Consider the following 115,343-nt stretch of genomic DNA (forward strand, 5'->3'; position numbering starts at 1 on the left):
GGGGCGTCGAGCATCGCGCGATCGACCTGCTCGAGGCGCTCGACGCGATGGGTGTTGGCCGCCGGCTGCCGCGCCTGTCGGTCGCGAGCCTCGCCGAGCAGGTGCGCATTCACGCGGCGCGTTATCGCGAGGCGACCTGCCATGCACTGGTCGAGCGGATCGATGCGATCGCCGCGGCCGAATTTCCCGCGCACGGGCCGCTGTGGCGGCGCCCCGTCGTGCTGCTGCAGGCGACCGCGCATGCGTACGCGGCGCTGGCCGCGCGTCGCTGGGACGACGCGTGCGCAGCGCTCGACGAAGCCGCCGTGCTGGCCCGCGAAATGAGCCTGGGCCGCGAGCGCATCGAGATCATGGCGCTCAGCGCGTTCGCGCTCGAGCAATCGGGGCACGGCGGCCGCGCGTTGCTCGACGAGGCGATGAACCTCGCGGACATGTTCGGGCTCACGCGCACGCTCGCCGACGCGCATCCGGCCGTTGCCGACTGGGCACGCCGCGTCGGCGACGAGGCGGCCGCCGGCGACGGCCCCGCGCGGCACGCGCTGCCGCAGCCGCGCATCGTGCCGCCGGCCCCGCGTGGCGCGGCGAGCCCGCGTGCGGTGCCGAGCGTCGTGCTGACGCCGAAGGAGCGCGCGATCCTCGAACTGCTCGCGCGCAACCTGTCGAACAAGGAGATCGCGGTCGCGCTCGCCGTCGGCGAGGAAACCGTGAAATGGCACCTGAAAAACCTGTTCGGCAAGCTCGACGCGAGCTCGCGCAAGCATGCGGTGCGCCGCGCGCTGGTGCTCGGGCTGCTTGAAAGCGCGCCTTGATGCCGGCCTGAACTGCCCGCCCGTGGCAGCGTAGCCGGCGATCCCCTTCCAATTCTCCGCAACCCTGCCCCCCGCGCATGGGGGGGAGCGGCCGCTCGTCGTTGCGTAGTCTTTCCGCACGGCTCGCACCGGCGCCGCATGTCGCGCCTTTCCGCCTGCCCCGATGCTTCCCCGCTTCACCCGGCCGGGCTCGATCCCGTCCGGTCCATTACGATCCTGGAGACTTCGATGAAGACGAAACTGGCCGTGCTCGCGGCGCTTGCCGGCTGTTCGGCGCTCGCGCATGCGCAATCCTCCGTCACGCTGTACGGCGTGATCGACACAGGCCTGCTGTACCAGAGCACGTCGGCCGCGTCGTTCAGCCCGAGCGCGCCGAACACCGGCAAGGTGTTCCGGATGAAGGACGGCGGCATCTATTCGAGCTTCTGGGGGATCAAGGGCAGCGAGGATCTCGGCGGCGGCTACAAGGTCAACTTCAAGCTGCAGGGTTCGTTCGACAGCGGTACCGGCAAGCTGCAGCTGAGCGACACGCCGGGCGCCGTCGCGATCTTCAACCAGGTCGCGTCGCTCGGCGTGTCGGGCCCGTTCGGCTCGTTTACGGCCGGCCGCCAGATCGTGCCGATGATCTACGCGATGGCCGACACCGACGTGCGCAACGCGCAGTTCTTCGGCAGCGTGCTGACCGCATGGCTCGGCCTGAATACCGCCGCGGGCTGGCTGGGCACGAGCACCAACGGCGCGATCGGCGCGCTGTACGACAGCAATGCGCTCGTCTACCAGTCGCCGACGTTCGCGGGTGCGTCGATCGCGCTCGAATACGCGCCGGGCGGCGTCGCCGGGCAGTTCCAGGGCGGCACGCGCGAATCGGTCGTGCTCAGGTATGCAAACTACGGGCTGAATGCATCGGCCGTCTACTACAACGGCCACGACACGAATCCGGCGCCGGGCGTCGCGCCGACCGGCATCGACAACAATCGCTTCGTCTACGTCGGCGCGAAATACACGATCCGCGATTTCTCGGTGTCGGCGTCGTACGGCAACGGCAGGAATCCGTCGCATGCGGACAAGGTGAACCTCGACATGCTGTCGGCAGGTGTCGGCTATCGCTTCACGCCCGCGCTGCAGATTACGTCAGCCGTGTACTACCTGAAGGACCGCAACCGTTCGGAAAACCGGTCGACGGCGGTCGTGCTCGCGGCCGACTACAGCCTGTCGAAGCGGACGATGGTCTATGCGCAGGTCGGCCACGTGAACAACCGCGGCACGATGGACCAGATGCTCGTGTATGGGCAGCCGGTCGCGCCGGGCGTCGGCACGACGGCCGCGATGGTCGGGCTGCGGCACAACTTCTGAGCGATGGAAGCGGCCGCGGATGAGCGGCCGGTGGCGAACGGGGCCCTCGCGGCGAGCGGCGGCTGGCGTTGTGCGGCAACGTGCGCCGGCACGGTCGCTCGGTTTCCGGCGTGTCGGCCGGCCCGGGCCGCCGCCTGCAACGGATGCGCGGATCGGCTACAGTGGGCGTTTTTCCGGCGCGCACCGCCGCCCGCCGACGCGATCGCTCCCGCCCCTGCCGCCGCGCCGGGAACGGGTGTGACCCGCGGCGATACGGCGGAGCGCGGAACATCCACTTCGACGAGCGAACCTTCATGCCCGATCTGTCCGCCTTCCCGATCACGCAAAAGTGGCCGGCCCAGCATCCCGACCGTCTCCAGCTCTACTCGCTGCCGACGCCGAACGGCGTCAAGGTGTCGATCATGCTCGAGGAAACCGGCCTGCCGTACGAGCCGCACCTCGTGCGCTTCGACACGAACGACCAGTTGTCGCCCGAATTCCTGTCGCTGAACCCGAACAACAAGATCCCCGCGATCATCGATCCGAACGGCCCCGACGGGCAGCCGCTGCCGCTGTTCGAATCGGGCGCGATCCTGATCTATCTCGCGGACAAGACGGGCCAGCTGATCCCGAAGGATCTCGCGGGTCGCTACGAGACGATCCAGTGGGTGATGTTCCAGATGGGCGGCATCGGGCCGATGTTCGGCCAGCTCGGCTTCTTCCACAAGTTCGCCGGCCGCGACTACGAGGACAAGCGTCCGCGCGACCGTTACGTCGACGAGTCGAAGCGCCTGCTCGGCGTGCTCGACGCGCATCTCGCGAACCGCCAGTGGGTGATGGGCGATAGCTACACGATCGCCGATATCGCGATCTTCCCGTGGGTGCGCAACCTGGTCGGCTTCTACGAGGCGGGCGATCTGGTCGGGTTCAGCGAATTCCGGCACGTCAAGCGCGCGCTCGACGCGTTTGTTGCGCGGCCGGCCGTTGCGCGCGGGCTCAACATCCCGGTGCGCGGCTGATCGGTTACGCGGGCGCACCACGTGCGGCCCGCGACCTGCGACGCCCGCCGCATTGTGCGGCGGTTTTTTTGGGGGTCATCGTGAATTTTTGGGGAGCGCTGGGAAGACTGTCGGTGTTTGGCCAGGAGCGGTCACCCGCCGATTCCGGAGAGCCGTCATTCAGACGGTTGGTTCGCTCTGGAACCTGCCAGATGGGGACGCTTGAATGTCGAAAGGCGCACCGCCCAGCTTGACAGTAACGGGGCGCCTTCTCAAGTTGGCCGATAGCAATCAATCGGAACGCTGAGCCAGTTGCTTTTTTGCCTCGAGCTGTTGCCTTGATAGAAGGTCAGCTTTCTGCCCCAACTGCTTCTTCGCTTCCAACTGCTGTCTCGATACCAAGTCGGCTTTTTGCGCTAGTTGCTTCTTTGCTTCGAGCTGTTGCTTTGATACGAGATCAGTTTTATGCGCCAATTGTTTCTTTGCTTCCAATTGCAACGCAGCAATATCTTGGCTCATAACGGCTCCGATAATTTAAATGTTGGGATCTTGGATATAACAAACGCTTTCTGCTCGTGCGTAAGGCTTTCGAGTAGTGCCTGTGGTGTCAAGGCTTTTGGATCAAACGCACATCCTTCGGTAAGGCTTGGGTTCTCTCCTTTTTGCACGCGCCGGACCTGTTCATCGAATCCCGCCTGACAAAGGTTGGAAAGTGGACATGAAAGGCATGGTGTGCGATCCCTCGTTGCCGGTAGGTACTTTTGTTCGCTAATGCAATACTCTTCGAACTCGGGTCCGGCATATCGACTGGATGCAGGATAACTGAACGCATTTTGTTCTTTCAAAATTTCCTCCAGAGTGGGGCGTCGGCATCCGTCTGCAATAGTCAAACCGATATGCCATTCGAACAGCATGGATTCTCGGTCGGGAAAGTAATTTTTACTCGGATTGTCTTTGTAACAATAGACATTTTTAGAAAATTGGCACTAAGGAATACCCTAGCAAAATTAGTGAATTATCCGTGCGTTATCGCGCAGATGTGAAATTCACGCATTCGGTCGGCTTTTGTTACTGCGATACGTCGCGAAAATTTAACGACTGTTTACGGCCAACAAGAGCCGGTCGAGTTTGCATGCAAAACGGTACAAAACTGTCGATTGCGTTGCGTCGCAATCGAAGACGCCTAGATGCCCCGGATGACAGTAATACGACGACGTTGCAAATCTCACACACAAAAAAGAATACGGGGTTGACGGTCTTTTTACGTCGATGATGCTTCATCATACGAATTTCGCACCCCACTCAAGCCCTCAAACGCGCCAGATCGGCACAGTGGCGGCATGACGGTGACGGAGCCGCGGAAATCGGCCATCGATGTGTCGCCTATATCGTGGTCGCCGCAGCGGCTGTTGTCGGTCCGATCGAGGTTGCGGCCCTTCGTGCGGGATGCGTGACCGCGTACGCAATGTACTGGGCCAAGCGCATTGCACAGCCGCGACGAACGGCAAGGTTTCTCAGCAAGTCGTCCTTTCGCTCGACGTCCGTTTCATTCGCTATGCCACAGGAGGTATCACGATGAAATTGCATCCCCGCCTCGCCATTACCGCTCTTGCGCTCGCTGCTGCCCTAACCCATGCCGCGCTGGCCGCTGATGCGCTGCCGTCGTACCACGGTGACCCGTCGCAGACGTCGGTGTCCGGCCTGTCGTCGGGTGCCTTCATGGCGGTCCAGTACCAGGTCGCGTACTCCGGTTCCGTAGTCGGGGCTGGCGTGGTCGCCGGCGGTCCGTACTACTGCGCGGCAGGGAACTTGTTTAACGCCTCGATCTGCATGGGGCAGGTACCGTTCGTTCCGCCGAACTCGACGCTGATGGTAACCGCCGCCGCAGGCTTTGCTTCGCTGAATCAGATTGACCCACTATCGAACCTTCAGAAGGCGCGGATCTACGTGTTCAGCGGAACGAAAGACACAGTTGTCTACCAACAGGCAGTCGACTCGACAGTGTCGTTCTTCAAGGAGGCCGGCGTCCCTGCGTCGAACCTGAAGTACGTGAATAACGTGCCGGCTGGTCACGCATTCATTACACCGTCGTTCGGCAACGTGTGTGCTGACAATGCGCCTCCATACATCAGCCACTGCGAGGTCGGCAAGCAGAGGTACGACCAGGCCGGCGCGTTGCTGCAGTACATCTACGGCCCTTTAAAGCCGCCAGCGAAGAGCCTGACCGGGAGAATCGTGCCGTTCAGTCAGCGCGAATTCGCAGCATCTGCGACCGGCATGGCGGACGCGGGATTCGTCTACGTGCCTAAGTCGTGCGATCAGGGAGCGGCGTGCAAAGTTCACGTCGCATTCCATGGATGCAAGCAGTCGGCAGCTGTGGTTGGCGACGATTTCTATGAGAAGACCAACTACAACTACTGGGCCGACACGAACAACATCCTCGTTCTGTATCCGCAGGTGAATGCGTCCACGATCCCGTTCAATCCGCAAGGTTGTTGGGACTGGTTCGGTTATACGGGTCCCGATTACGCGGTGAAATCGGGTTCCCAGCTTACTGCGGTTAACGCCATGGTCGGCCGACTGCTCTCCAAGCCGTAACGCGCGAGCACGTGTGTGCACGAATGTGCTCACACGGTGAGTTCAATGCCATACAGAAGAATCCGGACACGGCGAGATTTACGATTCTCATGAATCCTTCCGCGCCGCGACGACAGCCATCTGTACGACCGCATCGGAGCGGATTGACCGTCGCTTGTGGCTCGGCAAGCGACGTCCACGAAAATTCACGAAGAACATTTTTGCCCGCCGCGTACGTTTCCACCACGCATTCTTCAACGCGACGTCCCTTCCTCCCCTTCCGGCGTCGCACCTTCCAGCCCCGCCAGCAGCTTTCCCAGCAGTTCCGACAACTGCGCCTGTTCCCCCGCCGACAACGCGGCCAGCAGCGCGCGCTGATTGTCGATATGCGCAACAACCGCTTCATCGATCAGCGCTCGCCCGGCATCCGTCAGCGCGACGAGCGTGCCGCGCCCGTCGGCCGGGTTCGGCCGGCGCTCGACCCAGCCGGCCTTCTGCAGCCGGTCGATGCGCGCGGTCATCCCGCCCGACGACATCATCAGCGCGTCGTACAGCGCGGTCGGCGTCAGCGCGAACGGCGCACCGCTGCGCCGCAGCGTCGCGAGCACGTCGAATTCGCCCGGCTGCATGCCGTAGCGCGCGAACAGCGGATTGAGACGGTCGCGCGCGATCACGAGCGCGGCTTCCTGCAACCGCCCCATCACCACCATCGACGTTGCGTCGAGATCCGGACGCTCGGCGCGCCATTGCGCGAGCGCATGCTCGGCTCGGTCCATTAACCCTCCTCGGCTCACCAGTTATCTTGACGTCGAGATAAATCGCCGTTTATCTTGATGTCGAGATACTTTACCTGAAAACGCGCGGCGCCTCGCTGGCAGCCGCGCACCGATATCGAGGGCTCTGCGATGAAGCGCTTCACTTCCCCCGGATGGCGGCTCGCCGCGATCGTGCTCGTCGGGCTGAACCTGCGGCCGGCGCTCGCCGCGGTCGGCCCGCTGCTCGACATGATCCAGCGCGCGACCGGGATCGGCGACGGTGCGGCCAGCCTGCTGACGACGATCCCGATTCTGCTGATGGGGCTCGGTGCGCTGAGCGCGCGGCGCCTGCAGCGCATCACCGGGATCGCGGGCGGCGTGTGGCTCGGCGTCGCGTTGATCGGGCTGGCCTGCGCAGCGCGCGTCGGTGCGCAACACGCATGGCTACTGCTCGCGAGCGCGTGTTGCGCAGGCGTCGGGATCGCGATGGTGCAGGCGCTGTTGCCCGGCTTCGTGAAGGCGCATTTCGCGGCGCGCATCGGCGGCGCAATGGGCGTCTATTCGACGTCGATCATGGGCGGCGCGGTGCTCGCTAGCGTCGTCGCGCCGTTCGCCGCGGCGCGCTGGGGCTGGCTCGCGGCGCTCGCGGGCTGGGCGTTGCCGGCAGCGGTCGCCGCACTGGCCTGGCCGCTGGCCAGCCGTGGCGGCGACGCGCTGGCCGGCGGGCCGGTGTCGGTATCGGGTGAGCGGCCGTCGCGTTCGCCGCGCGCATGGCGGCTCGCGCTGTTCTTCGGCATCGCGACGGGCGCTTACACGCTCGTGCTCGCGTGGCTGCCGCCGTACTACATGCGGCTCGGCTGGTCGCCGACCGCGGCTGGCAGCCTGCTCGGCGGCGTGACGCTCGCGGAAGTCGTCGCAGGGCTGACGATTGCCGCAACGATCGACCGCCTGCCCGACCGCCGGCCCGCGCTGCATGCGGCGATCGCGTCGCTGTTCGCCGGGTTGCTGGTGATGCTGGCCGCGCCCGACGCGCTCGCGTTGCCGGCCGCGCTGCTGCTCGGCGCGGGGATCGGCGCGCTGTTTCCGCTGTCGCTGATCGTCACGGTCGACCATGCGGCGACGCCGGCCGATGCCGCGTCGCTGACGGGGTTCGTGCAGGGGATCGGCTACCTGGTCGCCGGCTTGTTTCCTTTCGCGGCCGGCATCGTGCGCCAGCATCTCGCGGACCTGACGCCCGCGTGGGTCGCGATGGCGTGCCTGTGTGTCGCGCTGTTCGCGCTGGCGGCGGGGTTTGCGCCGAAGCGGGTGCTGCACGCCGCGCGCGCATAGCGTCGGCCGCCGCTCAGTTGACCGGCTCGCAAAACGAGATCTTGCCGCGCAGCGCGTTGCCTGCGGCGACCGGGTCTCGTCCGAACGGCAACGTGACGGAAACCGACGTATGCCCAGTCTTGCTTTGCGGTTCCTGGCCCGGCCAATGACGCTCTTTCCAGGTGGCGATCCAGTCGAGATTGCCGGCGCTTGCACCGGGCACGAAGCGCAGCCGTAGCGAACCGTCGAAGTCCTCGCTGCAATGCGGTGAGTGCTGATAGTCGTGCTCGGTGAAGCAGGCTCGAATCTGCTTGTTGCAGCTGAACGGGAGCGTCGATACGCGCGGTGTGCGGGCATGTTCGCCGTTCGGCCGCAATTCGACGAAATCGGCGGTTTCCCAGCTTCCCCCACCGCCTGAATAACTTTCGGACCAACCCGCGAGCACCGCGACCGAGAAGCGTTCGCCGCCCAACGGGTACAGCGCGGGATAGATTCGAAGCGGCGGCGGCTCGCCGTCGCCGTCGACCCGGTCAACGGACTGGTAGTCGGAGAAATCCCAGCGCTGCACGACCTTCCAGCCTGCGACGGGCGTGAAACTCGCTTTCAGCAACTGCGGGCCCGGCAGGATCGCGTAGTAAATGCCCGACGCGTCGTTCCGGGCACGGTACAGCGACGGTGCGTTGTCCGCGTCGGCGGACTGCCCGACGACGCCGCACGATGCCGACGCCAACTCGCAAAGCTTGCGCGGCCAGTCGCGATCGGACACGGCGGTTTTTGCGACTTCGACGAAAGGCACGGCGCGGGCTTCGGTGACTTCACCGGCGGCATGGACCGCGGATGCCGCCAGCAGCGCGACCGTCAATCCCACGATGCCGAACATGCCGGATCGAATACGGGTATCCATTCAACGTTGTCCTTGTGAGGTGGCTTGCGCGTCGTGATCGCGCGAAGTGGCCCGGCCTGCGCGAAAGTACCGGTTGGTTCGTGCGGGCTCAGCCCGCGCTCGCGTACAGCGTCGAATCCGCGAACCCTTCGGCGTCGAGCACGCGCCCGATCAGGATCAGCGCGGTGCGCTCGATCCGCGTGCCCTGCACCTTGCCGACGATGTCGGCCAGCGTGCCCGTCACGCGTTCCTCGTCGGGCCAACTCGCGCGATAGATCACCGCCACCGGGCAATCGGCGCCGTAATGCGGCAGCACTTCGTCGACGATGCGCGCGAGATGGCGCACGCCGAGATGGATCGCGAGCGTCGCGCGATGCGCGGCGAGCGAGCCGAGCGCTTCGCCTTCCGGCATCGTCGTCTTGCCCGCGAAGCGCGTGAGGATCACCGTCTGCGCGACGCCGGGCAGCGTCAGCTCGACGCCGAGCGTCGCCGCGCACGCGGCCGTGGCCGTCACGCCCGGCACGATTTCGTATGGAATCCCGAGTGCTTTCAGGCGGCGGATCTGCTCGCCGATCGCGCCGTACAGCGACGGGTCGCCCGAATGCACGCGCGCGACGTGCTGCCCGTTCGCATGCGCGGCGGCGAGCAGCGCGACGATCGCATCGAGGTCGAGTTCGGCCGTGTTGACGACCTGCTCCGCGCAATGACCGTCGAGCACGGCGGCCGGCACGAGCGAGCCCGCATACAGGATCACCGGGCACGTGTGCACGAGGCGCTGGCCCTTCACCGTGATCAGCTCCGGGTCGCCGGGGCCCGCGCCGATGAAATACACCGTCATCGAAATTTCTCCGTCAATTCGTGGGATGACCGCTGCGTCGCGTCAGGCGCGCGCGGCCGGATCGAGTGCGTCGATGAGTACCGTGACCGAGTCGAACGTGCGGTCGGCGTCGGGCAGCGGCGGCCGGCGCAGCATCACGACCGGCAGCCTGCGTTCGCGCGCGACGTCGAGCTTCGCCTCGGTGGCCGCGCCGCCGCTGTTCTTGCTGACGACGACGTCGATGCCCGCCAGCGCGAACAGCGCGCGCTCGCCGTCGGGCGTGAACGGCCCGCGCGCGGCGACGATCTGAGCGCGGGCGTTGCCGGGGTGCGCATCGAGGCAGCGCACGAGCCAGAACTGGTGCGGCGGGATCGCGTCGAGATGCGCGAGCGGTTCGCGGCCGAGCGTGAACAGCGGCCGCCTGAACGGTGCAAGCGAGGCTTCGATGCCGGCCCAGTCGTCGACCATCCGCCAGTCGTCGCCCGGCTGCGGCGTCCACGGCGCGCGGCGCAGCGCCCAGAGCGGCACGCCTGCGTCGCGCGTCGCCGCTGCGGCGTTCGCGCTGATCTGCGCGGCGTACGGATGCGTTGCGTCGATCACGAGGCCGATGCCGGCGTCGCGAAGATACGCGGTGAGCCCGGCTGTGCCGCCGAAACCGCCGACGCGCACGTCGCAGCGCAAATCGTCGGGCGTCTTGCCGAGGCCGGCAAGACTATAGACATGATGCTGGCCGAGCACGCGCGCGATTTTCAGCGCATCGCCGGTGCCGCCGAGCAGCAGGATGCGCGGGCTCATCGCGCCTCCCCGACGAAGCGGCCCTGCCGGTCGATCGCGAACATCTCGACCGCGACCGACGGCGGCACGATGTCGCGCGCCACCTGCAACGCATGCGCGCAGACGAGATCGCCGAGCGGCACGCCGTCGGCCTGCGCCAGTTTCAACGCTTCCTGGCTCGTGTTCGCGGCGCGCATCGCGGCTTGCAGCGCATCGCTCGCGCCGGCCTCGGCCGCCCACTGCGCGAGCAGCGGCAGGTCGATGCTCGAATGGCGGCTGTGCAGGTCGAGGTGGCCGGCCGCGAGCTTACTGAGCTTGCCGAAGCCGCCGCACATCGACAGCCGCGCGATCGGCGCGCGCCGCAGGTGCTTGAGCACCGCGCCCGCGAAATCGCCCATCTCGACCAGCGCCATGTCGGGCAGATGATAGTGCGCGCGCATCGCGTCCTCGCTCGTATTGCCCGTGCACGCGGCGATATGCTCGATGCCGTTCGCGCGTGCGACGTCGATGCCCTGGTGGATCGACGCGATATAGGCCGAGCACGAGAACGGCCGCACGATGCCGGTCGTGCCGAGGATCGACAGCCCGCCGACGATACCCAGGCGCGGGTTCATCGTCTTGAGCGCGAGCGCCTCGCCGCCTTCGACGCCGATCGTCACGTCGAAGCCGCCCGCGTAGCCGTGCTCGGCTGCAAGCGCTTCCAGATGCGTGGTCATCATCTGGCGCGGCACCGGGTTGATCGCCGGTTCGCCGACCGGCAGCGTGAGCCCCGCGCGCGTGACCGTGCCGACGCCCGGCCCGGCATGAAAGCGCACGCCGGGCGCGGCCGCGAGCGCGACGCGCGCGAAGATCAGCGCGCCGTGCGTGACGTCCGGATCGTCACCGGCATCCTTGATCGTGCCGGCTTCGGCGCCGTCGGCCGTGGCGCGGCAGAATTCGAGCCGCATCATCACGCGCTGCCCCTTCGGCAGCACGATCTCGACCGCGTCGTCCGCCTGGCCCGCGAGCAGCAGCCGCGCGGCCGCGAGCGACGTCGCGGTCGCGCAGCTACCGGTCGTGTAGCCGAAGCGCAGCGGCGCGGGCCGTTCGGGGGTTTCGTCGCGCATCACGCGTCCGTTGCGTTCGATGGAATCGACATATTCGACGAGCCGGCCGTGTCGGCCGCGTCGGGCTTGCGCACGTCGTACAGCGTGACCGGCAGCGGCTGCCGCCACGTGTCGAAGCGGCCGAGTGGTTCGGCATGCGCGAGCGACACGCGCGTGAGCGTGCCGCCATGCGCATCGCGCCACGCGGCGAGCGCCATCTCGCCCTGCAGCGTGACCGCGTTCGCGACCAGCCGTCCGCCGGGTTTCAGCGACGCCCAGCACGCGTCGAGCACGCCGGGCGCCGTCGCGCCGCCGCCGATGAAGATCGCGTCGGGTGCGGCGAGCCCCGCAAGCGCATCGGGCGCACGGCCCGCAACGAGTTGCAGGCCCGGCACACCGAGCGTATCGCGGTTGTGTTCGATGAAGCGCTGCCGCTCCGCATGCGCTTCGATCGCAATCGCCTGGCAGGATGGATGCGCGCGCATCCATTCGATGCCGATCGAGCCGCTGCCGGCGCCGACGTCCCACAGCAGTTCGCCGGGCGCGGGTGCGAGGCGCCCGAGCGTCATCGCGCGCAGGTCGCGCTTGGTGAGCTGGCCGTCGTGGCGGTACGCGTCGTCGGGCAGGCCGGGCGTGAGCGCGCGGCGCGGCGCGTCGGCGCCCGCCCGGCAGTCGAGCGCGACGAGATTGAGCGCAGCCGTTTCGTCGACGTTCCAGTCTTGCGCGAGGCCATCGATACGCCGCTCGAGCGGGCCGCCCAGATGTTCGAACACGCTGACGCGCGTCGGCCCGAAGCCGCGTGCCGCGAGTTCGACCGCGACGGCGGCCGGCGTGCGGCCGTCGGCGCTCAGCACGAACAGGCGCCGGCCCGGCAGCAGGTGGCGGGCCAGTGTCGCGAGCGGACGCCCGACGAGCGAGACCGCGCCGACGTCCTGCAGCGCCCAGCCGAGGCGGGCGGCCGCGAGCGACAGCGACGACGGCGCGGGCAGCACGCGCCATTCGTCGGGAGAAAGCTCGCGGGCGAGCGTCGCGCCGACGCCGAACAGCATCGGGTCGCCGCTCGCGAGCACGCACACGGGCGCGCCGCGGCGCGCGAGCAGCCCCGACAGGTCGAACGGCGACGGCCATGCTTCGCGCGCGGCCCGCAGCCGCGCGGGCAGCATGTCGAGATGCCGCTTCGCGCCTACCACGCGCGTCGCGTCGAGCAGCGCGCGCCGCGCGTGGCGTCCGAGCCCCGCGTAACCGTCGTCGCCGATGCCCACTACCGTCAGCCACGCCGTCATGCACCCTTCCCTATCGTTCGATTTCATCGTGTCACCGCGCGGCCGTAAAAGCGCCGGTGCGGCCATCCGCGTTGCAAAAAACGGCATGGTACCGTGTTCCACCCCGCGTTTCATCTGCCGGCCCGCCAGCGTCCGACCATTGCCCGCTTCGCTTGCCGCGAACGGCCAGCCGGTCGCGAATCGCGACCGAAATCGGGTATCCTACGGCCGTTCGTTCGCCGGTGCCCTTCGGGGCCGAAGAGGGAACACAGGGCGCACCGCGCGCCGCTGTGGCTGCCCCCGCAACTGTAGACAGCGAGCCGATCCCCCCTCATGCCACTGGTTTCACCGGGAAGGCCGGGAGCCGGCGCCGACCTGTCAGCCAGGAGACCTGCCGGCCAGAAAGTGCGTGCGTGCCAGTCGGCGTCGGGCGGGGTGTACCGATGCGTTGGCCGCGGCGCCACACTGTTCCGGTATCCCGTTGAATTCCGCCCACGATTCGATTCCTGCGTCGCCCGTCGTGCGCCCGTCGGCCTGCCCGGGGCTCGTGCGCGTGGTCGCGGCCGCCGACGGCGGGCTGTGCCGGATCAAGCTGCCGGGCGGCCGGCTCGATGCGCGCCAGGCGCGCGCGATCGCCGCCGCCGCGCGCCTGTATTCCGGCGCGATCGATGCGACCAATCGCGCGAATCTCCAGTTGCGCGGCATTCGCGACGGCGCGGCCGATGCGCTGGCGCACGCGTTGCTCGACGCGGGGCTCGGCCCGCGCGCAAGCGCTGACGCCGCCGCCGATACGGCCGCGCTGGCGGCGAGCGACGACGTTCGCAACGTGATGCTCAGCCCGCTCGCCGGGCACGACCCCGCCGCACTCGTCGATAGCCACGCGCTCGCCGTGCCGCTGCTCGACCTGCTGGCGAGCGAGCCGCGCCGTGGCGAACTGTCGCCGAAATTCTCGATCCAGCTCGACGGCGGCGAAGCAGTCGCGGCGCTCGATCATCCGCACGACATCTGGCTGACCGCATGGCGTCGCGGCGACGGCGCGGTACGTCTCGCGGCAGGGCTGGCCGGCTGTCCGCCGGTGGCGCACGGCGACCGGCCCGCATCGGTCGACGTATCAATCGATCAGGGCGTCGCGCTGGTTCGCGCGCTGCTGCTCGCGTTCCTCGACCTCGCGCCGGCCGACGTCACGCGGATGCGCGCGTTGCTGGCGACATGCAGCGAACGCACGCTGCTCGAGCGCGCCCGGCACTACCTGCCCTTTCCGCTCAAGGCCGATCCGGCGCTTGCCGACTGGCGGCGCACGCGTGCCGACCCTGCGTTGCGTTTCGGCGCGCGTCCATCGCGCGACGCGGCGCGTTGCAGCGTCGGCGCGCAATTCGTGCTCGGGCGGCTCGACGCGGCGCAACTGGAACGGCTCGCCGCGCTGGCCGAAGCCGATGGCGACGGCACGCTGTCGATGACGCCGTGGCAAGGCGTGTTCATGCACGGCGTGCCGAACGCGCGCGCAGCGGCGATGCACGAAGCACTCGCATCGCTCGGCCTCGTATGCGCAGCGTCCAACCCGCTGGCGACGCTCGTCGCCTGCACCGGCAGCACGGGCTGCGCGAAAGCGCACGCCGACACGAAACACGACGCGCTTGCGCTCGCCGCGCACGTCGGCCATCCGCTCGACGTGCATCTGACCGGTTGCGAGCGCCACTGCGCGTTGCCGCACCCGGCCGCACATACGCTCGTCGCGGTGGCGCCCGCGCACTACGACCTTTACCGGCGCGACGCGGCCGCGGGCCTCGGCGCCCCGCTCGCGCGCCATCTGACGATTGACCAGGCCGCGGTCCGACTCATGGACGCACGGCACAGCCAGGACACCACCGATGCTTGACTACATTCGCGACGGGCAGGAAATCTACCGCCAGTCGTTCGCGACGATCCGCGCCGAGGCCGACCTGTCGCGGGTTCCGCCCGATCTCGAGAAACTCGCGGTGCGCGTGATCCACGCGTGCGGGATGGTCGACGTCGTGTACGACCTGCGCTTCTCGGCCGGCGCCGGTGCGGCCGGCCGCGCGGCGCTCGCGGCCGGCGCGCCGATCCTGTGCGACGCGAGGATGGTCGCCGAAGGCATCACGCGCGCACGGCTGCCTGCGGCCAACCGTGTGATCTGCACGCTCGGCGAGCCGGAGGTGCCCGACCTCGCGCGGCACCTCGGCAACACGCGTTCGGCCGCCGCGCTCGAACTGTGGCGTCCGCATCTCGCGGGCAGCGTCGTCGTGATCGGCAATGCGCCGACCGCGTTGTTCCACCTGCTCGACATGATCGACGCCGGCGCGCCGCGCCCCGCGCTGATCCTCGGTTTCCCGGTCGGCTTCATCGGCGCGGCCGAATCGAAGGCGACGCTCGACGCCGACAGCCGCGGCGTGCCATACGTCGCGCTGCTCGGGCGGCGCGGCGGCAGTGCAATGGCCGCCGCCGCGGTCAATGCGCTTGCCACGGAGGTCGAATGACGAGCACGCGCGGACGGCTGTTCGGTGTCGGGGTCGGCCCCGGCGATCCCGAACTGATGACGATCAAGGCGCTACGCGTGCTGCAGGCGGCGCCCGTGGTCGCGTATTTCGTCGCGAAGGGCAAGAAAGGCAACGCGTACGGCATCGTCGAAGCGCACCTGCTCGACGGGCAGACGCAACTGCCGCTCGTCTACCCGGTGACGACCGAGGCGCTGCCGCCGCCGCTGTGCTACGAGACGGTGATCGCCGATTTCTACGACACCGCGGCCGAGATCGTCGCGGCGCATCTCGATGCAGGCCGCGACGTCGCGGTGATCTGCGAAGGCGACCCGTTCTTCTACGGCTCGTACATGTACCTGCACGACCGCCTCGCGCCGCGTTACGACACCGAGGTGATCCCCGGCGTGTGCGCGATGCTCGGCGGCACGGCCGTGCTCGGCCAGCCGCTCGTCTATCGCAACCAGAGCCTGTCGGTGCTGTCGGGCGTGCTGCCCGAACACGAACTGCGCGAGCGGCTCGCGCGGGCCGACGCGGCCGTCGTGATGAAGCTCGGCCGCAATTTCGACAAGGTGCGGCGCGTGCTCGACGAACTCGGGCTCGCGAAGCGCACGCTGTACGTCGAACGCGCGACGATGGCGAACCAGCGCATCGTGCCGCTCGACGAGGTCGATCCGATGGCGTCGCCGTATTTCTCGCTGCTCGTCGTGCCGGGGGAAAAATGGCAAGGATGACGACGCCGCCCGCCATCGTGATTCTCGGCGCGGGCGCGCTCGATACCGCGCGGCGTATCCAGGCGCGTTACCCGGGTGCACGGGTGCACGGTCTCGCATCGCGCGTCGACGCCGACGTGCCGTTCGACGAACTCGGCGCGCACCTGCGTGAACTCTATGCGCGCGGCTTGCCGATCGTCGCGCTGTGCGCGGCCGGCATCGTGATCCGCTGCCTCGCGCCCGCACTCGCCGACAAGGGCGTCGAGCCGCCGGTGCTCGCGGTCGCGGAGGACGGCTCGGCCGTCGTGCCGCTGCTCGGCGGGCTGACGGGCGTCAACGTGATCGCGCGCGAAATTGCCGAATGCGTCGGCGTCGCGCCGGCGATCACGACGAGCGGCGAACTGCGCTTCGGCGCGTGCGTGCTCAATCCGCCGGAAGGCTATGCGCTCGCCGATCTCGCGCAGGGCAAGCGCTTCGTGTCCGACCTGCTCGCGGGCGCGTCGACGCGCATCGACGGCGCCGCGCCGTGGCTCGACGAGGTCGCGCTGCCGCGCGATGCCGCGGCCGCACACGCGATTCGCGTGACGCCCGATGCGTGGCGCGGCGCGCGCGACGAACTCGTGATTCATCCGCGCAGCGTGGTGGTCGGCGTCGCCGCGGATGCCGTGCATGCCGACGAAGCACTGGCCGTGCGCATCGCAGCCGCGCTCGACGCACAGGGCCTCGCGCGACTGGCGCTCGCGGCCATCGTCGCGCCGGCATCGGCGATCGGCGAACCCGCGCTGGAAGAAGCGTCGAGCGTGCTCGACGTGCCGCTGCGTTTCGTCGATAGCGACCGCGACGCGCCCGCCGACGCCGCCACGCTGCTCGGCCGCGCGTTGCGCGTCACCCACACGACGCGTGCGGCATCGCGCGGTCTCGCGTGCGCGGTCGCATCGCATCCGATCGACCCGGCCACGCTCGGCCGCGCACGCGGCCGCCTGACGGTGCTAGGTCTCGGCCCGGGCGGCGCCGCATGGCTCACGCCGGCCGCACGCACGGCGCTCGCTGAAGCGACCGACATCCTCGGCTACACGACCTACGTGAACATGGCCGGCCCGTTTCGGGCGGACCAGCGCGTGCACGGCACCGACAATCGCGAGGAGATGCAGCGCGCACGCCATGCGTTCGAACTGGCGGCCGAGGGTCGGCGCGTCGCGGTCGTGTCGTCGGGCGACCCCGGCGTGTTCGCGATGGCCGCGGCCGTGCTCGAAGCGCTCGACGAAGCGCGCGACCCGCAATGGGCCGCGGTCGACCTGCGCGTGGAGCCCGGCATCTCGGCGTCGCTGGCTACTGCCGCGCAGGCCGGCGCACCGCTCGGCCATGACTTCTGCGCGATCTCGCTGTCGGACAACCTGAAGCCGTGGGACGTGATCGAGACGCGCCTGCAACACGCGGCGCAAGCCGATCTCGTGATGGCGTTCTACAACCCGATCTCTCGCGCGCGGCCGTGGCAGCTCGACCGTGCGCTCGATGTCGTGCGTGCGCATCGCGCGGCCGATACGGTGGTCGTGCTCGGCCGCGACATCGGCCGGCCGGGCGCGACGCTCGCGACGACGACCCTCGGTGCGCTGCGCAGCGACCAGGTCGACATGCGCACGATGGTGATCGTCGGCTCGTCGACGACGCGGCGCTTCGCGATCGGCAACGCACGCGAATGGGTCTATACGCCGCGCTGGTATCGCTGAATGCCGCTGCGCCCGGCGCGGCGCGCGTACCGCATCCGGCTGCACTCGCGTAAATGCGCATGCGCGCGTGCCGCCAATCGGCATGCCGGCGCGTCACCGGTTCGCTGGAACCGGTCCACGCGCACCGCGTCGCGCGATCGGACGGAAAAAGTGCCCGCCCTGCGTTTCGAAATGCGACCGAATCGGCAAGTTCGTTACGTATCGAGAATCGAATAACAAAAAGAAGAACACCTAAGTTTCCTATTCGACGCGAATCCTCCAAGATAGGCACGCCGCCGACGGGGCACGTGCCTGCCCCACCGGCGGCGATACGCAGGCCAGCGTATCCCTCTTCCACTTGGAGAACACAGAATGAACAACAATGTGTTGCCGCGTTTCGTTCCGCGTGCGTTTGCCGCGGGTTGTCTGCTCGCGATGGCGAGCGTGTCGCAAGGCGCCGGCGTCTATGCACCCTATGTCGACGTGACGCTTTATCCGACACCGTTGGTCGATCAGATCGGCGTGCGCCAGGGTATCCAGCAGTTCACGCTCGCGTTCGTGGTCGCGGGCAGCGGTTGTACACCGTCGTGGGGTGGCGTGCAGCCGATCGGCAACGGCGCGAGCGGCGGCCTGCTGACTGCACTGTCCACGTCGATCGCGAGCTACCGTGCGAAAGGCGGCGAAGTCGCCGTGTCGTTCGGCGGGGCGAACGGCACGCCGCTGATGCAGGCGTGCTCGACGGCCCCCGCGCTGAAGACTGCATACCAGACGGTGATCGACACGTACGGCCTCACGCATATCGACTTCGACATCGAGGGCGCGTCGCAGCAGGACACGGCGGCGATCGTGCGCAACTTCCAGGCGGTCGCGCAACTGCAGGCCGACTACGCGGCAAAGGGCAAGCCGCTGCACGTGACGCTGACGCTGCCGACGATGCCGACCGGGCTCACGCAGGACGGTGTGAACGTCGTCAACGCGGCGATCGCGAACAAGACCACGTTCGATGCGGTCAACGTGATGGCGATGGATTACGGCCCCGCGAACATCGACATGGGCGCCGCCGCGATCAGCGCCGCGCAGGCGCTCTACTCGCAGCTCGACACGGCGTTCAAGTCGGCCGGCCAGCCGAAGACCAATGCGCAGCTGTGGCAGATGGTCGGCGTCACGCCGATGATCGGCGTGAACGACGTGCAAGGCGAAACGTTCACGCTCGCGAATGCGCAGAGCGTGCTGAACGCGGCGGTCGCAAACGGCTACGGCTTCTTCGGCAACTGGTCGGTCGGCCGCGATCAGGCGTGCCCGTCCGGCGGCACGTATGCGTCGCCGACCTGCTCCGGCGTCGCGCAGCAGCCGTACGCGTTCGCGGCGATCTTCAAGAAGCTCGATGGCAAGTGGGGCGCGGGCGTCACGCAGGACCCGAACTACGGCGGCGGCTCGGACGGCGGCACGCCGCAGCCGGGTGCGCCCTGGGCGGCCGGCCAGGTCTATACGGCCGGCGCGACGGTCACCTACCAGGGCACGACGTACCAGGCGCAATGGTGGACGCAGGGCGACGTGCCTGGCCAGGCGGCCGTGTGGAAGCCGGTCGGCGGCGGCTCGCCCGTGTGGTCCGCCACGACCGCCTACCAGGGCGGCACGTGCGTGACGTATCAGGGCGCGAAGTATTGCGCGAAATGGTGGACGCAGGGCGACAACCCGAGCGCGGGCGGCGTGTGGGTGAAGTCGTGAAGTCGTGACGTCGCGACGCGCTCGCGCGTGACGTACGGCGGGTCGTTCTCGGCGTGGCAGGACCGCACGCCGGCGACGGCCCGCTGCCGGCGCCGTCGCGCGCGGCTGCCCTACCCGCGTGCGTGCTCGGCCAGCAGCCGCGCCTTCGCGTCGACGAGCAGCGCCGCATGCGTGTCGCGATGCTGGCGAATCCGCTCGGTCGGCCCGACGACCGACAGCCCGTACCAGTCGCCGTCGAGCGTCAGCGCCACCGCGAGCGCCGACAGCTCGGGTGCGCTCTCGCCGAAGTTCTCCGCCCAGCCGAGTTCGCGAAACCGCGCGGTCTGCGCGACCAGCGCCGGCAGGTCGGCCACTGTCGCGTCGGTGAAGCGTTCGAACGACAGTTGCGTGCCGAGCGCCTGCTGCGCATCGCTCGCGAGTTCCGCGAAGATCGCCTTGCCGATCGAGTTCGCATGCAGCGGCCGCAGCTCGCCCGGCTGGCGCGTATAGCGGATCGCCTGCTCCGATTCGACGACGTCGAGGTACGTGACCGACGCGCCCTGGATCTTGCCGAGCACGGCGGTTTCGCGGCTCGCGTCGCGCAGCGCGACGAGGTGCGGATGCACGATGTCGACGACCGGATCGGTCGCGTCGATCGCGGCGGCGACCGTCTGCAGGCGCCGCGTCGGGTAGTAGCCGCCGCGCTTGCGCACTTCGTACAGGTAGCCGCGGCTCACGAGCGTGCGCGTCATCGCCAGACAACTCGACGCCGGCACGTTGAGCAGGCGCGCGAGTTCGGTGAGCGGCAGCGGCCGCCGTTCGGCGGCGAACAGCTCGAACAGGTCGAGCGTACGGGCAACGAGTTTGACGTCCATGACGAGCGCTTGATTCGGAATGGGAAACCGCGCGCCGGGCGGGCCGCCAGGTCGATACGGTAGTCAGTACGACTTCGGCAGCCCGAGCACCTTCTCCGCGATGTAGCACAGGATCAGTTGCGGACTCACGGGCGCGAGCCTCGGAATCATACACTCGCGCAGGTAGCGCTCGACATGGTATTCCTTCGCGTACCCCATCCCGCCGTGCGTCGCGATCGCCGTCTGGCAGGCCTGGAACGCGGCTTCCGCGCCGAGGTATTTTGCCGCGTTCGCCTCCGCGCCGCACGATTGGCCCGCGTCGTAGCGCGTCGCGGCCTTCATCACCATCAGCCATGCGGCCTCGAGCTGCATCCACGCCTGCGCGAGCGGATGCTGGATCGACTGGTTCTGCCCGATCGGCCGGCCGAACACGACGCGCTCGCACGCATACTGCGTCGCGCGGCGCAGCGCGGCCTGCCCGAGCCCGATCGCCTCCGCGGCGATCAGGATCCGTTCGGGGTTCAGGCCGTGCAGCAGATAGCGGAAGCCGTCGCCTTCGTTGCCGATCAGGTCGTCGCGCGACACGCGCAGGTTGTCGATGAACAGCATGTTCGAATCGACCGCCTTGCGGCCCATCTTCTCGATTTCGCGCACTTCGATACACGAACGGTCGAGGTCGGTATAGAACAGGCTCAGCCCGTCGGTCGGCTTCGCGACCCGGTCGAGCGGCGTCGTGCGCGCGATGATCAGCATCTTGTTCGCCACCTGCGCGGTCGAGATCCAGATCTTGCGCCCGCTCAGCACGTAGTGATCGCCGTCGCGGCGCGCCTGCGTGGTCAGGTGCGTGGTGTCGAGGCCGGCGTCGGGTTCCGTCACCGCGAAGCACGCCTTGTCGCGTCCGGCGATCAGCGGCGGCAGGAAGCGCGCCTTCTGCGCATCGTTGCCGAACACCTGCACCGGGTTCAGCCCGAAGATGTTCATGTGGACGGCCGACGCGCCCGACAGCCCCGCGCCCGACGCGCTGATCGTGCGCATCATCAGCGCCGCCTCGGTCATCCCGAGCCCGGCGCCGCCGTAGGCCGGATCCATCGCGATGCTGAGCCAGCCGGCCTCGGCGAGCGCCGCGTGGAAATCGGCCGGAAAGCCACCCGTGCGATCGCGTTCGAGCCAGTAGTCGTCGCCGAAGCGTTCGCAGATTTTCTCGATCGCGCTTTCGATCGCGCGCTGGTCGTCGGTCAGGTCGAACTGCATGGATTGCTCTCCAGGAAAACGTGAACGGCCGCGCCGTTCTCAAGACAACGCGGGGGCTTACGTTGCGAAGACAGTCATCGTCGGGGCGGCTGGCGTGAAGCGACCGGCCCGGGCGCCCTCACAACGGAAACACGCCCGTCGCGACCGCGGCGAAGACCATCAGCACGGTGGCGGCGAACAGGAACGGAATCGTGAATTTCTGGTGCTCGGCGAGCTCGACACCGGTCAGGCCGACGATCAGGAACGTCGCGGGCGTCAGCGGGCTCACCGGAAAGCCCGTCGTCATCTGGCCGAGCAGCGCGGCCTGCGCCATCTGGATCGGCGGCACGCCGAGCAGCTTGCCGCTCTCCGCGAGCACCGGCAGCACGCCGAAGTAGAACGAATCGGGATCGAACAGCAGGCTGAGCGGCATCGACAGCAGCCCGAGCACGAACGGCATGTGGCGCGCATGCTCGACCGGCACGTGCGCGACGACGACCTCGGCCATCGCCTTCAGCATCCCGGTGCCGGACATGATGCCGGTGAACGCGCCGGCCGCGAGCAGCACGCTCGCCATCATCAGCGCGGCCTTCGCATGCGCGTCGATCCGCTCGCGCTGCGCCTGGACGTCCGGATAATTGATCACGAGCGCGGCGACCGTGCCGAGCATGAACATCACTATCGGGTCGACGATGCCCGACACCAGCGTGACGAGCACGACGAGCGTCAGCGCGACGTTGATCCCGAAGCGGCCCGGCCGGCGCAACGCGCGTTCGGCGTCGGTCAGCTCGCGCGGCGCGATCGCGAGCGATGCCGCGCCGGCGCGGTCGAGCCCGAGCCGTTTCGCCTCGCGCACGCCGAGCACGTAGGCGGTGCCGAACACGAACGCGAGCCCGACGATCTGCACCGGAATCATCGGCGTGAAGATCGCCGAGCCGGGAATGTGCAGCGCGGCCGACGCGCGCAGCATCGGCCCGACCCACGGCAGGAAGTTGACGCCGGCCGCCATCGACGCGACGCATGCGAGGATGCGGCGATCCATCCCGAGCCGCGTGTAGAGCGGCATCATCGCGGGCAGCGTGACGAGAAACGTGACCGCGCCCGAGCCGTCGAGATGGATCAGCAGCGCGAGCAGCGCCGAGCCCATCACGATGCGCGGCGGATGGCAGCCGATCACGCGCAGCACGCCGGCGATGATCGGGTCGAGCATCCCGGCATCGGTGAGGATTCCGAAAAACAGAATCGCAAAAACGAACATGCCGGCGATCGGGCCGATGTTCTGTACGCCGTGCACGATGAACTTGCCGGTCTGCAGCCCGAAACCGGCCGCGAGCGACGCGGCCACCGGCACGACGATCAGCGCGACGAGCGGCGACAGCCGCTTCGTGATGATCAGGCCGAACAGCGCGACGATGGCGACCGCGCCGATCCATGCGAGCATGATGCGTCTCCTCTTCAGCCGGTGCGCATGTCGATGCGTGTCGATGCGCGGGCCGGCGTGATGCCGAATGTTGGTGTGCGCGGCACGCGCGGTCGTGCGCCGCAGTGCGGCACGGCCGGCGGCCGCGATGCCGGTCAGGTCCGGCGGTTGTCGTCGTTGCCGTTGTCGTCCGCGAACACCTGCGCCGCATGTTCGTTCAGCGCGGGGGGCGGGCGCCGGTACGTGGCCGGCGTGCGGCCGAGCTTGATCGGCGACGCGATGCCGCGATGCCGGCCCAGCTCGACCTTCATCTGCCGATGCGCGACATGCGGGTGGTCGAGCGCCGCATCGAGCCCGAGCACGGGCGCGCACGGCACGCCGCGGCGCATCAGTCGCTCGGCGAGCGTCGCACCGTCGTGCGCGGCCAGCGCCGTTTCGAGCAGCGTGCGCAGCGCGGCGCGATGCTGGCTGCGCGCGCGGTTGTCCGCGAAACGCGGATCGTCGAGCCAGTCGCGCGTGCCGAGCACGTCGCACAGCGCGGCGAACTGCCCGTTGTTGCCGACCGCCAGAAAGATGTCGACGCCCGCCGTCGGAAAGCTGTCGTACGGCGTGATGTTCGGATGCGCGTTGCCGGTGCGCACGGGCGCCTTGCCCGAATGGAAGAAGTTCGGCGTATGCGGATGGAGGATCGACAGCGCGCAGTCGAACAGCGTCGATTCGACGAACTGGCCGCGGCCGCTGGCGTCGCGTTCGCGCAGCGCCATCAGCACGCCGAGCGCCGCGTTCAGCCCCGTGACGAGATCGACGATCGGCACGCCGACGCGCAACGGCGCGTCGCCCGGCTCGCCGTTCACGCTCATCAGCCCCGCGAGCGCCTGCACGGCCGCGTCGTAGCCCGGCAGCCCGCCGAGCGGGCCGTCCGCGCCGAAACCCGACACGCGGCAGTAGACGAGGCGCGGAAACCGCGCATGCAGCGCGTCGAACCCGAGCCCCCAGCGCTCCATCGTGCCGATCTTGAAGTTCTCGACCAGCGCGTCCGCGTGTTCGAGCAGGCCGAGCAGCCGCTCGCGATCGGCCAGCTGCGTCAGGTCGAGCGCGATGCCGAGCTTGTTGCGGTTCACGCCGAGGAAGTACGACGCGGTGTCGCCGTCGAACGGCGGGCCCCACGTGCGCGTCTCGTCGCCGGACGGCGGTTCGACCTTGATCACTTCCGCGCCGTGATCGGCGAGGATCTGGGTCGCGTACGGACCGCCCAGCACTCGCGACAAATCGATGATGCGCAATCCCGCCAGCGCGCCCTGCTGCTCGTGTTCCGCCATGCGTCTCGCTCCTGGTTCCGGTTGATCGGACTGCCGGTTCCGGTGCCCCGGCGCGTGCGCACGGCTTCTCCGGATTCGACGAATAATTCTTGTATGTGAATTTATATTCACACTCGAGAATTACGTTGTCAAGCCCGGATGGACCCGCCTGCCGCGCGGATCACGTCGTCGTGCGCAAGTGGGGACGACACCGAACGCGCGCCGGTTGCGGGCGCGCCCCGCCGTTCGCTAAGCTGGCGGACAACATTCATCCCCACCCATGCAAGGCGGAATACTCATGAAACGATTGTGGCTGGCAGCCTTCGTGCTGGCGTCGACGCTGGGCGTCGCGCACGCGCAAAACCAGACTTTCCACTTCGGCGAAGGGCAAACCGGAGTGCCGGGCGCGGCGCCGCATGCTGCCGCGCCGGCGGCCCGGCCCGCGCCCGCACGCCGGCACGTCACCGCGCCGTCGCCCCATCACCGGCGTGCCGTTCACAAGCGCCGCCATTCACGCCGCGCGAAGCCGGCGCGCAGCGGGATCTACACGCACGCGTGAGCGGTCGTCCGTGGCGCGACCGCGGTGCACGGAACTGTCACGAACGGCCGGTAATATCGGCGTGGCGGCCTGCATGCCGTCGCCGCCGGCTGGCGAACCACGCATCGCCGACGTGCCTTTCCTCCACGATTCAGCACCTGTTTTGCCAGAACATGAGCACCGGGCCGGATACCCTCGCCGTCATCAAGGAACGCGCCACGATCGTGTGCCGCCAGCGCAGCAGCGTGCTGCTGGTCGCGCGCCCCGCGGCGCGCTGGTCGTTGCCCGGCGGCACGATCCGGCGCGGCGAGACGCCGCTCGAAGCCGCGCAGCGGGAGCTCGCGGAGGAAACGCGGCTGGAGGGGCTCGCGCTCGACTACGCGGTGCAGTTCGGCGGGCTGACGAAGCTGCATCACGTATTCGTGGCCGACGTGCCAGCGCACCTGACGCCGCGCGCGAGCAACGAGATCGCCCGCTGCAAGTGGTTCACCGTCGACCGGCTCGACACGCTCCGGGCGAGCGTGCCGACGCGCAAGATCATCGAGCTGCTGCGGCTCGACAGTTTTTCTGCATTCGTGAGCGGGCCGCTTCGCTGAGCGCGATGCCGGCTCAGGTTCGGGCACTCATTGCGGCGATTACGCGCGCAGGAACCGGCCGACCTTGCGTTCGAGCAGCGCGACGAGTTCGGGTTGCATGAACGCGTAGCGGTCGGGGATGTCGAGGCAAACGATCTTCTTGTGCTTCAGATGCGCACCGAATTGCGCCGACAGTCGCGCCTTGTGCGCGCGCTCCATCACGAACACGATTTCCGCCCAGTCGAGTTGCTCGGCGGACAGCCGCACGTCGGCGTCGGGCGCGAGGCCCGCGGAGTCGGTTTCGATGCCGGGCCACGCGGCGAACACCGCTTCGGCCGTCGGGCTGCGCAGCCGGTTGCGGCTGCAGATGAACAGAGCACGTGTCATGTCGCTTCGCGGCGCCCGAGGGGCCGGCCCAACCCTGCGGAATCGTGTCCGGCCGGACGTACGCGAGCATGTGCGGCACGTAATCGGCCTTGCCGAGCTCGACGCCGTGATGGCGCAGGATCGCGTACGCGGCGATCGCGTGGAAGTAGAACTGCGGCAGCGCCCAGTCGCGCGCGTACTGTTCGCCCGTCATGTCGAATGCGATCCCGTTCGGCAGTTCGAGCGTGACCGGCAGCGCTGCGCCGCCATCGAGCGCATCCGGCGCGAGTTCGCCGAGAAAAGCGAGCGTACCGGCGATGATCGCCTGCGCATCGGCCGGCGAACCGGGTTGAGTATCGGCGTTCCAGCCCGCCTCGCGCAACGCGAGCAATGCAGCCGGCAGCGGTTCGCCGCGCAGCCGGTGAACCGGCTCCATCGCCTGGAAACACGAGAAGCGCACCTGGGCGGCGAGCGGATACATGTCGGGCGCCAGCCTCAGCGTCATCACCGCGTCGGGTTCGTCGCCCGCGGCCTGCCGGTGCGCGACGGCCTTGTCGAGCCACGCGGACTGCGCACGCAGCATCTGGGTGTAGGTCGGAACGAGAAGTTGGGTCGGTGGCACGCGTGCGCTCCTGTGCTGAGGGTTCGCGCCACACGATAGCAGCGTGGGCGCAAACCTGCATCCTGGCCGGGCGCCGACGGGTGCCGTTACGGCTTGCCGTGCCGCGCCAGGAACCGGTCGAGCTGCGATGCAAACGTCTTGCCGTCGCGCGGGCTGAACGGCGCCGGCCCGCCCGTGTCGATGCCGGCGCTGCGCAACTGGTCCATCATCGCGCGCGTCGACAGGCGTTCCTCGATGTTCTCGCGGCTGAACCAGTTGCCGCGCGGGTCGAGCGCATGCGCGCCCTTGTCGAGCACGGCGGCGGCCAGCGGGATGTCGGCGGTGATCACGAGATCGCCGGGTTCCGCCAGCTCGACGATGCGCGCATCGGCCACGTCGAAGCCGGCCGGCACCTGCACGGCCTTGATGAACGGCGACGGCGGCGTGCGCAGAAACTGGTTCGCGACCAGCGTCACGCAGATTTCGGCGCGACGCGCGGCGCGAAACAACATGTCCTTGATGACGGCGGGACACGCGTCGGCATCGACCAGTACTTGCATGGCGGGGGTTTCCAGTGGGCAGAAGCAGAAGCGGCGATCATAGCGCACCGCCGGCCGGCCATCAGCCGGCGAGATCCGTGCGAAGCGCGTCGGCCGTCAGCCACTGTGCACCCCACGCCGCGGCGAGCCGCATGCCCTGCCCGATCCGCACGGCCGCATCGTCGAAGTCGACGAACACGACGTGATCGGCCGCCGCGGGTTTGGCCGGCATCTCGCGCGTGCGCCCGTCGGACAGCACCCACAGCCAGCGCGTTTTGCCGGGCTCGCGCCGCGCCGCGCGGGCGAGCAGCTGCGCGGCGGCCGCGATACCGTCCGCCAGCGGCGTGCCGCCGCCGCCGTCGACCGGCTCGAGCCAGCGCGCATTCCACCAGCGCGGCACGGCCGGGCCGAAGCGCCGCGCGGCGCCGTTGCCGCCGAAGCAAATCAGCGCGGTTTCGACACGCTCACGCGCGGCCTGATCGAAATACGCGACGATCAGCCCCTTCGCGAGCGCGAGCCGCGCGTGCGACAGCATCGACGCCGAACAGTCGAGCACGAAGCAATGCAGCGCGTGCGGCGCGCCCGCGCGTTTCCCGTAGCGCAGATGATCGCGATGCAGCGGGCTGCCGCGTTTCGCGGCGAGCGTCGCCGGCCACGCGACGGCCGTGCCCGCGCGCACCGTGCCCGGCACGCGCGCGGCGGCGCCTGACTGCCATCGAGGACCGCGAATCGCGTTCGCGGCGGCGCCGGCTCGATGGCTCAGCGTTTTTTTAGCGGCAGCGGCACCACGCTTTTCACGTCGCGCAGCCCGGCCGGTTCGGGCGGCAGGTAGCCCCAGTCGCCCTGCGATGCCGACGCGTCGGCCTTCGTGTCGCCCGTCTCACTCGGTCGGTCGCCGGGCCGCTGGCGCGGGTCCGGCGGCGGACGATCGTCGCGTTCACCATCGTGTTGCGACGACTGGTGTGACGATTGGTGCGACGGCGGCGGCCCTGCATGGCGCCGGTGCCGCAGCACGGCTTCGGCCACGCGCGCCACATGCGACACCGTCACCGCGCCGGCCTGTTCCAGCGCGGCCAGCGCACGCGCGGCGCGCAGCATCACGAGATCGGCACGCAACCCGTCGACGGCCGCGTCGATGCACAGCGCGCTGACGCGCGCATGAACCGCATCGTCGAAATCCAGCGCCGGCAGCCGGGCGCGCGCCGCATGAATCCGGTCCGCGAGTTCCCGCTGGGCAGGCGCGTGACGCGCACGAAACGCATCCGGATCGAGATCGAACGCAAGACGCGCCTTCACGATCCGCTCGCGCTGCGCGGCGTCGAAGCAGTTCTCCAGCTCGACCATCAGCCCGAAGCGGTCGAGCAACTGCGGGCGCAGCTCGCCCTCCTCGGGATTCATCGTGCCGACCAGCACGAAGCGCGCGTCGTGCGCGTGCGACACGCCATCGCGCTCGACGATGTTCACGCCGCTCGCGGCGACGTCGAGCAGCGTATCGACGAGCCCGTCGGCGAGCAGGTTCACTTCGTCGACATACAGCACGCCGAGATGCGCGCGAGCCAGCAGGCCCGGCCGGAAGCGCACGCCGTTTTCGGCAAGCGCATGCGCGAGATCGAGCGTGCCCGTCACCTGCTCGTCGCTCGCCGACAACGGCAGCGTGACGAACTGCCCTTCAGGCAGCAGCTCCGCGAGGCCGCGCGCGGCAGTCGATTTGGCGGTGCCGCGCGGGCCGCTGACGAGCACGCCGCCGAGCGACGGGTCGATCGCGGCAAGCAGCAGCGCCTGCTGCAACGTGTCCTGCGCGACGAGCGCCGCAAACGGAAAAACCGCGCGGGCGCGGTGCGTCGTCGGATCGGTCATCGCCGTCCTCCTTCCTGGCGTTGTTCGCTGGCGAGCCAGATCGCTTCGATCCGCTCGCGATAATGGCCCGGCTGCTGCCACAGCCCGCGCTGCATCGCTTCGACGAAGCGTTCGCAGATGCCGTGCAGCGCCTTCGGGTTGTGCCGTTCGAGAAACGCGCGGGTCGCGTCGTCGAACAGGTACGCGTCGGCGACGAGCGCGTACTGGTGGTCCGACAGCACGCGCGCGGTCGCGTCATAGCCGTACAGGTAGTCGACGGTCGCGGCCAGCTCGGCCGCGCCCTTGTAGCCGTGACGCTTCACGCCGTCGAGCCATTTCGGGTTGACGACGCGCGAGCGGATCACGCGTGCGATTTCCTCGCGCAGCGTGCGCATCTTCGGCGCGGCCGGGTTCGCATGGTCGCCGTGGTAGATGCTCGGCTGCTGCCCGGACAGGTGCCGCACGGCCGCCGTCATCCCGCCCTGGAACTGGTAGTAGTCGTTCGAATCGAGGATGTCGTGCTCGCGGCTGTCCTGGTTCTGCACGACGACGTCGATCGTCGCCAGCCGCTCGCCGAACACGTCGGCCGCCGCGTCGCCCGCGCTGTTCTGCGCGTACGCATGGCCGCCCCATTGACGGTATGCGTCCGCGAGATCGGCGTCGCTTTGCCAGCGGCGCTGGTCGATCAGGTCCTGCAGGCCCGCGCCGTAGCTGCCTGGTCGCGCGCCGAACACGCGCCAGCCGGCGCGGCGCCGCGCTTCGTCGGGCGCCACGCCCTGCTCAACCCACTTCGCGCGTTCGCGCTCGATGCGCGCGCGGATCGGGTTCAGTTCCTCGGGCTCGTCGAGCGCGGCGACGGCCTGCACGGCCGCGTCGAACAGGTGCATCAGGTTCGGGAACGCGTCGCGGAAGAAACCCGACACGCGCAGCGTCACGTCGATGCGCGGCCGGTCGAAAATCTCGATCGGCAGGATCTCGAAGTCGGTCACGCGATGGCTGCCGTGCGCCCATTTCGGGCGCACGCCGATCAGCGCGAATGCCTGTGCGATGTCGTCGCCGCCGGTGCGCATCGTGGCCGTGCCCCAGACCGACAGGCCGATCGCGCGCGGATAGTCGCCGTGATCCTGCAGATGGCGCTCGATCAGTTGCTGCGCGGATTTCAGGCCGAGCGACCACGCGGCCTGCGTCGGCACCGCGCGCGTGTCGACCGAGTAGAAGTTGCGGCCGGTCGGCAGCACGTCGGGACGGCCGCGCGACGGCGAGCCGCTCGGCCCCGGCGGCACGAAGCGGCCGTCGAGCCCGCGTAGCAGCTGACGCATTTCCTCGCCGCCGCACGCGTCGAGTGCAGGCAACAGCGTCGAACGCACGCGTTCGATCACCGCGAGCGTATGCGGCCATTCGCCGGGCGGCGGCATGTCGACGCCGGGATCTTCTGAAGCGGATCCGCACACGGCGTTCAGCCAATGCTGCGCAAGCCGTTCGAGCCGCTCGCGCGTGTCGCCCGCGTGACGCCACGGCGATTCGTCGAGCGCTTGCAGGACGGCCGGCCGCGGCCCCGCCCACGGCGCGGCCCAGTCGGCCGCGAGCGGATCGAAAGCGTCGCCGAGCGCGAGATCGCGCGCGAGCGCGCCGATCAGCCCGGCCCGTTGGCCCTTGCCGTCGCCGACCGGAAAGCGTGCAAGCGCGAGCAACGTGTCGCGCCGCTGGCGCTCGACCGGCGACGCGCCGAACACGTGCAGCCCGTCGCGAATCTGCGCTTCCTTCAACTCGCACAGCCACGCATCGACGCGCGTGAGCAGCGCGTCCTCGTCGCCCGCATCGCGCGGTGGCGACACGCTCAGCTCGTCGTGCAGACGATGCTCGGCGATCGTCGCGAGGATCGTCTTGCGCAGCAGCTTCGCGCGCCGCGCGTCGACCATCAGCGCTTCGTAGTATTCGTCGACCTGCCGCTCGAGATCCTGCAGCGGGCCGTAGTTTTCCGCGCGCGTGAGCGGCGGCATCAGGTGATCGACGATCACGGCCTGTGCGCGGCGCTTCGCCTGGCTGCCCTCGCCCGGATCGTTGACGATGAACGGATACAGGTGCGGCAGCGGCCCGAGCGTCAGGTCGGGCCAGCACGCGTCGGACAGCGCGACGCTCTTGCCGGGCAGCCATTCGAGATTGCCGTGCTTGCCGAGATGGATGACCGCGTCGACGCGATACGCATCGCGCAGCCAGAAATAGAACGCGAGATACGCATGCGGCGGCACGAGCTCCGCATCGTGGTAGCTCGCGTAGTCGTTGTCGTCGCGCGAGCGCGACGGCTGGATGCCGACGAACACGTTGCCCGCGCGCCAGCCGGCGATCGTGAAACGCTGTTGCCGCAGCGTCGGGTCGGCTTCAGGCGGCCCCCAGCGCGCGTTCAGCGCGTCGCGCACGGCCGCCGGCAGCCGCGCGAAATGCGCAGCGTAGTCGGCCAGCGGGAAGCTTTGGAACGCCGGTCGCAGCGCGTGCACGGCCGCGTCGTTGGTCACGCCTTCGGTGAGCCGCGCGATCAGCGCGTCGCCGTCGGGCGGCAGGTCGGCCACCGTATAACCGGCGTCGCGCAGCGCCGCGAGCACGCGCAGCGCGGAGGCCGGCGTGTCGAGCCCGACGCCGTTGCCGATGCGCCCTTCGCTTTGCGGATAGTTCGCGAGAATCAGCGCGACGCGCTTGTCGGCGTTCTCCAGCGTGCGCAGCCGGCACCAGCCGCGCGCGAGCGCCGCGACGAACGCGATCCGCTCGGCATCCGGCTGGTAGCGCACGACGTCGACCTCGGTATGCGGGCAGCGATACGCGAGCCCCTTGAAGCTCACCGCGCGCGTGACGATGCGCCCGTCGACTTCGGGCAGCGCGATATGCATCGCGATGTCGCGTGCGTGCAGGCCCTGGTTGTCGGCCACCCACGCGTCGCGATTGCCGCCGGACAGGATCACTTGCAGCACCGGCGCGTCGCCTGCGAGCACGTCGGGCTCGGGGCTGTCGATCGCACCGGCCGCGAACGCCGTGGTATTCAGCACGAGCGCGACGTCGTGCGTATCGCAGAGTTGCGTGATGACCTCGCGGCTCACCGCATCTTTCAGCGACGTCACCGCGATCGGCAGCGGATTCAGTCCTTCGTCGATCAGCGCGTCGGCCAGCGCGTCGAACACGGCAGTGTTCGCGGCCTGCCAGTGCGCGCGATAGAACAGGATCGCGACGACCGGCGCGCCGGGCGTCCAGCGCGGCCGCCAGTCGTCGACGCTCGCGCGGTCGCGCGCCGGGTGATACAGCGCGGCGGCCGGCAGCGGGCGCGGCAGTTCGGGCTCGTCGCCGAACCCGAGCGTGTGAAACGCGATGCTGCGCAGCAGCGCGTCGGCGTTGTGCACGCCGCCTTCGCGCAGATAGCGCCACCACAGCCGGCACAGGTCGGCCTTCACCGTGCTCTTCGCGACGAGGTTCGGGTCCTCCTGCAGGTCGCCCGAGAACATCGCGAGCTGCTGCCCGCGCTTCGACGCGAGCGACACGGCCTGCTCGATCCCGTACGGCCAGTACGCTTCGCCGCCGAGATGATCGATCACGACCGTCTTCGCGTGACGCAGCACGTCGTCGACATAGAAATCGACCGACGCCGGCTGCCGCAGGAACGTGACGTTCGCGAGCCGCACGCTCGGGAATCCTTCGGGCAAGTGCGGCACGACGCTCGCGAGCAGCGACAGCGTCGTGTCGGCCGAACTCAGGATCACGATGTCGGCCGGCTGCTGGTCGATCCGGACGACGCCCTGCGTATCGTCGACGAAGCCGCCCGGCGTGGTGCGCAGCAGATGCATCGTGCGTTACGCCTGTTGCAGCTCGGCCGCGCACGCGGCGTCGAACGCGCGTTGCAGCGCGGCCGCGTCGAGATCCTCGCCGATCAGCACGAAGCGGCTCGCGCGCGTTTCGCCGTCCTGCCAGCGGCGGTCGAAATAGCTGTCGAAGCGGCGGCCGACACCCTGGATCACGAGCCGCATCGGCGCGCCGGGCAGCGCGGCAAAGCCTTTCGCGCGATAGATCGTGTGCGCTTCGACCACGCGCTGCAACGCGGCGATCGTCGCTTCGCGCGTGCCGGCGTCGCCCGACACCACCACCGAGTCGAAATCGTCGTGATGGTGATCGTGATCGCCGTCGTCGGCCGAGCCGTGATGGTCGTGACGCAGGTGGATCGTTTCCTCCGACGCCGATTCGAGGCCGAGCAGCATCGCGAGGTCGAGCTCGCCGCGCGTCGCGCGCACGATCTTCACCTGCGGCGGGATCTCGTCGCGGATCGCGGTTTCGATCCGCGCGAACTCGGCGTCGCCGACGAGGTCGGCCTTGTTCACGATCACGAGATCGGCGGACGACAGTTGATCGGCGAACAGTTCGTGCAGCGGCGATTCGTGGTCGAGGTTCGGATCGGCGCGGCGCTGCGCGTCGACGGCCTGCGGGTTCTCCGCGAACTGGCCGCTCGCGGCGGCCGGCCCGTCGACGACGGTCACGACCGCGTCGACCGTGAAGCTGTTGCGGATCGTCGGCCAGTTGAACGCCTGCACGAGCGGCTTCGGCAGCGCGAGGCCCGACGTCTCGATCAGCACGTGATCGATGTCCGCGCGGCGCTCGACGAGCGCTTCCATCACCGGATAGAACTCTTCCTGCACGGTGCAGCACAGGCAGCCGTTCGCGAGTTCGTACAGCTGGCCCGATGCTTCGCCCTGTGCGCCGTCGGCATCCTCGCAGCCGATGCCGCAGCCCTTGAGGATTTCGCCGTCGATGCCGAGCTCGCCGAATTCGTTGACGATCACCGCGATACGGCGGCCTTCGGCGTGCTGCAGGATATGGCGCATCAGCGTCGTCTTGCCGCTGCCGAGAAAGCCCGTGACGATCGTGACGGGAAGCTTGCGTAGGGTCATGGTAGGTCCGGTGACGAGTATGGAATCAGGACGGGATCGTCGCGTCGGTGGCGGCGCGGCCATTCACGGGACGGTACGCGGGAAGGTCACCGCGCAGTCCGGCCGGACAGCCGCGGGACGGGCGGAACAACGAATCGGGCATGGTGCTTCCTTGCGAACGGTCGACATCGTGAATGCCAACACGGCTGCCGCGGCCTCGCCGGCGCCACCTGCCGTCCATCGTGCCGGCCGGGCGCATTCGCGCGCGGGCAGATCGACGGAGACAGCGGGAAACACCGGGCGTCGGGCCTGCTGCGGCCGTGGACGATGCGCCGCCTCCCCGCGGCGCTGAACCCCAACGTTTAGGCCGGTATCCGGGCTGACGAACACGCCGCTTCGCCTTCCCGGATACGCGCGGCATCCAGTGGCGGTCGTCCGCATGCGCATGGCATGCGGCGAAGCGGCGCTGCATCGCGCTGCGCGCGACGCGTTCGCTTACCGTTGCGGGGGCAGCACAGGTTGGCTCGACTGCGGCGCAGGCAGGCTCCCTGTTTCCCGTTTAACTGCGTGCACCGGAGCGGCGCGCGCGAGCACCAAAACGCGTGCGAGTGTAGGCGGCGGTGCGGGGAGCGTCAAGGCGAGCGGCCGGCGGCGAATGCGAATGATTGTCGTTTTCAATTAAACGGGATAAACTTCGCCTGACAAAAAACGCAAACAAACGCGCAACGGCAAGGTGAGGCAATCACTCAGTCATCCTTAAATTTCCATGTCGAAACGACAGATATCCGGGCGGCGCTTTCCTGTGCTGGCCCTGTCGCTGTGCTCGATCGCCGGCGTTGCTTCCTGCCCTGCCCCGGCGGCCGAGTTCGACGACGAACTGCCCGCGGTCGAGGTGCGCAGCCGACGCCATCCAAACGATCCGCGCGCCGAAAGCGTGAGCACGGCGACCCGCACCGCGAGCGATCCGCGTGACATCCCGCAAACCATCGACAGCGTCCCGGTCGAGGAAACGCTGTCCTATGGCGGCCGCACGCTGGCCGACGCGCTGGCCGGCGTGCCGGGTGTTTCCAATACGTCGGATACGCGCTTCGATTCGTTCCGCATTCGCGGTTTTTCCGCCGCGGGCGACCTGCTGCTCGACGGCATGCGCGACGACGCGCAATACGTGCGCAGTCTCGGCAACATCGAACGCGTCGAAGTGCTGAAGGGGCCGGCGGCGGCGCTGTACGGGCGCGGCAGCGGCGGCGGCGTCATCAACCGGATCACCAAGCAGCCGTTGCCGGAAAACTTCGGACATGTGTCGGCGGCAACCGGAAGTTATGGACGGCTCGGCGCCACGGTCGACCTCAACCGGATGCTGTCGAGGGCATGGAGCGTGCGGCTCAACGCCGGACGCGAACATGCAGGCAGCTTCCGCGACCATGTCGACGGCACGCGCCAGTACGTCGCGCCGTCGATCAAATGGCAGGACGCGCGGCGAAGCTGGCTGCTGCAGTTCGAATACGACACGTACCGACGCGTGCCCGATCGCGGCATGCCGGCGCCGGTCGCCGCGGTCGACGCGGCCGGCAAGCCGTTCGCGTTTTCGCTGCCGTCCGCGCCGCGCGCAACCTTCTTCGGCGCGGCGGGCCGCGACACCATCCGCGACGAGAACATGAACTGGCGCTCGGTCTTCACGCACGCGCTCGATGGCGACTGGGAGCTGCGCCATACGCTGGGCGTGCTGGATTTGCGCAGCACCTTCGACAATACCTACGTCACGCAAAGCTACGTCACGAAGCCGCGCGACTACCGGCACGTGCAACGGGCGCGCTACCTGCAGGACATGACGCATCTCAACGTGCAGACCGGCGTCGAACTGGGCGGCAAGGTCGCGACCGGACCGGCCTTGCATCACCTGCTGTTCGGCATCGAATACGGTTGGCAGAAACGCAGCCCGACGCTCTGGCAGGCCGACGCGACACCGGTTCCGATTACCGGACCGGATCGTCTCGCACCGGTCGGCTCGACGCCGCGCCCGTATGCGATGAACCGCCATCGCGTCAGCGACTACGCAATCTTCGCGCAGGATCGCATCGACCTCGGGCGAGCGTGGAAGCTGCTCGGCGGCCTGCGCGGCGAACGTTTCGACGTCGATTCGACCAACGTGCTGAACGCTCTGCGTTCGCGGCGCACGACGACGGCATGGAGCCCGCGGCTCGGCGTCGTGTGGTCGCCGGTCGGCGCGCACAGCGTGTATGCGTCGTACAGCAAGAGCTTCGCGCCGGTCGGCGGCGACCTGATCGGCATCACGCCGGACGCGCGCGGCAACGCCAACGATCTCGGCCCGCAATACAACCGCCAATACGAGATCGGCGTGAAAAGCGACTGGCGCGGCGGCGCGCTGAGCACGACGCTCGCGCTGTTTCAGCTCGATCTGTACAACCGCCGCGTCGCCGACCCGGTTCGGCCGGGTTTTTTCGACCTCACCGGCCTCGAGCGCAATCGCGGCCTGGAACTGGGTGTCGCCGGCCGGCTCACGGGCGACTGGTTCGTCCGCGGCGGCATCGGCTGGCAACGCGCGCGGGTAGTCGACGCCGAGCCGAAGTATGCGGGCAAGCGGTCGGCTGGCGTGTCCGGGTCGAACGGCAGCCTGTTCGTCAGCCATGCGCCGCTGCGCGGATTTTTCGCCGAACTCGGGCTGGTGTACGAAGGGGCGCGTTACGCCGATCGCGACAACCTGCTCGAACTGCCCGCCTACGTCCGTTGGGACGGCAAGGCCGGATATCGCACGCGCGACCTCGAGGTGACGCTGGCGGCCGTCAACCTCACCGATCGCGACTACTACGCGAATGCGACGGGCCTCGCGCAGATCATGCCCGGTTCGCCCCGCACGTTCACGCTGACGGCGGCGTACAAGTTCTGACCTCGCGGGCCGCGCCGACGCCCCGCGCAGCCGGTCCGCCGGGCGGCTGGTGCGTTGCACGCCTGTGCTATCGTATGCGCCGCGTTCGGTGCTCGCATGCGCATTCCGTGCATGCAGTTAAACGGGAAACAGGAGGCGGATATCCGCCCGGCCTGTGCTGTCCCCGCAACGGTACGCCGCCCGCGCCACGCGCTTTCCCGCGCGTGCGCCCAGGCCGCCCGCGATGCCACTGCCCTTCGACCGGGCGGGAAGGCTGCGACCTGGCAAGCGGCCAGCCCGGATACCGGCCGACGCAAGGGGCGAGCGCGATGCTCGCCGAACGCCCGATCCGCGGGGGACGGATGGGGTGCGTATTCCACTCGCGTTCGCGCGGGTTTCGCCCGATCCGTCATGCACTGCCTGCCCGCCGGCCGCCGATGTGCCGCCCGCCTTTCCTGTTCCACTGTTTCGACACGGTGCGCGCCGTGCCGCGCGCGATGAGCCGCGCATGGCTCGTCGGCGCCGGCCCCGGCGACGCCGACCTGCTGACGCTCAGGGCCGTGCGCGCGATCGCCGCGGCCGACGTGCTGCTCGTCGACGATCTCGTGAACCCCGACGTGCTGCGCCATGCGCGCGCCGATGCGCTGATCGAGCACGTCGGCAAGCGTGGCGGCCAGGCGTCGACGCCGCAGCAGGCGATCGTCGCCGCGATGCTCGCGCACCTGCGCGCGGGCCGCAGCGTCGCGCGGCTCAAGGGCGGCGATCCGTTCGTGTTCGGCCGCGGCGGTGAGGAACTGGTCGCGCTCGGCGCGGCGGGCTTTCCGGTGGAGGTCGTCAACGGCATCACCGCGGGCATCGCCGCGCCGGCCGCGCTCGGCATTCCGGTCACGCACCGCGGCGACGCGCAGGGCGTGATCTTCGTCACCGGCCACGGCGCGGGAGCCGACGAGCCCGACTGGCGCGCGCTCGCGGCCACGCGCATGACGATCGTGATCTACATGGGCATCCGCCGGCTCGACGCGATTGCCGCGGCGCTGCGCGACGGCGGCCTGCCCGGCGACACGCCGTGCGCGGCAATCGAGAACGCCACGCGCCCCGAACAGCGTCACGTACTCGCGACGCTCGATACGATCGTCGAACGCGTGGGTGCGACCGGCATCGGCTCGCCGGCGATCGTCGTGATCGGCCGCGTCGCGGCGCTCGCCGACGATCCGGCGGTGCGTGCGGCGCTCGGCGGACGCGCATGATGCGCGTCGCGCTCGGCGTCGGCTTTCGCGCGGGCGTCACGGCCGCGCAACTCGATGCCGCGATCCGCGCCGCGCTCGCGCGCTACCCGGCCGCCGAACCGGCGCTCGTCGCGACGCTCGCCGACAAGGCACGCGCCCCTGCGCTGCGCACACTGTGCGCGCGCCGTGGCTGGCCGCTCGTCGCGTTCGATGCGGCGCAACTCGCGAGCCGTCCGGAACTGGCCGCGAGCGGCCCGTCGGACGCCGCGCTGGCCCGCTTCGGCATCGCGGGCGTGGCCGAGCCGTGCGCGCAGCTCGCCGCGCCGTACGGCCGGCTGCTCGGCCCCAAATCCATCCGGGACGGCGTGACGGTTGCGCTCGCCGGCCCGCTTTGAACCCATTGCTTCGCTTTCGACAGGACGATTCCCGATGAAGACCGATTCCGAATCCCATCAGCGGATGGCCGAACGCCGCCGCGCCGGCCACGAGAAGAAGCAGGCCGCCGCCACCCAGGAGAAGGGCCTGCTGATCGTCCACACCGGCAACGGCAAGGGCAAGAGCACGGCCGCGTTCGGGATGGCCGTGCGCGTGCTCGGCCACGGCATGCGGCTCGGCGTCGTGCAGTTCATCAAGGGGGCGCTGCATACGTCCGAGCGCGACTTCCTCGGTGCGGTCGCGGAATGCGATTTCGTGACGATGGGCGACGGCTATACGTGGAACACGCAGAACCGCGACGCCGATATCGCGACCGCGCGCAAGGGCTGGGACGAGGCGCGCCGGATGATCGAAAGCGGCGACTACCGGATGGTGATCCTCGACGAGCTGAACACCGTTCTGAAGTACGAATACCTGCCGCTCGACGAAGTGCTCGCGACACTCGTCGCGCGCCCGGAGTCGGTGCACGTCGTCGTCACCGGGCGGCACGCACCCGATGCGCTGATCGATGCGGCCGATCTCGTCACCGAAATGCGGCTCGTCAAGCATCCGTACAAGGAGCAAGGCGTGAAGGCGCAGCGCGGCGTGGAGTTCTGAGCATGCCGGCCTGCCCCGCGCTGTTCGTCAGCGCGCCCGCGTCGGGCCAGGGCAAGACGTCGGTGACGGCCGGCCTCGCGCGGCTGCACCGCCGGCTTGGCCGCCGCGTGCGCGTGTTCAAGACCGGGCCCGATTTTCTCGATCCGATGTTGCTCGAACGCGCGAGCGGCTCGCCGGTGCATGCGCTCGATCTCGGGATGGTCGGCGAGGCCGGCTGCCGCGCGCTGCTCGCCGAAGCCGCGCGCGACGCGGACCTGATCCTGATCGAGGGCGTGATGGGGTTGTTCGATGGCACGCCGAGCAGCGCCGATCTCGCGGCCGCGTTCGGCGTGCCGGTCGTCGCGGTGATTTCGGCGAAGGCGATGGCGCAGACGTTCGCGGCGATCGCCTTCGGGCTCGCGCGGTTCCGGCCGGAACTGCCGTTTCATGGCGTGCTGGCCAATCGCGTCGGCTCGGCGCGGCACGCGCAATTGCTGCAACAGGCGTTGCCCGACGACCTGCGCTGGCTCGGACACGTGCCGGCCGATGCGGGCATCGCGCTGCCGGAGCGGCATCTCGGCCTGCATCAGCCGGCCGATATCGACGATCTCGACGCGCGGCTCGAGCGCGCGGCCGACGTGCTCGCGCAGACGGCGCTGGCCGACTTGCCGCCGGCCGTCGCGTTCGCGGAACCGGACGTGGCCGCGCCGCTGCCGCGCGCGCTGGCCGGCAAGCGGATCGCGGTGGCGCGCGATGCGGCGTTTTCGTTCATCTACCCGGCCAATCTCGCGCTGCTGGATGCGCTCGGTGCGACGCTGCGATTCTTCTCGCCGCTCGCCGACGAACCCGTGCCCGACGATTGCGACGCGCTGTTTTTGCCGGGCGGCTATCCGGAACTGCATGCGGCGACGCTTGCCGGGAATGCCGCGACCGCACGGACGATTCGCGCGCATGCGGCAGCCGGCCGGCCGATCGTCGCGGAATGCGGGGGGATGGTGTATCTGTGCGAATCGCTGACCGACGTGGATGGCTCGACGACGCCGATGCTCGGCCTGCTGCCGGGGCAGGCGACGATGCAACGCCGGTTCGCGGCGCTCGGCATGCAGCAGCTCGATACGCGCACCGGGCCGCTGCGCGGCCATACGTTCCACTATTCGCGGCTCGCGACGCCGCTGGAACCGGTCGCGAGCGCCGCGCGCCCCGACGGCGCGCCGGGCAGCGGCGAAGCCGTCTATCGCAGTGGTGCAATCGTCGCGACGTACATGCACATGTACTGGCCGTCGAATCCGGATGCGGTCGTGGCGTTGTTCGGCGGGGACGCGTTCTAGACTGATCGATGCCGTGCCTGCATCGGGGCGGCACAAAGCCTGTCGGGACTGAGCGTCGCTTTGTAGCGACTACGGCATTCGACGCGCGCGACTACAGATGTCGCTCGATGTCCATCCGCTGATGCAGGATACGGATGACGTCGATGGTTTCATCCGTTTCGCGATAGAACACAACGTGAGAGCCAGCGGGGTATCGGAAATACCCGTCGCGAACAACGCAAATCCGCCCCGTTTTTTTGCCGCGCGCCAGCGCTTCCATGGTGCCAATCAGATCGCGGTGATAGTGCTCTGCCTGCTCAGGCGACCAATGCTCGGCGGTATAGCGCCAAATGTCTTCAAGATCGCGCTCAGCCAACGGAGTCAGCCGAAGTTGTCTGCCTTTAACCGCCATGCGTTGCCCGCATGCGGGCCAGGAAGGCCTCGCTGTCGAAGGGCTTGGGTGCCCCGGACGCCTCACCAGCCTTCAATGCTTCCTGCAACGCACGCATTTGCGTTTCGTGTGATTCGAGAAGCCGCAACCCGGCTCGCACGACGTCACTTGCGGAACCATATCGCCCCGATCGCACCTGAGCATCGACGAATTCGGCAAAGTGATCGCCAAGGGAAACGGATGTGTTTCGCGACATGAGTCACCTCCTTTCGAAGCGGTCATCATATACCAATTTTTGGTACATTTCGCATGCAGCTCCTACGAAGTTGGGCCGATGGTCGGCCCGGTACCGCATGTCTTGCATCCTCCGTCACACCAGGAACGCCTCGGTCAGCTTGACCCAGTACGACGCGCCGGTCGGCAATGCCGCGTCGTTGAAGTCGTAGCCGGGGTTGTGCACCATGCAGCCGCCCTCCCCGTCGCCGTTGCCGATGATCAGGTAGCAGCCCGGCCGTTTCTCGAGCAAGAACGCGAAATCCTCGCTGCCGGTGAGCGGCACCATTCCGTCGATCAGATTGGCTTCGCCGACCCATTCACGTGCGACGCTGCGCGCGAACGCCGTCATCTCCGCATCGTTCACGAGCACCGGGTAGCGGCGTTGATAGTCGATCGTCGCGGTCGCGCCGAACACGGCTGCCTGCGCATGCACGACCTCCTTGATGCGTGTTTCGAGCAGGTCGCGCACGTCGGGCTTCAGCGCACGCACCGACAGGCGCATCTGCGCGCGATCGGGAATCACGTTCGGCGCCTCGCCCGCATGGATCGCGCCGACCGTGATGATCGCCATGTCGAGCGGCGACACGTTGCGCGACACGATCGTCTGCAGCGCCAGCACGATCTGCGCACACACGACGACCGGATCGATCGCCCGGTGCGGCACCGCGCCGTGGCCGCCGCGGCCCTGCACGTCGATGACGACGGTATCCGACGACGCCATGAACGACCCCGGCAGGAAACCGAATTTGCCGGTCGGAAAGCCCGGCATGTTGTGCATCGCGAAGATCGCGTCACATGGGAATTGCTCGAACAGACCCTCGTCGAGCATCTTCTTCGCGCCGCCGAGCCCTTCCTCGGCCGGCTGGAAAATCAGGTTCAGCGTGCCGGAGAAGCGGCGTTCGCGCGCGAGGTGCTTCGCGGCCGCGAGCAGCATCGCCGTGTGGCCGTCGTGGCCGCATGCGTGCATCTTGCCCGCGATCGTGCTCTGGTACGGCAGGCCCGTCGCTTCGTGGATCGGCAGCGCGTCCATGTCGGCGCGCAGACCGAGGCGCTGCTTGCCGTCGCCCACCTTCAACTGCGCGACGACGCCGGTGCCGCCGAGCCCGCGATGCACGGTGTAGCCCCATGATTGCAACTGCTCCGCGACGAGATCGCTCGTCGCGAATTCCTCGAAACCCAGTTCGGGATGGGCGTGGATGCGGTGCCGGATCTCGATCATTTCGTCGGCGAGGCCTGCGGGGATCACGCTGTGCGTCACGGTGTCGTCTCCTGAAGTGCGGTGGGGAATGTGCAGGCAAGGATAGTCAGTTCGACGGCAACCGGGCAGACGGATAGTCGTCGCGGTAGCAACTGATGGTTGCCATACGTTGCCATGCGGGCCGGCCATTCGGATGACTGCCGCGGAGGAACCGAACACGCGAAACTTCGCGCTCCACCTCGATTTTCCGCTCAGGAGGCGCCGGCGATGGCCGTTCGAATATCGGAAATACTGCCAGCACATCAAAGGCTTGCGAATTTTTGTTCATTTTTTGACGCTTGTACATTTTTTGTGTACGCTGATAAAAAAGTGAACAAGCGATCCGCCTTGATGCCCAAGAACGCCACTCTCCCGATGTCGGAACAGCACGTGCTCGACGAAGCGTGCGCCGCGTTCGGCCGCGTAACCCGGCGCTTCAATGCGCGGCCCGTGCGCGTGCCGGCGGCATACCGCGCGCGTGCCGACGCGATGATCCGCTTCGACGTGGCGGGACAGGTAGTGGAGATGCCGGTCGCCGTGAGCCTTCGCGTGGAATCGCTGGCCGGCGCGCTCGCGGAATTGCGTCGCCGCGGCGGTGGGACCGCGCCCGCCTCCGGCGAGCGGCCGCTGATGCTGGTCGCGCCCCACCTTTCCGCCGAACTGGCCGCCGGGCTGATCGACCAGGGTATCCCGTTTCTCGACACCGCCGGCAACGTATGCCTGATCCAGCCGGAAGTGACCGTCATGATCGCGGGCCGGCCGAAACCTGCCCGCACGCCGCGCCGGCAGGCGTCCCGCGCGACCACGCCGAAGGGGCTGGCCGTGATGTTCGCGCTTGCGACGCAGCCGGGCCTCGTCGCGCAGCCGTATCGGGAGATTGCCGCCGCGTCGGGCGTCGCGCTCGGCACGGTCAATCTCGCGATGGACGATCTGATCGCGCGCGGCCTCGTCGGGCAGCGCCGCAACGGCGAGCGCCTGATTCCCGACTGGCCGCGCTTCGTACAGGAATGGGTCGCGCTGTACCCGAGCCGCTTGCGTGCGAAGCTGCCCGCCCGGCGGTTTGCTGCGCTCGCCCCCGACTGGTGGCGCGGCTTCGATTTCGCGGCCTTCGATGCGCAACTCGGCGGCGAGCCGGCGGCCGATCTGCTGACGCACGACCTGAAACCAGCCGCGATCACCGTTTATACGCACGGCGCCGTGCCGAACCGCCTGCTGCTGCAGGGCCGCCTGCGTCCGGACGCGCGCGGCGACGTCGAAATCCTGGAAGCGTTCTGGCCGCGCTCGCCGACGCTCGACTGGCGCGAGCAAGATGTGCCGCTCGTGCCGCCGCTCCTGATCTATGCGGATCTCGTCTCGTCCGGAGACAGCCGCAATCTTGCCGCCGCCGAACATATCCATGACCGATACCTCGCTCACCCGCCCGCTTGAAGTCGATGCGAGCCGGCCGCTCGAGCCGGCGGCGGTGGCGCTGCTGCAGTCGGTTGGCGCGGCCTGCACGCAACTCGACGCGGCATTCGTCGTGGCCGGCGCGACCGCACGCGACCTCCTGATGTGGCATGTCCACGGCATCCGGCCAGTGCGTGCGACGCGGGACGTCGACGTCGCGGTGTGTGCGGTCAGCTGGCCGTTTCATGAACGGCTCGTCGATGCGCTCGTCGCGACCGGGCAATTCGCCCGCGCGCCGAAGCATCAACAGAAACTGCTGTTCGAAAGCGGCATCCCCGGCTTTCGCACCGAGCTCGATCTGGTGCCGTTCGGGCCGCTCGAAGCGCCTCCCGGCGAAATCGCATGGCCGCCGGGCGGCGACTTCGTGCTGAACGTGCTGGGTTTTCAGGAGGCGGTCGATACCGCGCTGTCCGTGTCGATCGGCGCCGGCATCACGGTGCCGGTGGCGAGCCTGCCGGCGCTCACGCTGCTGAAGCTGCTCGCGTGGAAGGACAGGCGCGCACGCCAGAACAGCGACGCGTACGACCTGCTGTTCCTGCTCACGCATTTTCACGATGCGGGCAATCGCGAGCGCATCTGGGATGTCGCGCCCGACCTGCTCGAACGACATGGTTTTCAGCCGGCGCTGGCGGCAGCGGCGCTGCTCGCGCGCGATGCGAAGCGGATCGCGTCACCGCACACGCACGATGCAATCCGCGCGCTGTTGTCCGACGAAGCAACTTACGCGACGCTCGGGCAGGATCTGCAGGCCCGCGCGTTTGCGCTGTTGCCGGGTGAATTCAGCGATGACGCCGAGAGGTATCTCGACGCGTTTCGCAACACCTTCCTCATTGACCCGCCCGCCCTGCACGGGTGACGCGCCGCTGCGGGACAGCCGCGCGATCGGGCATTCGCCCCGCCGCGCTCAGGCTACCCAGTCTTCGAGCGACAACCCGGCGACACGGCCGAACTCGCGGCCGTTGTTCGTGACGAGCACCGCACCGGCCGCGATCGCGTGCCCGGCGATCGACGCATCGTTCGCGCCGATCGGCGTGCCGCGTACGGCGAGATCCGCGCGAATCGCGGCGGTGGCGTCGACTGCCGCGGAATCCCACGACAGCACACCATCCAGCCGCGAAACGAACGCCGTCACGAGTTCCGCATGCTTCGGGGGCGCTTTCTTGCCAACCGCGCCAAAGCGCATCTCGGCATAGGTAACGGCCGACACGACGATCCGGTGCTGCGCGTTGACGCACGATTGCAACCGCGACAGCACCACGGGCGGCCGCTCGCGCATGATGAACGAACAGATATTCGTATCGAGCATGTAGAGCGTGGTCACCGGCTGGACTCCGTCGGCGCATCGGCGTCGCCGGACAGGTCGAAGCGACCGGGCTCGATGACGGCCGGGCGTTCGGCAAGGAAATCGGCATCGGCCACGGGTTCGTTCGCGAACGACAGCCACGTGGGACGTACCGGCCGCAACAGCAGCGTATCGCCCTCGCGGCGGATCTCGAGTTCCGTGACGCCCTCGAACTCCATGTCCTTCGGGATGCGGATTGCCTGGTTACGGGCGTTCTTGAAAATGGAAACGGTGCGCATGAGCCACTCCATGGGAGTACGATGCGCCCATTGTAGACATATGCTGGCATATGTCAATTTGGCGGGAGGCGAATTCGCCGTCGCGTCCCACGTTGTCGAGGATGTCTGATTCATGCTGCCGGCCTGTCGTCGATGAGAGGAGCGATCCATTCTTCATGACGCAGGCCGCGCGGTCCATATACCGGACGGCCAATGCATGCGCATCGCAAGGCCGCGCACACCGTCGCACCGACGCTGTGCGCCCCGCCCCCGTCACGGCAACCGGAAAGTGTCAAAGAACGTATCGCGCTCGATCACCGTGAGCGCCGCGCGCTTGTGCGGGAAATCGAATTCCTTCAGCGTGTAGAACCCGAGCCGATGCATGTACGCGATATGCCGCACGTGGTCGACGCGCGGCTCGCCGACGAGCCGCTGCGTACGCGGTTCGTCGACGAACATGTAGTGCAGCACCCCGCTCCACCACGCATGCAGCTTGCCGGCGCTCTGGAAACGCGAGTCACCGATCAGCAGGTGCAGCCCGCGATCGTAGTCGTGCGCGTCGTAGAACGGCGCGAGGCGGTCCTCCTTCGCCCAGTAGAACTCGAAATAGCCGAACGGCGTGTCGTCGAAATAGCCGATCATCGGATGCATGTGCGGGTCGGCCAGCCGTTCGGCGAGATATGCCGCATGCTCGTCGAGCGTGCCGCGCTGATCCCAGAAATGCGCGACGCGATCGAGGTTCATCCAGTCGCTGAACAGTTGCGCATGCGCGTCGATGTCGACGGTGCGCAGGCTGAACGTCATGCCGACCTGCGGCATATCGCGCGCATAGATCTCGCCGGCCGGCGACGGCGGCCGCACCGGATGCCGGTGGCCGTTCGTGATCGCGTAGCGCAGCGGCATCCCGCCCGACGCGGGCGCCTTCAGCCACGGCCGCGGATTCTGCCAGAACGTCGTGCGCGACACGGTGAGCCGCAGCGTGTCGCCCGCGACCTGCGCGCCGTCGATCACGCCTTCGCGCACCGCCCGCGCGACGTACGATGCCACGGCCGCCGCATCGGCGCCGCCGAGCGGCACCGAGATCGTCGCCGCATCGTGCCGCGTGTCGGTGTTGAACAGCGCGACGAACGTCGCGAGCAGCGCGTCCGGCGCGTCGTCGGGCCGCCATGCGTCGAGCGCATGCTCGACGACGGCCGCCGCCTGCCCGTGCGCGGCGCCGTCGAGCGCCGCGGCCACTTCACCTTCGACGGCGTCGGCTGCGCCGGCCGGTTTCGTCAGCGTGTCTTGCATCACAGTGCTCCCGCGTCGTGGCGATCGGCGAGCACGTGCAGCCCGCGTTCGAGCGCCGGAAACAGGCTGCGCTGGAAGTTGTTCCAGCGCAGCTCGAGGATCGTGTCGTCCGGCGCGATCGGCGTGTCGAGCACGTCGCAAATCACCTCGCCGGAATCGATACCGTTGTCGACGTAGTGGAACGACGCACCCGTCATCGTCACGGGTTCGATGGACGACGTCGCGCCGGTGGCCCAGTCGACCCGTTCGCCGCGTGCGCCGTGCAGCGCGTCGAGCGTCGCCCACGCGCCGCGCCGCTGGTACGGCGAAGCGTCGGCCGTGATGCCCGGGTGGATGTTCGCGATGCGCCGGTGAAAGCGCGCGCCCGGCCGCACGAGTTCGTCGAGGATCACGAGCAGCCCGTCGAGCACGACGATGTCGGCGTCGAGTTCGAGCAGGCGTTCGAGCAGGCGGCGCTCGAACGCCTGTTTGCCGGCCACGCGCTCACGCGCGTCGCGCGGCAGCCGCCGGTACGTCGACGCAATCGTGCAGAACAGTTCGTCGATGGGCCGGCCCTGCACCGTCAGGCCTTCCGGCAGGATCCACGGGCGGCCCGGCGTGCGCGTGAAACCATAATCGGCCACTTTCGCGCGGTCGGCCGGCGAGCCGTCGTCGTCGTCGACGATCACGCCCTGGAGCGTGTAGCGTTCGCCGAGCGGCGAATCGTTCAGGCGCTCGACGAGGAATTCGAGCGGCGCCTTCATGTAGCGCGTGCCGCCCCGATAAGCGACCGGCTGGCCGGCGCGATCGGCCGCGCCGTTGCGCAGCGACTGGATGTAGACGAGATTTTTCTTCGGCATGGAGGCGTCGTGGAAAAAGCGGACGAAGGCGCCGCGGCCGGCCCGCGCCGGCCACGAAGGCCGGCCGGCGCGCCGCGGCGCGCGACGTCACCAGTTGTATTTCGCGGTGGCGATCACCGTGCGGTCGGTCCCGAAAATGCAGACGTTCATCGACTGGCAACCGCTGATGTAATGGCGGTTGAACAGGTTCGTCCCGTTCACGGCGAAGCGCCAGTTGCGCGTGTCGTAATGCAGGCCCGCATCGAACAGCGTGACGCTCGAGACCGTCAGCGAGTTGTCGGCCGCACCGGCCGACGCGCTCTGGTAGCGAATGCCGCCGCCGAGGCCGAAGCCGGCGAGCGGCCCCGTGTACCAGGTCCAGTCGGTCCACAGCGATGCCATCTGGCGCGGCCGCGGAATGTCGACCGGCCAGTTGTTCAGCGAGACGTCGTTGGCCTGCACGTTCTTCACGTCCTGATAGACGTACGACGCGATCACCGACAGGTTCCGCGTGACCTTGCCGGTCGCGCTCAGTTCGATCCCGCGCGAGCGCACCTCGCCCGTCTGCACCGACTTCGTGCCGGTCGTGTCCTGGCTCGGCAGCGCCGACGTGAGCACGTTGGTCTGGTTGATCTGGTAGATCGCCGCGTTCAGCATCAGGTTCTTGCCGGGCGGCTGCCAGCGCAGGCCGGCTTCGATCTGCTTGCCGCGCGTCGGCTGCGGCAGTCCGCCGCCGACCAGGTTCACGCCGATCAGCGGATTGAACGACGTTGCATAGCTGATGTACGGCGACAGCCCGTAATCGCCCTGGTACGTGAGGCCGACGCGGCCGGTGAACGCCGTGACGTCCGCCTTCGTCGACGTGCCGCCCGCACGATCGTCCATCCGCATGTTGACCCAGTCCTCGCGACCGCCGAGCGTCAGCGTCCAGCGGTTCCACTTGATCTGGTCCTGTGCGTACAGGCCGAACGTGTTCATCGTCGTGTACGTGTTGGTGCGGAACGTCGAGTCGGGTGTGAACACCGCCGTCGTGACGGGCGCGTACACCGGGTTGTAGAGGTTCAGCGTCGGCGCGGCGGCCAGCCATTCGCTGTCGGTCGCGGTCTGCCGGTTGTACTGGAAGCCGAGCAGCAGCGTGTGCTGCAGCGGGCCCGTCGCGAAACGGCCCTCGAGGTTGTTGTCGATGTCGAAGCGGCTGTAGTTCATCTGGAACACGCCGGCCCAGCGGTTGACGGTGGTCAGCGTGTCATCCGAGAAGCCGTTGCCGAACACCGACCCGTTGTCGAGCGACAGGTGCATCAGGCGCGTGTTCTGACGGAACGTCCAGGCCGGCGTCAGGTTGCGCTCGAACTGGTAACCGACCGACCACTGCTTCTTGCGGTAGTAGTTGAAGTTGCCGTCGCCTTCGTAGATGTCCTTGTTGATCTGGCCGTTCGGGTTCGGCAGCACCGTGCCCTGCGCGGGCAGGAAGTTCGACGAGATGTCGCCCCAGTCCTGCAGGTAGGTCGCGGATAGCGTCAGCGACGTATCCGCGTCCGGGCGCCAGCGGAACGACGGCGCGAGCGCGACGCGCTGGTCGTTGTTCGGGCCCGTCAGCGCGTTGCCGTCGCGCGCGACGCCGACGAACCGGTACGCATACTTGCCGTCCGGATCGAGCTTGTCGCCGACGTCGATCATGAACTGCTTGCGCGCATAGTTGCCGATCTGCACGCCCGCTTCGCGCACGCGCTCGCCGTCGGCGAGCTTGGTGTGCACGTCGATGATCGCGCCCGGATCGCCCGCGCCGTACAGCACCGAGGTCGGCCCGCGCAGCACGCTGATGCTGTCGATCATGTACGGATCGACGCGCCAGCTCGCGAGGTTGATCGTGTTCGGCACCTGCAGCCCGTTCACGTAGGCGGTCGGCGTGAAGCCGCGCAGCGCCGCGTACCAGTCGGAGCGGTTGTCCGACCCGTACGACGAGAAGCCCGGCACGTAGCGCAGCGCCGCGTTCACGTCGGTGGCGCCGGTCATCTCGATCTGCTGCGCGGTGACGATGTTGATCGTCTGCGGGATCTCGTTGAGCGGTGTATCGGTCTTGGTGCCGGTCGTGCTGCGCTTCGCGACGAGCCCGACCGTGCCGTCTCCCGCCGAGGCCGCGTTGACGGTGATCGCCGGCAGCGTGCCGTTTTGCGCGGCGGCCGACGTATTCGCCGTCGCGCCGTTTTGCGCACTGCTGGCCGACGCCGCGGCGCCTGCGTTCACGGCCGGCGCCGTCTGCGCGTAGGCGTGCCCTGCCGCCGCCGTACCGAACGCCACGCTTGCCGCGGCTGCGATCGCACGCAAACGCGTGCCTGTTGCCCACTCCATCTTCTTCTGCTCCACTTTTTTCATGCGGTCTCCGACCGCGCCTTTGTCAAAGAGCGAAAGCCATCCGGCCTGCGCTCACCCCGTTGTTCGGTCGTTTTTCGTGCGCTGCCCGGGCCGCGCCTTCGTCATGCGCGGGCGCGATCCCGTCTTCGAGCGACGCGCAGATTTCGTCCGCGCGGCGCGCCAGTACCGACAGCAGCGTGTCGGACAGGCCGTGGCTGTCTTCGCAGCAGCCTTGCAGATAGATGCGCGGCGCGAAGTGCTCGGGCGTCGCGAGCAGGTAGTCGCGCGTGACGTCGCCGCGCGTGAGCGCATCGCCCAGATGCGGCGCGAGTCCTTCGAGCAGCGCCGAATGCGTGTCGCGGCGGTAGCCGGTCGCGAGCACGAGCGCATCGAAACGCTCGACGCGCGTGGCGCCGCTCATCCGGTCGCGCAGCGTCAGCTCGATGCGGCCGTCGGCGGTGCGCACCGCGGCCTCGATCGCGCTGTTCGCGAGCAGCGCATGACGCGGCGTGCCGTCGATGCGCTGCAGGTACAGCATTTCGTAGATCTGCTCGATCAGCGGCCGGTCGACCACCGCGTAGTTCGTGTCGCGATAGCGCTCGAGCAGCGCGCGGCGCGCGTCGTGCGGCTGCGCATAGACGACGTCGGTGAATTCGGGGCTGAAGATTTCGTTGACGAACGGGCTATCGTCGGCCGGCTTCAGCGCGCCTGCACGCATCACGAGGTTCGCGTCGACGTGCGGGAAGCGGCGCGCGAGGTCGATGAACACCTCGGCCGCGCTCTGCCCCGCCCCGATCACCGCGACACGGCGGCGCTCGCCGTCGGGCGACGCGACGAGCCGGTCGATGTCGGTCAGGTACGACGACGAATGGATCACGCGGTCGCGGCCGAGCGCGGCGAACGCATCCGGAATCGCCGGCGTGCCGCCGACGCCGACCGACAGCGCACGCGTGACGCGCTGGCGCTCGTGGCCGGCCGCGTCGCGCGACAGCACGCGCAGCGCGTCGATCTTCGCGCCGTCGCCGCGCACCGGTTCGATTCCCAGCACGGTCTCGCTGTAATGGACGCGATCGTCGAACGCGTCGGCCACCCAGCTCAGGTAGTCGTGGAATTCGACGCGGGTCGGATAGAAGTTCTTCAGGTTGACGAATTCGTTCAGCCGGCCGCGTTCGAACAGGTAGTTGATGAACGTGTAGCGGCTTTTCGGATCGCGCATCGTGACGAGATCCTTCAGAAACGAGATCTGCATCCGGCAGTCGTCGAGCAGCATCCCGCGATGCCAGCCGAACTCCGGCTGGCGCTCGATGAAGCAATGGGCGAGCGTGTGCGCACCGCCGCGCTCCGCGAGGCGCACGGCCAGCGCCAGATTCGACGGCCCGAAGCCCACGCCGATCAGGTCGAATACGGTTTCTCTCTGCATGTCTCAGTTCCCTTGTCGGTGAATCCGGCCCGTCAGACGTGACGGCCGGAGAAGAACGTCTCGCGCAGCGTGCGCATCCACAGCGGCTGCGCGTCGGCCAGTGCGAGACGGCGCTGCCGCGCGAAGCCATGCCGCGCGAGATGGTCGGCAACCCGCGTGTGGCCGGCCGGAACGGCACAGCCGACCGCTTCGGTACGCAGGTCGTCGAGAAACAGGTAATGCACGACGGACGGCAGCCAGCCGGCCACGCGGTGCGGGCCGCGCCAGCGCGGCTCGCCGACCAGCATCCGCAGCCCGCGGTCGTAGTCGCGCGCCGCGACGTGCGGCGCGAGCGCGTCCTCCTTCAGCCAGAACGCTTCGAAATACGCGAACGGCTCGCCGTCGAAACAGCCGACGAGCGACGTCACGTGCGGATCGGCTTCCTGCGGGCCTTCCGCGCCGCATGGCGCGGGCTGTGCGCCCGGCCAGCCGTCGCGCACGCGCGGCTCGTCGAACCAGCGCGCGAGCCGTTCGGCGTCCTCCGCCGGCTGCCAGCCGCGCAGCGTGAAGCGCACGCCGAGCGCCGGCAGGTCGCGCGCGTAGACGTCGCCGCGCGGCGCGGGCGGTCGGCGCGGATGACGCCGGCCGTCGGTGAGCGTCGGCAGCGTCGCGCACGGCAGAGGTGGGCCGACGCGCCACAGGTCGGCCTGTTGCGCCCAACCGTCGCGCAGGCAGCGGCCGCCGTCGGCGAGCACGCCGCTCGCGCGCAGCGCGTCGAGCGCGACCGCCGGCCACGCGGCCGGGTCGAGCCGGATCGCCGCGTGGCGCGCGCTGTCCGAGAACGCCGCGGCCAGCGCGGCCAGCAGCGCCCGCCGCTGGTCGGCCGGCGCCGCGCGATGGTTGTAGGCGACGAGGCGCAGCGCGCCGTCGTCGCCGAGCTGCGCGCGCAGCAACTGCGCGCCGATGCCGTCGCCCTGCGCGACGCGGATCTCCGCGCCGTCGCGCACGGCGAACAGGCCGTCCGCGAACGCGAGGCGGTAGGTATCGAGCATCGTGAATCCGTCCGGACGCACCTCAGCCAGCATGGCGCGCCTCCTGTCCCGTTTCCGCTTGCGCATCGAGCCGCGCGCCGAGCGCCGCGAGCGTCGGCGCCGCGAACACGTCGGCGACCGTCAGCGCGTGACCGGCACGGCTTGCTGCGTCGACGAAGCGCACGACGTCGAACGACGTCGCACCGGCTTCGAACAGGTTCGCGTCGGGCTCGGGGGCGGCCGTCGCGAACGTGTCCGACCACAGCGCGGCGAGCACGGCGGCGGCATGCGAAGGCATTGCGTTGTTCCGTGTTTCCGCATTCGCGTGGGCGCCGAACGCAGCGCGCGTGGCTGCGCGCGCATCGGGCGCGCCGAGCGCGGCCTCCGACGCGCCGGCGAAACGTGCGACTTCGTCGTGATACAGATCGACGAGCGTCTCGACGAAATCGCGTGCGAGCAGTTCGTCCGCATACGAGAACGCGGCGCTCACGCGGCCGTCCGGATGCTCGACGACGTCCAGCTCCAGCGTGAACACGACGCGATGGCGCACGTCGTCGAATTCGGCCAGCGACAGGCCGGCCCAGTCGCGCGCGGCGGCGCCGGTCGGGCGCAGGTAGTTGAACATCACCTGGAACAGCGGATTGGCCTGCGCGGCACGCGGCGCACGCAGCGCGGCCACGACGTCGGCGAACGGCACGTCGGCATGCGCATACGCGGCGAGCGCCGTGTCGCGCACCTGCGCCAGCACGTCCGCGCGGCGCGCGGCGGGGTCGAGCAGCGTGCGCACGACGACCGAGTTGATGAACAGGCCGAGCGCGGCGCGGGCCGCGTCGCCGGTGAGTTCGCGCGTCGACGCGAGCACGCCGACCGGCTGGTCGGCCGCGCCCGTCGCGCGGAACAGCGCGGTATTGAGCGCCGCGTGCAGCAGCATCGGCAGCGTGGCGTGGGAGGCCGACGCGGCGTCGCGCGCGGCGCGAATCAGTTGCGCATCGAATTCGAACGCGATGCGGGCCGCGCGCCATTGCGGCACGGCCGGCGCGTCGGCGCGCTGCGGCAACACGCGCGACGGCAGATCGGCGAGCGCATCGCGCCAGTACGCGACACGGGCCGGATGGCACGGCGCGGGCAGCACGAGCGGGACGGCCGGTTGGACGACCGGTTGGGCGGCCGGTTGGACGGCTTTATCGGCCGGCACGGCGCGGCGCTGCACGCGGGCGACATAGCGGGCGCGCACCGCATCGAGCCACAGCTCGATCGATTCGCCATCCGACACGATGTGGTGGATCGTCACCGACAGCACGTGATCGTCCGCACCGAGCCGCAACACGCGGGCGCGCCACAGCGGCGCGTCGGCCGCGAGGTCGAACGGCGCGAGTGCATCCGCGTCGGTCAACGCGGCCGCGCGGGCCGGCGCATCGGCTTGGGCCGACAGGTCGATCAGCGGCAGATCGACGGCAACGCCTGCGTCGATCCGCTGGCCCGGCAGCGCGCCATCGCGGACGACGAGCCGCGCACGCAGCGCCGGATGCACGGTCGCCGCATCCGAAAACGCCGCGCGCAACGCATCGACATCGAGCGGGCCGCGCACGCGCAGCGCGACCGGAATGTTGTACGCGGCGCTGTCCGGCTGCGCGCGCCACAGGAACCACAAGCCGAGCTGCGCGGGCGACAGCGGCCACACGCCGTGTGCGTCCGGCTTGACCACCGCGACGCCCGGCGCCGCGGCGCCCGCCTGCGCGGCGCGCGGCGCATCGGCCACCTGCAGCGCGTACTGCGCGAGCACCGGCGCCTCGAACAGCGCACGCACCGGCACGTCGCGGCCGAGCCGTTCGGCCACGCGCGTCGCGACGCGCACGGCCGCGAGCGAATGGCCGCCGAGATCGAAGAAGTGATCGCCGCGGCCGACGCGCTCCAGGTTCAGCACGTCGCACCAGATCGCCGCGAGCGCGGCTTCGTCGCCGTCGTGCGGCGCCGCGTACGCACGTTCGACGCGCACCGGCGCCGGCAGCCGCGCACGGTCGACCTTGCTGTTCGCGTTGCGCGGCAGCGCGTCGAGCACGATCAGTTGCGCGGGCACCATGTAATCGGGCAGCGTGCGGCGCAGATGCGCGTCGAGCGTCGCGGCTTCGACCGGCTGCGCGGCCGCCTGCGCATCGGCGGTCAGTTCGACATACGCGACGAGCTGCGCGAGCGCGCCCTGCCCGTGCACGACCGCGCATGCTTCGCGCACCGCGTCGTGCGCGGCGAGTTGCGCTTCGATTTCGCCGAGTTCGATGCGCAGGCCGCGCAGCTTCACCTGATGATCGACGCGGCCGATGAAATCGAACACGCCATCCGCGCGGCGCCGCACGAGATCGCCGGTACGGTACAGTCGCGCGCCCGGCGCGCCGTACGGATCGGGCACGAAACGCTCGGCCGTCAGCGCCGGACGATCGAGGTAGCCGCGTGCGACGCCGATCCCCTCGCCGCCCAGATACAGTTCGCCGATCACGCCGACCGGCAGCGGATGCAGCCGCGCGTCGAGCACGTGCGCGGTGCGCGCGCCGACCAGCGTGCCGATCGGCAGATACGCGGCGTCGCCGAGCTTCGCGAGATCGTCGCTGGGACGGAACATCCACAGCGTCGGCGTGATGACCGTTTCGGTCGGGCCGTAGCCATTGACCACGCGCACGTTCGGCAGCGCGCGACGCAGCATCGCGAACGCCTCGCGCGACGTCGCCTCGCCGCCGACGGTCAGCGAACGCAGCGTCGGCGGTGCGCCGTGCGCGAGCGCCCATTCGGCGAGCTGTGCCGCGCAACCGGGCGGCACGTAGGTCATCGTCACGCCGTCGCGGATCATCATCGCGCAGGTCTGCGCGGGCGGCCACAGCACGTCGGCCGTCACCGACACGGCCGCGCCCGACATGTATTGCGAAAACCAGCCTTCGTGCGCGCCGTCGAAATTGACCGACTGGAACAGCAGGAACACGTCGTTCTCGCTCGCGCCATAACGCTCGGCGATCGCCGCGCAATGCAGCGCGAACGACGCATGGTCGACGATCACGCCCTTCGGCTTGCCGGTCGAACCCGACGTGTAGATCGCATACGCCGCGTGACCGGGCAGCACGTCCGGCAGCGCGACGTGCGCGGCGGCGTCGAGCGCATCGATCGCATCGATCGCATCGGCGCGCCATACGCGCAGCGCCGGCAACTCGGGCAGCGACGCGGCGCTCGCGGCGTCGGTCAGCACGTGCGCGATGTTCGCATCGCCGACGATCTGCGCGAGCCGTTCGCGCGGGTGAGCCGGATCGAGCGGCACGAACGCGGCGCCCGACTTCAGCACCGCGATCAGCGCGACGAGCAGGTCGACCGAGCGCTGCAGCGCGACGCCGACGCGCATCTCGGGCCGCACGCCGGCCGCCACCAGATGGCGCGCCAGGCGCGCGGCACGCGCATCGACTTCGCCGCGCGTCAACGCGCGATCGATATCGGCGACGCCGCGTGCACCGGGCCGCGCGTGTGCATGCGCGGCGATGCGCGCATGCACCGGGACGAACGGCTCGGCAGCGGTCGCGCCGTCCGGCGCGTTCCACGCGAAGAGCTGCGCGCGCTCGTCGGCGGGCAGCCAGTCGAGATCGCCGATCGGCTGGTCGGGGCGCGCGAGCGCATCGGTCAGCAGCGTGACGAAGCGCGCGGCCAGCCGTGCGATCGCATCCGCGTCGAACAGGTCGAGCGCGTAGATGAAGGCGGCGTCGAAGGTGCCATCCGGTGTCGCTTCGACGGACAGTGTCAGGTCGAATTTCGCGGACGGCGTGCCCGACGGCAGCAACGCGGCCGACGCCGCGCCGAGTGCCGGCAGCGCGCGGCGTTCGCCATACGCGGCCATCACCTGGAACAGCGGATGGTGGCTTGCGCTGCGCGGCACGCCGAGCGCGTCGACCACTTGCTCGAACGGCACGTCCTGGTGCATCTGCGCGTCGACGAGCGCGCGCTGCGTATGCGCGACCAGCGACGAGAAATCGCCGTGCGCGGCCACGTCGACGTCGATCGCGAGCGTGTTGACGAAGAAGCCGATCAGGCCGGCGACTTCCGCGCGCTCGCGGTTCGCGGCCGGCACGCCGACGCAGATCCGTGCGTCGCCGGTCGCGCGCGCCAGCAGCGCATCGAGCGCGGCGAGCAGCACCGCGAACGGCGTCGCGCCGGACGCGGCCGCGAACGCGCGCAACCGCGCACCGATGCGCGCGTCGAGCGCAAACACATGGCGCGCGCCGCGCGCACTGCGCCGCGCCGGCCGCGCGGTCGCGCCCGGCAGCGTCAGCACGCCGCGCTGCGGATCGAGCCGCTCGCGCCAGAACGCGAGCTGACGGTCGCGCTCGCCGGCGTCGAGCCAGCGGCGCTGCCACAGCGCGTAGTCGGCGTACTGGATCGGCAGCGGCGCGAGCGGCACCGGCTCGCCCGACGCATACGCGCGATAGAACGCCGCGAGTTCTTCGAGCATCACGCCCGACGACCAGCCGTCCGACACGATGTGATGCACGGTCAGGGCGAGCCAGTGATGCGTCGCGTCGATGCGAATCAGATGTGCGCGCACGAGCGGCGCCGTGCCGAGATCGAACGGTTCGGCTTCGTCGGCCGTCGCGACCGCTTCCGCGCGCGGCACGCGTTGCGCGTCCGGCAACGCGTCGAGATCGGTTTCGCGCCACGGGCAGCGCAGCGGCGCGTGGATCGTCTGCGCGACGCCGTCCTGCGCTTCGTCGAAGGTCGTGCGCAACGCTTCATGGCGCGCAATCAGTGCATCGCATGCGAGGCGCAGCGCATGTACATCGAGCGGGCCCGTCAGCGCCAGGCGCTCGGTGATGTGGTACGCGTCCGGCGCATCGATCAGCCGTGCGTGCAGCCACAGCCGCGTCTGCGCGAACGATGCCGGCACGCGGTCGCCGCGTGGCGTGCGCGGCGGGATCGGCAGCACGCGGAAGTCGATGCCGGCCGCGCCGAGCTTGTCGATGAAAACCGCGCGCTGCGCGTCGGGCAGTTGCGCGAAACGCGTCGCGAGCGCAAGCCAGTCGGGTTGAACCTTCGTCATCCGTCGTCCTTATTGGGTTTCCAGTTCGCCGAGCAGCGCGTCGATCGCGCTCGCCGCATCGGTCGCGCCGCGTGCCGCGCAGGCCGCGTCGATCGCTTCCGCGCAGCGCGCCAGCGTGCGCGTGTCGAACAGCGTGCGCAGCGGCAGCGCGAGCCCCCAGTGCAGGTTCGCCTGCGCGTGGGCCTGCGTCGCGAGCAGCGAGTGGCCGCCGAGCAGGAAGAAATCGCCGTCGCGGCCAATCGCGTCCACGTGCAGCACGCGCTGCCAGATGTCGGCGAGCGCGCGCTCGGTATCGGTCGCGAGTTCGACGGTTTCGGTCGCTTCACGCACCGGCGCGGGCAGCGCATGGCGGTCGCACTTGCCGTTCGGCGTGACGGGCAATGCATCGAGCTCGATCAGCTGCGACGGCACCATGTACGCCGGCAGTTGCGCGCGCAGTGCGTCGAGCAGCGCCGCACGGTCGAGCGGGCCTGCGTCGCCGCGGGCGACATAGCCGACCAGTTGCTCGTCGCGCACGATCACGACCGCATCGTTGACGCCCGGCGCCGCGCGCAGCAGCGCCTCGATCTCGCCCGGCTCGATCCGCTGGCCGCGCAGCTTCACCTGCGTGTCGACCCGGCCGAGGTAATCGAGCGCGCCGTCCGCGCGCCGGCGTGCGAGGTCGCCGGTGCGGTACATGCGGGCGCCCGGCACGAACGGATCGGGCACAAAACGCTCGGCGGTCAGCGCCGGACGGCCGAGATAGCCGCGCGCGAGGCCCGCGCCCGCGAGATATAGTTCGCCGGTCGCGCCGGCCGGCACCGGCTGCCACGCGGCATCGAGCACATGCAGTTGCAGGTTCGCGATCGGATGGCCGATCGGCACCGCGACCGCGTGCGCGTCGTCGGGGCCGCAGGTCCAGTGCGACACGTCGATCGCGGCTTCGGTCGGCCCGTACAGGTTCACGAGCGTCGCGTTCGGCAAGAGCCGCGCCATCTTCGCGACGAGTTCGGGCGCCAGCGCCTCCCCGCTCGCGACGATCAGGCGCACGCTGTCGCATTGCGCGGCGGCCGAGAAATCGTCGAGATGCGCGGCGAACGCGGCGAGCATCGACGGCACGAAATGCAGCACCGTCACGCCGTGCGCGTGGATCGCGGCGGCCAGGCGCGCCGGATCGCGGTGGTCGCCCGGCGCGGCAATCGCGAGCTTCGCGCCGATCGCGAGCGGCCACACGAATTCCCACACCGACACGTCGAAACCGAACGGCGTCTTGTGCAGCACGACGTCGTCGCGCGTCAGCCGGTACGCGTGCTGCATCCATGCGATCCGGTTCGCGAGCGCGCCGTGCGTGTTGCCGGCGCCCTTCGGCTTGCCGGTCGAGCCGGACGTGTAGATCAGGTACGCGAGCTGCGCGTCGTCGATCGCGGCGGTTTCATCGTCGACATCGTCCGCTTCGTCGGCCAACAGGTCCGCGACCGTCAGCAGTTGCGTATCGGCGCCCTCGCCCAGCGCAGCCTCGACCTGCTCGCGCAGATGGGCCTGCGTGATCGCGACGGCCGGCCGCGCGTCGCGCAGCAGGTACGCAATGCGCTCGGCCGGATAGTCGGGATCGACCGGCAGGTACGCGGCGCCGGCCTTCAGCACGCCGACGAGTGCCATCACCATGTCGAACGAACGCTCGACGCACAGCGCGACCGGCGTATCGGGCTGCACGCCGCGCCGGCGCAGCGCGGCGGCGATCCGCGACGTAGCGGCGTCGAGTTCGCGATAGGTCGTGCGCTGCACGCGGCCATGAGCGTCCGCATATTCCAGGGCGATCGCGTCGGGCGTCGCCCGTGCCGCATCGGCGAATTGCAGGTGCAGCGGCTGTCGTTGTTCGGTCGGCCAGATATGTGCAGTGTCCTGTGCGCGCACCAGCGCCTCGCGGGTCGCATCGTCGGCGATCGACAGCGTGCCGAGCAACGCGTCCGGCGTACGGGCCAGTGCATCGAGTGCGCAAGCGAACGCGCGATGCCAGGTCTCGACCTGACGCGCGTCGACGCGTGCGGTGTCGTAGCCGTAGTCGATCGTCAGTTCGGCGCCGCTTTCGATCACGAGCGTCAGCGCGAAATCGGTCGCTTCGATGCTGCGTACGCCGCTCAACGCCAGCGCGCGCGGATCGGCGTCACGCGCCGTGTCGTCCACCGGATAGTTCTCGAACACGACCAGCGTATCGAACAGTGCGCCGCCCGACCCGCGCGCCCAGCGCTGGATATCGGCGAGCGGCGTGTGCGCGTGTTCGGCGGCGGCCGCGTTCTCGCGTTGCAGCGTTTGCAGCCAGTCGGCCGCACGTTGCTGCGGCGCCGGCGCGGTGATGACCGGCAGCGTGTTGATGAAAAGACCCAGTACCGAGTCGACGTCCGCGAGCGCATCGGGACGGCCCGCGACCGTCGCGCCGAACGCGACGGCCGGCTGGTGCGTCATCCGCTGCAGCGCGAGCGCCCAGGCGCCCTGCACCAGCGTGTTGACGGTCAGTTTCAGCGCACGGGCGGCCTGCGCGACGCGCGCCGTCGTGTCGGCACCGAGCGTCGCGCGCCACGTGACCATCTCGGCATCCGCGCGGTCGGCCGTGCGTTCCGCGATCAGCGTCGGCGCGTCGAGACGCGCCAGGCGGTCGGTCCAGAAGCGCTCGTCGGCGTCGCGGTCGCGCGTGCCGAGCCACGCGATGAAGTCGCGGTAGCGCAGCGCCGGGCGGCTCGCGAACGGCGACACGGCGTCCGGGTCGCGGTAGTCGCGCAGCACGTCGGCGAGCAGGCGCGCGGTGCTCCAGCCGTCGAGCAGCACGTGGTGACGCGTCCATACGACGCGCCATGCATCGTCCGTCACGCGGATCAGCGTGAGCCGCATCAGCGGCGGCTCGCGCCAGTCGAAGCCGCGCGTGCGGTCGGCCGCGAGCCACGCGTCGAAATCGGCGTCGAGCGTGTCGCCGCGCGTGCGCCAGTCGAGCTGCTCGACCGGCATTTGCGCGTGACGATGCACGCACTGCAGCGGCGCGGCTTCGTCCGGCATCACGCTCGTGCGCAGGATGTCGTGACGTGCGACCGACGCGTCGAACGCGGCCGCGAGCCGGTCGGCGTCGAGCGCCGTTGCGGTCGCGACGAGCTGGTTCACGTAGCTCGCGTGGCCGGGCGCGAACAGCGCATGGAACAGGATGCCCTGCTGCATCGGCGACAGCGGATACACGTCGTCGATCGCGCGCCAGTCGAGCGGCGCGCGTTCGATCGCGGCCTGCGTGAGACCGGCGGCCTGCGCGAGCGGGAAATCGCCCGGCGTCGCGCCGGCGCCGCGATGCGCGATGCGCGATGCGCATGCGTCGACGAGTTCGCGCAGCGCGGCCGCGAAGCGTTCGGCGAACGCGTCGATCGTCGCGCGTTCGAATTGCGGCGCACCGTAGACCCAGTGAACCTTCAGCGTGCGCGCGCCGTCGCCGTCCGCGTCGAGGTACGCATGGATCGCGAGCGTATTGCCGAGCGGGCCCTGCGGATCGCGCTCGACACCGGTGCCGCCGAAACGCGGAACGAGCGTCGCATCGCGCGGCGCGTCGAACTGGCCGAGATAGTTGAACGTGACGCGCGGGCGCGGCACGGCGGCCAGCGCCGCGCGCGTGGCCGTATCGCCATGGTGCGCGAGCACGCCGAAGCCGAGCCCCTTGTGCGGCACCGCGCGCAGCGCATCCTTGACCGCGCACAGCGTGTCGCGGGCCGTCGCTTCGACCGGCAGCGTCACCGGGTAATGGCTCGTCAGCCAGCCGATCGTGCGGCTGGCATCCGCGTCGTCGAACAGCGCTTCGCGGCCGTGTCCTTCCAGTTCGACCCGGCACGATGCGGCACCGCGCGCGCCGGCCAGCGCCAGTGCGAGCGCCGCGCCGAGCAGCTCGATCGTCTGTGTGCGATAGGCCGCGTGCGCGTCGGTCAGCGCGGCGCGGGTCAATGCCGCGTCGATCGTCTGCACGACGACGGCCGCATCAGCGTTCGTCGCCACTGCGTCGGGATGATCGGGCACGATGTCGTCGCCCTGCGCCATGCCGGCCCAATAAGCGGCTTCGCCCGAGAACCGCGACGCCGGCTCCGTTGCCGCGCGGGCGAGCCGTGCGGCCCATGCGTCCGCGCGCAGGCCCGGTGGCGACAGACGAACCGGCGTGCGCTCGCATGCGGCGCGGTAGGCGGTGTCCAGGTCGTCGAGCAGGATTCGCCATGACACGCCGTCGACGATCGCATGGTGAATCGCGAGATAAAGTCGCGTCGACCCGTCCGGCAGCCGTGCCGCGCACGCGCAGGCGAGCGGCCCGCTCCCGAGGTCGAGACGGCGTTGCAGCGCGTCGAAGCGTGCCAGCGCGTCGGCTTCGTCGCGGGCGGCGACTTCGACGAACGGCAGCGCTTCATACGGCTTCGCCGCATCGCTCGCGTGCCACGTGCCGTCCGCGCCGCGCGCGAAGCGCTGGCGGAATGCGTCGTGATGGGTCAGCAATGCATCGAATGCGTGTGCGAATGCGTCCGCGTCGAACGTGCCGCGCACATCGAACGACACCGACTGGTTCCAGTGGCCGCGGTGCGGGATATCGAGCGCGAAGAAGCGCTGTTGCGCGGGCGTCAGGACCGGCATGGCAGTCGGTGTTGCATTTGCCGTTCCGACCGTGCTCGCAGGCTGCTGCGTGGCAACGGCCGTGTCGTCCGTTTTCGCGATGCGTGCGAGTTCGGCGACCGTCGGCCCGTCGAACAGTTGCTTCGGCGTGAAGCGCACGCCGCGCTTGCGCGCACGGGCGATCACCTGCAGCACGAGGATCGAATCACCGCCGAGTTCGAAGAAATTGTCGTCGCGGCCGACCTTCGGCGCCTTCAGCACTGCCTGCCAGACGTCGGCGAGCACCGTCTCGACTGCGCCCTGCGGCGCATCGCCTGACGCGACCGCGACCGGTACGGCCGCCCGTTCGCGCAATGCCGCGCGATCGATCTTGCCGTTCGCCGTCACCGGCAGGCGCGCGAGTGCGACGAACTGCGCGGGCACCATGTAGTCGGGCAGCGTCGCGGCGAGTGCCGCGCGCACGGCGGCTTCGTCGAACGCCACGCCGTCGCGCATCACGACGAACGTCGCGAGCCGCAGGCGGCCATCGTGTTCGATCGCGAGCGTTTCGGCCTGCGCGATCGGGCCGGCCGCGCGCACGGCCGCGCTCACCTCGCCCGGCTCGACGCGGTAGCCGCGAATCTTCACCTGATCGTCGATGCGGCCGAGGAATGCGAGGCGGCCGTCCGTACGCAACCGCACGCGGTCGCCGGTGCGATACAGCCGTGCGCCCGGCGTGAATGGATCGGGTACGAAGCGCTCCGCCGTTTGTGCCGGACGCCCGAGATAGCCGCGCGCGACGCCCGGCCCGCCGAGATACAGCTCGCCCGTCGCGCCGGCCGGCACGCATGCGCCGAACGCGTCGAGCACCAGCGCGCGCGCATTCGGCAGCGGCAGGCCGAGCGGCACGCCGCTCGCAGGATCGCGCGCGTCGGCGGCAATCGACGCCGTGTCGCACGCGATCGCGCCGACCGTCGCTTCGGTCGGCCCGTAATGGTTGATCACGCGGCAGGCCGGCGCGAGCGCGGCGAGGCGCGCGACGAGCGCCCACGTGAGCGTCTCGCCGCCCGTCACGAGCGCGTGGCGCGGCAGCACGTCGGCCGGCACACGCGCGTCGAGCAGCGCCTGCAGATGGCTCGGCACGATCTTCAGCACGCCCACTTCACGGCGGCGCATTTCGTCGGCGAACAGGTCCGGATCGAATGCGCACGCGGCCGGCAGCAGGTGCAGCGTACGGCCTGCACACAACGCGCCGAACAGCGTCGTGTGGCCCAGGTCGGCCGCGACGGTCGATACCATCGCGAACGACGCATCCGGCGCGAACGCGAGTTCGTCGAGCATCCCCTGCACGTAGTCGGCCAGCGCGCCGTGCGAGACGACGACGCCCTTCGGCGTGCCGGTCGAGCCCGACGTGTAGATCAGGTACGCGCCCTGTTCCGGGTGCGGCACGACGCGCACGCCGGCCGCATGGGCGAGCGTCGCGTCCTGCGCGAGCGCGTCGACGTCGAGCGGCTGCGCGTCGATGCCGGCCGGCCACGCGGCCGGCTCCGCGACGAGCGCCCAGCGCGCGCCGCAGTCGGCAGCCGCCGCGGCGAGGCGCGCGGCCGGCTGCGCGGGGTCGAGCAGCACGGCCAGCGCGCCGGCTTTCAGCGCGCCGAGCAGGCCGACGACGAAACGCGCCGAACGCTCGATGCAGACGACGACGGCCGCTTCGGCGGCCACGCCGCGTTGCGCCAGCGCCCGCGCGATGCGGTTCGATGCGTCGTCGAGCTCGGCGAACGTCAGCGATGCCGATACGTCGGCAAGCGCGACGCGATGCGGATACGCGGCCGCCTGCCGTGCGAAGGCCGCGACGATGTCGGCATGTTCGACGCGCAGCGCGCGGCCGTCGCGCGGCTGGCGCGACGCAGCCGACGCATCGCACGGCAGCGCGGCCGTCGTGTGCTGCGGATCGTGCGCGGCCGCGCCGACGAGCGCCGCATAGCTGTCGAGCCATGCACGCGCGGTATCGGCATCGATGCAGTCGGTCGCATAGGCCGCGACCAGTTCGATCCCGTTCGCGTCGTCGGTGAAATCCAGCGCGAAGTCGAAGCGCGCGGCGAGATCGGGCCCCGGCGTCGCGACCGCCGTGGCGCCCGGCAGCACGCTGTCGTGCCGTGCGTCGAACTGCTGCGCGAACTTCACGCGCAGCCATTCGTCGCCGCGCTTGACGGGCGGCTTCACCGCGTCGACGACGCGCTCGAACGGCACGTCCTGGTGCGCGACCGCGTCGAGCGCCGCGGTACGCGCCGCATCGACGAGCGCACGGAACGGCAGCGTCGGCGCCACGCGGACGCGCAGCGCGACCGTATTCAGGAAAAGGCCCAGCAACGCACGCGTTTCGGGGCGCTGGCGATGCGCGACCGGCACCGCGACGACGACATCCATTTCGCCGGTCAGGCGCGACAGCCATGCGTCGAGCGCGGCCAGCAGCACCGTGAAGACGGTCGCCTGTGCGTCGCGTGCGAGTTGCCGCACGTCGGCCGCGACCGCATCGGGCAGGCGCACCGATACGCGCGCGCCGTGCAGCGTGCGTACTGCGCCCGGCTGGCGGTCGACCGGCAGCGCGAGCGGGCCCGGCACGTCGCGCAACGCGCCGCGCCAGTAGTCGAGCTGGCGCTCGCCCTCGCCGCCGGCCAGCATGTCGCGCTGCCAGTCCGCGTAGTCGGCGTACTGGATCGGCAATTGGGGCAGCGACGGTTCGCGGCCTTCGGCATATGCGCGGTACGCAGCCGACAGTTCGTCGAACGCGCAGCGCGAGCTCCAGCCGTCGGTGATCGCGTGATGCGCGGTCAGCAGCAGGCGGTGACGATCGTCGGCGAGCACAATTAGCGTCGCGCGCAGCAGCGGGCCGCGCGCGAGGTCGAACGGCTCGGCCGCGTCGCGCTCGGCGAGACGCGCAGCTTGCGCATCGCGGGCAGCCGGCGGCTGGTCGCGCAGGTCGACAGCGCCGATCGACACCGGCAGATGCGCATGAATCCGCTGCATCACGATGCCATCGTCGTTGTCGACGAGCGTCGTACGCCATGCTTCGTGGCGACCGATCACGTGATCGAGCGCGCGCTGCAGCGCGTCGCGGTCGAGCACGCCGTCGATCGTCCAGTGCGCGGCGATGTGATACGCGGCGCTTGCGTCGCGCGTTTGCGCGAGCACCCAGAAGCGTTGCTGCGCGAGCGATGCCGCGCGATCGATGTACGGCGCACCCGACGCGGCCGCATCGGCCGGTGCGCGGCGCGCGGCAATCGTGACCAGCGGTTCGCCGGTCTCGCGTTCCGCGCGATCGACCGTTTCGGCCAGTTCGGCGAGCGCCGGATTGGCGAACAGCGTGTCGAGCCGCAGGTTCACGCGCACGGCGGCACGGATCGCGGCCTGCAACTGCATCGCGGCGAGCGAATCGGCGCCCAGCGCGAAGAAACGATCGTCGCGCGACGGCGTGACGTCGAGGCCCAGCAGCGTCTGCCAAAGGCCCGCGATCTGCTGTTCGGTCGGCGTGCTCGGCGCGTCGCCCGCCGCTTGCGTCGTGTCGCGCGCGGCGGCAATCCGCTCGCGCAGCGCGGCACGGTCGAGCTTGCCGTTCAGCGTATAAGGCAGCGCATCGCCACGCACGAACCGGTGCGGCTGCCAGGCGGCCGGCAATTGCGCGGCCACGTGCGCCTTCAATGTGGCGTCGTCGGCCGCCGCGCGCAGCGCGACGCATGCGATCAGCCGCGTCGGCCCGTTGGCGGTTTCGGCAATCACGGCCGCGTCGGCCACGGCCGGATGCGAGCGCAGGCATGCGGCGATTTCCGCCGGCTCCACGCGCACGCCGCGCACCTGGACCTGATCGTCGAGGCGGCCCAGATAATCGTATGCGCCGTCGTCGCGCAGGCGTGCAAGATCGCCGGTGCGATAGACGCGTGCGCCGGGTTCGCCGTCCGCATCGGGAATGAAACGTTCGGCCGTGAGCGCCGGGCGACCGTGGTAACCGCGTGCGACGCAGACGCCGCCGAGCAGCAGCTCGCCCACGCCATCGGCTTCGGCGCCGTCGATGCGTGCGACACGCGGACCGATCACGCGGCCGATCGGCAATGACGCATACGCGTCGTCCGCGGCCAGCACCGGCGTCTCGCCCGACTCGACCGGCCACAGCATCGGCGAGATCACGGCCTCGGTCGGCCCGTAACCGTTGATCAGGCGGACTGCCGGGAACGTGTGGCGCACGAATTCGAACGCCTGCTGCGGCAGCGCTTCGCCGCCGAACGCAAGCACGCGCAATGCCGGCGGCACGCCGTCGCGCGCGGCGACGGCCGCGAATTCGCGCAGGTACGCAGGTGGAAATGCCGCGACATTGACCGCTTCGCGCACCATCAGCGCATGCGCGGCGTCCGGTGCGAATGGCTGCGGCGGCGCGACGACGATGCCGGCGCCGACCGCGAGCGGCGCGAGCCAGCATTCGTGCGCGGCGTCGAAATTGACCGACGCGAAATGCAGCAGACGGTCGCCGGCCTCGATCGGCAGCGCGGCCGCGAGTGCGTCGCAATGCGCGGCGAGCGGCCCATGCTCGACGACCACCGCCTTCGGCGTGCCGGTCGAGCCCGACGTATAGATCATGTACGCGGCCGAACGCGGGTGCACGGTCACAGTGTCGTCATCGAACGCGCCGTCCAGCCCGACGCCCGATGCTTCGGCCGTCGCGTCGAACGCGTGTTCGAACGGCGTGCCGAGCGCCGCGCGGCCGGCAGCGTCGACGATGCCGTGCCGCAGTTGCGCGTCCTGCGCGATCCAGTCGAGGCGCGCGGCCGGATGGCGCGGATCGAGCGGCACGAACACGCCGCCCGCCTTGAGCACGGCGAGCAGCGCGACGAACAGTTCGCACGAACGCTCGACGCACACGCCGACCCGCACTTCGGCGCCGACGCCGGCCGCACGCAGTTGCCGGGCGAGTTGCGATGCACGTGCGTCGAGCGCACCGCGCGACAGCCGCAGGTCGTTCTGAAAAGGCACCGCGATGGCGGGTGCGTCGGGCGCGATGCGCGCCAGTTCGCGGATTCGGTGATGCAGCGCAGTCGGGAAACTCGTCATGTGCATGAAGTCCTTCGGTCCGGCCGCTTCGGCCAAGTCTCGGGGCCGCTTGGGGCGGCTTCACTGGTGTGACGAACGACGCGGCCGATTTTTTACCGTTTTGCACGCAAAGCGCGCGCGACCGGTTTTTTTGACGATGGGGCTAAATATTTGCGCGGCCCGTTCGTCTATCAGGGAGGAAAGCCGCAACGGGGTTCGCCCCGCCCGCCGCTTTCGCGTCAGATTCGCCGTTTTTCGCGTTATTGCCTGCCTTCCCTTTACCGACGTTGCCGATGACAGCCGCCCACGAGCCCTCTTCCCCGCCGTCCCTCGACGCTTCCCCCGGCCGCCCCGCGGCGCGCCTGATCCTTGCGCTGCTGCGCGAAAGCCGCGTGTCGCTCACGCTGGCGCTCACCGCGTGCGTGCTGAACGGTGTCGCGAGCGTGCTGCTCGTCGCGACGCTGAACCGCGCGCTGTCGCAACCGGGCGCCGCCGACGCAGCGCTCGCGTGGCGCTTCGCGCTGTGCGCGGTGATCGCGCTCGTCACGCGGATCGTGTCCGGCACGCTGTTTGCCCGCCTGTCGCAGGACACGATGGCACGGCTGCGCGTGCATCTGGCGCGGCGCGTCGGCGCAGCCGAGCTGCGCGACATCGAACGGATCGGCGCCGCGCCCGTGCAGTCGGTGCTGACCGACGACGCGACCAACGTGTCGATGCTGTTCTTCGCGCTGCCGAACCTGGTCATGCACGGCTCGATCGTGTTCGGCTGCCTCGGCTATCTGGCGTGGCTGTCCTGGCCCGTGTGCCTGCTGGCGCTGGCCGCGATCATCGCCGGCTCGCTCGGCTATCACACCGGCGACCGCCGCGCGATCGCGGCGCTCGAAGCCGCCGGGCAGGCGCAGGACCGCCTGTTCGGCTATCTCGGCTCGCTGTTCTCCGGCGCGAAGGAGCTGAAGCTGCACGATGCGCGCGCCCGCCAGTTCGTCGACGGCCAGCTCGGCGCCGCGATCGGCGAGGTGCGCGATCACCGCCGTCGCGCGTTCAGCGCGTATGCGGTCGGGGTCGGCTGGATCATCTTCCTGTTCTACGTGTTCCTCGGCGTCGCGTCGTTCTGGCCGCAGCTCGGCGTGCATGCCGACCCGGCCACGGCCGCCGGCTACGTCGTCGTGTTCCTGTTCATGCTCGTGCCGCTCGACGGCCTGCTGAACAACCTGCCGACCGTCAACGCGGCGCGCGTGTCGCTCACGCGGATCGAAGGCGTGATGGCCGAATTCGGCGCGCTGCGCACGGTGCCGCCCGCAGCCGATGCGCCCGACGTGCCGCCGGCCGGCGCCGTTACGCTGCGCGGCGTCACGCATGCGTATTTCCACGAACGCGACGAACGGATGTTCAGCATCGGGCCGATCGACCTGACGATCAAGCCGGGCGAGCTCGTGTTCATCGTCGGCGGCAACGGCAGCGGCAAGACGACGCTCGCAAAGGTGCTGACGGGGCTCTACGAGCCGGAGCAAGGCACGATCGAGGTCGACGGCCGCACGATCGGCTGGCGCGAGCGCGCGGCCTACCGGCAGCGCTTCAGCGCGGTGTTCAACGATTTCCACCTGTTCGATGCGCTGCTCGGCATCGTCGACCCCGACGATCCGTCCCGTGCGCAGGCCGATGCGCGGGCGAACGCGCTCGTCGCGAAACTCGCGCTCGACCACAAGGTGAAGGTGGTCGACGGCGCGTTCTCGACGCGCGCGCTGTCGACCGGGCAGCGCAAGCGGCTCGCGCTCGTCGTCGCGTACCTGGAGGATCGTCCGTTCTACCTGTTCGACGAATGGGCGGCCGACCAGGATCCGTCGTTCAAGGCCGTGTTCTACGAGCAACTGCTGCCCGAGCTGCGCGCGCGCGGCAAGGCCGTGATCGTGATCACGCACGACGACCGCTACTTCGATCTCGCCGACCGTCTGCTGAAACTCGACAACGGGCGCATCGTCAGCGACACGCAACCGGCGCGCCAGCGTGCGCAGGATGGCGTCGATGCGCTGAGCGCGTAACACGACGACAGTCGATGGAAAAAATCGCCGACACGCTGCAATGGCAGTATGTCGGCGATTGTCGTTTCAGCAGGGAATTGGACTGGCGAGTGGCGAAAAGGAAAGGCGGAAGCCGCTCGTCGTCAGGCCGATCACAACGCCCTGCCCGTCAACGCGGCATCGTTCGCCGCTCAGCGCACGGCCGGCAGCTTCAGCATCGTGTCGGTCATCACGTCGGCCAGCTTCAGCGCCGACATCGGGCCGCCGAACCCCCAGATGTTGCGCTCGATCAGCGCGATCCGGTGCGCCTTCAGCGCGGGCACGAAACGCCACACCGGCGAATCGAGTTTCGCCGACAACGGCACGTCCATCCCCGACGCGGTCACGAACAGCACGGCAAGGTCGCGCTGCCGCAGCAGATCGGCCGACGTCACGTACAGCGTGCCCTCCCGCGTCGGCTTCTTCGGCCACGGATCGAGTCCGAGCGCCCGCGCGAGGCCCGCGGACGTGCTGTTGCCCGTATAGGCCCAGTAACGATCGGGCAAGCCGAGATCCTGCAGCAGCGCGACGCGCTCGCCGTGGCGGCCCGCGGCCGCGAGCCGCGCCGCATTGCGCGCGATGCCGGCGTCGAGTTGCGCTTCGACCGCCTGCGCGCGCGCGTCGCGCCCCGTCACCGCGCCGATCGTCCGGAAGATCTGCCGCATCCAGTCGAGTTGCGTGACCGGCACGCCGCCTGCCGACACGTTCGGGCTGAACTGGAACAGGATCGTCGGCGCGATCCGGTCGAGCGCGTCGAAGATCGGCGCATGCCGGAAACCGACACCGATGATCAGGTCCGGCTTGACCGCCGCGATCGCCTCGAGCCCCGGCTCCTGCCGCGAGCCGATGTCGGTCACGTGCGCGAGCTGCTCGCTCCGGTAGCCGAGCCAGCCCGGATAGAACGCCGTATCGGCCATCCCGACCGGCACGATGTCGAGCGCGATCACGCTTTCCGCGAACATGAAGTCGAGCGCGACCACGCGCTGCGGCCGCACGGGCATCTTCGCGCTGGCCTGCGACACGACGGGATTGCCGGCCAGCGACACGGCGCCTGGCGTACCGCCGGCGCCCCCGGCCACGGAAACGGCGGCCGCCGATGCGGAAAATGCGCCGCAACATGCGGCGCCGAGTGCAGCCGCGAGTGCACCGAGCGCGTGTCGGCGGCCGGCGTGCGTCACCGGATCGCGTCCTGCTCGGCCAGCGCCGCGTCGTCCATCGTCAGTAGCAGGGGGCAGCTTCCACACAGTTGCGTTTCTCCAGGAATTTCGTAGCGCAGGCAGCACACGCGGCGCGCGCGAAACGGCGTCGGCAGCAACGGCGAGCGCGGCACGGCATCACGCACCGGCACGCGCAGCGGATTCGGCTCGCCGTGCACGCAAGTCGACCCGAACAGCCAGTTCGCGTCGCCGACGGGATCGGCCGCGCACGGCAACGAACGACAGGTATCGAGCAGATAGTCGAGCAGATTGCCCGCGTTGCTCCACAGCACGCGCGGCGTGACGCGGCCCATCGCCGCGAGCAGGTCGATCACCGCGCCGAGATGCGCGACGAGCCCCGCATAGCGCGGCTCAGGATCGTCGCACGGCGCGCCGAGCGCATCGCTGGCGAAATACAGCGCGGCCGGCATCCCGTCGTCGAGCGCGACGAACGTGCGCTCGGGCGTCATGTCGAGCGGCCGGCCGAGCGTCAGCGCGGCGACGACGCCGGCCGGCGCCGCGCGGCCGAAATAGTATTTGCTCCATTGCGACATCAGCGCACGCGCATGCTGCGCCGGATCGCCGCCGTAACGGTCGACCATCGCGCCGAGCACGGCGTCGCGGTGCTCGGGCAACGCGCTGACGGGCACGACGATGCGGCCCGGCGCATGCGCATCGTCGGGCATGCCGAGCCACACGACGTCGAGATGTTCGGCGAACGGTTGCGGCGCGAACGCCGAAAAGCGCACGGCGCGCGCGCCGTCGAGCGCCGGCGTCATCGCCCCGCGCGCCGGGCGCGGCGCCCCTCGAGAATCAGCAGCCCGAGCAGGTACGGCGCGCCGATCAGCGCGGTCAGCACGCCGGCCGGCACTTCGCGCGGCGCGACGACGGTGCGCGCCGCGAGATCCGCGACGCCGAGGATCAGCGCGCCGCACGCCGCCGCGAGCCACAGCCGCGTGCGATGCCGGCGCGCGCCGAGCATCGTCGCGACGTGCGGCGCCATCAGCCCGATGAAGCCGACCGGCCCGACCGCCGCGACGGCCGCGCATGCGGCGAGCGTCGCGATCGTCAGCGCGAGCGGCCGCAGCGCGGCGACCGGCAGGCCGAGCGCGGCCGCCTGGTCGTCGCCGAGCGCGAGCATGTCGAGCGGTTTCGCGAGCCACGCGAACACCGGCACCGCGAGCACGCACCACGGCAGCAGCATCGACACCTCGCCCCAGCTGCGGCCATACGTGCCGCCGACGAGCCACACGACGAAGCGCGCGGGCTGCACGCTTTCCTGCGTGATCAGCCATTGCGCGAGCGTGGTCCACAACGCGCCGATCACGATGCCGGTCAGCGCGACCGCGAGCGGCGCGTAGCGGTGCCGGTGATTCAGCGCGAGCGTGATCGCGAGCGACAGCCCGCCGCCGATCAGCGCGGCGGCGGCAAGCGTCACGTGGCCCATCAGCGGCCACGTCGACAACGCGAACAGCGTGACGAGCCCGGCGCCCTGCGTGACGCCCAGCACTTCGGGGCCCGCGAGCGGATTGCGCACGACGCTCTGCATCGCGACGCCGCTGACCGCAAGCAACGCGCCGGCGAGCAGCGCGCACAGCAGGCGCGGCATGCGCAGGTCGATCAGCATGCGCGCGAGCGCATCGTGACCGGACAGCGCGGCCGACCAGCGCGCGGGCGACAGCCACTCGGGGCCGGCCGACACGCCGACCAGGACCACCAGCACGCCCGTCACGACGAACAGCGCGGTGCGCAGCGGCCAGCCGAGCCGTTCGAGCCAGCCGACGAGCCGCGTCGCGCCGCCGCCCGACGCGCGGTCGGCATCCGCATGCAGCACGCCCGACCACGCGGCGCCGTGCCGGATCATCGCGAGCATCAGCGGCGTGCCGACCAGCGCGATCGCGACGCCGGTCGACAGCGTCGCGTCGAGGCCCGACGCGAGCACCGCGCTGTCGGTGACGAGCACGAGCGCGCCGCCGGCGAGCGCCGACAGCGGCACCAGCACGCCGAGCCGCGCCGCGCGCGCACCGCGCACCTGGCGCAGCAGGTTCGGCGCGACGAGGCCGACGTACGACAGCGGGCCCGCGATACTGACGGCCACGCTCGTGAACGCAACCGCGACGATCGTCGCGGCGAGCCGCGTCGCATCGACGCGCACGCCGGCCGCGGCCGCCGCGTCGTCGCCGAGCGTGAGCGGATTCAGCGGCCGGATCACGAACGGTAGCGCGACCAGCGGCACGACGAGCCAGCGCGCGGCGAGCGCGAGGCCGGTCGCGCCGGGTTGATAGAGGCTGCCGTTGGTCCACAGCGCGGCGCCCGCGATGTTCTGCTCGAAGAACGCGAGCACGAGCGTCGACAGCGCGGCGAACAGCAGCATGCACACGCTGCCCGCGAGCACGAGCCGCAACGGCGTCGCGCGCCAGCCGCCCGCCGCGACGATCGCGCACGCGGCGGCAGCGAGCCCGCACACGAACAGCAGCGGCACCGACGCGACGCCTGCCAGCGCCGGCACGAGCATCGCCGCGAGCAGGCCGAGCTGGGCGCCGCCCGTCACGCCGAGCAGGTCGGGCGACGCGAGCGGATTGCGCGTGAGCGACTGGAACAGCGCGCCGGCGATGCCGAGGCAGCCGCCCGCGACGAGCGCGGCCGCGACGCGCGGCAGATTGAGGTCGAACAGGAATACGTGCGCGAGCGACGCGGCATCGCTGCCGGGCGCCGCGCCCCACCACACGCGCAGATCTGGGGCGATCCGCAGCGCCGCAAGGAGCGCGATCAGCGCGACGAGGCCGAATGCGATCGCGCCGGCCCGCCCCGTCGTCGCCCCTTTGCCGGTCGCCGCGAGGCGCTTGCGCATCGCGAACGTCGTCATACGGCGAGATCCCGGGCGAAAACGCCGGCCGCCTGCGGCGCGCCGTCGGTCGATGGCCCGTAGGCCGGCACGCACATCGGCGCGCCCGTCTGCGGATGCGCGAGCTTCAGCATCTCGACGCCGAACGCGGCACGCAGCCGCGCCGGATCGAGCATCGCGTCGGGCGTGCCCTGCGCGACGAGGCGGCCCGCGCGCATCAGCACGATCTCGTCGCTGTATGCGGCCGCCTGGTTCAGGTCGTGCAGCACCCACACGATCGTCAGCCCGCGCGCGCGGTTCAGCGCACGCAGCGCATCGAGGATGTCGAGCTGGTGATGAATGTCGAGATAGGTCGTCGGTTCGTCGAGCAGCACGATCGGCGCCTGCTGCGCGAGCGCCATCGCGATCCACGCACGCTGGCGTTCGCCGCCCGACAGCGCGCCGACGTCGCGCTCGGCGTCGCCCGCGAGGCCGCTCGTGTCGAGCGCCTCGTCGATCGCCGCATGATCGACCCGCGACAGGCCGCGCAGGAAGCCGCCGTACGCATAGCGCCCGTACGCGACGAGCTCGCGCACCGTGAGGCCCGACGGAATCTGGTTGAACTGCGCGAGCATCGTCAGCTCGCGCGCGAGCGCGCGACGACGAAACGACGCGAGCGGCTTGCCGTTCACGTCGACATGGCCGGCACGCGCGGGCTGCAGGCCCGCCAGCGTGCGCAGCAGCGTGCTCTTGCCGCAGCCGTTCGGTCCGCACAGCGCGGTGACGCGGCCGGCCGCGATCGACAGGTCCAGCCCGTCGATCACGACATGGTCGCGATATCCCACCGACAGCCCGCGCGCGGCAAGCGCGGCGGTACTACGCGTCATCAATCCTCCGTTCGGTCGCGCGGGACCGTGTAACTCTGCGCCATCGCGACGACGACCTTACGCGGCCCCTCGAACGGGTCGCGTGCATGCGCGGTCAGCATGTTGTCGAGCATCAGCACGTCGCCGGTGCGCCACGGGAACACGATGCGCTGCTGGTCGAGCACGCCGCGGATCTGGGCGAGCGCGTCGGCCTCGAGCGGCTCGCCGTCGCCGTAATACACGTTGCGCGGCACGTTCTCGAGCCCGACCGCGTCGACGAGCGCTTCCTGCATGTCGTCGTCGAGCGCCGACAGGTGAAACAGGTTCGCCTGGTTGAACCATACGCGCTCACCCGTGCGCGGATGGCGCGCGACGGCCTGGCAGCGTTCGCGCGTGCGCAGCAGCAGTTCGCCGTCATCGTCGGTGCGCCATGCGCAGTCGATGCCGCGCGCCGCACACATCCGCTCGACCTCGGCCGGCTCGTCGGTGCCGAACGACTGCTGCCACGGCAAATCGAGCCCCTGCCCGAAATTGCGTACGTACAGCAGCTCGCGCTTCTCGAAGCGCGCGACGAGCGCCGGATCGAGTGCGCGGTACACCGCGCGGCTGTCCGCGATCGGCGTCGCGCCGCCCTTCGGCGCGGCGAGCGCGCAGTGGAACCAGATCCGCAGCGGCCATTCGCGCGTGTACGACTGCTCGTTGTGCAGCGGAATCGCGCGGTGCGGCGGGTATTCGGTCGACGTGTACACCGCGCCTTCGACCTGGCTGCGCGGCGTCGACGCGTATTCATAGCCGATCAGCGGATCGCCGAACGATGCCGCGAATTGCTGGAACGTGTCGATCGACGGCACGCGAAAACCCGTGAACAGCACGCCGCCCGCCCGTTCGAGCGTGTCGGCCGCGATCTCGCGCGCTAGCGGCGCGACGTCGTCGATCGACATCCCGTCGTTGCCGCGCGGCGACACGACGGTGGGCAGCCCCGGCTCGATACGCAGGTCGTCGAGCGTCGGCAACGAAAGCAAGGTCATGCAACGTCCTCTTCAGGTGGCGCGCCGCACCCGCGGCGCAGCAGGTCACGACGCGCGCGTCGCGCGTTCGCCGTCCATCGCGCGGCGCAGGCTCGCGGGGCGCATGTCGGTCCAGACGGTCTCGATGTGCGCGAGACAGTCGGCCTTCGGGCCGCTCACGCCGACTTCGCGCCAGCCGGCCGGCACGGGCCGGAACGTCGGCCAGATCGAATACTGTTCTTCGTCGTTGATGACGACCGTATAGACGAGATCGTCGGTGTCGGCGGAGGGCGTCGGGGCTTGCGTCATGATCGGAAATCGCTGGGCGGTTGAAGGAGGCGAAGCGGCGGATTCCGCCGCTCCTGTCTGATAGACGGTTGGCCGGCGCGTTTTTTTACCGCCGCCGTGCGCGGCCGCCCAGGAACACCGGGCATGCGACGCCGCGATGGCACGCGTCGAGGCATTCCGCACAGTGGCGCTCCGCGTCGCGCACCATGAAATGCACGAGCGTCTGCGACACGTTCAGCGCGCGCGCCGCGGTCTGCAGCGTCTCCTCGCGCAGCCGCACCATCTCGAATGCCGCCCGGCTGCGCGCCGGCAGGTCGTCGAGCGCGGCGCACACGCGCCGCAGCGTGTCGCGCGTCATCAGCGCGGCTTCCGGCGTCGGCTCGGGCGACGGCACGTCGAAGCCGTCGTCCTCTTCGGTGTGATAGACGTTTTCCAGGCTTTGCCGGCGGCACGCGTCGATCGATGCGTTGCGCACCATCCGCGTCACGTACGCGACCGGCTGGCGCACCGCGTCCTGGTTCGGGAATTCGACGAGCTTCACGAACACGTCGTGCACGACGTCCTCCGCGCGGCTCGCGCAACCGACGAAGCCGCGCGCGACGTTGACGAGCATCGCGCGATGCGAGATCAGCACGTCGAGCAACGCGCCCTGCGCACGGGGCTCGGACACCCGGCGCGCCCGCGGCGCGGCGCGCGGCGGCAGGTCCGGATAACTGCCGAGGAACGGGTTTGCCGCTGTCGCCGCCGGTCGGTCGAGCACTTCCGCCATGGCCATCGATCTGCTCCGTCAAATTCCGAGATAACGAAATTTAACGTAAACGCAAATCATTCTCAATCCGATTACGAGATGACCCTTTGGGTTGTCAGGATTTGTCTGAACAATTGGCGGAATCGTTGTCCGTGCGGATGGGACGTGGGTTCGTCCGGCGTTCGCGATGAAACAAGGCGCCGCAAACCCGGCGCCTTGTTTCACCGCTTCACCTGCATGCGACCATGCTCGCTAGCGCGCGGCCGGCAACAGCAGCCGGCACGACGCGAGCCGTGCCGGGATGACAGGCATGCGGCAGACGCTTCGCTGCATCGCTGCCTTCGGCTGCGCCACCAGCATACGTGACACCGCCGTCGCCTTCGGCTGCGCCGCCCGCACCCGCAACGCGTCGGCCCCCGGGCTCGCCGGCCGCAACGCGCGTAGTATTGCCGCATCGATGTGCACTTGCCAGAACTGCGGCCTATAGTCGGGATCGCCGTCGCGATAGCCCTGCCCCGTGATGGTCTGCCCGTCGGGGCTCACGCCGATCACGTTGGCCAGGTTCAGCGTGCCGACCGACAGGCCGGCCCCTTCGAGCAACGCAACGAGGCTGCGCATGCCGCTTTGCGGCGTCCACACGAAGACGCGCTCGACACCGGTCTGCCCGTTGCTCGAGCCACCGATGACAACCTGCCCGTCCATACTGATAGACAACGCGTAGCTGCTGTCGTCGCCGTCGAGAAAACCGAGCCGCTGGATGCTGTCGCCACCGTTCGTCCACAGCACGGCCTCCGAGTCGACCCGTTGTTGTCCATCCGGCGTGACCACCAGGGTGCCGAGCGAGCCGGCGATCGTCCGCTCGTCTTCGGTCACGCCTTGGGCCAGATCCATTCTGGCCACGCCCGCGTTGATCGTCGGCAACAGTCGCTCGCCGAATCGTTCTGTCCACAGGAGCGCACGCGAGCCATACACGCCGTCGACATTGCCGGCGAACCCGGTTGCCGCATTCCCGGACGAGGTCATCGCAAGCAAGTGCACGAGATAGTCGCCGCCCGGCGGCAACTCGCGGAAACCCCTCGGCTGGTCCCACATGAACCGTGCATTCCGGCCGCCTGTCGTCGTAAAGCTGCCCGTCATCCTCGTGCCGGCGAGGTTCGCAACGTCGACCCATGCGCCCCGGCCCGCCGTATCCGGAACGAGTTTCTGTGTGCGACCGTCGCCGGGCCATCGCACCGCCCATCGATCGAGGTTGCTGCTGTCCGCCAGGCGCGCGCTGATCGAGCCGCCGATCACCTGTCCATCGGCCGACACCGTCTGTGCCTGCGAGTCATAGGCGTTCGCCGGCGCGGCTAACCGCTGCCAGCCCGTCGCGGCCGACCACGAGAAGGCCATCGAGCTACCGGGCTGCGCTTCGCTCCAGTAGGAACCGATGATCGTCTTGCCGTCCGCGCTGACGGCATTGCCGTCGTACCGCACGTCGCGCGGCCCGCCCAGGTCGCCGATCACCGTCAGCGAATAACCGCCGGCCGATACCGTCTGCGCATGAACTGCGCTCATTGCCGACACGGCCAGCACGGCCGCGACGACACTGCGTCTCGGATGCATCTCCTTCTCCTCCGTCAGTACATCAATGAAAATCCCTTGCGGGCAGCACGTTGCGCGGCGCGCGCCGCTCATGCAGCACAATGCTCAATACAGGAAAATCCGGATCGTTGCGGCCGCGTCGAACGGCCCGATCTTCGGTGGTCCGAACGACTTGAGCACCGCATCGAGCATCACGGTCTGATTCGCAACGTTGGCCGCAAACTGCGTGAGCGTGAACTGCTTGTTGAAGTCGATTGCCTTGCCCTGGCTGTCCTCGAGGCCGATCCCGAAGTTGCTGTCCTTCGCCGGCACCAGCAAACCGTTCTGCACGGTGCCCTTGGTCGCCTCGAAATAGCCGTCGACGCGAATCGGGATGCTGCATTTCTTCGACAGCGACAGCGAGAACCGCCGGCGCGGCACGGCAGGCAGGAAGCCGTTGCCGGTGGTCTGCACCTGACCGAAATTGACGATGCCGGGCTCGGGCGTCACCAGCACGTCGACGAGGCAGGGTGTCGGCTTCAGACGCGACAACCCGCTCAACCGGTACTGGAAACTCGATCGAGCCGCGTTGAGGCCGCCCCTGCCGTCGAACTGAAAGACCGCATAGATATCGTTCGGCGGCTGTATCCATTGGCCCTTCTTGCGCACCACCACCTGATAGGTGATGCTGAGCGGCACCTTCGGGCAGAGCCCTCGGTCGAAGTTCCATTGCGAACACGTGCCAACGGTGGTGGTGGTTTCCACGCGCGCGCCCGGCCCGCTGCCCAGGCCGAAATAGTCCCGGCCACCATAGCGAATGCCGATCTCGAGCCCCCAGGCGGCAGGATCCTGCGATCTCGGGTTCGCGTAGAAGTAAACCAGTTCGGCAAAGTTCAGTGCGGCCCCGCCGTAGTCCTTGTAGCAGTACCCCGTCGTCGTGCGTGGCGGCGATACCCAGATCACGTATCCGTCCGGCGCATCCGTCGGATACGATGCGACACCGCCGATCGACTCGGTGAGTGAATCCGCGCCGCCGTCCGCCAGGCAGCGCAGCGCCCACGCCGGCTGCACCGCCGCGACCAGCACCGCGAGCACGACCCACCTCAGCCACGCCGCCGCCGGCGACACCCGTTGTCGTCCCGCCCCCCTCATTTCTTCACACTCTTGCAAGCACCGGCCTCGCACGCATACTCGACCGCCACCTGGCCGCCGTAATCGTCGATATGCGTGACGAACAGCGTCGCCGGCGTCGCGGCCTTGAACGGCACGTCGGCCGTGCTCATCGGGCTCACCATCACCGGGTCGATCGGCACCGGCGCTTTCTGCGCGCCCGCGCTCACGCCGACCACCGTCACGTGGTACGGCGTCGGGTTGTCGAACACCAGCTTGTGCGCGGCCGCATCCACCCGCAGCGTCATCGGCAGCGTCCAGTCCTCGTCGCGCGCGGGCTGCACGGCCTTCGGCCGGTAGAACAGCTTCATCTGCGTATGCAGCGCGATCTGCAGCGTGTTCGGCGTATCAGTCTTCGGCGGCACTTCGCGGATGTTCAGGTAGAACACCGTTTCGCGATCGGCCGGCAACTCAGTGCCCGGCAGCTTCGCGATCCGCAGCACGTTGCGCTCGTTCGCCTCGATGCGTTGCAGCGGCGGCACGACCATCAGCGGCGACGTGGTCTTGTTGCCCTTCTCGTCCTCGAGCCAGGACTGCACGAGATACGGATACGTCGTGCTCTTGTTGGTGATCGTCACGATCGCGGCCTGCTCGCCTTCGTTGAAGATCACGCGCGTGCGATCGGGCACGATCGCCGCATGCGCGGCGCCTGCCAGCATCGCGCCGACGGTCGCGAACACGCACAGCGCGCGCCGCGGGAAAGGAAGGGAGAAAACGTTCTTCATCGCTGGATCCATGGAAATCATCGTTCGACCCGCGCGGCCGCCGCATGCGACTCGCCGGGTGTCCGGCACGTCACCGGAATCGGCGTGCCTTCGAGTTGAAGCTGGTTCGGCAGTGCGTCGATCGTGCACAGCGTGCGTTCGCCCGCCCGCACCGCCAGCGCGGATTTCGGCTGAACCTGGGTCAGGAACGCGGCACCGCCCTCGCCGACGATGCCGAGTTCCTTGCCGTTCGCCGCGTCCTGCACCGACGCGCCGAACGGCAGCGGCTTGCCGGCCGCGTCGGTCAGCGTCAGGTACAGGTTGCTGCCGCGCGCGGCGGAGAACTTCACGAAGCCGATCGCGCCATCGGTCAGCACCATGCGCTGGATCGGGTTCGTCACCTGCACTTCGAGCGGCAGCTTCTCGACGTTGACGGTCGCGTCGTACACGTTGTACGGCGAGATGCCGTCGAGCACCGCGTAGCCGCGCGAATCGGTATGCGTGAGCGTGCCGGACAGCGGCACGTCGGGCACGCCGTCGGTCGAGACCAGCAAGCGCGTGTCGCCCGCATTGCCGTTCGCGTGCGCGGACACGCCGTACTGCGTCGCGACGAACGAGCCGTCGACTTCGAGCGACGCGGCCGCATACGCATTGGCGAGCGTCGACGCCTGCGCGTTCAGCTGGTACGTCGACGTGCGCTGGCGGAAGCTCGCGTTCGCCGACGCGCGGCCGTCGGTCTCGCCCGCGTTGATCTGGTACGTGCGACCGGCCGAATCGTCGTAGATGTAGCCCGCGTTCACGCTCGTGCTGCCGCTGCCCGTCGTCAGGTTCGACGTGACGGTGTGGCGGCCGCCGATCGGCAGCGTCGCGGTCACCGAGAACTGGTTGCCGCTCGCGCCCGCGCTTTGCGTGCGGAAGGCCGACACGCTGACGTTCAGGTTGCGCAGCGTGCCGATCGAGAACGCACGCGTGAGCGTCAGGCCGACCCGCTGCTCGGACGCACGCGCCCAGTAGGTCGTCTGGTCGTACGAGAAATAGGTCGACGTGTCGCCGAAGCGCTTCGACATCGTCGCCGAATAGCGCTGCTTGCTGTTGGCGAGGCCGTATGACGTCGGATCGCCGGAGAATTGCGCGAAGTTGGTGTACTCGCGCTCGGAGAAGCGATAGCCGAAGAAGCGCACGTCGGCATCGAGCCCGTCGAAGTGCTTCGAATAATTGATGCGATACGAGTTGCCGTTGCGTGTCGCGCCGCTCCACCACAGGCGCGCGCGCGCGTGCGTGACGTCGGCCGACACCGCGCCGAAGGCGCCGAAATCGCGGCCGACGCCGAGTGCGACCGACGTGTAGCCCGACGCGGCGATGAAGCCGCCATAGGCGGTGATGTCGAACGGCAGGCCGTACGCAATTTCGCCGAAACCGAAGAACGGCGTGATGCCGGCGCCGCCGAACAGGCGCGGCTTGCCGACCGCGGCCTTGTAGCGTAACTGGCCGGTGCGCGCGAGGAACGGCACGGCGGCCGTCGTCACCTGGAAGCGCTGCACGCTGCCGTCCTCTTCCTCGACCGCGACGTCGAGCGTGCCCTGCACGCTCGTGTTGATGTTCTGCAGCGCGAACGCGCCCGGCGACACGCGCGTCACGTACAGCACGCGGCCGGCCTGCGACACGGTCACGGTCGCGTTGGTGCGCGCGACGCCCGAGATCAGCGGCGCATAGCCGCGCAGCGACGGCGGCAGCATGCGGTCATCGCTGCGGATCGACGCACCCGTCAGCGCGAACGTGTCGAAAATGTCGGAGGTCAGGTAGTCGTCGCCGAACGTCACCGTCGACTGGATCGACGGCAGCGCGCGAAAGGCATAAAGCCGGCTGAAGCGGAACGTGCGGTCCGCGTACGCCGTGTTACCCACGTTCGATTGCGCCTGGTAGTCGCCGCGAAAACGCCACGCATCCCAGTTCGCGCCAACCGTCCCGTAGGCCTGGATCGAGTTCGTCTGCCCGCCGCCCGCACCGAAGTTGCGGTTCGTGTTCGCGATCACGCGATAGTCGAGCATCGCGCCGGGAATCCCTTCGGACCAGTGGTCCGGCGGCAGGTAAGTCGAATCGGTGAATTCGAGCGCGGCCTGCGGAATCGTGATCTTGAGCCGCCCGTCGCTTTTCAGGTAGCGCACGGTCGCCCCTTCGATCGCAGCCAGGTCGACGCAACTGCCGCCCTGGAAGCGCGGCAGGTCCTTGACCAGCGACGGCTTCAGGCCGAACCGCGCGACGAGCGCCGGTCGCAGGCACGGCTTGCCCGCGCCCGTCGCATCGACGGCCACGAATTCGATCGGCTGCAGTCCGAGGTACAGGTCGTTGACCTGCACGTCGAGCATGTACTCGCCGGGCAACGTGAAGTCCGGCTGCGAGAACTGCGACAGGTCGACGTTGCCCGTTCCGTCGATGTCGAGGAACGACGAATTGAATTCCGTCGCATGGCTCTGGCTGCCAACGACCAGCACGGAGACGCAAAGGAAGGAATGTCTGATTCGCACGCGGCGCTACCGGGAGTCCAGGGAGAAGGAAAACGGGAGGAAAGATGAAGGAGGAAGGGATGCACGCATCCCTCCTCCGGTACGGACGCTTACTGGTAGCGGACCGTGAAATTCGCGACGCCGTCGGCGGTACCCGGCGTCACGCCGGCTGCCGTCGCTTCGTACATCGCTGCGAAGCGTGCGGTGTTCGTGCCGTTCTGCAGCAGCGTCGGCGCCTTCTGCTCGGCGCCGTTGTCGAGGTATTCGCCCGACGCGGCCTGCAGGCGGATGCCGACATTGGTGGCCGAGCCGATCGTGGCGAGCAGCTTCGGCTGGCCGGCGCTCGACGTGCCCGTGAACGTGAAGTACGCGTTCTGCGCGATGCTGGTGTCGCAGTCGGTCAGCTTGATGTCGAACGACACCGGGTCCGACTTGTCGCCGGCTTGCTTGAACTTGTTGGTCGGCACCTTGCCGAGCTGCACGGTCTGGTTGACCGAGTTCGAATCGATGCCGCATGCGCCCGCGACGATCTCGCCCGTGAAGTTGATCGTGCCGGTGCCCGCTGCGAACGCCGAGGTGGACAGGGCCGCGAGTGCGACAGCGCTCAGGATGGATTTTTTCATGACGTTTCCCGTAAGGAGTGCAAATGGAATGGACGACGTGGCGGACACAAACGGCAGCGTGTGGTGGCTCCCGTCCGACACGAGGCGGCATTATCGAGATAACCGTGAAAGATTTCTGTAAATCATTGTCAAATGCATCTGACAATGTTCGATTTATCCCTCTAAAACCTCATTCCTTCCTTTCCATTTTCAATCCGGGATTTTTATCCGCAGTCCTTTTTGATTTTCCGGAACCGATTGAAGATTAAGGGAATTTCTTGCCGATAATCGTCGATGCCGCGCTCTCCCTTGCCGGCATTGGCTTGCGCTGGACCACCACCCAAAGGACAAAACATTGTCCAGAGCCGCCATCGTTGTTCGATCACAACATGAATATCGGATCATTTTCAACTGACAGGAAATTAACGCCGGCATTTCATCAATACGGATTTATCGCGCAAACGATTGCGAGAAGCATACAAACGTTTTACTGCGACACTTTGCCGCCGCCATTAATTACAATACATTGATTAATTCGATCGTCAATTACCAATCGGGAATCGCCGGCATTCGCGGCCGCCGGAACGCGGCTGGCATGCCGGATTGGACGAGATGAAAAAGGAAGAGACGCGGCACACGTTTGCGCCGGCGGGCGACACGATTGGTTGCCAGATGCGGGTGGCGACGAAAGCAGCCCTTCCGCCCTGCCGAGAGAGGAAAAGGGTGCGCGGACCAGCGAAAGGAAGCGCCGATGACGATCGGCGGTACGACGGGCAACACGCCCTGTCGAAGCGGCGGCCGCACGTCGAATCGTACGGCCGCCGTCATCTCGCCCGACACACTGCGGTGTCAGGCAACGAATCGCCCATCACGCGGAAGCCGCGGCCTCCGCCGATGCCGGCGCCCAGCCGCCGCCGAGCGCACGGTACAGCGCGATCGCGTTCGCCAGCCTGAGCTGCCTGAGCCGGATCAGCTCCTGTCCCGACTCGTACGTGCTGCGCTGCGCGTCGAGCAGCTCGAGATAGGTCGCGACGCCGCCCGCATAGCGACGCTCCGCGAGTTTCAGTCGCGCGCCGTCCGCCGCATACACGTCCTGCTGCGCGGCAAGCTGCCGGTCGATCCAGTCGCGCGCGGCGAACGCATCGGCCACTTCGCGAAACGCGGTCTGCACCGCCTTCTCGTATTCGGCGACCGCGATGTCCTTGCGCGCGTGCGCGACGTCGAGGTTCGCGCGATTGCGTCCGCCCGCGAAGATCGGCAGCGTGATGCGCGGCGCGAACGTCCATACGCTCGTGCCGGCCGCGAACAGGCTCGAGAACGCGTCGCTCACCGAGCCGTAGTCGGTCGTCAGCGCGATGCGCGGGAAGAACGCCGCGCGCGCCGCGCCGATGTTCGCGTTCGCGGCCTTCAGCCGTGCCTCGGCCTGCCGGACGTCCGGCCGCCGTTCGAGCAATTCGCTCGGTGCGCCCGGCGCCACGGGCGCGATCGACAGCGTGTCGAGCGCGGTCGCGTCGTCGGGCACGTTGTGCGCGAAATCGCCCGCCAGCAGTTGCAGCGCCCGTACGGCCTGCGCATGCTCGCGCTGCAGCCCGGCCTGCGACGCGCGCGCGGACGCCACCAGCATCTCGGCCGAGCGCAGCTCGATCGCGTCGCTCGTGCCGGCGGCATAGCGGCGTTGCGTGAGCGCGGCCATCCGCTCGCGGGCTTCGAGCGTGCGCTGAGCGAGCGCCAGTTGCTCGTGCAACGATCGTTCGGAAACGTACGCGCCCGCCACTTCGGCGATCACGCCGATGCGGACCGTGCGCTGCGCGTCCGCCGTCGCGAAGTATTCGGCGAGCGCCGCGTCGGACAGGTTGCGTACGCGGCCGAACAGGTCGAGCTCGTACGCGCTGACGCCGACGCCTGCGCGATACAGCCCGCTGATCGCGCTTTCGCGCACGACCGGGTCGTACTGGCGCGCGCGTTCATAGCCGAGATTCGCGTCGACCGACGGCATCCGATCCGCGCGCTGCACGCCGTACAGCGCGCGCGCTTCCTCGAGCCGGCCGGCCGCGATCCGCAGGTCGCGGTTGTTCGCGAGCGCCGCGTCGATCCACGCATGCAACGCCGGATCGGTGAAATACGCATGCCAGTCGTCGAGCAGCGCGGCATCCTGCGCCGCGGCCGGTTGGGCCACTGGCGCAGTACTGCCGTCGACCGGCGCATAGCTCGCCGGCACCGGTGTCACCGGGCGCTCGTAACGCGGCGCGAGCGAGCACCCGGCGAGCGCGAGCGCGGCGGCCAGCGCGACCTGAACCCGCCGCGCGGCGCGTGCATTCAGCGCAAACATCATGGTTGCGAACCCTCCATCGTCGCCGGCTGCGACCCGCCGCGCCGGCGCGGGCCGACGTCGAACAGGCGGCCGACGATCACGAAAAACAGCGGGACGAGAAACACCGCGAGCACGGTCGCCGTGATCACGCCACCGAGCACGCCGGTGCCGATCGCCATCTGCGCGCCGGACGCGGCGCCCGACGCGAACGCGAGCGGCAGCACGCCGACGCCGAATGCGAGCGACGTCATCACGATCGGCCGCAGCCGCAGGCGCGCGGCCTCGAGCGCCGCGTCGACGAGCGACATGCGCTGCGCGACGAGATCCTTCGCGACCTCGACGATCAGGATCGCGTTCTTCGCGGACAACCCGATCGTCGCGATCAGCCCCACCTTGAAATAGATGTCGTTCGGCATCATCCGCAGCGTCACGCCGAGCACCGCGCCGATCACGCCGAGCGGGACGACCAGCATCACCGCGAACGGAATCGACCAGCTCTCGTAGAGCGCCGCGAGCGCGAGGAACACGACGAGCACCGACAGCGCGAACAGCATCGGCGCCTGCGCGCCCGACAGCCGCTCCTCGAACGACTGCCCCGACCACGCATAGCCGATGCCGGCCGGCAGCTTCGCGGCGATCCGCTCGATCGCGCTCATCGCCTCGCCGCTGCTGTGGCCGGCCGCGGCCGAGCCGTTGATCGTGAACGACGGATAGCCGTTGTAGCGCGTGAGCTGCGGCGGCCCGAGCGTCCAGTGCAGCGTCGTGAACGCCGCGAGCGGCACCATCTCGCCGCGCGCGTTGCGCACGCGCAGCTTCTTCACGTCGTCCGGATCGAGCCGGTGCAGCCCGTCGGCCTGCACCATCACGCGCCGCACCTGCGTGCCGTGCATGAAGTCGCCGATATAGTCGGAGCCGAACATCACCGCGAGCGTCGTGTTGATCTCGTCCATCGACACGCCGAGCGCGGACGCCTTCGCGCGATCGATGTCGAGCTTCAGTTGCGGCGCGTCCTGCGTGCCCGCGAACATCAGGTCGGTGAGCGCGCGATCCTTGCCGCCCGCCGCGAGCAGTTGCTCGCGCGCGGCGCTGAACGTCGCGTAGTCGAGCCCGCCGCGGTTCTGCAGCCGGAAGTCGAAGCCGCTCGACGAACCGAGATCGGGCAGCGCCGGCGAGTTCATCGCGAACACCGTCGTGTTCGGCGTGCCCGCGAAGCGCTCGTTGATGCGCGCGACGATCGACTGCACGTGATCGCGTGCGGCCTTGCGCTCCTTCCAGTTCTTCAGCGTGACGAAGATCATCCCGCCGTTCGGCCCTTCGCCGTACAGGTTGAAGCCGCCGAGCGCATACGTATAGGCGGTCGGCTCGTCGCGGCGGATGGCCGACTCGACCTCGCGCACGCTCTGCATCGTTTCCGCGAGCGGCGTGCCTTGCGGGCGAATCACCATCACCATGAAGTTGCCCTGGTCCTCGTCCGGCAGGAACGCGGTCGGCAGTTGCGTGAGCATCAGCGCGGCCGCCGCGGTCAGCGCGCCGTACACGACGAGCCAGCGCACCGGCTTCTTCAGCATCGTGCCGACCCGCGTCGCGTAGCGCTGCGTCGCACGCGCGACGAAGCGGTTGAACCCGCCGAAGAAGCCGCGCTTCTCGTGATGGTCGCCGGACACCGGCTTGAGCAGCGTCGCGCACAGCGCGGGCGTCAGCGACAGCGCGAGGAAGGCCGAGAAACCGATCGACACCGCGAGCGACAGCGCGAACTGCCGGTAGATGTTGCCCACCGCGCCGCCGAAGAACGCCATCGGCACGAACACCGACGTCAACACCACGGTGATCCCGACGATCGCGCCGCTGATCTGCTGCATCGCCTTGACGGTCGCGTCGTAGGGCTGAAGCCCTTCCTCGACCATCAGCCGCTCGACGTTCTCGACGACGACGATCGCGTCGTCGACGAGAATGCCGATCGCGAGCACCATCCCGAACATCGTCAGCACGTTGATCGAGAAGCCGGCCGCAACCATCACGCCGAACGTGCCCGCGAGCGCGACCGGCACGACGAGCGTGGGGATCAGCGTCGCGCGCAGGTTCTGCATGAACAGGAACATCACGAGGAACACCAGCACGCCGGCCTCGATCAGCGTCGTGACGACCTTGTTCATCGACACGCGCACGAACGACGACGTCTCGTACGGGATCTGGTATTTCACGCCCGGCGGGAAGTACCTGGACAGCTCGTCCATCGTCGCGCGCACGCGCTTCTCGGTGGATACCGCGTTCGAGCCCGGCGCGAGCTTGATGCCCATCCCGGTCGCGACCTTGCCGTTCACGTACGACGGATAGTTGTAGTCGTTGCCGCCGAATTCGACGCGCGCGACGTCGCGCAGGAACAGCGCGGAGCCGTCAGGCTGCGCGCGCAGCGCGATCGCGCCGAAATCGGCCGGCGTCTTCAGCGGCGCGTCCGCGAACACGGTCGCCGCGATCGGCGCGCTGTCCGGCACCGCGCTGCGGCCGATGTCGCCGATCGTCACGCGCGCGTTGTGCGCGCGCACGGCCGACGCGATGTCCGACGCGGTGAGGCCGTGCCCGGCCAGCTTCACCGGGTCGGGCCAGATCCGCATCGCATACTCGGCGCCCCAGAACTGCACCTTGCCCACACCCTCGACGCGGCGCAGCGCCTGCACGACGTTCGCCGACGCGTATTCGCCGAGCTGCACGTCGGTCATCCGGCCGTCGTCGGACGTCAGCGACACGACGAGCTGGATGTTGTCGGCGGCCTTCTCGACCTGGATGCCGTCGCGGCGCACGGGCTCGGGCAGGCGCGCATCGACCGTCTTCAGCCGGTTCTGCACTTCGACGGCCGCGAGATCGGCGTTCACGCCCTGCTTGAACGTCAGGTACAGCGACGCCGCCCCGGCGCTGCTCGTCGCGGACGTATACAGCAGCCCCGGCGCGCCGTTCATCTCGCGCTCGATCAGCGCGGTCACCGATTCCTCGACGACCTGCGCGGACGCGCCCGGGTACGTCGCATAAATGCTGACGACGGGCGGTGCGATGTCCGGGTACTGCGCCACGGGCAGCGCGCGAATTGCGAACAGGCCGCCCAGCATGATGAAGATGGCGATCACCCACGCGAAGACGGGGCGATCGATGAAGAAACGTGCCATGTTGGTTTGAACCGATCAGGTTTGACGGGCGGCCGCCTGCGAAGCGGCCGCTGCCGGCGCCGCCTTCGACGGCGGCGCCTTTTCGACGGGCTTGACGGCCGTATCGGGCGCGAACTGCGCGGCGTCGTCGACGATCACGCGCTCGCCGCCCGCGAGGCCGCGCGTGATGCGCCAGTCATGGCCGCTCATCTGGTCGGCCGTGACCTCGACGTCCTTGACCTTGCCGTTCACGCCGACGACACGCACCGACGTGCGGTCGGTCGTGCGCAGCAGCGCGTCGCGCGGCACGAGGATCGCCCGCTGGTCGACCGCCGTGTCGAGCGCGATCCGCACATACGCGCCCGGCAGCAGCTCGCGCTCCGGATTCGGGAACAGCGCGCGCATCGCGACGGTGTCGGTGGTTGGATCGACCGCGAGATCGCTGAACAGCAGCTTGCCCTTCAGCGGATACGCGGTGCCGTCGGCGCGCAGCAGCGTCACCGCGATGTCGTGCTGCGCGATGCCCGTCGCGCGCCCGCTCTTCACCGCGCGACGCAGTGCGTCGACGTCGGCGGCCGGCTGCGAGAAGTTCACGTAGATCGGATCGAGCTGCTCGACGGTCGTGAGCGGCGTCGCCTGGTCCTGGCCGACGAGCGCGCCCTCGGTCACGAGCGCGCGCCGTGCGCGGCCCGCGATCGGCGCGGTGACGGTCGCATAGTCGAGCTGAAGTTGCGCCCGCGCGAGTTCGGCCTTCGCGGACGCGACCTCGGCCTTCGCCTGCGTATCGGCCGCGACGGCTTCGGTGTGGTCCCGCTCGCTCACCGCGCGATCGCGCACGAGATCGTCGTAACGGCGGCGCTTGTCGGTCGCCGCGAGCACGGCGGCCTGCGCCTTCGCGAGCGCGCCTTGCGCGGCGTCGCGTGCGGCCTTCAGCGGCGCGGGATCGATGCGGAACAGCACCGCGCCCTGCTTCACTTCCTGGCCTTCCTCGTAGGTGCGTGCGGTGACGATGCCCGCGACCCGCGCGCGGACTTCCGCCTGCCGGTATGCGTCGAGCCGGCCCGGCAGTTCGACGGTCATCGGCACGGCCGTCGGGCGCACCGTCACGACGGTGGCCTGCTTCGCGGTCTCCGGCGCGGTGTCCTTGTCGCCCTTTCCGCATCCGGTCACGGCCAGCAGGGCCGCGAGCGCGAACGGCGCCAGCCGCATGCGGCGCCACAGGGTGCGTTTGTTATTCATGTTCTGACCTCGGATCATTCGCCGCCGATACAATGCGGCGGCTCAGGGTGGCCGATTATAATCAGTCACGACTGATTAAATACGCGCTGTTTCAATGTGACTGGCACACTGTCTCAATAAAACGACAGCGAACTGTAAGGAATTTCACGACATGGCCCGCAAGACCCGGGAAGAATCGCTCGCTATCAAGCACCGGATCCTCGACGCCGCCGAGCTCGTGCTGCTCGAAAGAGGCGTCGCGCAGACCGCGATGGCGGACCTCGCCGAGGCCGCCGGGATGTCGCGCGGCGCCGTCTACGGCCACTACCGCAACAAGATGGAAGTGTGTCTGGCGATGTGCGACCGCGCGTTCGCGCGCACGTCGGAAGGTTTCGACGCGGGCGACGGCCTGCCGCCCTTCGCGACGCTGCGGCGCGCCGCGTCGCACTACCTGCAGGAATGCGGCGCGCCGGGCCCGATGCAGCGCGTGCTCGTGATCCTCTATACGAAGTGCGAGCAGAGCGAGGAAAACGGCGCGCTGCAGCGGCGCCGCATGCTGCTCGAGCTGCAGATGCTGCGCATCACGAAGGCGCTGCTGCGCCGCGCGATCGCGGCCGGCGAAGTCGCCGCCGATCTCGACGTGCATCTGGCCGCCGTCTATCTCGTGTCGCTGCTCGAAGGCGTGTTCGCGTCGATGATCTGGACCAACCGGCTGCGCGGCAACCTGTGGAACGACGCGGAGGCGATGCTCGACGCCGGCTTCGACACCGTCCGCACTTCCGCCGCCCTGCGCCGACGCGCGCAAAAATTGCCGGACTGACGAAAATCGTCGTAACAAATGCTGATTTAACCCGACTTACCGCACTGCGAAACGAATGAGCTGACCCCCTTTAAAATTTTTAACGTTTCGCGGAACATCGGTAGACTGACGCTGTCATCTTTCTTTAGCGTCTTCGTGATAACCGGGTTCGACCCGGTATGCACGCCGCCGTTCGAAGCGGGCCCGCCCCGCGCGTTGGGTCGAACGGAAACGACACAGGCCCCTGGCGGGGCCTGTTTTGTTGCACGCCCGCCGCCCGCCCCGTCGCCGTTCGACGGATGTGCCGCCGGCGGCCCCCGCCCACACCCCTTTGAACCGCTTTCCTGGATGTGGACACCTTGGTCAAGTCTGTCGCAACCCCTGACGCCGTCGCGCCCGGCCGCGCGCAGCGCGCCGTGCGCGCGCTCGTGCCGGCTGCCGTGCTCGGCGCCCTCGCCGCATTCGGCCTCGCCGCCGCGCTGCCGGCCGTGTCGCAACTGCCGGGCGCCGTCGACTCGGGCACGGCCGCGCTGCCGCAGCGCGTGCTGTCCGATACACCGTTTCCTACCGCGCAGCATTTCGTGACGAGCGAGCTCGCCCGCACGCTCGGCGAGCGCAACGAACACCTCGATCGCAACGAGCGCAGCCTGCAGCCGGGCCTGTTCGCGCCGCTCAGCGCGCATCGCAACGACATGCTCGGCTACGCGAGCCTGTTCCAGTTCGCGTCGCCCGAACACCAGCAAGGGATGCGCGCGGGCGACATCGAGCTCACGCTGTCCGATACGCTGAACCGTCTCGACGTGCCGCCCGAAGTGCGCATCCAGCTCGGCGATCTCGTCACCGGCAAGGTCGCGATGCGCGCGAGTGCGCAGCGCGGCGATTATTACCGCGTCGCGTTCGACACGAACGACGGCACGCCGCGCCTCACCGCGCTCGAGCTGCGCGTCGCCGGCCGCACGTTCGGCGCGATCTGGTTCCGCGCGCCGGGCGCCGAGCACGGTGCGTACTACACGCTCGACGGCTCGCCGCTCGAAGCTGCCGCGTTCACGATGCCGGTCAAGTGGACGCGCATCAGCTCGTTCTTCGGCGAGCGCATCCATCCGCTGTCGCAGGCGATGGCGTTCCATACGGGCGTCGATCTCGCCGCGCCGAGCGGCACGCCGGTCGATGCGGCGGCCGACGGCGTCGTGTCGTTCGTCGGCACCGATCCGGGCGGCTACGGCCGCTATGTGATCGTCGATCATGCGGACGGCTATTCGACCTACTACGCGCACCTGTCCGCGTTCGCTCACGGGCTCAAGACCGGCGAAACGGTGAAGCAGGGCCAGCGCATCGGCTCGGTCGGGATGACGGGCGCCGCGACGGGCCCGCACCTGCATTTCGAGGTGCGTGTCGCGAACGATCCGGTCGATCCGCTCGTCACGCTCGCGAGCGCGCAGACGGCGCTGTCCGACATGCAGCTCACCGCGTTCCGCCAGGAAGCCGCGCAATGGCGCTTCCGCCTCGCGTCGATCAGTACGACGCCGTTCGCGTTCGCGCAGACCGACGGGCCGCTGTGGGGTGATTTCGCCACCGGCCGATCGACGCTGCGCGCCGTCTTCGATACGCACTACTCGGCGTCGTGACGCACGCGCCGCGCGCGGGCCTCGCGCCAACAACCACCGCGCCGCGCCGTCGAGCGACGTGCACAGCACCAGATAGATCACCGCGACAAACAGGAAGATCGGCGCCGGATACACCATCAGCCGGTTGTTCACCTGCGTCGCGACGAACGACAGTTCCGGCACGCCGACGATATACGCGAGCGACGTGTCCTTCACGAGCGCGACCCACTGGTTGACGAACGACGGCGTCATGATCCGGATCGCCTGCGGCAGCAGCACGTAGCGCACCGTCTGCCAGCGCGTGAGCCCGAGCGACAGCCCGGCCTGCCATTGCCCGTCGCCCGCCGCGACGATCCCCGCATGCACCGCATGCGCGAGATACGCGCCGCCGATCAGCGCCAGCGCGCACACGACCGTCGCGAGCCCCGGCACGTCCATGTGCAGCAGCACGGGCATCAGGAAATACGTCCAGAAGATCAGCATCAGCACCGGAATCGCGCGGAAGAAGCCGATGAACGCGAGGAGCAGCACGCGCGCCGGGCCGCGTGCGAGCGCCATCGCGACGCCGAGCGCCACGCCGAGCACGGCCGAGGCAATGGCGCTCGCGAGCGCCAGCACCAGCGACAGCGCGGCGCCGCCGAGCGGGCCGTCGGGAAACGCGCCGACCAATAGGTACGGCAGATTCGAGAAAAGCAGCGAAAGGTCCATCGTCAGCGCCCCGCTCCGAGCCGGTCGCGCCATTGCGTGGCCGCATACGCACCGGCCTCGATCGCGGCCACCGCCGCGACGTACAGCAGCGTCGCGACGCCGAACGCGGCGAACGTCTTGAACGTTTCCGTCTCGACCTGCCGCGACGCATACGACAGCTCGGCGACGCCGATCGCCATCGCGAGCGACGAGTTCTTCACGAGATTCATGTATTGGCCGAACAGCGGCGGCAGCGCGATGCGCACGGCCTGCGGCAACACCACGTAGCGCAGCGACTGCATCGGCGTGAGGCCGAGCGCGGCCGCCGCATCGTGTTGCGCACGCCGCACGCCGCGCAGGCCGGCCTCGCATTCCTCGGCAACGAATGCAGCCGTATAGGCGCTCAGGCCGACCCAGCCCGCGACGAATTCGAACGACGGCCACGCGAGCGTGAACGGGCCCGCGCTCACCGCATGGCGCGCATTGAGCCACGCGATCCACGTATCGGGCAGCAACGACGCGACGCCGAAATACCAGAACAGCAACTGCACGAGCAGCGGCGTGTTGCGGAACGCGACGACGTACGCGGCGGCGACTATGCGCGGTGCCCTGCCGCGCGCATGCCGCATGACGGCGAGCAGCAGCCCGCCGACGGTCGCGGCGATGGCCGACGCGGCCGCGAGGCCGAGTGTCAGCAGGAAGCCCTGCCAGAGCCAGGACAGATATTTGGGAGCCAACCCGAGCATGCTGGGGAGCGCGCACGACGCGCGCGGTCGGATGAAAACGAAAAGCGCCGCGCGGCCGATGTTTAGGCCGGTCGCGGCGCGCGTGCGGGACCACCGATCAGGTCTTGTCGCCGATACGGAAAATGCGCGTGAGCGGCGTTTTCGTCGTCGGCCCGAACCATGCGTCGTAGATCTGCGTGGCGCGGCCGTTCGCCTCGAGCCCCTTCAGCGTGTCGTTGACGAAGCCGAGCAGGCGCGTTTCGCCCTTCGGCACGCCGACGCCCATGTAGTCGTTCGAGATCGTGAACGCCGGAATCTCGTAGTTCTGCTTATCGGGCACGTTCGCGAGCAGGCCGATCAGCTTCGGGCCGTCCTGCGTGATCGCCTGCACGTTGCCGGCGCGCAGCGCGGCGAACGCGAACGGCGTGTCGTCGTACGCGACGATCGTCGCCTTCGGGAATTTCTCGCGCAGCGTGATCTCGTTGGTCGTGCCCTTGTCCGCGCCGACGCGCAGGCCGTTCAACTGGTCGGCCGATTTGAGCACGCCCTTCTTCGCGAGAAACTGCTGGCCCGACGAGAAATACGGAATGCTGAAGTCGACCTGCTTCGCACGCTCGTCGGTGATCGTGAAGTTCGCGAGCACGAGGTCGACCTTGCCGGACGTCAGGAACGGGATGCGGTTCGCGGGGTTGGTCGGTTGCAGTTGCAGCTTCACGCCGAGCTTGTCGGCAAGCGCCTTCGCGTAATCGACGTCGAGGCCGACGATGTGGTTGCTTTTCGCGTCGACATAGCCGAACGGCGGATTGCTGTCGAACGTCGCGACGCGCAGCACGCCGGCCTTCTTGATGTCGTCGAGACGGTCCGCATGCGCGACCGTGCCTGCGGTAACGAGCGCGACCCCGACGAGCCACGTAGCGAGCGTGTTGATTTTCATGAGCACGACCTGATTTGTTATGGGGGCCGCCGCGGATCGCGCGGCGGCACGGTTCGAAGCACATCGCGACGGAGTGTGTCGTCGCGAAGCCGCTAACGTATCAGCGCGTGCGGCGAATCCGAACCAACAAATGGTGCTTTGCTCTGCGGGTTTCGTGATGAGGCGCGGCTGACGCATTTGGCGCGCGCGTTCATCGCGCCGTGCCGCGCTCGCAGTCACTCGCCGCCATCATCCGTGCCGCCGGCGGCGGACACCGCACACAGGAATTCGCCGTCGCCATTGTCCTGCAGGTAGTCGAGCGAGCGGTCCATGCTCAGGAACGACAGCGTGCCCGATACGCCGAGTGCGAACAGCGTGCGGTGATCCGGCGCGAAGATTGCCTGCGACACGCCGCCCGCGACCGGGAATTCGCCAACCGTGCGGCGCGTCGCGGTCTTGATCACGCGCAACGGCTTGTCGTCGTATCCGGTCACCGCGATCAGCGTGCCGTCGCCGTTGCCGTCGAAGCTGTGCATCGACGTCTGGCAGACCGGATAGCTGTCGCGCGCGGCGAGGCTCGACGCGTCGCGCCACTGCACCGACGACGCGTTGTAGAACCACGTTCCCGCGCCATTCGCGCCCGGCGTCGCCTGAATGAAATCCTGATCGACCGGATAGGTCTGGACCGGGGCGTTCGTCGCCGTATCGAACGCAACGATCGCGCCCTTCTGCATCGCGTAGGCATACAGCCGCCGGCCATCGGGCGACAACCACATCGACAGCGCGCGGCCGAACTCGACGCCCGCCGCATCGTGCTCGCCGAGCGGCAGCGTCGCGACGACCTGCGGCCAATGCGCGAGGCTGACGACGGAGATCGTGTCATCGAGGCTGTTCAGCACGTAGAGCCTGTCGTTCGACGCGGACGCGACAATCGCGCGCGGAAACCGGCCCAGCGCCACGCCGTCGACGATCGCGCCGCTGTTCAGGTCGATGCGCACGAGGCCGTTCTCGCGCATCGATGCGACATAGGCGTACCGCTCGTCCGGGCTCACATACACGCCGCTCGCGCCGCGCCCGCGGCACATATTGCCCGGGCAGCCGTCGAGCCCCGTCTTGAACGGCTCGCCCGCGATCGTGCGCACGACCGCGCGTCGGTCGACGTCGACGACGACGAGCGAGTTCGCGTCGATGTCGGTCACGTACAGGCGCTTGCCGGATGCGCCGAGCACCATTGCGTACGGCGACTTGCCGATCGGCACGACCGTGCCCGCGGCCTGCTCGGCCGACACCGGTGCGGGACGGTGCTGCTCTTCGTCGCGGATCTGCGCGTCGATCGCAGCCGCCTGCCGTTTCGCCTGACGCTGTGCGGCGTCGTGCGCCATCTCTCGATCCATCTCGACGCGCCACGTCTGCAATTCCTCGCTGCCGGCCCGCTGCGCGGCGAACAGCATCGCGACGCTGCCGAGCACCGCGAGCACGAGCGGCACGACGACACCGCTGCGGGCCTGCCCCGACCGGCCGGCCCCGTAGATCAGCCAGCCGGCGACGAAGCCGGCGATCACGCCGCCGAGATGCGCGGCCTGGTCGATGCCGCCGATGAAGAAGCCCGACAGCAGATTGATCGCGATCACCTGCCCGACTGCGCCGAGGTTGATCACCGCCGGCGCGTCGTGTCCGCCTTCGCGCGCGCGGCGCAACGCGAATGCCGCGGCCGCACCGGCGAGCCCCATCAGCGCGCCCGACGCGCCAACGCTCACGACCGGCTTGATGCCGCTCGTCTGAAGCGCGACGCCGAACGCGAGACTGGTGCTGCCGACCTCGTGATAGCCGTGCCACAGCGCGCTCAGCAACGAGCCGCCGAGTGCGGACAGCAGGTATACGACGCCGAATCGCAGCGTTCCGCCGACGCGTTCGAGCACGGTGCCGAGCACGACGAGCATGTACAGGTTCAGTGCGAGATGCGTCCAGCCACCGTGCAGGAACGCGCTGGTCAGCAGCCGCCACGGCTGCCCGGTGAGCGTATAGGGCGCGAAGTTCGCGCCCCAGTCGAGCAGGAGCCCGTTCGATAGCGGGCCATACGACGCTTGCCGCCACATCAGCAGGAAGATGACCGCATTGACGACGACCAGCAGAATCGTCAGCCACGGCATCGGGCGTTGTTGTTGTTCTCTCATAGGGATCTTGGTATGGGTTGCCGCGCGCAAACCGCGCGAGCGCCATTATATTTCGCGTCCCGTCACGAGAACGTGGCGACACCGGCCGACGGATCCGGGATAAAAAGACGCCCGCTGCAAGCAGCGGGCGCGAATCCCAGTCAAGGAGGTGTCACACGAACTACGCAGTCAGATTAAGGAAATCGCGCGCCGCGGACAACGAATCGATTTCCATATCGATATGACGCGGCACGCTCATGCCGGCACTTCCCGGGTCGAACCGCGGATGCCGCCGCGCGCGTCATCGCACGCCGCAAAAAAAAACGTCCCGCCAACCGGCGGGACGTTCGTCATCATGCAAGTACGCGCAACGCGCGGCCGATCACGGCTCGTGGCGCAGATACCCTTCCTTGCTCGGATCGCGCATCCGCCACGACACGATCAGCGAGATCGCGCACAGCACGGTCACGTACCAGTAGAAGGTTTCCTCGCTGCCGATCGACTTGAACCACAGCGCGACGTACTCGGCCGAGCCGCCGAAGATCGCGTTCGCCACCGCATACGACAGGCCCACGCCCATCGCGCGCACTTCGGGCGGGAACATCTCGGCTTTGATGAGGCCGCTGATCGACGTGTAGAAACTGACGATCGCCAACGCAACCGTGATCAGCACGAATGCGGCCACCGGGCTCGTCACGTCCTTCAGCGCATGCATCAGCGGCACCGTGCCGATCACCGCGAACGAACCGAACAGGATCATCGACGTGCGGCGGCCGATCTTGTCGGACAGCGCGCCGAACACCGGCTGCATCAGCATGTAGACGAGCAGCGCGACGGTCATCACGTTGCTGGCCGTCTTCGCGTGCATGCCGGCCGTGTTCACAAGGTACTTCTGCATGTACGTCGTGAACGTGTAGAAGATCAGCGAGCCGCCGGCCGTGAAGCCGACCACCGTGAAGAACGCACCCTTGTGCTGCCACACGCCGCGGATCGTGCCGGCATCCTTCTTGTCGCGCGATGCGCTCGTCGACGTCTCGTCGAGCGACTTGCGCAGGTACAGCGAGATCAGCGCGGCCGCCGCGCCGACCACGAACGGAATGCGCCAGCCCCATGCTTTCAGCTCGCCGGTCGACAGCGTCTGCTGCAGGATCACGAGCACCAGCAGCGCGCACAGCTGGCCGCCGATCAGCGTCACGTACTGGAACGACGCGAAGAAGCCGCGACGGCCCTTCAGCGCCACTTCACTCATGTAGGTCGCGCTCGTCCCGTACTCGCCACCCACCGACAGGCCCTGGAACAGGCGCGCGACCAGCAGCAGCGCCGGCGCGAACGCGCCGATCTGCGCATAGGTCGGCAGCACCGCGATCACGAGCGAGCCGCCGCACATCATCAGCACCGAGATCATCATCGCCGCGCGACGGCCGTGACGGTCGGCGATGCGGCCGAACAGCCAGCCGCCGATCGGACGCATCAGGAAGCCGGCCGCGAACACGCCGGCCGTGTTCAGCAGCTGCGTCGTCGTGTTGCCGCTCGGGAAGAACGCCGGCGCGAAGTACAGCGCACAGAACGAGTAGATGTAGAAGTCGAACCACTCGACGAGGTTGCCCGATGAGGCGCCGACGATGGCGAACACGCGCCGCCGGGTGTCATGCGCGGACAGCGCAGCTTGGTCGGTCTGGACGTCCATGGGTTGGTCTGTTCCTTTTAGTACTTTCTGGGCGAGACGGCTGGGGAGCCGCCGCGTGCGGTCGCACGTGGCACCGGTTCCGGCGCACGGCGCTACGGGATTTTAGCGAAATGTAAAGTAACAGGCTTTCCGGGTTCGTCCGGATGTAGAAAATTTTTCTCCCGCCATGCGTTCGTCATATGAAAACGCCAGCCGTCAGGCTGGCGTCCGATGCAAACATGTCCGACCGCGACGATCACACGCGCACTTCCGGCGGCACGTAGCGGCACTCATAGCGCTTGCGCACGGTGCCGGCCTCGTCGACGCTTTCCAGGTACACGTCGAACTGCCAGAGCCGCGCCATGTGCTTGAGCACTTCCTCGCTGTCGTTCGACAGATGGCGGTTGTCGGTCATGAAGTGGCGCAGCGTGAGGCTGCGGTCGCCGCGCGTATTCACCGCCCACACCTGGATGTTCGGCTCGCGATGATGGATGTCGTACTGCCGCGACAGCGCCTGCCGCACATACTGGTAGCCGGACTCGTCGTGAATCGCCGACACTTCGAGCGAATCGCGCATGTCGTCGTCGAGCACCGAGAACAGCCGCATTTCGCGAATCAGGTTCGGCGACAGGTACTGCGCGATGAAGCTCTCGTCCTTGAAGTTGCGCATCGCGTAGTGCATCGCCGGCAGCCACGGGGTGCCCGCGATCTCCGGAAACCACTTGTAGTCCTCTTCCGTCGGCGCTTCGCAGATCCTTCGGATGTCGCTCATCATCGAGAAACCGAGCGCATACGGGTTGATCCCGCTGTAGTACGGCTTCGTGACGGGCGGCTGGTAGACCACGTTGCTGTGCGAATGCAGGAACTCCATCATGAAGCCGTCTTCCAGCTTGCCCTGGTTGTACAGCGTGTTCAGCAGCGTGTAGTGCCAGAACGTCGCCCAGCCTTCATTCATCACCTGCGTCTGCCGCTGCGGGTAGAAATACTGGCCGATCTTGCGCACGATGCGGATCACTTCCCGCTCCCATGGTTCGAGCAGCGGCGCGTTCTTCTCCGCGAAATACAGCAGGTTCTCCTGCGGCTCGGGCGGATAGCGGCCTTCCTGTTCCTCCGTCAGCTCGGGCTTCTTGCCCGGCAGCGTGCGCCAGAGTTCGTTCACCTGCGACTGCAGGTACGCCTCGCGCTCGCGCCGCAGCGCCGCTTCCTTCGAAAGCGACGGCTTTTGCGGCCGCTTGTAGCGGTCGACGCCGTAGTTCATCAGCGCATGGCACGAGTCGAGCAGCTCCTCGACGCGATCGAGGCCGTAGCGCTCCTCGCATTCCGCGACGTAGTTCTTCGCATACACGAGATAGTCGATGATCGCGTGCGCGTCGGTCCACAGCCGGAACAGGTAGTTGCCCTTGAAGAACGAGTTGTGCCCGTACGCCGCGTGCGCGATGACGAGCGCCTGCATCGTCATCGTGTTCTCTTCCATCAGATACGCGATGCACGGGTTCGAATTGATGACGATTTCGTATGCCAGGCCCATCTGGCCGCGGCGGTAGCTCTTCTCGGTCGCGAGGAAGTGCTTGCCGAACGACCAGTGACGGTAGTTGACCGGCATCCCGACCGACGCGTACGCATCCATCATCTGCTCGGCGCTGATTAGTTCGAGCTGGATCGGGTAGATGTCGAGCTCGTATTGTTCGGCGACCTGCGAGATGTGCGTGTCGTATTCCTCGAGCAATTCGAACGTCCAGTCGGACGGGCACGGCAGTGGCTTGCGTTCGGCAACGTTCATACGCGCTTCCTTTTGCCCGGAACCGGGCAAGTCGGCGGCCGGCGGCGGCGGTTCGGCCTGCACGCGTTGCTGCGGTGCGGCAGGGCCGGCCGTGTCGTCGCCGGAAGGGCGCGGCGCGTAGCCGCGCGACTCGTTGTGCAGATGGCGGGTCGTCATGACATTTCCAGCTGCTTTTCGAACAATTCGCGAAACACCGGGTAAATGTCCGCAGCCGATTCCGCTTTTTTCATCGCGAGATGCGGTTGCGACAGGGCCAGTTGCGCATATTCCAGCCACAGGTTCTGCTCTTCCGGCGCGACCTGGATATACGCGAAGTAACGCGTCTTGGTGAGGATATCCTCTTCCAGGATTTTGCGACACTTGGGCGAATCGTCAGTCCAGTTGTCGCCGTCGGACGCCTGCGCGCCGTAGATGTTCCATTCGGTCGGCGAGTAGCGCTCGTTCATCACCTTGCGCATCAGTTCGAGCGCGCTCGACACGACCGTGCCGCCGCTTTCGGTCGAATGAAAGAAGGTCTCTTCGTCGACTTCCTCGGCGCGCGTGTGATGACGGATGAACACCACTTCGATGCGCTCGTAGTTGCGCTTGAGGAACAGGTAAAGCAGGATGAAGAAGCGCTTCGCGAGATCCTTGCGCTGCTCGTCCATCGAGCCCGACACGTCCATCAGGCAGAACATCACGGCCTGGCTCGACGGTTGCGGCTGCTTCACGCGGTTGATGTAGCGCAGGTCGAACGGATCGATGAACGGAATCCGCCAGATGCGCCCTTTCAGGTGATGGATCTCGGCCTCGAGCGTCGCGATTTCCGCGCGGCGGTCTTCCGGATCGCTCTTCATCACCTCGAGCTGCGCCTCGAGCTCGCGCAGCTCGTTGACGAGCGGCGAGCCGAGCGCGATGCGCCGGCCGAGCGCGCTGCGCAGCGAACGCACGACGTCGATGTTGTTCGGTGTGCCTTCCGCCGACCAGCCCGCACGCACGTTCTTCCAGCTCGGCACCGTCAGCAGGTGCGTCTTCACGAGGCGCGGCAGTTCGAGATCGTCGAAGAAGTACTGCATGAACTCGTCGCGCGACAGCTCGAACACGAAGTCGTCCTGCCCTTCGCCCTCGTTGCTGGCCTGACTGCCGCCGCCGCCCGAGCCGCCCTGCGGACGCGGGATCTTGTCGCCGCGTGTGTAGTCCTCGTTGCCGGGGTGCACGTATTCACGACGCCCGCCCGGCGCGTGCCGGAAATTCGGCTCCGCGATGTCCTTGCGCGGGATCGTGATGCTCTGCGTGCTCTGGATATCCTTGATGCTACGGTCGCGCACCGCGTCGGACACGGCACGACGAATGTAGTTCTTGACGCGACGCAGGAAGCGTTCGCGATTGGCGATGCTCTTGTTCTTGCCGGCCAGCCTGCGGTCGATGATTTGATGAAGCACTCCCGGTCTCCCGCTCGAAAATCGATCTGCCGGGGCACTCGCCGCGCATGCCGTCTGCCGTCATGCGGGCGGCGCCTCTGAAAGCACCCGTACGGACTCGCCGCACGGGCGCGATACCGCGCGCGTCATGACGACTTGCGCACGCGCAGGTACCAGTCGCAAAGCAGCCTCACCTGCTTCGGCGTATAGCCCTTCGCGACCATCCGGTTCACAAAGTCCTCATGCTTGCGCTGCTCCTCCGCCGAACCCTTGGCGTTGAATGAAATCACCGGCAACAGTTCCTCGGTGTTCGAGAACATCTTCTTCTCGATCACGACGCGCAACTTCTCGTAGCTCGTCCACACGGGGTTCTTGCCGGCGTTCGCCGCCCGTGCGCGCAACACGAAGTTCACGATCTCGTTGCGGAAATCCTTCGGATTGCTGATTCCGGCCGGCTTCTCGATCTTCTCCAGTTCCGCGTTCAGCGCGGCGCGGTCGAAACTCTCGCCCGTGTCGTGGTCGCGGAATTCCTGATCCTGGATCCAGAAGTCCGCATACGTGACGTAGCGGTCGAAGATGTTCTGGCCGTACTCCGAATACGACTCGAGATACGCCGTCTGGATCTCCTTGCCGATGAACTCCGCGTAGCGCGACGCGAGCACGTCCTTCACGAAGGACAGGTACTTCTGCTCGGTTTCCGGCGGGAACTGCTCGCGTTCGATCTGCTGTTCGAGCACGTACATCAGGTGCACGGGGTTGGCCGCGACCTCGCTCGTATCGAAGTTGAACACGCGCGACAGGATCTTGAACGCGAAGCGCGTCGATACGCCCGTCATCCCTTCGTCCACGCCCGCGTAGTCGCGATACTCCTGGTACGACTTCGCCTTCGGATCGGTGTCCTTCAGGTTTTCGCCGTCGTACACCTGCATCTTCGAGAACAGGCTCGAATTCTCTGGCTCATGCAGGCGCGACAGCACCGAGAACTGCGACATCATCTTCAGCGTACCCGGCGCGCATACGGCCTCGGCCAGCGACGAATTGCGGATCAGCTTCTCGTAGATCTTGATCTCTTCCGACACGCGCAGGCAGTACGGCACCTTCACGACGAAGATCCGGTCGAGCAGTGCCTCGTTGTTGCGGTTGTTGCGGAAAGCCTTCCACTCCGATTCGTTCGAGTGCGCAAGAATCACGCCGTCGAACGGAATCGCGCCGAAACCTTCGGTGCCCTTGAAGTTGCCTTCCTGCGTGGCGGTCAGCAGCGGGTGCAGCACCTTGATCGGCGCCTTGAACATTTCGACGAATTCGAGCAGGCCCTGGTTCGCGAGGCACAGGCCGCCCGAGTAGCTGTATGCGTCGGCATCGTCCTGCGCGTACTGTTCGAGCTTGCGGATATCGACCTTGCCGACCAGTGACGAGATGTCCTGATTGTTCTCGTCGCCCGGCTCCGTCTTCGCGATGCCGACCTGCCGCAGGATCGACGGATAGCGTCGCACCACGCGGAACTGGCGGATGTCGCCGTTGTATTCGTGCAGGCGCTTGACGGCCCACGGACTCAGGATGCTTTTCAGGTAGCGGCGCGGAATGCCGTACTGTTCCTCGAGGATCGGACCATCCTCGTCGTAGTCGAACAGCCCGAGCGGCGATTCGTTGACGGGCGAACCCTTCAGCGAATAGAACGGCACGCGCTCCATCAGTTGCTTCAGGCGTTCGGCGATCGACGACTTGCCGCCGCCCACCGGGCCCAGCAGGTAGAGGATCTGCTTCTTCTCTTCCAGACCTTGCGCAGCGTGGCGGAAGTACGCGACCACCTGCTCGATCACTTCCTCCATTCCGTAGAACTCACGGAACGCGGGATAGACCTTGATAACCTTGTTCGCGAAGATCCGCGACAGGCGCGGCTCGTTGCGGGTATCGATCTGTTCAGGTTCCCCGATTGCTTCCAGCATGCGTTCACCCGCCGTCGCATACGCGGATGGATCGTTCTTGCAGAGCGCGAGATACTCCTCCAGCGAGAGCTCTTCCTCTCGCGTTTTTTCGAAGCGGTTCGCGAAGCTGCTGTAAATATCCATGCTACCTCCCTCGCCTGAGTCTGAAGACGTGCCTGCCCTCGTATGACTGCGCAGAAGCAAGCGCGTTCGAATTCATCCTAAACCCTTTCTTATTTTTTTTCACGAACTCTTCGTATGAAGTTCGTCATTCTCGACAACACCGCTTGGACAACGCATTTCGTCGTTTTACAATCGACCTCCCGAGTCGCAGAAACTGCATCCGCCGCGTCTCGTCGAACATCGAAACGTCTCGTGCGTTGGACACCTCCGACGTCGCCACTTCTCCCCTTCATCCCTATACGTTCGAGCGGCCGCGTGCGATGACACGCCGCGCGCACCGTTACAAATTTTTTTCGCAGTCCCTTACGGACATACCCGTACGACGAACGCGGGAACATGGCGCGCACACCGCGCATCCGCGCGAATCCGTCGGTGCGTGACGCACGTGCCGATGCACGCTCGATCGTGCGCGCTGTCACATTTGGCTTGTCGCAGAAACGACGACGCCCGCGGATCGCGGGCGTCGTTCGTCACCAAATGGGGATAGATACGCGGCACGCGCGGATCAGAACGTCTCCCAGTCGTCGCCGCCGGCGGTCGCCGCTGCCGGCGCGGGCGCAGCCGATACGGCGGCAGGCTTGCGCGCCGGCATCGCGGCGGCCGCGCGTTTCGGCGCAGCATCGCGTTCGATGCGCGCAGCAGCCTGTACCGGCGCCGCAGCCGGCGCGGAAGGCGCGCGCGGCGGCGCATGCCGCGCCACCGCAGCGACGGTGCCCGCGCGCGCCGCTTCGTCGTCGAGCTGGAATACCGCCGCCGTTTCGCGCAGGCGGGCCGCCTGTTCTTCGAGCGACTGCGCGGCGGCCGCGGCTTCCTCGACGAGCGCCGCATTCTGCTGCGTGACCTCGTCCATCTGCGCGACCGCGCGCGCCACCTGGTCGATCCCGCCGCTCTGCTCCTCGGACGCCGCCGCGATCTCGCCCATGATGTCCGTCACGCGCTGGACCGCGCCGATCACGTCGCTCATCGTGCGCCCCGCTTCGTCGACCAGCGTCGAGCCCGTCCGGATACGCTCCACCGACGCGTCGATCAGCGCCTTGATTTCCTTCGCCGCGCTCGACGAACGCTGCGCGAGACTGCGCACTTCGCCGGCGACGACCGCGAAGCCGCGGCCTTCCTCGCCCGCCCGCGCGGCTTCGACGGCCGCATTCAGCGCAAGTATGTTGGTCTGGAACGCGATTCCCTCGATGATCGCGATGATGTCCGCGATTTTCGCCGAGCTGTCGTTGATTTCGCCCATCGTGCCGACCACCTGGCCGACCACCGTATTGCCCTTGTTTGCAATCTCGGACGCATTCGCGGCCAGCGAGCTTGCCTGGCGCGCATTGTCCGCATTCTGCTTCACGGTGCCCGTCAACTGCTCCATGCTCGACGCGGTTTCCTGCAGCGCCGCGGCCTGTTCCTCGGTACGCGACGACAGGTCAATGTTGCCGGCCGCGATCTGGCGGGCCGCGGTCGCGATCGACTCGCTGCCGCCGCGCACGGTACGCACCGTGTCGACGAGCCCGCGCTGCATCCTCGCCAGGCCTTCCAGCAACTGGCCCATCTCGTCGCGCCGGTCCACGACGATCGGCCGGCGCAGGTCGCCTGCGGCGATCGCGTCGAAATGCGACAGCGCATCGGCGATCGGACGGCCGATCGCGCGGCTCAGCGTCAGCCACGACAGCACCGCGGCGCCGATGCCGGCCAGCAGCACGACGATCGACAGCACGCGCATCGTCTCGAACACCGATTCCGCCTGATCGAAGCGCGCCTGCGCATTGGTGAACTGGAAGCTGCGCAGCGCTTCGCCGGCCACGGCCAGCTCGTTATAGCGCGCCTGAAGCTGCTTCGCGCCGTCGCCGATCCGGTCGTGATCGCCGGCCGCGACCGCACCCGCGAACGCGTCGCAGCTGCCCTGCAGCGCCTTGCGCCGGGCGGCGACGTCCTGGGCAAGCCGGTCCTCATCGGCGTCGCGCGGCAGCGCAAGATATTTCTGCCACCATGCGTCGGACTGCGTGCGCATCGCGCGGCTGCGCTCGATGGCGGCCGTGGAGTCAGGCGTGCCGGCCAGCAGCGCCGCCCGGTCGAGTGCGAGGCGCTCGCGCGCGGCGAACATTTCTGCGGTCGCCACGTTGACCGCGCTCGGCATCTGGTTCGTGAAAATCTCGCGCGTCGAATCATTCGAACGCGTCATCCCGTACAGACCGAGCACGCCGGTGACACCCAGCAGTACCGCCAGAAACGCCATCGTCAAACCGATGCGCGCACGAATCGTCAGGTTCCTGAACACCATCATCCATCCTGTATTGCGTCGTCATGAACGGGCCGGCCCGTTGGCTCGAAGCATTGCTTCACTCGGTGCATTTACGACCGTGTGGCGCATAACTTGATGGTTTAGGCGTCATTATTTCGAATTATTCGTCTGCTTATTGCAGAGAACTGAATAATTGACGCAATTCGGGTCAGGACGGCGAACAGGAGAAAAGGCGCGCCGGCGCACTGCCGGCCGCGCGACCGGCCGTCTCGTGCGACGGACCGGCCGCGCGGCGGAACCGGAAACCGGGGATCAGGCCCTAGTCGGCCAGTTCAGCGCGGGTAGGAATCGACGGCTGCGCGCCCGCGCGCGTGACCGATAGCGCCGCCGCGCGTTGCGCGAAGCGGATGGCCGTATCGACGTCCGCGCCGGCCGCGAGCCGTGCGGAAAAGCCGCCGATGAAGGTATCGCCGGCCGCCGTCGTGTCGACGGCCTGCACGACCGGCGCCGGATAGTGCCGCGCGGTGCCGTCGGCCGTCAACGCGAGCACGCCGCGCGCGCCGAGCGTGACCAGCACGTTGCGTGCACCGCTTGCCTGGAGCGCCCGCGCGGCGGCTTCGGCCTCCGCCGGGTCGCGCACCGGCAGCCCGGTCAGCGCGGCTGCCTCGACCTCGTTCGGGATCAGGTAGTCGACGAGCGGCAGCCAGCCGTCCGGCAGCGGCGCAACGGCCGGGGCCGGATTGAGCACCACCGTGCGGCCGAGCCGGCGCCCGGCCGACAGTGCCGCGAACACCGCGTCCGGCGGCGTCTCGAGCTGGCAGATCAGCACGTCGGCCGCCGCCAGCGCGGCCTCGTGCCGCGCGATCGTGTCGGTCGTGACCTCGCCGTTGCCGCCCGCGACGATCACGATCGCGTTCTGGCTCGCATCGTCGACGACGATCAGCGCGACGCCGGTCGACGCCGACGCGCTCGCCGCGAGCCGCGTGCAGTCAATGCCCTCGGCCTCGAGGCCCGCGCGCAGTGCCGCGCCGTGCGCATCCGCGCCGACGCAGCCGATCATCGCGACCTGCGCGCCAAGCCGGGCGGCGGCGACGGCCTGGTTACCGCCCTTGCCGCCCGCCGCCTGCGCGAACGCATGCCCGGCGAGCGTTTCGCCCGGCAGCGGCAGCCGCGGCGCTCGCACGACGAGATCCATGTTGAGGCTGCCGACCACCGTCACGCGGCCGGCGCCCGTTGCGGTCGCCGTCATGAGCGAGCGCCCGGCGCGGCCGGCTCGCGGTAAACCGCCGTCGATTCGCGCAGCACGAGGCGCGGCGATACGACGCGGCGGCGGCTCGGCACGGCGGTCGAGCCGCCGCCGATCCGTTCGATCAGCGTCTGCGCGGCCATTTCGCCGAGCGCGCGCACCGATTGGCCGACCGTCGACAGCGCCGGATACGTGTAGCGGGAAAACTCGATGTCGTCGAACCCGATGATCGAGCAGTCGTCGGGCACGCGCATTCCGCGCTCGGCCGCCGCGCGCAGCGCGCCAACGCCCATCAGGTCGTTGCCCGCGAAGATCGCGCTCGGCCGCACCGATTCGAACAGCCGCGACGCCGCGTGATAGCCGCCCAGGCACGAGAAATCGCTTTCGGCGATCGCACCCGGCACGATGTCGACGCCGCGCTCGGCCATCGCGCGGATGAAGCCGTGCACGCGCATCGCACTGACGGCGGTGTCGGTCGGCCCGGTGATGCAGCCGATCTTCGCGTGCCCGAGTTCGAGCAGGTGGCGCGTCGCCAGGTACGCGCCGCGCTCGTGGTCGATCTGTACGAGATCGGCCGCGAGCCCCTCGATGTTGCGGTCGACGACGACGAGCGGCGCATGGATATCGGCGAGCGTCTGCGCGAGCACCGCGTCCTCGCCCGCCGACGCGACGATCAGCCCGTCGATGCGCTTTTCCTGCAGCACGCGCAGGTAGTTACGCTGCTTCACGGGATCGTCGTCCGAATTGCAGAAGAACACGCAATAGCCGTTGGCCGCGCACTGATCCTCGATGCCGCGCGCAAGCTCCGCGAAATACGGATTCGTGCTGTTCGGCACGACGAGGCCGATCGTCGCCGTCGAACGCGCCTTCAGCGACCGCGCCACGGCCGACGGCACGTAATTCAGCTCGCGGATCGCGCCCTCGACCTTCGCACGCACATCCGCGGACACCGGCCGCGAATTGTTCACCACGTGCGAGACGGTCGTAAACGACACGCCCGCCATGGCCGCCACATCCTTGATCGTCGCCATTTCCCGTTTCTCTCTGGTCTGTTCTGTCTGTCTTTTTACCGCACGCGCGTACGCCGGCTGCGATACGTATCGAGCACGACCGCCACCACGATCACCGCACCCGTGATGATCCGTTTCGTCGGCTCGTTCGCACCGATCTGCGCCAGCCCCGCGGCCAGCACGGAAATGATCAACACGCCGAAGAACGTGCTGATCACCGAGCCGCGCCCGCCCATCAGGCTCGTGCCGCCGATCACAACGGCGGCGATGACCTGCAGTTCGAGGCCCGCGCCCGCGTTCGGATCGGCCGCCTCGAGCCGCGAAATCTGGAACAGCGACGCGAGCCCCGCGAGCGCGCCCATCAGTGCGAATACGAGAATTTTATACGGCCTCGGGTTAACCCCTGCAAGTCGCACCGCTTCCTCGTTCGTGCCGATCCCGACCAGATAGCGCCCGAACACCGTGCGCGTGAGCACGAACTGGGCCGCGATCATCACCGCAACCGCGATCAGGAACGCCGGCGAGATGCCGAGCGCGATCGGGTTCGACAGGAAATCGAACGCGTCGCCGATATACGCGGTGCGCGAATTCGTCAGCTGGTACGCGAGGCCGCGCGCGGCCTCCAGCACGCCGAGCGACACGATGAACGACGGAATCCGCCAGCCGACCGTGACCGCGCCGGTCAGCGCGCCCGTCGCGGTCGCGACCGCGATCCCGATCAGCGCAGCGGGCAGCGGCCCCCACTGCCATTTCAGCGCGGCGACGCTGACCATCGATGCGGCGAGCGCGAGCACCGAGCCGACCGACAGGTCGATCCCGGCGATGATCAGCACGAAGGTCATCCCGACCGACATCACGACGAGATCGGGAATCTGGTTGGCGATCGTGCTGAACGTGTCGTAGGTCAGGAAATGCGAGCTCAGCACCGAGAACAGCGCGATCATCGCGGCCAGCGCGCCGGCGAGCCCGAGATAGTTCGACAGGCCGAGCCGCGTGCCGGACAGCATGCGTGCGCGGCGCCCCGTCACGTCCTGCTGCGCGCCTGCGTCGGTCGGGGATACGGGAGGCTGGGTCATTGCTGTCGTCCTGTCGTCGAAGTGCCCGGAGCGGCGCCGCGCGCCGGCCCCGCGTCCGGATGCTGCATGGCGGCCGCCGGCGTCTCGCGGCCGAAGCCGGCGAACGCCGCGGCCAGCAGCGCGTCCTGGGTCCAGTTGCCGCGCTCGAACACGGCGGTCATGCGCCCGGCCGACATCACGCCGATCCGGTCGCAGATCAGCATCAGCTCGCGCAGGTCGCTCGATACGACCACGAGCGCGCGGCCGTCGCGCGCGAGCGCGCCCATCAAAGTGTAGATCTCGAATTTGGCGCCGACGTCGATCCCGCGCGTCGGTTCGTCGAACAGCAACACGCCCATGTCGCGCGCGAGCCAGCGGCCGATCACGACCTTCTGCTGGTTGCCGCCCGACAGCTCGCCGACCGGCTGCGCCGCCCCGTGCGTGCGGATCCGCAGCGCATCGATCTGCTGCTCGGCGAGCGCCGTTTCGCGTGCGGAATCGACGATGCCGCCGCGCGCCAGCCGGTCGAGCTGGCCAAGCGATACGTTCGCGGTGATCGACTGCGACAGCAGCAGCCCTTCGCCCTTGCGATCCTCGGTGATCAGCGCGATGCCCAGCTTCACCGCATCGACCGGCGACGCGATCCGCGCCGGCTTCAGCGGCTGGCCGACTGCGATCGTTCCGGCATCCGGCGTATCGGCGCCGTAGATCAGCCGCAGCAGCTCGGTGCGACCCGCGCCGATCAGCCCCGAAATGCCGAAGATCTCGCCCGCGCGCACCTCGAGCGACACGTCGTGCACGGCCGTTCCGCGCGTCAGGCCCGATACGGCGAGCCGCGGCGCGCCGAAGCGGCGCTCGCCGAGATCGATGTGTTCGCCGATCTCGCGCCCGACCATCAGCGTGACGAGCCCGTCGGACGTCGTCGCCGCCATGTCGCCCGCATGGACGAGGCGGCCGTCGCGCAGCACCGCGACGCGCTCGGCGACGCGCGCGAGCTCTTCGAGCCGGTGCGAGATGTAGACGATCGCGACGCCGCGCGCCTTCAGCCGGTCGATCTGCTCGAACAGCAGCTCGACTTCGCGCGCGGTCAGCATCGCGGTCGGCTCGTCGAGTATCAGCACGCGGCAGTCGCCGATCAGGTTGCGCGCGATCTCGACCATCTGCTGGTGGCCGATGCCGAGCGCGCCGACCGGCGTATCCGGATCGACCGCGTCGAGCCCGACCTGCGCCATCGCCGCGCGCGCGTCGTCGCGCAGCCGCGCGCGATCGATGATCCCGAAGCGCCGCGGCAGGCGGTTCAGGAACAGGTTTTCGGCGACGCTCAGCGTCGGCAGCAGGTTCAGCTCCTGCATCACCATGCGCACGCCGAGCGCCTCGGCCTGCGTGCGGCTCGCCGGCGCATAGGCCTGGCCGCCGAGCTGCATCGTGCCGGTGGTCGGGTCGACGAGCCCGCCGATGATCTTCGACAGCGTGCTCTTGCCGGCGCCGTTCTCGCCCGTCAGCGCGAGCGCCTGGCCCGCGTCGAGCGTCAGCGTGACGTCGGCGAGCACGGGTTCGACATAGGTCTTGCCGATGCCGGATACGGACAGCACGGGGTGGGCTGAACGGGAGGGTTGGAAGGTCGATTCCATCGCGATCCTGGTTGCGGCCGCGCGCCCGGGGCGCGCGGATATGACGCTCACAAGTGCATGTGCATGCAGTGGCCGTGATCGCGCTCACACCGGATAACGGCCGCCGCGCCGGATTCTTGAGGGCGGCGGCCGGACCGGTGCGGCGTTACTTCGTCACGAGATCCACCGGCGTCTCGACCACGCCGGACATGTCGGCCTGCTTGCGATGCTCGGCGATCGCCTTGAGCGCCGTGTCGATGCCGAACACGGCCTGCTTCGCCGCGTACTGGTCGGCGGTCGCGAGCACGCGGCCGTCCTTCAGCATCGGCTTGATCGCGTTGATGTTGTCGTAGCCGACCACGAGCACCTTGCCCTGCTTGCCGGCCGCGCGCACGGCCGACACGGCGCCGATCGCCATGTTGTCGTTGCCGCACAGCAGCGCCTTCAGGTTCGGGTATTCGTTGAGCATCGCGGCGGCCACCGCATTGCCCTTGTCGATCTCCCATTCGCCCGACTGCACCGACACGACCTTCATCCCGCCCGCCTTCATCGCGTCCTGGAAGCCGGCCGTGCGCTGCTGCGCGTTGGTCGTCGTCGACACTCCTTCGACGATGCCGACCTGGTCGCCCGCCTTCAGCCGCTTCGCGAGGTAATCGCCGATCTTGCGCGCGCCCTTGCGGTTGTCCGGGCCGACGAACGGCACGTTCAGGTTCTTCGACTTCAGCACGTCGGGATCGAGCCGGTTGTCGATGTTCACGACGACGATGCCGGCGTCGACGGCCTTCTTCACGACCGGCACGAGCGCCTTCGAATCGGCGGGCGCGAGCACGATCGCGTCGACCTTCGAGACGATCATCTGCTCGACGATGCGGATCTGGTTCGCGGTGTCGGTCTCGTCCTTGATGCCGTTGGTGATCAGGTCGAACTGGTTCGCGTTGTGTTTCTGGTATTCCTTCGCGCCCGTTTCCATGGTCAGGAAGAACTCGTTGGCGAGCGACTTCATCACGAGCGCGACCTTCGGCTTGGCCGCGGATTGCGCGTGGACAGCCGGTGCGGCGGCCACCGCGACGGCGGCGAGCGCGGCGGTCAGGAAGCGACGGCGAAAGCGGACATTCATACACATCTCCTGGCGACTGGCCCGAAGGGCCGGATTGTTGTTTGGTTGTTGTTTTAATGTGAGCAAACGTTTGCGCCACACTACCCGGGCAATGGCCATCGATGCTGCTGTCGGTACCACGGAATGGAAGCGAGGCAGACGGCCGACTGCCTGGCGCGTGCTGTCGTCGACGCGCCACCGCCGGCGGGACGCCGGCAGAGTGAAGGCTATGCTGTACCGATTCGCTTCGGCGCGCAACCGGTCTGAACAATATTTAAGGGTTTATTCGGAGCGCGCGAGCGCGCTTCACGACGCGCAAATGCGACACTCGCGACGCCGACGGCGGTTCGCCGAAACGCTTCGCATGCGGCCGGCCGATGATGAGGTGGTTCGGCGCGAACAACGCGATCGGCACGAAGGTCGCCGGCATCCACCGTCCCCGATATGTGGTCGACTGTGACGGAATCGGCGATTCGTACGGCGCTGCTGCGTGAAGGAAGATGGCTGCCGACCTTGCGTGCCGCGCCAAGGTTCGGCATTGCAGATTGTTCTTGTTTTTCTGTCGGCACGGAACCGCGTGTCGATCGTCGCCTGACGCGACGCACCTGATCGGACGACTCGGCCGATGCTTCAAACGTGACGACGGCGATCCCCTGTCGCCGCCCGGTGCGGTGTAAGGCAAGGTACGCGCGGTGCATGTCGCGCACCGTCCGCAGCATCTGCCCGGACGGCGCGCGACATGCGCGGGTCAAACGGCTTCGCGCAACAGCCCCGCGATTTCCGCTTCGTTCAGGTGCGGCGCGAACATTTCGATCAGCCGGTACGCATACGCACGCAGGAACGCGCCCTTGCGCAGCCCGACCCGCGTCGTGCTCGCCTCGAACAGGTGCTGCGTATCGAGCGCCACGAGCCCCGTGTCGCGCTGCGGATCGTAGGCCATCGCCGCGACCACGCCGATCCCCATTCCGAGTTCGACGTAGGTCTTGATCACGTCCGCGTCGATCGCGGTCAGCACGACGTCGGGCACGGCGCCCGCCTGCGTGAACGCCTGGTCGATGTGCGAGCGGCCCGTGAAATCCTGGTCGTACGTGATGATCGGGTACTCGGCGATCTCCTCGAGCGTCAGGTTCTCGCGGCCGACGAGCGGATGGCCCTTCGGCACGACGACCGTGTGGTGCCACGAATAGCACGGGAACGTGACGATGTCCGGATAGCGGTCGAGCGCCTCGGTCGAGATGCCGAGATCGGCCTCGCCGTTCAGGATCATCTGCGCGATCTGCTGCGGGCTGCCCTGGCGCAGCGCGAGATGCACCTTCGGGAACACGTCGGTGAACTGCCGGATCACCTTCGGCAATGCGTAGCGCGCCTGCGTGTGCGTCGTCGCGACGACGAGGTGGCCGCTGTCCTGATCGGCGAACTGGCGCGCGACGCGGCGCAGGTTCTCGGCGTCGAGCAGCATCCGCTCGATCAGCTGGTGCACCGCCTTGCCGGGCTCCGTGAGCCCCGTCAGCCGCTTGCCGCGCCGAATGAAGATGTCGACGCCCAGCTCATCCTCCAGATCCTTGATCTGTTTCGACACGCCCGACTGCGACGTGTACAGCACGTTCGCGACTTCCGTCAGGTTCATGTTCTGGCGCACCGCTTCGCGCACGAACCGCAATTGCTGAAAATTCATGGGTATGCCTCTTAGGCTGTCGTTGTTTGATTGTCGAATCGGAGCGAATCCCGCCCTCTGCCCTGCATTGTCTCGTCAACGCGCGGGAAACACCCGCACGGCGCGCGGCACGGCCGTCGCGCCGTCGCCGACCTGCAGCGAAAGCGCCCGCCATGCGTCGCGGTCGAGTTCCGCCTCGAGCGCGCCGCCCGCGCGCGCCTCGAGCTCCACGCGCACCGAACCGCCGAGCGGAATCACGCGCCGCACGTCCACCGCGATGCCGTCGCGGTGCCCTTCGCCCGCCGGCCACAGCTGCAGATCGTGCGGCCGCACGTATGCGTTCGCGGGGCCCGCGAAATCGGCGTCGACCTCGATCGGCGCAGCCGCGCCCTCGGCGACGAAGCCGCGCCCGGCAACCGTGCCCGGCAGCCGGTTCGCCGCGCCGAGGAACTCGTACACGAACGCGCTTTGCGGATGATCGTAGACGTCCTGCGGGCTGCCGACCTGCTCGACGTGGCCGCGGTTCAGCACGACGATGCGATCGGCCACTTCGAGCGCCTCTTCCTGGTCGTGCGTGACGAAGATCGTCGAGATGTGCAGGTCGTCGTGCAGGCGACGCAGCCAGCCGCGCAGTTCCTTGCGGACCTTCGCGTCCAGCGCGCCGAACGGTTCGTCGAGCAGCAGCACCTTCGGCTCGACCGCGAGTGCACGGGCGAGCGCGATGCGCTGGCGCTGGCCGCCCGACAGCTCGGACGGATAGCGCTGCGCGAGCCAGTCGAGCTGCACGAGCTTCAGCAGCTCGTGCACCTTCTCGCGAATCGCGGCTTCCGACGGCCGCTCGCGGCGCGGCTTCACGCGCAGCCCGAACGCGACGTTCTCGAACACCGTCATGTGGCGGAACAGCGCGTAGTGCTGGAACACGAAGCCGACCTGGCGGTCGCGCGCGCCGACCGACGCGACGTCGAGCCCCTGCAGCACGACCTGGCCGGCGTCCGCGTGCTCGAGGCCCGCGATCACGCGCAGCAGCGTGGTCTTGCCGCAGCCGGACGGCCCGAGCAGCGCGACCAGTTCGCCGGGCGGAAAGTCGAGCGACACGTTGTCGAGCGCCGTGAAATCGCCGAAGCGCTTCTGAAGGTTACGGACGGTGATACCCATTCTGGTTGCCTCTTTACGATTTCGACGAAACGGCGGCGGCAGGGCCGGCATGTGCGGGAACGGTGTCGTGCGCATCGGCCAGTTCGGCGGCGAGATGACGCTCGGCGATCAGCTTCAGCGCGAGCGTGACGAGCGCGAGCAGCGCCAGCACCGACGCCACCGCGAACGCCGCCGCGAAGTTGTATTCGTTGTACAGGATCTCCACATGCAGCGGCATCGTGTCGGTCACGCCGCGAATGTGGCCGGACACGACCGACACCGCGCCGAACTCGCCCATCGCGCGCGCATTGCACAGGATCACGCCGTACAGCAGGCCCCACCTCACGTTCGGCAGCGTCACGCGGCGGAAGATCTGCCAGCCCGACGCGCCGAGCACGCGCGCGGCTTCTTCCTCGTCGGTGCCTTGCGCCTGCATCAGCGGAATCAGCTCGCGCGCGACGAACGGGAACGTGACGAAGATCGTCGCGAGCACGATGCCCGGCACCGCGAAGATGATCTGCACGTCGTGATCCTGCAGCCACGGCCCGAACCAGCCCTGCGCGCCGAACAGCAGCACGTACACGAGGCCCGAGATCACCGGCGACACCGAGAACGGCAGGTCGATCAGCGTCGTCAGCAGCGCCTTGCCGCGGAATTCGAACTTCGCGATCGCCCACGAAGCGCAGACGCCGAACACGAGGTTCAGCGGCACCGCGATCACGGCGACGGTCAGCGTCAGCTTGATCGCCGACCACGCATCGGGGTCGGCCAGCGATTCGAGATAGAAGCCGACGCCCTTGCGCAACGCCTCGACGAACACCGCGGCGAGCGGCACGACGAGGAAGAATGCGAGGAACGCCAGCGCGATGCCCGTGAGCAGCCAGCGCACGACGCGCGACTCGCTGACGGGGTCGAGCCGCTTCGCGGCACGCGCGGCCGGCGACGGGGTTTTCAGCACGACGGTGGCCTCCTGGCTCATTGCTGGCCTCCTGCTGCGACGGCGTTGACGGTGGCCGGCGCCGGACCGCTCGCGCCCTTGCTCGTCCTACGCTGCAGATACCACTGCAGCGTGTTGATCAGCAGCAGCATCAGGAACGACACGACCAGCATCACGACCGCCAGCGCGGTCGCCCCCGCGTAGTCGTACTGCTCGAGCTTCGTGATGATCAGCAGCGACGTGATCTCGGATTTCATCGGCACGTTGCCGGCGATGAAGATCACCGATCCGTATTCGCCGAGCGCGCGCGCGAACGCAAGCGCGAAACCGGTGAGCAGCGCCGGCAGCACGGCCGGCAGCACGACGCGGCGGAACGTCAGCCAGCGCGACGCGCCGAGGCACGCGGCGGCTTCTTCCTGCTCGCGCTCGAAATCCTCGAGCACCGGCTGCACGGTGCGCACGACGAACGGCAGCCCGATGAAGGTCAGCGCGACCAGCACGCCGGCCGGCGTGAACGCGATCTTGATGCCGAGCGGCGCCAGATACTGGCCGACCCAGCCGTTGGTCGCGTAGACGGCCGCGAGCGAGATGCCGGCCACCGACGTCGGCAGCGCGAACGGCAGGTCGACGATCGCATCGACGAGACGCTTGAACGGGAACGTGTAGCGCACCAGCACCCACGCGACGAGGAAGCCGAACACGGCGTTGATCAGCGCGCCGCCGAGCGCGGCCGAGAACGTCAGCCGGTACGACGCGAGCACGCGCGGCGACGTGACGGCGGTGACGAACTGGTCCCACGACAGCGTCGCGGTCTTCAGGAACGTGGCGGCGAGCGGAATCAGCACCACGAGGCTCAAATAGGCCACCGTGATGCCGAGTGTCACGCCGAAACCGGGCAGCGCGCTCGGCTTGCGAAAGGTGTACGTCGTCATCGGATGCTCTTGCTGGGTCGATGCTGCTCACGGGCCCGACGCAAACGCCGGCGCAGTGCATCGCGCCGGCGGCCCGTCGGGGA

Annotated in this window: 85 protein-coding genes, 2 pseudogenes and 3 riboswitches (1 of these 90 running past the window's edge); of the genes and pseudogenes, 23 read left to right on the top strand and 64 right to left on the bottom strand. The window is 68.6% G+C overall.

Features of this window, described 5'->3' with window-relative positions:
* The 3 genes from HWX03_RS26490 to HWX03_RS26500 form a co-directional block, all read left to right on the top strand.
* Positions 1–809 carry the 3' end of a LuxR C-terminal-related transcriptional regulator gene (locus tag HWX03_RS26490; protein ID WP_175873264.1) on the top strand. It extends 1,885 nt beyond the left edge of the window, so 809 of the gene's 2,694 nt are visible here — the last part of the coding sequence; the start codon falls outside the window, past its left edge; the stop codon is at positions 807–809.
* Positions 810–1,037: 228 nt separating this feature from the next.
* Entirely contained in the window at positions 1,038–2,162 is a 1,125-nt protein-coding gene (locus HWX03_RS26495; protein ID WP_175873265.1) for a porin, read from the top strand.
* A 293-nt stretch (positions 2,163–2,455) separates the two neighbouring features.
* On the top strand, positions 2,456–3,160 hold the full coding sequence (locus HWX03_RS26500) for a glutathione S-transferase N-terminal domain-containing protein (RefSeq protein WP_175873266.1): 705 nt from the start codon (positions 2,456–2,458) through the stop codon (positions 3,158–3,160).
* A 270-nt stretch (positions 3,161–3,430) separates the two neighbouring features.
* Here HWX03_RS26500 and HWX03_RS26505 read toward each other — a convergent pair whose 3' ends face one another.
* Together HWX03_RS26505 and HWX03_RS26510 are read right to left on the bottom strand one after the other, a co-directional pair.
* Positions 3,431–3,658 (bottom strand): hypothetical protein, encoded by a 228-nt coding sequence (locus HWX03_RS26505; protein ID WP_174430413.1) that lies wholly within the window; start codon positions 3,656–3,658, stop codon positions 3,431–3,433.
* Positions 3,655–4,053: a hypothetical protein gene (locus HWX03_RS26510; RefSeq protein ID WP_175873267.1), complete on the bottom strand. Its 399-nt coding sequence runs from the start codon at positions 4,051–4,053 to the stop codon at positions 3,655–3,657. The genes HWX03_RS26505 and HWX03_RS26510 overlap by 4 nt, the downstream gene beginning before the upstream one ends.
* Before the next feature lie 661 nt (positions 4,054–4,714).
* Between HWX03_RS26510 and HWX03_RS26515 the strand changes: the two genes are divergently transcribed.
* The gene (locus HWX03_RS26515; RefSeq protein WP_175873268.1) at positions 4,715–5,737 is read left to right on the top strand and encodes a PHB depolymerase family esterase; all 1,023 of its coding nucleotides are present in this window, start codon (positions 4,715–4,717) and stop codon (positions 5,735–5,737) included.
* Positions 5,738–5,970: 233 nt separating this feature from the next.
* Here the strand turns inward: HWX03_RS26515 and HWX03_RS26520 are convergent, their stop codons facing one another.
* Positions 5,971–6,492, bottom strand: a complete 522-nt coding sequence (locus HWX03_RS26520) for a MarR family transcriptional regulator (RefSeq protein ID WP_175873269.1) — start codon at positions 6,490–6,492, stop codon at positions 5,971–5,973.
* Positions 6,493–6,621: 129 nt separating this feature from the next.
* On the opposite strand from HWX03_RS26520, the gene HWX03_RS26525 reads away from it, so the two are divergent.
* Positions 6,622–7,800 carry an MFS transporter gene (locus HWX03_RS26525; protein ID WP_175873270.1) on the top strand — a complete coding sequence of 393 codons (1,179 nt, stop codon included), beginning with the start codon at positions 6,622–6,624 and terminating at the stop codon, positions 7,798–7,800.
* A 13-nt stretch (positions 7,801–7,813) separates the two neighbouring features.
* On the opposite strand, the gene HWX03_RS26530 is transcribed toward HWX03_RS26525, so the two are convergent.
* From HWX03_RS26530 to cbiE, 5 genes are all read right to left on the bottom strand, one after another.
* Positions 7,814–8,641, bottom strand: coding sequence for a hypothetical protein (locus tag HWX03_RS26530; protein WP_244132789.1), 828 nt, complete (start codon positions 8,639–8,641; stop codon positions 7,814–7,816).
* Positions 8,642–8,771: 130 nt separating this feature from the next.
* Complete coding sequence (gene cobM / locus HWX03_RS26535; protein WP_175873272.1) at positions 8,772–9,500, bottom strand: precorrin-4 C(11)-methyltransferase; 729 nt, start codon at positions 9,498–9,500, stop codon at positions 8,772–8,774.
* Positions 9,501–9,542: 42 nt separating this feature from the next.
* Complete coding sequence (locus HWX03_RS26540) at positions 9,543–10,274, bottom strand: cobalt-precorrin-6A reductase (protein WP_175873273.1); 732 nt, start codon at positions 10,272–10,274, stop codon at positions 9,543–9,545.
* The gene (locus HWX03_RS26545; protein WP_175873274.1) at positions 10,271–11,359 is read right to left on the bottom strand and encodes a cobalt-precorrin-5B (C(1))-methyltransferase; all 1,089 of its coding nucleotides are present in this window, start codon (positions 11,357–11,359) and stop codon (positions 10,271–10,273) included. The genes HWX03_RS26540 and HWX03_RS26545 overlap by 4 nt, the downstream gene beginning before the upstream one ends.
* Positions 11,359–12,621, bottom strand: coding sequence for a precorrin-6y C5,15-methyltransferase (decarboxylating) subunit CbiE (gene cbiE / locus HWX03_RS26550; protein ID WP_175873344.1), 1,263 nt, complete (start codon positions 12,619–12,621; stop codon positions 11,359–11,361). The genes HWX03_RS26545 and cbiE overlap by 1 nt, the downstream gene beginning before the upstream one ends.
* 202 nt (positions 12,622–12,823) lie before the next feature.
* Positions 12,824–13,014, top strand: a riboswitch (cobalamin riboswitch).
* Between the two features lie 106 nt (positions 13,015–13,120).
* Here cbiE and cobG point away from each other — a divergent pair.
* From cobG to HWX03_RS26575, 5 genes are all read left to right on the top strand, one after another.
* Positions 13,121–14,476: a precorrin-3B synthase gene (cobG, locus tag HWX03_RS26555; protein WP_279612250.1), complete on the top strand. Its 1,356-nt coding sequence runs from the start codon at positions 13,121–13,123 to the stop codon at positions 14,474–14,476.
* A complete protein-coding gene (locus HWX03_RS26560; protein ID WP_174430403.1) occupies positions 14,469–15,095 on the top strand; it encodes a precorrin-8X methylmutase in 627 nt (208 codons plus the stop codon). Before cobG ends, HWX03_RS26560 begins: the two co-directional genes overlap by 8 nt.
* Positions 15,092–15,826 carry a precorrin-2 C(20)-methyltransferase gene (locus tag HWX03_RS26565; RefSeq protein ID WP_175873276.1) on the top strand — a complete coding sequence of 245 codons (735 nt, stop codon included), beginning with the start codon at positions 15,092–15,094 and terminating at the stop codon, positions 15,824–15,826. Before HWX03_RS26560 ends, HWX03_RS26565 begins: the two co-directional genes overlap by 4 nt.
* Positions 15,823–17,532 carry a precorrin-3B C(17)-methyltransferase gene (gene cobJ / locus HWX03_RS26570; protein ID WP_175873277.1) on the top strand — a complete coding sequence of 570 codons (1,710 nt, stop codon included), beginning with the start codon at positions 15,823–15,825 and terminating at the stop codon, positions 17,530–17,532. The genes HWX03_RS26565 and cobJ overlap by 4 nt, the downstream gene beginning before the upstream one ends.
* A 351-nt stretch (positions 17,533–17,883) precedes the next feature.
* Positions 17,884–19,239: a chitinase gene (locus HWX03_RS26575; protein WP_175873278.1), complete on the top strand. Its 1,356-nt coding sequence runs from the start codon at positions 17,884–17,886 to the stop codon at positions 19,237–19,239.
* A gap of 110 nt (positions 19,240–19,349) precedes the next feature.
* On the opposite strand, the gene HWX03_RS26580 is transcribed toward HWX03_RS26575, so the two are convergent.
* From HWX03_RS26580 to HWX03_RS26595, 4 genes are all read right to left on the bottom strand, one after another.
* Complete coding sequence (locus HWX03_RS26580; protein WP_175873279.1) at positions 19,350–20,093, bottom strand: IclR family transcriptional regulator; 744 nt, start codon at positions 20,091–20,093, stop codon at positions 19,350–19,352.
* A gap of 63 nt (positions 20,094–20,156) precedes the next feature.
* Positions 20,157–21,323, bottom strand: a complete 1,167-nt coding sequence (locus HWX03_RS26585) for an acyl-CoA dehydrogenase family protein (protein ID WP_175873280.1) — start codon at positions 21,321–21,323, stop codon at positions 20,157–20,159.
* A 118-nt stretch (positions 21,324–21,441) separates the two neighbouring features.
* Positions 21,442–22,743, bottom strand: coding sequence for a citrate:proton symporter (locus HWX03_RS26590; protein WP_175873281.1), 1,302 nt, complete (start codon positions 22,741–22,743; stop codon positions 21,442–21,444).
* 134 nt (positions 22,744–22,877) lie between these two features.
* Complete coding sequence (locus tag HWX03_RS26595; protein ID WP_175873282.1) at positions 22,878–24,041, bottom strand: CoA transferase; 1,164 nt, start codon at positions 24,039–24,041, stop codon at positions 22,878–22,880.
* A 277-nt stretch (positions 24,042–24,318) separates the two neighbouring features.
* Here HWX03_RS26595 and HWX03_RS26600 point away from each other — a divergent pair, with 277 nt between their 5' ends.
* Together HWX03_RS26600 and HWX03_RS26605 are read left to right on the top strand one after the other, a co-directional pair.
* On the top strand, positions 24,319–24,579 hold the full coding sequence (locus HWX03_RS26600; RefSeq protein ID WP_175873283.1) for a hypothetical protein: 261 nt from the start codon (positions 24,319–24,321) through the stop codon (positions 24,577–24,579).
* A 152-nt stretch (positions 24,580–24,731) separates the two neighbouring features.
* Entirely contained in the window at positions 24,732–25,154 is a 423-nt protein-coding gene (locus tag HWX03_RS26605) for an NUDIX hydrolase (RefSeq protein ID WP_174430396.1), read from the top strand.
* 39 nt (positions 25,155–25,193) lie between these two features.
* Here HWX03_RS26605 and HWX03_RS26610 read toward each other — a convergent pair whose 3' ends face one another.
* The 7 genes and pseudogenes from HWX03_RS26610 to cobW all read right to left on the bottom strand — a co-directional run bounded on the left by HWX03_RS26610 (position 25,194) and on the right by cobW (position 33,397).
* Complete coding sequence (locus tag HWX03_RS26610; RefSeq protein WP_175873284.1) at positions 25,194–25,520, bottom strand: low molecular weight protein tyrosine phosphatase family protein; 327 nt, start codon at positions 25,518–25,520, stop codon at positions 25,194–25,196.
* A 31-nt stretch (positions 25,521–25,551) separates the two neighbouring features.
* Positions 25,552–26,121, bottom strand: a pseudogene (locus HWX03_RS26615) (DUF1993 domain-containing protein); the annotation flags it as partial.
* An 86-nt stretch (positions 26,122–26,207) separates the two neighbouring features.
* Positions 26,208–26,660 (bottom strand): YaiI/YqxD family protein, encoded by a 453-nt coding sequence (locus HWX03_RS26620; protein ID WP_174430393.1) that lies wholly within the window; start codon positions 26,658–26,660, stop codon positions 26,208–26,210.
* A 61-nt stretch (positions 26,661–26,721) separates the two neighbouring features.
* Positions 26,722–27,330, bottom strand: a complete 609-nt coding sequence (locus tag HWX03_RS26625; protein ID WP_175873285.1) for a VWA domain-containing protein — start codon at positions 27,328–27,330, stop codon at positions 26,722–26,724.
* A gap of 68 nt (positions 27,331–27,398) precedes the next feature.
* Positions 27,399–28,496 carry an AAA family ATPase gene (locus tag HWX03_RS26630; RefSeq protein ID WP_175873286.1) on the bottom strand — a complete coding sequence of 366 codons (1,098 nt, stop codon included), beginning with the start codon at positions 28,494–28,496 and terminating at the stop codon, positions 27,399–27,401.
* Positions 28,493–32,302 carry a cobaltochelatase subunit CobN gene (cobN, locus tag HWX03_RS26635; RefSeq protein ID WP_175873287.1) on the bottom strand — a complete coding sequence of 1,270 codons (3,810 nt, stop codon included), beginning with the start codon at positions 32,300–32,302 and terminating at the stop codon, positions 28,493–28,495. Before cobN ends, HWX03_RS26630 begins: the two co-directional genes overlap by 4 nt.
* 6 nt (positions 32,303–32,308) lie before the next feature.
* Positions 32,309–33,397, bottom strand: a complete 1,089-nt coding sequence (cobW, locus tag HWX03_RS26640) for a cobalamin biosynthesis protein CobW (protein ID WP_175873288.1) — start codon at positions 33,395–33,397, stop codon at positions 32,309–32,311.
* Positions 33,398–33,723: 326 nt separating this feature from the next.
* Positions 33,724–33,989, bottom strand: a riboswitch (cobalamin riboswitch).
* 189 nt (positions 33,990–34,178) lie between these two features.
* Between cobW and HWX03_RS26645 the strand changes: the two genes are divergently transcribed.
* The 5 genes from HWX03_RS26645 (at position 34,179) to HWX03_RS26665 (ending at position 39,825) form a co-directional block, all read left to right on the top strand.
* The gene (locus HWX03_RS26645) at positions 34,179–36,281 is read left to right on the top strand and encodes a TonB-dependent siderophore receptor (RefSeq protein ID WP_244132791.1); all 2,103 of its coding nucleotides are present in this window, start codon (positions 34,179–34,181) and stop codon (positions 36,279–36,281) included.
* Between the two features lie 69 nt (positions 36,282–36,350).
* Positions 36,351–36,588: riboswitch (cobalamin riboswitch) on the top strand.
* Positions 36,589–36,697: 109 nt separating this feature from the next.
* Positions 36,698–37,507: a uroporphyrinogen-III C-methyltransferase gene (cobA, locus tag HWX03_RS26650; protein WP_244132792.1), complete on the top strand. Its 810-nt coding sequence runs from the start codon at positions 36,698–36,700 to the stop codon at positions 37,505–37,507.
* Entirely contained in the window at positions 37,504–37,881 is a 378-nt protein-coding gene (locus HWX03_RS26655) for a cobalamin biosynthesis protein (RefSeq protein WP_175873290.1), read from the top strand. The genes cobA and HWX03_RS26655 overlap by 4 nt, the downstream gene beginning before the upstream one ends.
* A gap of 34 nt (positions 37,882–37,915) precedes the next feature.
* Positions 37,916–38,518, top strand: coding sequence for a cob(I)yrinic acid a,c-diamide adenosyltransferase (gene cobO, locus HWX03_RS26660; protein WP_006476035.1), 603 nt, complete (start codon positions 37,916–37,918; stop codon positions 38,516–38,518).
* A gap of 2 nt (positions 38,519–38,520) precedes the next feature.
* Positions 38,521–39,825, top strand: coding sequence for a cobyrinate a,c-diamide synthase (locus HWX03_RS26665; protein WP_175873291.1), 1,305 nt, complete (start codon positions 38,521–38,523; stop codon positions 39,823–39,825).
* Between the two features lie 91 nt (positions 39,826–39,916).
* Here the strand turns inward: HWX03_RS26665 and HWX03_RS26670 are convergent, their stop codons facing one another.
* The 3 genes from HWX03_RS26670 to HWX03_RS26680 all read right to left on the bottom strand — a co-directional run bounded on the left by HWX03_RS26670 (position 39,917) and on the right by HWX03_RS26680 (position 41,729).
* Positions 39,917–40,216 (bottom strand): type II toxin-antitoxin system RelE/ParE family toxin, encoded by a 300-nt coding sequence (locus HWX03_RS26670; RefSeq protein WP_175873292.1) that lies wholly within the window; start codon positions 40,214–40,216, stop codon positions 39,917–39,919.
* Positions 40,206–40,451 (bottom strand): type II toxin-antitoxin system ParD family antitoxin, encoded by a 246-nt coding sequence (locus HWX03_RS26675; protein WP_175873293.1) that lies wholly within the window; start codon positions 40,449–40,451, stop codon positions 40,206–40,208. The genes HWX03_RS26670 and HWX03_RS26675 overlap by 11 nt, the downstream gene beginning before the upstream one ends.
* 114 nt (positions 40,452–40,565) lie before the next feature.
* Positions 40,566–41,729 (bottom strand): M20 aminoacylase family protein, encoded by a 1,164-nt coding sequence (locus HWX03_RS26680; protein ID WP_175873294.1) that lies wholly within the window; start codon positions 41,727–41,729, stop codon positions 40,566–40,568.
* A 330-nt stretch (positions 41,730–42,059) separates the two neighbouring features.
* Here HWX03_RS26680 and HWX03_RS26685 point away from each other — a divergent pair, with 330 nt between their 5' ends.
* Together HWX03_RS26685 and HWX03_RS26690 are read left to right on the top strand one after the other, a co-directional pair.
* Positions 42,060–43,136 (top strand): type IV toxin-antitoxin system AbiEi family antitoxin, encoded by a 1,077-nt coding sequence (locus HWX03_RS26685; RefSeq protein ID WP_175819850.1) that lies wholly within the window; start codon positions 42,060–42,062, stop codon positions 43,134–43,136.
* Positions 43,105–44,010 carry a nucleotidyl transferase AbiEii/AbiGii toxin family protein gene (locus HWX03_RS26690; RefSeq protein ID WP_175873295.1) on the top strand — a complete coding sequence of 302 codons (906 nt, stop codon included), beginning with the start codon at positions 43,105–43,107 and terminating at the stop codon, positions 44,008–44,010. The genes HWX03_RS26685 and HWX03_RS26690 overlap by 32 nt, the downstream gene beginning before the upstream one ends.
* 48 nt (positions 44,011–44,058) lie before the next feature.
* On the opposite strand, the gene HWX03_RS26695 is transcribed toward HWX03_RS26690, so the two are convergent.
* The 9 genes from HWX03_RS26695 to HWX03_RS26735 form a co-directional block, all read right to left on the bottom strand.
* The gene (locus HWX03_RS26695) at positions 44,059–44,475 is read right to left on the bottom strand and encodes a type II toxin-antitoxin system VapC family toxin (protein WP_175873296.1); all 417 of its coding nucleotides are present in this window, start codon (positions 44,473–44,475) and stop codon (positions 44,059–44,061) included.
* Positions 44,472–44,735, bottom strand: a complete 264-nt coding sequence (vapB, locus tag HWX03_RS26700; RefSeq protein WP_175819853.1) for a type II toxin-antitoxin system VapB family antitoxin — start codon at positions 44,733–44,735, stop codon at positions 44,472–44,474. The genes HWX03_RS26695 and vapB overlap by 4 nt, the downstream gene beginning before the upstream one ends.
* Before the next feature lie 252 nt (positions 44,736–44,987).
* The gene (locus HWX03_RS26705; RefSeq protein ID WP_175873297.1) at positions 44,988–46,004 is read right to left on the bottom strand and encodes a GNAT family N-acetyltransferase; all 1,017 of its coding nucleotides are present in this window, start codon (positions 46,002–46,004) and stop codon (positions 44,988–44,990) included.
* Positions 46,004–46,843, bottom strand: a complete 840-nt coding sequence (locus tag HWX03_RS26710) for a N(5)-hydroxyornithine transformylase PvdF (protein WP_175873298.1) — start codon at positions 46,841–46,843, stop codon at positions 46,004–46,006. The genes HWX03_RS26705 and HWX03_RS26710 overlap by 1 nt, the downstream gene beginning before the upstream one ends.
* A gap of 87 nt (positions 46,844–46,930) precedes the next feature.
* On the bottom strand, positions 46,931–49,195 hold the full coding sequence (locus HWX03_RS26715; protein ID WP_175873299.1) for a TonB-dependent siderophore receptor: 2,265 nt from the start codon (positions 49,193–49,195) through the stop codon (positions 46,931–46,933).
* Between the two features lie 22 nt (positions 49,196–49,217).
* Positions 49,218–50,594 carry a lysine N(6)-hydroxylase/L-ornithine N(5)-oxygenase family protein gene (locus tag HWX03_RS26720; RefSeq protein ID WP_175873300.1) on the bottom strand — a complete coding sequence of 459 codons (1,377 nt, stop codon included), beginning with the start codon at positions 50,592–50,594 and terminating at the stop codon, positions 49,218–49,220.
* A 32-nt stretch (positions 50,595–50,626) separates the two neighbouring features.
* On the bottom strand, positions 50,627–51,658 hold the full coding sequence (locus HWX03_RS26725; protein ID WP_175873301.1) for a GNAT family N-acetyltransferase: 1,032 nt from the start codon (positions 51,656–51,658) through the stop codon (positions 50,627–50,629).
* Complete coding sequence (locus HWX03_RS26730; protein WP_175873302.1) at positions 51,648–56,666, bottom strand: non-ribosomal peptide synthetase; 5,019 nt, start codon at positions 56,664–56,666, stop codon at positions 51,648–51,650. The genes HWX03_RS26725 and HWX03_RS26730 overlap by 11 nt, the downstream gene beginning before the upstream one ends.
* Positions 56,667–56,675: 9 nt before the next feature.
* On the bottom strand, positions 56,676–66,344 hold the full coding sequence (locus tag HWX03_RS26735; RefSeq protein WP_175873303.1) for a non-ribosomal peptide synthetase: 9,669 nt from the start codon (positions 66,342–66,344) through the stop codon (positions 56,676–56,678).
* Positions 66,345–66,616: 272 nt separating this feature from the next.
* On the opposite strand from HWX03_RS26735, the gene HWX03_RS26740 reads away from it, so the two are divergent.
* Positions 66,617–68,362 (top strand): cyclic peptide export ABC transporter, encoded by a 1,746-nt coding sequence (locus HWX03_RS26740; protein ID WP_175873304.1) that lies wholly within the window; start codon positions 66,617–66,619, stop codon positions 68,360–68,362.
* Positions 68,363–68,532: 170 nt separating this feature from the next.
* Here HWX03_RS26740 and HWX03_RS26745 read toward each other — a convergent pair whose 3' ends face one another.
* The 12 genes from HWX03_RS26745 to HWX03_RS26800 all read right to left on the bottom strand — a co-directional run bounded on the left by HWX03_RS26745 (position 68,533) and on the right by HWX03_RS26800 (position 81,873).
* Entirely contained in the window at positions 68,533–69,558 is a 1,026-nt protein-coding gene (locus tag HWX03_RS26745; RefSeq protein WP_175873305.1) for an iron-siderophore ABC transporter substrate-binding protein, read from the bottom strand.
* On the bottom strand, positions 69,555–70,355 hold the full coding sequence (gene fhuF, locus HWX03_RS26750; protein ID WP_175873306.1) for a siderophore-iron reductase FhuF: 801 nt from the start codon (positions 70,353–70,355) through the stop codon (positions 69,555–69,557). Before fhuF ends, HWX03_RS26745 begins: the two co-directional genes overlap by 4 nt.
* Entirely contained in the window at positions 70,352–72,442 is a 2,091-nt protein-coding gene (fhuB, locus tag HWX03_RS26755; RefSeq protein WP_175873307.1) for a Fe(3+)-hydroxamate ABC transporter permease FhuB, read from the bottom strand. The genes fhuF and fhuB overlap by 4 nt, the downstream gene beginning before the upstream one ends.
* Complete coding sequence (locus tag HWX03_RS26760; protein ID WP_175873308.1) at positions 72,439–73,287, bottom strand: ABC transporter ATP-binding protein; 849 nt, start codon at positions 73,285–73,287, stop codon at positions 72,439–72,441. The genes fhuB and HWX03_RS26760 overlap by 4 nt, the downstream gene beginning before the upstream one ends.
* Positions 73,287–74,294, bottom strand: coding sequence for a TauD/TfdA family dioxygenase (locus HWX03_RS26765; RefSeq protein ID WP_175873309.1), 1,008 nt, complete (start codon positions 74,292–74,294; stop codon positions 73,287–73,289). Before HWX03_RS26765 ends, HWX03_RS26760 begins: the two co-directional genes overlap by 1 nt.
* Positions 74,295–74,339: 45 nt before the next feature.
* The gene (locus HWX03_RS26770) at positions 74,340–74,582 is read right to left on the bottom strand and encodes an MbtH family NRPS accessory protein (protein ID WP_006476052.1); all 243 of its coding nucleotides are present in this window, start codon (positions 74,580–74,582) and stop codon (positions 74,340–74,342) included.
* 85 nt (positions 74,583–74,667) lie between these two features.
* Positions 74,668–75,336, bottom strand: a complete 669-nt coding sequence (locus HWX03_RS26775; protein WP_175873310.1) for an RNA polymerase factor sigma-70 — start codon at positions 75,334–75,336, stop codon at positions 74,668–74,670.
* A gap of 225 nt (positions 75,337–75,561) precedes the next feature.
* The gene (locus HWX03_RS26780) at positions 75,562–76,986 is read right to left on the bottom strand and encodes a calcium-binding protein (RefSeq protein WP_244132793.1); all 1,425 of its coding nucleotides are present in this window, start codon (positions 76,984–76,986) and stop codon (positions 75,562–75,564) included.
* A 12-nt stretch (positions 76,987–76,998) separates the two neighbouring features.
* A complete protein-coding gene (locus HWX03_RS26785; RefSeq protein WP_175873311.1) occupies positions 76,999–78,024 on the bottom strand; it encodes a fimbrial protein in 1,026 nt (341 codons plus the stop codon).
* The gene (locus HWX03_RS26790) at positions 78,021–78,767 is read right to left on the bottom strand and encodes a molecular chaperone (protein WP_175873312.1); all 747 of its coding nucleotides are present in this window, start codon (positions 78,765–78,767) and stop codon (positions 78,021–78,023) included. The genes HWX03_RS26785 and HWX03_RS26790 overlap by 4 nt, the downstream gene beginning before the upstream one ends.
* A gap of 17 nt (positions 78,768–78,784) precedes the next feature.
* Positions 78,785–81,238 carry a fimbria/pilus outer membrane usher protein gene (locus HWX03_RS26795; RefSeq protein WP_175873313.1) on the bottom strand — a complete coding sequence of 818 codons (2,454 nt, stop codon included), beginning with the start codon at positions 81,236–81,238 and terminating at the stop codon, positions 78,785–78,787.
* A gap of 122 nt (positions 81,239–81,360) precedes the next feature.
* Positions 81,361–81,873 carry a fimbrial protein gene (locus HWX03_RS26800; RefSeq protein WP_011545365.1) on the bottom strand — a complete coding sequence of 171 codons (513 nt, stop codon included), beginning with the start codon at positions 81,871–81,873 and terminating at the stop codon, positions 81,361–81,363.
* 23 nt (positions 81,874–81,896) lie between these two features.
* On the opposite strand from HWX03_RS26800, the gene HWX03_RS26805 reads away from it, so the two are divergent.
* A complete protein-coding gene (locus tag HWX03_RS26805; protein ID WP_175873314.1) occupies positions 81,897–82,121 on the top strand; it encodes a hypothetical protein in 225 nt (74 codons plus the stop codon).
* A gap of 599 nt (positions 82,122–82,720) precedes the next feature.
* Here the strand turns inward: HWX03_RS26805 and HWX03_RS26810 are convergent.
* From HWX03_RS26810 to HWX03_RS26820, 3 genes are read right to left on the bottom strand one after another with little or no spacing between them, the layout of a single operon-like run.
* Entirely contained in the window at positions 82,721–84,181 is a 1,461-nt protein-coding gene (locus HWX03_RS26810) for an efflux transporter outer membrane subunit (protein ID WP_175873347.1), read from the bottom strand.
* Complete coding sequence (locus HWX03_RS26815; protein WP_175873315.1) at positions 84,181–87,321, bottom strand: multidrug efflux RND transporter permease subunit; 3,141 nt, start codon at positions 87,319–87,321, stop codon at positions 84,181–84,183. The genes HWX03_RS26810 and HWX03_RS26815 overlap by 1 nt, the downstream gene beginning before the upstream one ends.
* A 15-nt stretch (positions 87,322–87,336) precedes the next feature.
* Positions 87,337–88,539 carry a MexX/AxyX family multidrug efflux RND transporter periplasmic adaptor subunit gene (locus tag HWX03_RS26820; protein WP_175873316.1) on the bottom strand — a complete coding sequence of 401 codons (1,203 nt, stop codon included), beginning with the start codon at positions 88,537–88,539 and terminating at the stop codon, positions 87,337–87,339.
* Positions 88,540–88,690: 151 nt separating this feature from the next.
* On the opposite strand from HWX03_RS26820, the gene HWX03_RS26825 reads away from it, so the two are divergent.
* Both HWX03_RS26825 and HWX03_RS26830 read left to right on the top strand, forming a co-directional pair.
* Complete coding sequence (locus HWX03_RS26825; protein WP_175873317.1) at positions 88,691–89,338, top strand: TetR family transcriptional regulator; 648 nt, start codon at positions 88,691–88,693, stop codon at positions 89,336–89,338.
* A gap of 338 nt (positions 89,339–89,676) precedes the next feature.
* On the top strand, positions 89,677–90,942 hold the full coding sequence (locus HWX03_RS26830; protein WP_175873318.1) for a M23 family metallopeptidase: 1,266 nt from the start codon (positions 89,677–89,679) through the stop codon (positions 90,940–90,942).
* Here HWX03_RS26830 and HWX03_RS26835 read toward each other — a convergent pair.
* From HWX03_RS26835 to cysT, 18 genes and pseudogenes are all read right to left on the bottom strand, one after another.
* Positions 90,937–91,629: pseudogene (locus HWX03_RS26835) on the bottom strand (amino acid ABC transporter permease); the annotation flags it as partial. The gene HWX03_RS26830 and the pseudogene HWX03_RS26835 overlap by 6 nt on opposite strands.
* A gap of 2 nt (positions 91,630–91,631) precedes the next feature.
* Positions 91,632–92,354, bottom strand: coding sequence for an amino acid ABC transporter permease (locus HWX03_RS26840; RefSeq protein WP_174430357.1), 723 nt, complete (start codon positions 92,352–92,354; stop codon positions 91,632–91,634).
* Between the two features lie 97 nt (positions 92,355–92,451).
* A complete protein-coding gene (locus tag HWX03_RS26845; protein ID WP_006476062.1) occupies positions 92,452–93,267 on the bottom strand; it encodes an ABC transporter substrate-binding protein in 816 nt (271 codons plus the stop codon).
* A gap of 215 nt (positions 93,268–93,482) precedes the next feature.
* Entirely contained in the window at positions 93,483–95,420 is a 1,938-nt protein-coding gene (locus HWX03_RS26850) for a rhomboid family intramembrane serine protease (protein WP_244132794.1), read from the bottom strand.
* Between the two features lie 361 nt (positions 95,421–95,781).
* A complete protein-coding gene (locus HWX03_RS26855; protein WP_175819876.1) occupies positions 95,782–97,086 on the bottom strand; it encodes an MFS family transporter in 1,305 nt (434 codons plus the stop codon).
* A 235-nt stretch (positions 97,087–97,321) separates the two neighbouring features.
* Positions 97,322–99,001, bottom strand: coding sequence for a SpoVR family protein (locus HWX03_RS26860; protein ID WP_175819877.1), 1,680 nt, complete (start codon positions 98,999–99,001; stop codon positions 97,322–97,324).
* A complete protein-coding gene (locus HWX03_RS26865) occupies positions 98,998–100,266 on the bottom strand; it encodes a YeaH/YhbH family protein (RefSeq protein WP_175873319.1) in 1,269 nt (422 codons plus the stop codon). The genes HWX03_RS26860 and HWX03_RS26865 overlap by 4 nt, the downstream gene beginning before the upstream one ends.
* A gap of 125 nt (positions 100,267–100,391) precedes the next feature.
* A complete protein-coding gene (locus tag HWX03_RS26870; protein ID WP_174388863.1) occupies positions 100,392–102,314 on the bottom strand; it encodes a PrkA family serine protein kinase in 1,923 nt (640 codons plus the stop codon).
* A gap of 544 nt (positions 102,315–102,858) precedes the next feature.
* Complete coding sequence (locus HWX03_RS26875; protein WP_175873320.1) at positions 102,859–104,625, bottom strand: methyl-accepting chemotaxis protein; 1,767 nt, start codon at positions 104,623–104,625, stop codon at positions 102,859–102,861.
* 280 nt (positions 104,626–104,905) lie between these two features.
* On the bottom strand, positions 104,906–105,835 hold the full coding sequence (gene rbsK / locus HWX03_RS26880; RefSeq protein WP_175873321.1) for a ribokinase: 930 nt from the start codon (positions 105,833–105,835) through the stop codon (positions 104,906–104,908).
* Positions 105,832–106,863 (bottom strand): LacI family DNA-binding transcriptional regulator, encoded by a 1,032-nt coding sequence (locus tag HWX03_RS26885; RefSeq protein ID WP_175819881.1) that lies wholly within the window; start codon positions 106,861–106,863, stop codon positions 105,832–105,834. The genes rbsK and HWX03_RS26885 overlap by 4 nt, the downstream gene beginning before the upstream one ends.
* 35 nt (positions 106,864–106,898) lie before the next feature.
* Positions 106,899–107,918 (bottom strand): ABC transporter permease, encoded by a 1,020-nt coding sequence (locus HWX03_RS26890; RefSeq protein WP_175873322.1) that lies wholly within the window; start codon positions 107,916–107,918, stop codon positions 106,899–106,901.
* On the bottom strand, positions 107,915–109,528 hold the full coding sequence (locus HWX03_RS26895; RefSeq protein ID WP_175873323.1) for a sugar ABC transporter ATP-binding protein: 1,614 nt from the start codon (positions 109,526–109,528) through the stop codon (positions 107,915–107,917). Before HWX03_RS26895 ends, HWX03_RS26890 begins: the two co-directional genes overlap by 4 nt.
* A 145-nt stretch (positions 109,529–109,673) precedes the next feature.
* Positions 109,674–110,624: a sugar ABC transporter substrate-binding protein gene (locus tag HWX03_RS26900; protein WP_011545349.1), complete on the bottom strand. Its 951-nt coding sequence runs from the start codon at positions 110,622–110,624 to the stop codon at positions 109,674–109,676.
* Positions 110,625–111,351: 727 nt separating this feature from the next.
* Positions 111,352–112,278 carry a CysB family HTH-type transcriptional regulator gene (locus HWX03_RS26905; RefSeq protein WP_006484201.1) on the bottom strand — a complete coding sequence of 309 codons (927 nt, stop codon included), beginning with the start codon at positions 112,276–112,278 and terminating at the stop codon, positions 111,352–111,354.
* Between the two features lie 75 nt (positions 112,279–112,353).
* Complete coding sequence (locus HWX03_RS26910) at positions 112,354–113,412, bottom strand: sulfate ABC transporter ATP-binding protein (RefSeq protein ID WP_012328435.1); 1,059 nt, start codon at positions 113,410–113,412, stop codon at positions 112,354–112,356.
* 13 nt (positions 113,413–113,425) lie between these two features.
* A complete protein-coding gene (gene cysW, locus HWX03_RS26915; protein ID WP_175873324.1) occupies positions 113,426–114,370 on the bottom strand; it encodes a sulfate ABC transporter permease subunit CysW in 945 nt (314 codons plus the stop codon).
* A complete protein-coding gene (gene cysT, locus HWX03_RS26920) occupies positions 114,367–115,260 on the bottom strand; it encodes a sulfate ABC transporter permease subunit CysT (RefSeq protein WP_034201813.1) in 894 nt (297 codons plus the stop codon). The genes cysW and cysT overlap by 4 nt, the downstream gene beginning before the upstream one ends.
* Positions 115,261–115,343 lie beyond the last annotated feature (83 nt).

Source organism: Burkholderia sp. BCC0397 (genome assembly GCF_902832865.1).
In the GTDB taxonomy this organism is placed as follows: domain Bacteria; phylum Pseudomonadota; class Gammaproteobacteria; order Burkholderiales; family Burkholderiaceae; genus Burkholderia.

Excerpts from the sequence above, each read along its gene's own strand:
- HWX03_RS26495 (WP_175873265.1), top strand. The coding sequence starts at position 1,038 with ATGAAGACGAAACTGGCCGTGCTCGCGGCGCTTGCCGGCTGTTCGGCG.
- HWX03_RS26500 (WP_175873266.1), top strand. The coding sequence starts at position 2,456 with ATGCCCGATCTGTCCGCCTTCCCGATCACGCAAAAGTGGCCGGCCCAG.
- HWX03_RS26505 (WP_174430413.1), bottom strand. The coding sequence starts at position 3,658 with ATGAGCCAAGATATTGCTGCGTTGCAATTGGAAGCAAAGAAACAATTG.
- HWX03_RS26510 (WP_175873267.1), bottom strand. The coding sequence starts at position 4,053 with ATGCTGTTCGAATGGCATATCGGTTTGACTATTGCAGACGGATGCCGA.
- HWX03_RS26515 (WP_175873268.1), top strand. The coding sequence starts at position 4,715 with ATGAAATTGCATCCCCGCCTCGCCATTACCGCTCTTGCGCTCGCTGCT.
- HWX03_RS26520 (WP_175873269.1), bottom strand. The coding sequence starts at position 6,492 with ATGGACCGAGCCGAGCATGCGCTCGCGCAATGGCGCGCCGAGCGTCCG.
- HWX03_RS26525 (WP_175873270.1), top strand. The coding sequence starts at position 6,622 with ATGAAGCGCTTCACTTCCCCCGGATGGCGGCTCGCCGCGATCGTGCTC.
- cobM (WP_175873272.1), bottom strand. The coding sequence starts at position 9,500 with ATGACGGTGTATTTCATCGGCGCGGGCCCCGGCGACCCGGAGCTGATC.
- HWX03_RS26540 (WP_175873273.1), bottom strand. The coding sequence starts at position 10,274 with ATGAGCCCGCGCATCCTGCTGCTCGGCGGCACCGGCGATGCGCTGAAA.
- HWX03_RS26545 (WP_175873274.1), bottom strand. The coding sequence starts at position 11,359 with ATGCGCGACGAAACCCCCGAACGGCCCGCGCCGCTGCGCTTCGGCTAC.
- cbiE (WP_175873344.1), bottom strand. The coding sequence starts at position 12,621 with ATGACGGCGTGGCTGACGGTAGTGGGCATCGGCGACGACGGTTACGCG.
- HWX03_RS26560 (WP_174430403.1), top strand. The coding sequence starts at position 14,469 with ATGCTTGACTACATTCGCGACGGGCAGGAAATCTACCGCCAGTCGTTC.
- HWX03_RS26565 (WP_175873276.1), top strand. The coding sequence starts at position 15,092 with ATGACGAGCACGCGCGGACGGCTGTTCGGTGTCGGGGTCGGCCCCGGC.
- cobJ (WP_175873277.1), top strand. The coding sequence starts at position 15,823 with ATGACGACGCCGCCCGCCATCGTGATTCTCGGCGCGGGCGCGCTCGAT.
- HWX03_RS26575 (WP_175873278.1), top strand. The coding sequence starts at position 17,884 with ATGAACAACAATGTGTTGCCGCGTTTCGTTCCGCGTGCGTTTGCCGCG.
- HWX03_RS26580 (WP_175873279.1), bottom strand. The coding sequence starts at position 20,093 with ATGGACGTCAAACTCGTTGCCCGTACGCTCGACCTGTTCGAGCTGTTC.
- HWX03_RS26585 (WP_175873280.1), bottom strand. The coding sequence starts at position 21,323 with ATGCAGTTCGACCTGACCGACGACCAGCGCGCGATCGAAAGCGCGATC.
- HWX03_RS26590 (WP_175873281.1), bottom strand. The coding sequence starts at position 22,743 with ATGCTCGCATGGATCGGCGCGGTCGCCATCGTCGCGCTGTTCGGCCTG.
- HWX03_RS26595 (WP_175873282.1), bottom strand. The coding sequence starts at position 24,041 with ATGGCGGAACACGAGCAGCAGGGCGCGCTGGCGGGATTGCGCATCATC.
- HWX03_RS26600 (WP_175873283.1), top strand. The coding sequence starts at position 24,319 with ATGAAACGATTGTGGCTGGCAGCCTTCGTGCTGGCGTCGACGCTGGGC.
- HWX03_RS26605 (WP_174430396.1), top strand. The coding sequence starts at position 24,732 with ATGAGCACCGGGCCGGATACCCTCGCCGTCATCAAGGAACGCGCCACG.
- HWX03_RS26610 (WP_175873284.1), bottom strand. The coding sequence starts at position 25,520 with ATGACACGTGCTCTGTTCATCTGCAGCCGCAACCGGCTGCGCAGCCCG.
- HWX03_RS26620 (WP_174430393.1), bottom strand. The coding sequence starts at position 26,660 with ATGCAAGTACTGGTCGATGCCGACGCGTGTCCCGCCGTCATCAAGGAC.
- HWX03_RS26630 (WP_175873286.1), bottom strand. The coding sequence starts at position 28,496 with ATGACCGATCCGACGACGCACCGCGCCCGCGCGGTTTTTCCGTTTGCG.
- cobN (WP_175873287.1), bottom strand. The coding sequence starts at position 32,302 with ATGCATCTGCTGCGCACCACGCCGGGCGGCTTCGTCGACGATACGCAG.
- cobW (WP_175873288.1), bottom strand. The coding sequence starts at position 33,397 with ATGACCCTACGCAAGCTTCCCGTCACGATCGTCACGGGCTTTCTCGGC.
- cobA (WP_244132792.1), top strand. The coding sequence starts at position 36,698 with ATGTGCCGCCCGCCTTTCCTGTTCCACTGTTTCGACACGGTGCGCGCC.
- HWX03_RS26655 (WP_175873290.1), top strand. The coding sequence starts at position 37,504 with ATGATGCGCGTCGCGCTCGGCGTCGGCTTTCGCGCGGGCGTCACGGCC.
- cobO (WP_006476035.1), top strand. The coding sequence starts at position 37,916 with ATGAAGACCGATTCCGAATCCCATCAGCGGATGGCCGAACGCCGCCGC.
- HWX03_RS26665 (WP_175873291.1), top strand. The coding sequence starts at position 38,521 with ATGCCGGCCTGCCCCGCGCTGTTCGTCAGCGCGCCCGCGTCGGGCCAG.
- HWX03_RS26670 (WP_175873292.1), bottom strand. The coding sequence starts at position 40,216 with ATGGCGGTTAAAGGCAGACAACTTCGGCTGACTCCGTTGGCTGAGCGC.
- HWX03_RS26675 (WP_175873293.1), bottom strand. The coding sequence starts at position 40,451 with ATGTCGCGAAACACATCCGTTTCCCTTGGCGATCACTTTGCCGAATTC.
- HWX03_RS26685 (WP_175819850.1), top strand. The coding sequence starts at position 42,060 with ATGCCCAAGAACGCCACTCTCCCGATGTCGGAACAGCACGTGCTCGAC.
- HWX03_RS26690 (WP_175873295.1), top strand. The coding sequence starts at position 43,105 with ATGACCGATACCTCGCTCACCCGCCCGCTTGAAGTCGATGCGAGCCGG.
- vapB (WP_175819853.1), bottom strand. The coding sequence starts at position 44,735 with ATGCGCACCGTTTCCATTTTCAAGAACGCCCGTAACCAGGCAATCCGC.
- HWX03_RS26705 (WP_175873297.1), bottom strand. The coding sequence starts at position 46,004 with ATGCAAGACACGCTGACGAAACCGGCCGGCGCAGCCGACGCCGTCGAA.
- HWX03_RS26710 (WP_175873298.1), bottom strand. The coding sequence starts at position 46,843 with ATGCCGAAGAAAAATCTCGTCTACATCCAGTCGCTGCGCAACGGCGCG.
- HWX03_RS26715 (WP_175873299.1), bottom strand. The coding sequence starts at position 49,195 with ATGAAAAAAGTGGAGCAGAAGAAGATGGAGTGGGCAACAGGCACGCGT.
- HWX03_RS26720 (WP_175873300.1), bottom strand. The coding sequence starts at position 50,594 with ATGCAGAGAGAAACCGTATTCGACCTGATCGGCGTGGGCTTCGGGCCG.
- HWX03_RS26725 (WP_175873301.1), bottom strand. The coding sequence starts at position 51,658 with ATGCTGGCTGAGGTGCGTCCGGACGGATTCACGATGCTCGATACCTAC.
- HWX03_RS26730 (WP_175873302.1), bottom strand. The coding sequence starts at position 56,666 with ATGACGAAGGTTCAACCCGACTGGCTTGCGCTCGCGACGCGTTTCGCG.
- HWX03_RS26735 (WP_175873303.1), bottom strand. The coding sequence starts at position 66,344 with ATGACGAGTTTCCCGACTGCGCTGCATCACCGAATCCGCGAACTGGCG.
- HWX03_RS26740 (WP_175873304.1), top strand. The coding sequence starts at position 66,617 with ATGACAGCCGCCCACGAGCCCTCTTCCCCGCCGTCCCTCGACGCTTCC.
- fhuF (WP_175873306.1), bottom strand. The coding sequence starts at position 70,355 with ATGACGCCGGCGCTCGACGGCGCGCGCGCCGTGCGCTTTTCGGCGTTC.
- fhuB (WP_175873307.1), bottom strand. The coding sequence starts at position 72,442 with ATGACGACGTTCGCGATGCGCAAGCGCCTCGCGGCGACCGGCAAAGGG.
- HWX03_RS26760 (WP_175873308.1), bottom strand. The coding sequence starts at position 73,287 with ATGACGCGTAGTACCGCCGCGCTTGCCGCGCGCGGGCTGTCGGTGGGA.
- HWX03_RS26765 (WP_175873309.1), bottom strand. The coding sequence starts at position 74,294 with ATGACCTTGCTTTCGTTGCCGACGCTCGACGACCTGCGTATCGAGCCG.
- HWX03_RS26770 (WP_006476052.1), bottom strand. The coding sequence starts at position 74,582 with ATGACGCAAGCCCCGACGCCCTCCGCCGACACCGACGATCTCGTCTAT.
- HWX03_RS26775 (WP_175873310.1), bottom strand. The coding sequence starts at position 75,336 with ATGGCCATGGCGGAAGTGCTCGACCGACCGGCGGCGACAGCGGCAAAC.
- HWX03_RS26780 (WP_244132793.1), bottom strand. The coding sequence starts at position 76,986 with ATGAGCGGCGCGCGCCGCGCAACGTGCTGCCCGCAAGGGATTTTCATT.
- HWX03_RS26785 (WP_175873311.1), bottom strand. The coding sequence starts at position 78,024 with ATGAGGGGGGCGGGACGACAACGGGTGTCGCCGGCGGCGGCGTGGCTG.
- HWX03_RS26790 (WP_175873312.1), bottom strand. The coding sequence starts at position 78,767 with ATGAAGAACGTTTTCTCCCTTCCTTTCCCGCGGCGCGCGCTGTGCGTG.
- HWX03_RS26800 (WP_011545365.1), bottom strand. The coding sequence starts at position 81,873 with ATGAAAAAATCCATCCTGAGCGCTGTCGCACTCGCGGCCCTGTCCACC.
- HWX03_RS26805 (WP_175873314.1), top strand. The coding sequence starts at position 81,897 with ATGGAATGGACGACGTGGCGGACACAAACGGCAGCGTGTGGTGGCTCC.
- HWX03_RS26810 (WP_175873347.1), bottom strand. The coding sequence starts at position 84,181 with ATGTTTGCGCTGAATGCACGCGCCGCGCGGCGGGTTCAGGTCGCGCTG.
- HWX03_RS26815 (WP_175873315.1), bottom strand. The coding sequence starts at position 87,321 with ATGGCACGTTTCTTCATCGATCGCCCCGTCTTCGCGTGGGTGATCGCC.
- HWX03_RS26820 (WP_175873316.1), bottom strand. The coding sequence starts at position 88,539 with ATGAATAACAAACGCACCCTGTGGCGCCGCATGCGGCTGGCGCCGTTC.
- HWX03_RS26825 (WP_175873317.1), top strand. The coding sequence starts at position 88,691 with ATGGCCCGCAAGACCCGGGAAGAATCGCTCGCTATCAAGCACCGGATC.
- HWX03_RS26840 (WP_174430357.1), bottom strand. The coding sequence starts at position 92,354 with ATGCTCGGGTTGGCTCCCAAATATCTGTCCTGGCTCTGGCAGGGCTTC.
- HWX03_RS26845 (WP_006476062.1), bottom strand. The coding sequence starts at position 93,267 with ATGAAAATCAACACGCTCGCTACGTGGCTCGTCGGGGTCGCGCTCGTT.
- HWX03_RS26850 (WP_244132794.1), bottom strand. The coding sequence starts at position 95,420 with ATGAGAGAACAACAACAACGCCCGATGCCGTGGCTGACGATTCTGCTG.
- HWX03_RS26855 (WP_175819876.1), bottom strand. The coding sequence starts at position 97,086 with ATGGACGTCCAGACCGACCAAGCTGCGCTGTCCGCGCATGACACCCGG.
- HWX03_RS26860 (WP_175819877.1), bottom strand. The coding sequence starts at position 99,001 with ATGACGACCCGCCATCTGCACAACGAGTCGCGCGGCTACGCGCCGCGC.
- HWX03_RS26870 (WP_174388863.1), bottom strand. The coding sequence starts at position 102,314 with ATGGATATTTACAGCAGCTTCGCGAACCGCTTCGAAAAAACGCGAGAG.
- HWX03_RS26875 (WP_175873320.1), bottom strand. The coding sequence starts at position 104,625 with ATGGTGTTCAGGAACCTGACGATTCGTGCGCGCATCGGTTTGACGATG.
- rbsK (WP_175873321.1), bottom strand. The coding sequence starts at position 105,835 with ATGACGGCGACCGCAACGGGCGCCGGCCGCGTGACGGTGGTCGGCAGC.
- HWX03_RS26885 (WP_175819881.1), bottom strand. The coding sequence starts at position 106,863 with ATGGCGACGATCAAGGATGTGGCGGCCATGGCGGGCGTGTCGTTTACG.
- HWX03_RS26890 (WP_175873322.1), bottom strand. The coding sequence starts at position 107,918 with ATGACCCAGCCTCCCGTATCCCCGACCGACGCAGGCGCGCAGCAGGAC.
- HWX03_RS26895 (WP_175873323.1), bottom strand. The coding sequence starts at position 109,528 with ATGGAATCGACCTTCCAACCCTCCCGTTCAGCCCACCCCGTGCTGTCC.
- HWX03_RS26900 (WP_011545349.1), bottom strand. The coding sequence starts at position 110,624 with ATGAATGTCCGCTTTCGCCGTCGCTTCCTGACCGCCGCGCTCGCCGCC.
- HWX03_RS26905 (WP_006484201.1), bottom strand. The coding sequence starts at position 112,278 with ATGAATTTTCAGCAATTGCGGTTCGTGCGCGAAGCGGTGCGCCAGAAC.
- HWX03_RS26910 (WP_012328435.1), bottom strand. The coding sequence starts at position 113,412 with ATGGGTATCACCGTCCGTAACCTTCAGAAGCGCTTCGGCGATTTCACG.
- cysW (WP_175873324.1), bottom strand. The coding sequence starts at position 114,370 with ATGAGCCAGGAGGCCACCGTCGTGCTGAAAACCCCGTCGCCGGCCGCG.
- cysT (WP_034201813.1), bottom strand. The coding sequence starts at position 115,260 with ATGACGACGTACACCTTTCGCAAGCCGAGCGCGCTGCCCGGTTTCGGC.